Raw genomic sequence first — 111,407 nt, 5'->3', positions numbered from 1 at the left:
GAGGTCAACCGCGTGGTGCTGGACGTCACGAGCAAGCCGCCGGGCACCATCGAGTGGGAGTGATCCCGCCTCACGCCGCCGGCGGATAGGTCGGCGGCGCCACGGTCGGCTGCGCCACCGTGGGCGGCGGGGCCTGCGCCGCGTGCGGCCAGGCGGGCGCGTCGGCCGGCTCCTCGGGCATCAGGAACCACATGATCGGGTACGCGAGCAGCGCGAGCCCGCCGGTGAGCAGGCCGGCGACCGCGAAGACCACCCGGACCAGGGTGGGGTCGACGGCGAAGTACCGGCCGAGGCCGCTGGCCACTCCGGCGACCATCCGGTCCGTGACGGGGCGACGGAGCTGCTTGTACGGGGGCTGGGGAGGGGCGGTGTAGGTCATGTCTCCACGGTCCGCGCCGGTCGCCGGGCCGTCCTCGGTGACCGCCCGGATCCCTACCCTGACCCGCCCCTGAGGCGCGAGCATTCAGTCAGGAATCTGACTCTTTTCGATGGAGGCAACCCGGGCCGGGGAGAATTTCCCCCCGTGACCACCATGCTGGAGCCGCTCCGCAGGATCGCGGCATACGCAGTTTGTGCTGATTCAGTCGGCCGGGTGTTGCTGGTCCGCGCATCGGAGCGCTCGGGCACCCCCGGCACGTGGTCGCTGCCCGGCGGGGCGGTCGACCACGGTGAGGACCCGCACCACACCGTCGTGCGGGAGACCGCCGCCGAGACCGGCCTCTCCGTCACCGTCGCGGGCCTGCACGACGTGCTCGCCGACATGCGGGCGCTGCCGGAGCGGGGCATCACCATCCACACCGACCGCCTGATCTACCAGGTCTCGGTCCGGGGCGGGACGCTCGCCGACCGGGTCGACCGGCCCACCGACCTGGTCCGCTGGTTCACCCCGGCGGAGGCCCGCGAGCTGCCGCTGCGGTCGTTCACCGCGCGCGCCCTGGGCCTGCCCGCCTCGTCCGCCGACATCGTCCCGGACGAGGCGCCGGAGTTCCCCTCGTTCTACGCCGTGCCCGGCCCCGACGGGCTGCACCGGGCCCAGCGCTTCGCCGCGTACGCCGTGGTGACCGACCCGGACGACCGGGTGCTGCTCACCCGGGTCTCCGACGGCTACCCGGGCGCGGGCTGCTGGCACCTGCCCGGCGGCGGCACCGACTACGGGGAGCAGCCCGGCGCCGCCCTGATCCGGGAGCTGGTCGAGGAGACCGGGCAGACCGGGCGCCTCGTCGAGCTGCTCGGGGTGGCCAGCCACCGGGACGCGGCCTCCCTCGGCCCCGAGGGCTACCCGATCGACTGGCACGGCGTGCGCGCCTTCTACCGGGTCGTGGTCGACAAGCCGGCCCCGCCCACCGTCGCCGACGTCGGCGGCTCCACCTGCGAGGCCCGCTGGTTCGGCCGAGACGAACTGGGCGCCCTCCCCACCGACCGCCTGACCGAGGTGACGGCGGAAGCCGTCCAGGCCGCCCGCCTGGCCTGACCGCCACTCCCGCCTGTTCGTTGATCATGAGGTCGACCGGGCGGCACGCCGGACCCGCTGCGGCTAGCCTCATGATCGACGGAACGGGTCGGCGCGGGCGGGGGAGTGCGGGCGGGTGGAACAGCGGCGGCGGGTCGGCGCGTACGGGGTGTGCCGGGGCTCGGACGGGCGGGTGCTGTTGGCCCGGGGCTCCGGCTCGTGCCCGTTCCCGGGCGTCTGGCGGCTCCCCGGGGGCGGGGTCGAGCACGCCGAGCACCCGGCGCACGCGGTGGTCCGCGAGTTCGCCGAGGAGACCGGCCTCGCGGTGGAGGTGACCGGGCTGCGGGCGGTGTCCGCCGACGTGACGACCTTCCGCGCCGCCGACGTCGCCGTGCACACCGATCGCGTGGTCTTCGACGTCACCGTGCGGGGCGGCGAACCCCGGTCGGAGCCGGCTGGCGGCAGCGACGAGCTGGCCTGGTTCACGACCGCCGAGGCGGCGTCGGTGCCGCTGATGCCGTTCACCGCCGAGTTGCTCGGCCTGCCCGTGTCACCCCTGCCGTCCGATCTGCCCCGTTCGTCGGCGGTCGAGCCCGCCGCCGTGCTCCCGTCCGACCGGAGACAGCGCTTCGGGGCGTACGGCCTGGTCACCGACCCGGCCGGCCGGGTGCTGCTCACCATGATCGCCGACGGTTACCCGGGCGCCGGCCGGTGGCACCTGCCCGGCGGCGGGACCGACCACGGCGAGCAGCCGGTCGCCGCGCTGCTGCGCGAGCTGGTCGAGGAGTCCGGCCAGCTCGGTCGGGTGGTCGAGCTGATCGGCGTCGACAACCTGCACAACCCGGCCGCGCTGGGCCCGGAGGGGCGCCCGCTCGACTGGCACGGCATCCGGGTGCTCTACCGGGTGGCGGTGGACGCGCCCACGGAGCCGCGGGTGACCGAGCTCGCCGGCGGCTCCACCGCCCGCGCTGGCTGGTTCACCCCGGAAAAACTCGCCGGGCTGCCGCTGAGCGGGATCGCCGCACTGGCGCTGGCCAATGCGCCTACCGACGAGCGTCCGTAACCGGACATCGGTGTCCCTGGCACCCGCTCACCGAGCCGGCGGAGACGGGGTCCGGTACATTCGATGTGGGGTTGGTGGAGGAAACGGGCGATGGAGCCCGAGATGGGAATAAGAGAGCGGTACGCGCGGTTAGACCAGATATAAGTACCGCCGGCAGCTATCGCCAACCCCCGTTCCCCTATGCGATGGTGTACTCCGCAAAACGGCTGCCGGGCCAGAAAGGTCCGGCACGAGACAGCCGGACGGCCGCCCTCGCGACGGTAAACCGATCCGGTGATGGAGGAAACGTGCCGAGAGCCCCATGGCGCCGGCGTCGTACCACTGACAGTCCGCGTCCCGCAGGGCGTCGTTGGGCGGGCCCGTTGCGCCGCAGCAGCACGCTCGCCCGGCAGGTGCTGCTGGTCCGGGTGGGGCGCCGCGACGGCGACCTGCACGCGGCCAGCGACCTCTCGATGCCCGAGCACCGCTACGCCGACCGGCCGCGACGCCGCTACGGACTCACCCGGGTCGAGCGCGCCGACGTCGCCTCGATCGTCCCCGTCAGCCCCGCGCTCGGCCCCACGACCCCGGTCGACGACGAGTCGGCGATGTCGATCCCGCTGCTTCCGGGCGAGCGGACGGTCGCCCGCCGGATGAAGTTCGCGGTGGTCAACGCCTGCACACTCAGCAGCCTGATGCTCGGCATGCTGGCCATCTTCCTGGCCATGCAGGGCGAGGTGCGCGTCGCCGCGCTCTGCCTGATCGCCTGCGTCGTCTTCGACGGCCTCGACGGCGCGCTCGCCCGCAAGTTCGGCGTGGCCAGCCCGTTCGGGGCGCAGATGGACTCGCTGGCCGACATGTGCTCGTTCGGCCTCGCCGCCCCCGTGGTGGTCTACGCCTCGCTGGCCGGTTCGGTCTCCACGCCGGCCGCCGCGGTGGCCTGCGCCCTCGTGGCGGCGTGCGCGGCGATCCGGCTCGCCCGGTTCAACGTCTCGCCGAAGGACGGCCGGTTCTTCTGCGGCGTGCCCACGACCATGGCCGCCGCAGTGCTCGCGCTGACCGTCGCCATCGGGCTGCCGGTGCCGGGCATCGTCCTGGTCGCCGGCGTGGCGCTGCTCGCCTTCGCCATGGTCTCCAGCTTCCCCTACGCGAAGCTGGCCCGGCTGGTGAAGCTGCCGCCGTGGCTGTGGCTGGCCCCGGTGATCGGCGCGCTGATCGACATCCGGCTCACCTTCGCGCTGATCGTGGTCGGTTACCTGGTCAGCGGCCCGGTGCTCTGGCTGCGTCAGCGCCGCACCGCCTGAGACACGTACGCGAGAAGGGGCGCCGCGATCGCGCGGCGCCCCTTCTTCGTGTCGTCCGGCCGGGCCTCAGCGCCAGCGGGCGATGACGGTCGAGCCCCCGACGACCTTGTCCCCGGGGCCGACCAGCGGCTCCGCCGCGTCCGCCGGCAGGTAGACGTCGGTGCGCGAGCCGAACCGGATCAGGCCGAAGCGCTCGCCCCGGGCCAGCAGCGCGCCGATCGGCGCCCGCTGCACGATCCGCCGGGCGATCAGGCCCGTGCGCTGCGCCACGACCACCGTGCCGCGCGCGGTGTCCAGCACCGTGTACGCGGCCACGTTGTGCTCAGCCGCCGGCTTCATCGCGTTGGCGAAGCCACCGTCGGCGACGAAGTAGTCGACCACCTTCCCGGCCACCGGGGAACGGTTGACGTGCACGTCCAGCACCGACAGGAAGACCGCGATGCGCAGCCACTCGCCCTCGCCGAAGCGCTCGTCGTGCAGCCGCTGCACGGACAGCACCCGACCGTCGGCCGAGGCGACGACCGCCGCGGAGTCCTCCGGCACGTCGCGCTCCGGGTCCCGGAAGAAGGCGGCCACCGGGGCGGCGGCCAGGGCCGGGAGCAGCCAGAGCTTCGACTTCGGCCGGGTCGCCCGGGCCACCGCGGCCAGGCCCAGCGCGATGCCGGCCGCGGCCACCCCGTTGGAGTCGATGTGCATGCCACGGGTCAGCGGGACGCTGGACGGCCGGTACGCCGGCGCCAGCCGGGCCGCCGACGCGGAGTCGGCCGGGGTGTAGCGGAGCCGGTACACCCGCAGCGGCGGCGTGTTGCGCAGCACCAGGTCGACCCCGACGCCGTACAGCGCGCCCTGCCGGTCCAACTCGGCGGCGGCCCCCGCGGTGCGTCCCGGCGTCGCGGTCGTGGCCACGCTCAGCACCGCGCCGTCGGCGAGGTACTTCGTCAGGCCCTCGATGGCGGCGCGGGTCTCGTCTGCCGTGCCGGTCAGCGGCTCCGCGGCGACTACCACCGCGGCCGGCTCGGCCTCGGCGAGGGTGTCGACCACGCGGACCCGGTCGGCCACCCAGCGACCCTGGGCGGTGACGTGCTCCCGGAGGGCCGCCGGGGAGGTCGACCCGGCGGGCACCAGGGTGAGGGTGTCGCCGGGCAGCAGCGCGTCGATCGCCGCGGTCAGCACCGCGGACTCGGGCGTCGCGCCGACCAGCAGCGCGGCCTTCGGATCGTTGATCCGGGCGAGCTCGGAGACGAGGGTACGGGCGGCTCGCTCGCCGATGCGGACCGGACCGGACCGGCCGGAGGTGCGCACGGCGGGGGACTGCGTCATGTCGGACGGACTCCTGACGGGTAGAGACGGGAATCGCGGCGGGACCGCCACGGCGGCGCGTCCGGCCGGCGCGGCGACCAGGTCGGTGCGGCGGCCAGGTCGGCGCGGGCCGGCCGGCGGAGGCGAGTTCTCCACGGCCAGCATAGGCCGCCGCCGACGACGGCCGCACCGCTGTCGTCAGCCGCGCGGGTGCTCCCCACCGGCCGGCGGCCCGTCGGTCCGCCGGGGCGGGGCGTCCTCGTCGGCGGCGCGGTCCTCGACCGCCTCGGGCCGGACGTCGGTGACGGCCTCCGTCGGCCACTCGTCGGCCTCGTCCCCGGCCCGCGGGCCGCCCGTGGCCGGACCGCCCGTCGCCGGCGTCTCCGTGGTCGCCCCGCCGGTCGTCGGCACCTGCGCCGTCTGCCCGCCGGTCGACGGCACCTCCGCCGTCTGTCCGGCGGTCGTCGGCCCCTCCGCCGTCTGTCCGCCCGGCGGCCGTCCGGCCGTCGTCGGTGCGCCGGTCGTCGGCGCGGAGACGTCCCACTCGGACCGCGTGCCCCAGTCGGTCGGCTCCCCCCAGTCGGAGCGCCGGCCGCCCCACGCCGTCGGCTCGTCGGCCGGCGCGGGCCGGTCGAGGTCCCAGCGGGTCGGGTCGGTCCCGGTGGCCTGTCGGTCCGTAGCCCGGCCCGCCGGATCCGTGCCCGGCGGGGTGGAGACGGGCGCGACGGTGTCCGGGGCGACCGCGTCGGAGGCGGTGGCACCGGTGCGGGCGGCGTCGGAGGGGGCGTCGCCGGGCGCGGGCGCGCCGCCGGACCGCCCGGAGCGCAGCGCGCCCAGCAGGCCCAGCAGGCCGATCAGGATCAGCGCGCCGGCCAGGAACCAGCCGACCGGCGGGAGGGCGAGCCCGAGCAACTGGGCGAGCAGCCACCACGCGGCGAGACCGAGGAAGATCAGCCCGAAGGCGAAGGACACGATGTCGGTGCGGTGGGCCTTCACCGGGTCACCTCCAGGTTGCCGGCGTTGACGTGGATGTAGAGGCGCAGCGTGCCGCCGCCGGGGCCGTCCGGACCCAGGTCGGTCGTCTCCCGCAGCTCGCCCGCCAGCCCGCCGGAGTGCTTGCCGAAGACGACCGCGTCGCCGGCGTTGACGTCGGCCACCGTGGTGACGTCGACGTTCGGCGGTACCACCACCGTGCACTCGCCGAAGTTGACGGAGACGGTGATCTCGGTGTTCTTCTTGTCGAAGTCGACCGCGCGCAGGTCCAGGACCGTGTCGCCGAAGCTGTTCTCGTACCGCAGGGCGAGGTCGCGGTGGTCGGTGGGCGCCCAGGTGACGTTGCCGTCGACGCCCCGGATCCGGTCGTAGGACTCGGCCACGGTGGCCACCCCGAGCGCGGCGGCGGCCACCACGCCGAGCGCGATGAGCCAGCGGGCCCGTCCGAACCAGGTGCCGACCAGCAGGCCGAGCCCGATGGTGGCCAGCGTGGCCGCGAAGTAGGCCGACGCCCCGATGTCGTAGACGTCCAGCAGGTCGACGACGGCGACCACGCCCAGGGCGAGGAAGATCAGCGAGAACGTCACCGCGCCGAGCGGGGAGCGCTCCTTCGGGCGCTTCGGCGGCTTCGGTGGCTTGCGCGGTGCGGGTGGCACGACGGTCTGCCCGGCGTACGGGCCGTGCGGGGCGAACGGGGGCCGGTAGCCCGGGGGCCGGGGCGGGGGCACCGGGTGGCCCGGTCCCGGTGCGCCCGAGGTCGCGGCGGGCCAGCCGGACGTGGGCGCTGCCGGGGGCCAGCCGACGGTCGGCGTACCCGCGGGTGGACGGGCGGGCGGGGCCGGGGCGGCCGGCGGCCAGGCGGGCAGCTCGGCGGTCGGCGGGGAGACCGGGGCGCTCCAGGCGGGCTGGGCGACGGTCGCCGGCGGGGCCGGGACCGGGCCCGTCCCCGGGGTCACGGCCACGGTCGGCGGGACCGCGTACGCGACCGGGGCGGGATGGCCGACCGGTGGCACCGGCCCGGGCGGGGCGGTGGGCGCAACGGGCGGGACGGGGCCGGCCGGGGTGCCCTGGGCGGCCCTGTTGTCGCGGTTCAGCAGCAGCGCGCCGCCGATCAGGATCGTGGCGCCGAGCAGCACCGCCCGGAACGCGTCCGTGACGATGTAGCCGAAACTGATCGCAACCAGGATGCTCAGCACGATCACCGTGACCGGGGACATGCTGGACCGGCCCCGGCCCAGCATGGACTCGACGGGAGAGGCGCTGTCCCCCTCGCCCGGGATGATCAGCCAGGCGGTGACGTAGACCAGGATGCCGATGCCGCCGAAGAAGCCGAGCACCGCCAGCAGCACCCGCCAGAGGACCGGGTCGGTGTTGGTGGCCCGGCCGATGGCGGCGCAGACGCCGGCCAGGTAGCGGCCGTCGCGGGGGCGCACCAGGCCGTACCGCGAGGTGAAGCCGGCGCCGCCGAACGACGGCTGCGGTCCGGGACCCGGCCCGGCGCCGGGCGGCGGTGGCCCACCCGCGTCCCCGGCGGGGGGCGGCGCGGCCACGGGGGGCGGCGCCGCGGAGCCGGTGGGCGGTGTCGCGGTCGGCGGTGGCCCGCCCGGCTGAGCGGCCCCGGGGTCGGCGGGCTGGGCAGCTTCCTCGGTCATGCCTCGATCCTGCTGCCCCGACCCGCCGGGCGGCCTCAGGACCCGACCCTGACCCCACCCTGAGATCCCGGCGGCCCGAATGTCGGGGGCGTCCCCGTGGTCGGGCCCCGGTGCGTCGTGTGACGATCGATCCGACGCCGGAAACGGACCGTCGCCCGCTCCGTGCCCGCCGTGACCAGGGAGTCTCCGATCAGCGCCGTGACCCAGCCACCCCGCCTCTACCGCGCCCCCGAGCACCGGATGGCCGCGGGGGTGGCCGCCGGCATCGCCGACCACCTCGGCATCTCGGTGCTGCGGGTACGGGTCGCCTTCATGGTGCTGCTGGGACTGAGCGGGCTCGGCCTGCTGCTCTACGCGGCCTTCTGGGCGGTCGTGCCGCTGCGCCCGGGCGACACCGCCGTGCCGGCCCGCAGGGACGTCGCCCAGCTGCTGCCGTTCGTGGCGATCGGCCTCGGCGTGCTGCTGGTGCAGGTGATGGTCTTCGACTCGGTCGGGGCGGCGGGCACCGCCGGCTGGCTGGTCGCGATCATCGCGGTCGGCGCCGGGGTGATCTGGCACCAGTCGGCCCCGGAGCGGCGGCGGCAGTGGGGCGACTCCATGCCGGTGCCCTGGCTGGGCGCGGTGGTGGAGGAGAGCGACCGGCGGGCCTTCGTGCTCCGGTTCATCGGCGGCGGGGTGCTGGTCGCGGTGGGCATCATCGGCGTTGCCGCGGTCTACTCCCCGGCGCAGAACTTCGACGCCGTGCTCAACGGCGTGATCTTCGCCCTGGTCGGGCTCGCCGGGGTCGGCGTGGTGGCCGCGCCGGTGCTGTGGCGGACGTACAACCAGCTCCGGTCGGAGCGCGAGGGGCGCATCCGGGAGCAGGAACGGGCCGAGCTGGCCGCCATGGTGCACGACCAGGTGCTGCACACCCTGGCCCTGATCCAGCGCAACGCGAGCGACGTGAAGACCGTCCAGCGGCTCGCCCGGGGGCAGGAACGCTCGCTGCGCAACTGGCTCTACAAGCCCACCGGTTCGCCCACCGAGCGGTTCGCCGCCGCCCTGGAGCAGGCCGCCGCCGAGGTCGAGGACACGTTCGCGATCACGGTGGAGGCGGTGGTGGTCGGCGACCGGGAGACCGACGAGCGGGTCGGCGCGCTGGTGGCGGCCGCCCGCGAGGCGCTGGTGAACGCCGCCCGGCACGCCGGGGTGCAGACCGTCTCGCTCTACGCCGAGGTCGAGCCGGATCAGGTCAGCGGCTTCGTCCGGGACCGGGGGAAGGGCTTCGACCCGGATACGGTGGAGGATCACCGGCACGGGGTCCGGGGCTCGATCATCGGGCGGATGAAGCGGCACGGCGGCCGGGCGGAGATCCGCTCCGAGCCGGGGGAAGGGACCGAGGTCCGGTTGATCCTGCCGATCACCCGCGACCCGGCAACGGCGGAGAGGGACAAGTGATGACCGAGCAGTCGATGGAACCGGTCGAGGGGGCGGCTGCCCGCGCCGAGCGGCTGCGGGTCTTCCTCGTCGACGACCACGCCATGTTCCGCGCGGGGGTCCGCGCGGAGCTGGGCGCGCACGTCGAGGTGGTGGGCGAGGCGAGCACCGTCGCCGAGGCGGTCACCCGGATCGCCGCCACGCTGCCCGACGTGGTGCTGCTCGACGTGCACATGCCCGACGGCGGCGGCCGGGCGGTGCTGGAGGCGATGCGGCGTACCCACCCGCAGGTCAAGTTCCTGGCGCTGAGCGTCTCGGACGCGGCGGAGGACGTGATCGGGCTGATCCGGGCCGGCGCGCGGGGCTACGTCACGAAGACGATCTCGCCGGAGGAGCTGGCCGCCGCGGTCCGCCGGGTGGCCGACGGCGACGCCGTGTTCAGCCCCCGGTTGGCGGGATTCGTGCTGGACGCGTTCGCGGCCCGTCCCGACGCCCCGGTGGCCGACCCGGAGCTGGACCAGCTCACCAACCGCGAGCGCGAGGTGCTGCGGCTGCTCGCCCGGGGGTACGCCTACAAGGAGATCGCCAAGGAGCTCTACATCTCCATCAAGACGGTGGAGACGCACGTGTCCAACGTGCTTCGCAAGCTCCAGATGTCCAACAGGTACGAGTTGTCCCGCTGGGCGGCCGACCGCCGGCTGGTGTGATCCAATTCTTTTCCCCGTCATATGGGACGGAACCGACGAATGCGGCCCACAGGGGCTGACAAGCGATCAACTCCCGTCACATAATGCCCCGTCGCGTTCTCGCGTGCGGGTGGTGCACATCCCGCGGGAACGGCGGCTTCACGCAACCCGCCGTGCGCGGGTCACCCCTGGGGAGAGGTGCACGAATCTGATGTTCGGACAACGAGGACGGCGCTGGGCGCGGATCGCCCTGGCGACCGTCGCCGGCGGCGCGCTGGCACTCGGCGCGGTGGCGCCGGCCGCCGCCGCCGACAAGACCGGCGTCGCCAAGTCGGTCAAGGGCAGCAACGTCACGCTCATGCTCAACGGGCAGCCGAAGAGCACCGGTGCCCTGGCACTCAAGATCGACGGAAAGCTCGTCCCCGCCTTCTGCATCGACTACCACACCAACGTGGCGATCGACGGCAAGTACAAGGAGGGCACCTGGGACGAGTCCCAGGTGAAGAACCTCGGCAAGGTGCAGTGGGTGCTGACCCACGGCTACCCGAACGCCGACGCCGCCAAGCTGCTGGCCGCCGCCGGCGCCACCGCCCCGGCGAAGGCAGACGCCGACAAGCTGCTCTACTTCGGCACCCAGACCGCCATCTGGAAGTTCAGCGACGGCGTCGAGCTGGGTGACTGGGTCGACAACCCCAAGCTGCTCGGCAAGAAGCAGTACGACGTGGTCAAGAAGGTCCACGACTACCTGGTCGCCAACGCCACCGACCAGCCCGAGCCGAAGGCCGAGCTGAGCGTCGACCCGGCCAGCGCCAAGGCCACCGTCGGCGAGAAGGCCGGCCCCTTCACCGTCAAGGGCCCGGCGGGCGAGATCACCGTCGCGGTCGACGGCGGCTCGGCGGTCGACGCCGAGGGCAAGCCGGTCACCAAGACCACCAACGGCGGCCAGTTCTGGTTGGCCGCGGACGGCGCCGGCGAGGTGAAGGTGACCGTTTCCGCCCAGGACTCGGTCTCCTTCGGCCGGGTGTTCCTCTTCACCGGCGAGCGCGCCGCGCAGAAGCTGATCCTCGGTGGCAGCACCGGCGCCACCGTGAGCGCCAAGGCCGAGGCCGCGTTCGCCGCCGCCCCGGCCGAGTCGCCGTCGCCGAGCGCCCCGGCGGAGTCGCCGTCGCCCAGCGCCCCGGCGGAGTCCCCGTCGCCGAGCGCCCCGGTCGACAGCCCGGCCCCGTCGACCTCGCCCGCGAGCAGCGGCGGTGACCTGCCGCTGACCGGCTCCCCGATCGCCGCCGCGATCGCCGCCGGCGTGGCGCTGCTGGCCGCCGGCGCGGTCGCCGTGCTGCTGTTCCGCCGTCGCAAGCTGCGCTTCACGGCCTGATCGACGCCCGCTTCAACGGCCCCGGCCCCGGTACCGCCCCGCGCGGTGCCGGGGCCGGAGTCGTTCGCCCCCGGGCTTCAGCCGGCGCACGCCTCGGGCGCGGGACGGGAGCACCCGTCGCGGAAACCGACAGGCCCCCGGCGCGCGGGTGTCACCGCACTCTCCGGAGTCGCCCGGTCGACGAGCAGGTACGAGGCGTCGGCACCCTCGGCCGGCCAGGTGGCGATGGTCCCCGCACAGCCGAAGCCGGCATCGTCCGGATGGGCAAAAACGGCCAGCGCTCGGCCGACCCCGGACAGCGCCGGAGGGGACGCGGGGAAGCTCACAGCCGCCGACCCCGCGCCGGGGGGTGGACCCCCTCCGAACCGTGTCTTTCCTGCTCAGAGCGGTACGACAGGCGTACATCATGATCTTTTTTCGGGTATCGGCAACGTGGCGACCAACTAACGGCTTGATAACGGCACCTTCACGGAACGGGCCGGTGGGTGTCACAGTGGCAGCACCTCACCCCTCATGTGAGGCACTCCGTACGGCCTGACGACCATGGACCCGCCTGTTGACGGTGCTCCGTGGTGGTCTCGTGTGCGCGGTGCCGAGCGCGACGGGCGAGGTGGCCCGGCGGATCGGTACATCATTCTTGTCCCGAATTCACTGCGGTGAAACCGGCTCCCGCACTGCGGGCGCCGGACGTGTCACCCCCCATACGTGCGTGAAACCCACGACGGATCCAGGTTCAGAAAGAGGAGGCCCCTCGGAATGAGAGTCTCGAAGCGGGCAAGTAGCGCGGTCGCGCTGGGCGCGGCGTTCGCGCTCGTCGCGTCCGGCTGCTCGAGCAGCGACAGCGACGGTGGCGACGCCGGCGCCAGCAGCGACGGCGCGATCACCATCGACGGCACTCAGCCGGAGGTCGGCCTGGTCCCGTCGAACACCACCGAGACCGGTGGTGGGGCGATCATCGACTGGATCTGGACCGGTCTGGTCGAGTACCCGAACGACGGCAGCGCGCCGCGCAACGCGGTCGCGGAGTCGATCGAGACGTCCGACTCCAAGGTCTACACGATCAAGATCAAGAAGGACACGAAGTTCCACGACGGCACCGTCGTCAAGGCCAAGAACTTCGTGGACGCCTGGAACTGGGGCGCCTACTCGCCCAACGGCGCGCAGAACGGCAGCTTCTTCGCCGACATCCAGGGCTTCGACCAGGTCCACACCGAGGACCCGGACGGCGCCGAGGGCCCGAAGAAGGCCCCCGAGCCCGCCGCCAAGGAGATGTCCGGCCTGAAGGTCGTCGACGACTGGACCTTCGAGGTCACCCTGGCCGCGCCGACCGCGGTGTTCCCGACCAAGCTCGGCTACAGCACCTTCATGCCGCTGCCGGACGCGTTCTTCACCCAGGGCGCCGAGGCCTTCGGCAAGAAGCCGATCGGCAACGGCCCGATCAAGTTCGTGTCGTGGGAAGACGACGTCCAGATCAAGCTGACGCGCTTCGATGACTACTCCTTGAACGACAAGATGAAGATCAAGGACGTCAACATCAAGCTGTACCAGGACGACACGGCGGCCTACAACGACCTGCTCGCCGGCAACCTGGACTTCCAGCAGCAGGTTCCGGTCTCCGCGATCGCGGGCGACAAGTGGAAGAACGACCTGGGCGAGCGGGCGATCTCCTCCACCACCCCGTCGACCGGCATCATCGCCTTCCCGATCTACGACAAGCGCTTCCAGAACCCGAAGCTGCGTCGCGCGATCTCGATGTCGATCAACCGCCAGGAGATCAGCGACAAGATCTTCTTCGGTTCGCGCAAGCCGGCCGACAGCTGGGCCAACCCGCTGACCCCGGGCGCCAAGGCCGGCAACTGCACCGCCTGCCAGTTCAACGTCGACGAGGCCAAGAAGCTCCTCGCCGAGGCCGGTGGCTTCACCGGTGAGCTGGTCATGTTCTACAACGCCGACGCCAGCCACAAGGAGTGGATGGAGGCCGTCGCGCAGCAGGTCAAGACGAACCTCGGCATCAACGCTCGCGCCGAGGGCGTGCCGACCTTCGCGGTGTTCCGCCAGAACATCAACGCCGGCAAGATGACCGGCATGTACCGCGCCGGCTGGCAGCAGGACTACCCGGACGTCGAGAACTGGGTCGGCCCGCTCTACGTGACCGGCGGTTCCTCGAACGACGGCAAGTACAGCAACCCGCAGGTCGACGCGCTGGCCAAGGAAGCCGCCTCCGCGCCGAGCCTGGAGGCGTCGCACGCCAAGTACGCCGAGGCTGTCGCCCTCATCGACCAGGACGTCCCCTCGATCCCGGTCTACTTCGGTGGTCAGCAGTCCGGCCACTCGGAGAAGATCAAGAAGATCGAGCTCTCCAACGTCGGTGAACTCGACCTCACCTCGGTCGAGCTCTGATCCGAACGGTCTGACCCCGGGTCGGGCTCACCTACCGGTGAGCCCGACCCGGGCCGTTCCGTGAGGTGGTGTCACCACACCGCCTCGCCACGTCTGTCATCCCCGTGTCGGCCGTCCGACGCGCGCCCCCTGTCTGGAGGACCACCCCATGGGCCGTTATCTGTTGAGACGGCTGCTCCAACTCATCCCGGTCTTCATCGGGACGACGTTCCTGATCTACTGGCTCGTGTGGTCGGTGCCCGGTGACCCGTTCGCGGGCAAGTGTGGCGAGCGTCCCTGCCCCGACAGCTTCGTCAACATGATGACCGAGAAGTTCAAGCTCGACGAGCCGCTCATCGTGCAGTACGGCAACTACATGAAGAACCTCTTCCAGGGTGACTTCGGGCAGACGTTCGGCGGCCGGGAGATCGGCGACATCATCGCCACCGCGTACCCGAACACCCTGAAGCTGGCCCTGGTGGCGCTGGCCATCGAGGCGGTCATCGGCCTCACGGCGGGCGTGCTGACGGGCCTGCGCCGCAACGGCTTCCTGGACAACCTGGTCCTGGTCTCCAGCCTCTTCCTGATCGCGCTGCCGATCTTCGTCATCGGCTTCGTGGCCCAGTGGCTGCTCGGCGTGCAGTGGGGCATCGTGAAGCCGACGGTCTCCAGCGAGATGCGGCTCTCCGAGCTGATCGTGCCCGGCTTCGTGCTCGGTAGCGCCTCGATGGCGTACATCGCCCGGTTGGCCCGCACGAGCATCGCGGAGAACCGGCGGGCCGACTACGTGCGTACGGCGATCGCCAAGGGTCTGCCGATGCGCCGGGTGGTCGGGATCCACCTGCTGCGCAACTCGCTCATCCCGGTGGTGACGCTGCTCGGGACCGACCTCGGCGCCCTGATGGGCGGCGCGATCGTCACCGAGGGCATCTTCCAGATCAACGGGATCGGCCGACAGGTCTACCGCGCGATCATCACCAAGGAGAGCGCTACCGTTGTCTCCATCGTGGTGGTCCTGGTGCTCGTCTACCTGCTGATGAACCTGCTGGTCGACCTGCTCTACGCCGCCCTGGACCCGAGGATCCGCTATGAGTGAGCGCAGCGAACGAATCATCATTGCAGCGTGCGCGGGCACCGGTGTCCGCGCCGAGCGGAGTGGGGTACGGGCATGAGTGACCCGAGTGCCGCCTCGATCGTCAGCACCCCGCCGGCGCACGCCCCCGACGAGATCGGCGCGCCGAGCAACGCGGGCCTGCCGGAGAACGCCCGCAAGGAGAAGCCGCGCGGTCTGCTCGGCGACGCCTGGCGTGACCTGCGCCGCAAGCCGCTGTTCTGGATCTCCGCAGGGTTCATCGTCCTCTTCATGCTGATGACCGCCTTCCCGTCGCTGTTCACCTCCGGCGACCCGGAGAACGGCAACCTGCAGAACAGCCTCGTCGGCCCGTCGTCGGACGCCTGGTTCGGCTACGACTTCCAGGGCCGGGACGTCTTCGCCCGGGTGATCTACGGCGCCCGCGCGTCGATCGTGGTCTCCCTGCTCTCCGTGCTCGGCGTGCTGCTCTTCGGCGGCGCGATGGGCATCGTGGCGGGCTACCGGGGCGGCTGGGTGGACGCACTGCTCTCCCGCATCGCCGACGTCTTCTTCGGGCTGCCGTTCGTGCTGGGTGCCATCGTCATCCTGACGACCTTCAACGGGTCGGGCACGAGCAACAGCAAGGCCGAGATCATGGCGCTGGTGAGCATCTCGCTGATCGTGCTGGGCTGGCCGGTCGTGATGCGGCTCATGCGCTCCTCGGTGCTGGCCACCAAGGAGGCGGACTACATCGTCGCCGCCCGCGCGCTGGGCGCCGGCACCGGCCGGATCATCCTCAAGCACCTGCTGCCGAACTGCCTCGCGCCGCTGCTGGTCTACGGGACGATCCTGGTCGGCTCGTACATCGGCGCCGAGGCGACGCTGTCCTTCCTGGGCGTCGGCCTGAAGAGCCCGGTGGTCTCCTGGGGCATCATGATCAACGAGGCGCAGAACCTCCTCCGCGTCGCGCCCTACCTGCTCTTCTTCCCCGCCGCGTTCCTCGTCGCCGCCGTACTGAGCTTCGTGATGCTCGGTGAGGCGGTCCGCGAGGCCCTCGATCCGAAACTCCGCTAGGGGAGATTCAGTTGTCCGACATTCTGGTGTCCGAGCAGTCCGCGGCCGGCGCGTCCGGCCGCCCCTCGGGCAGGTTGCTCGAGGTGGAAGACCTCCGGGTGGAGTTCCGCACCCGGGACGGCGTCGCCAAGGTCATCAACGGGGTCACGTACCACGTCGACGCGGGGGAGACCCTCGCCGTGCTCGGCGAGTCCGGCTCCGGTAAGAGCGTCACCGCGCAGACCATCATGGGCATCCTCGACACGCCGCCCGGCTTCGTCACCGGCGGTCAGGTCCGCTTCCAGGGCAAGGACATGCTCGGCATGTCCTTCGAGGAGCGGCGCCGCATCCGCGGCGAGGGCATCGCGATGATCTTCCAGGACGCGCTCTCCGCGTTGAACCCGGTCTTCACCGTCGGGTTCCAGATCGCCGAGCAGTTCCGGGTGCGGCGCGGGATGAGCCGCTCCGACGCCAAGAAGCGCGCGATCGAGATGCTCGACCAGGTCAAGATCCCGAACGCCAAGGGCCGGTTCAGCAGCTACCCGCACCAGTTCTCGGGCGGCATGCGGCAGCGCGCGATGATCGCGATGTCGCTCGCCCTGGACCCGGAGGTGCTGATCGCGGACGAGCCGACCACCGCGCTCGACGTGACGGTGCAGGCGCAGATCATGGACCTGCTCGCCGAACTCCAGCGCGAGCGGCAGATGGGCATGATCCTGATCACCCACGACCTCGGCGTGGTCGCCGACGTCGCGGACCGGATCGCGGTGATGTACGCGGGCCGGATCGTCGAGGAAGCCAACGTCTACGACCTGTACGCCAAGCCGGCGCACCCGTACACGATCGGCCTGATCAACTCGATCCCGCGGCTCGACGAGAAGGGGCAGGAGCTCCGGACGATCAAGGGTCTCCCGCCGAACCTCATGAACATCCCGCCGGGCTGCCCGTTCAACCCGCGCTGCCCCATGGCGCAGCCGGTCTGCCGGGAGAAGGTCCCGCCGCTGCTGCAGGTCGGCGCCGGCCGGGCCAGCGCCTGCCACTTCGCCGAGGAGCTGGTGAACCGTGACTGAGAACATCCTCGAGGTCCGTGACCTGGTCAAGCACTATCCCGTGACCCGGGGCGTGGTGTTCAAGAAGACCATCGGTCACGTCAAGGCGGTCGACGGAGTCTCCTTCGAGCTCAAGGCCGGCGAGACCCTGGGTGTGGTCGGCGAGTCGGGCTGCGGCAAGTCGACGCTGGCCCGGGTCCTGATGAACCTGGAGAAGCCGACGGGTGGCAGCGTCCACTACAAGGGCCAGGACATCTCGAAGTTCTCCGGCCCGGCGCTGCGCCGGCTGCGTCGGCAGATCCAGCTGGTGATGCAGGACCCGTACACCTCGCTGAACCCGCGGATGACGGTCGGCGACCTGATCGGCGAGCCGTTCGAGATCCACCCGGAGGTGGCGCCGAAGGGCAGCCGCCGGGAGAAGGTCCGGGAACTGCTCGACCTGGTGGGCCTCAACCCGGAGCACATCCACCGGTACCCGCACCAGTTCTCCGGCGGTCAGCGGCAGCGCATCGGCATCGCCCGGGCGCTCGCCCTGCGGCCCGAGATCATCGTCTGCGACGAGCCGGTCAGCGCCCTGGACGTGTCGATCCAGGCCCAGGTGATGAACCTGCTGGAGAAGCTCCAGGGTGAGCTCGGCCTGTCGTACATCTTCATCGCGCACGACCTGTCGGTGGTCCGGCACCTGTCGGACCGGGTCGCGGTGATGTACCTCGGCAAGATCGCCGAGATCGGCACCGAGGACGAGATCTACGAGCGGCCGACCCACCCGTACACCCAGGCGCTGCTCTCGGCCGTGCCGGTGCCGGACCCGACCGTGCGGGACAACAAGGCGATCATCCGCCTGACCGGTGACGTGCCGTCGCCGGTCAGCCCGCCGTCGGGCTGCCGGTTCCGGACCCGGTGCTGGAAGGCACAGGACGTCTGCGCCGAGCAGGTCCCGCTGCTGGAGATCCGCTCGGGCTCGGACCACCCGAGCGCCTGCCACTTCGCGGAGAAGCGCGAGATCGTGCAGACGCACGAGGCGTGACCCCCACGGAACCGCCTGCCGACGTCATCGCGACGCCGGCAGGCGGTTCCGTCGTTTCCGCCCCGGCCCGGCCCCCGCCCGCGCGGAGGGCCGGTGCCGGGCATGGACCGCGCGGGCCGTTGCCGGCGTACGCCTCACAGGGGGCCGCGGCCGGCGCGGAGCAGCAGCAGCGCGAGCTGCGTGCCGTCGGCGCCCAGGGCGGCCCGGAAGCGCTCCAGGATCGCCCGTTCCCGGGACAGCACCAGCCGGGTGCCGCCGGAGGCCATCCTCGTCACGCCGACCTCCTGGGAGAGCCGGGCCCGTTCCTGCCACAGCTCGATCAGCGCCCGGTCGATCTCGTCGATCCGCTCCCGGATCTCGACGATCCGGGCGGCGGCGGCCGGCTCCGGGGTGCCGGTTCCCGCCGCCGGCTTCGCGCCGTCGTCACCGCCCGGCACGTCGGCCGGGAAGCCGGGGGCACCGGGGTCGGGCCGGCCCGCCTCGGGTCGCGTCACGCTGCCGCTGGACTCCACCACGTCTGTCATCATCGGGTACCCCTCGCCGTCAGGTGCCCGGTGCCCGGATCCCGGGACGGAAGAAAGCCCCGGGCTCCAGGAGCCCGGGGCTTTCTCGTAGGTCTGATCGATCAGGCGCGACCTACGGCTGCCGGACTCCCGGTGCCGTAGTAAAAGTAGAAGCGCTGCCCGAACATGTCGTCGAGTATGCCGACCTCGGACCGGCCGGCGCAAGGATTCGGCGCGACCCGTACCCGGACGGGCGGTCCCGGTGACGCCGGGACCGCCCGCGCCTCAGCCGAGGCGGGTGATCCGGTTCGCGGGTCCGGGGGCGACGGGCTCGCCGGCGCCCAGGTAGGCGATGAGCGCGTCGACGTCGAAGCCGGGGGCGGTGGCCCGGTCCGTGCCGGCCCGCAGCTCGGTGAAGCCGTCCCCGCCGTTGGCCAGGAAGTCGTTCGTGGTGACCCGGTAGCTGGCGGCCGGGTCGACCGGGGCGCCGTCGAACGCCAGGGCGCTCACCCGGGAGCCTGCCGGGGCGGTGCTGTCGTAGGAGTACGTCAGCCCGGCCGAGACCTGGAGGATGCGCTGGGTGGTCTGCCCGTTGAAGCCGACGAACTGCTGCTCCAGCACGTTGCGCAGCTGCGCGCCGGTGAGCGTCTGGGTGACCACCAGGTTGTTGAACGGCTGGACGGTGAACGCCTCGCCGTAGGTGATCTCGCCAGGGTCCTCGTCGCCGGGGGAGGCCGCGTACGACAGGGACGCCCGGACGCCGCCCGGGTTCATCAGCGCGATCTGTGCCCCGCTGGAGCGGGTGTACGCGAGCTGCGCGTCGGCGATCACGTCACCGAGCGGGCTTTCCCCGTTCGGCCGGACGTCGCGGACGATGTCGGCCGAGATCCGGCCCACCACCCTGTTGGCGATGGGTGCGACGGCCGCCCGGTACTTGTCGGCCAGTGCCTTCGCGCCCGGGTCCACCAGGTCGGGGTTGCGCACGTACGTGCCCGGCGCGCTCTCCCGCCAGGTGCCGTCCGGGTTGCGTACGCCGTTCTCGACGACGACGTTGCGGGCGGAGATCCCGGTGAACCGGCCGGTGCGCCGGTCCAGCGAGTAGTCCACGTCCGTGATCAGTTGGCCGTTGTTGCCGGCGCTGGTGACCACGCTGTGGGCACCCGAGGAGTTCGGCAGGGAGCAGGAGTAGAAGCGGTGGGTGTGGCCGGAGACGACCAGCCCGAACTCCGGCCGCAGGCCCTTGACGATGTCCACGATCGGGCCGGAGAAGTTGGCGCAGTCCGAGACGCCCGGGGTGGCCGGCGGCGGCGACTGGGCCCCGCCCTCGTGCACGAGCAGCACCATCGCCTTGACGCCGAACAGCTTGAGCACGCCGGCCCACTTGTTGGCGGTCTGCACCTCGTCGGTGAACCGCACGGAGGTGATGCCGGCCGGGTTGACGATGCCCGGGGTACCTTCCAGGGTCACGCCGACGAAGCCGACGGGCACCCCGCCGACGAACTTCACGTCGACCGGGGGCAGGATCGGCAGGCCGGTCTTGCGGCTGACCGTGTTGGCGGCGAGGTAGGTGAACTTCGCCCCGGCGAAGCCGTCCCCGTCCTGGCAGCCGTCGACGGGGTGGCAGCCGCCCTTGTTGATCCGGATCAGCTCGTCGACGCCCTCGTCGAACTCGTGGTTGCCGACGGAGCTGACGTCCAGGCCGATCTCGTCCATCAGCTCGATGGTCGGCTCGTCGTGGAAGGCGGCGCTGACGAGCGGGGTGGCGCCGATCAGGTCGCCGGCCCCGACGGTGGTCGTGGTGCGCCCCTCGGCCCGGGCCTCGGCGCGCAGCTTCTTCAGCCAGGTGGCGAGGTACTCCACGCCGCCGGCGGGCGTGCCGTTGACCGCCGCGCCGCTGCCGCCGGGCGGGTCGATGGCGCCGTGGAAGTCGTTGTAGCTCAGGAAGTTGCCCTTGACCTCCCCGCCGCCGGGGGCGGCGTAGGAGACCGAGACGGGGGTCAGGCCGGCCTGCTGGTCGTCGGCGGGAGCCGGCGCGGGCCGGGAAGCGGTGGTCAGCGTGGCGACGACGGCCAACGCGAGGGTGGGCGCGGCGAGGTGACGCAGCGCCGCCCGACCGCGCGAACGCGGCTGAGTCATGGTCGTTTCTCCCAGTCGTGTACGGGGGAGGAGCCGGACTTTCACCGTCATCGTTCTGCACGGGGGACGGCGGCACCAGACACGACAGGGTGACATCTTCGTCTCGACCTGGATGTGAGGAAGGGCCCCTTCCTGACGCAATGCGTTAGGAAGGGGCCCTTCCTTACATCTCGACGGTGCGCGGCGGGGAAGTGTCCGCCCGGCGGCATAGACTCGCCGTGCGATGCATCCTCTCTTCGACATCCCCGCGTCCCCGCCCGCGCCGGCGCCCGCCCCGACCTCGCCGCACCGGCCCAGGCCGGCGGCCGTCCATCTCGATCCGCAGGCCCTGGTCGAGGGCCTGAACGGGCCGCAGCGCGACGCCGTCACCCACGCCGGCTCGCCGCTGCTGATCGTGGCCGGTGCCGGCTCGGGCAAGACCCGGGTGCTCACCCACCGGATCGCCTACCTGCTGGCCGCCCGGGGCGTGCACCCCGGCGAGATCATCGCGATCACCTTCACCAACAAGGCCGCCGGCGAGATGAAGGAGCGGGTCGCCCACCTGGTGGGTCCTCGGGCCCGCCTGATGTGGGTGTCGACGTTCCACTCCGCGTGCGTGCGTATCCTGCGCGCCGAGCACGAGCACGCCGGGCTGAAGTCGACCTTCTCGATCTACGACGCGGACGACTCCCGCCGGCTGATGCAGATGGTCGCCAGGGAGCTGGACCTCGACCCGAAGCGCTACCCGGCGCGCGGGCTGGCCGCCCAGGTCTCCAACCTGAAGAACGAGCTGGTCGACCCCGAGGCGTTCGCGGGCCGCGCCAAGGGCCCCAACGAGCGGGCGCTGGCGGAGGCCTACACGCTCTACCAGCGGCGGCTGCGCGAGGCGCACGCGCTGGACTTCGACGACCTGATCATGACGACGGTGCACCTGCTCCAGTCCCACCCGCACGTCGCGGAGAGCTACCGCCGGCGGTTCCGGCACGTGCTGGTCGACGAATACCAGGACACCAACCACGCCCAGTACACGCTGATCAAGGAGCTGGTCTCCGGCACGGAGGGGATCGAGCCGGCGGAGCTCTGCGTGGTCGGTGACGCCGACCAGTCGATCTACGCGTTCCGGGGCGCCACGATCCGCAACATCCTGGAGTTCGAGCGCGACTTCAGCGACGCCCGGACGATCCTGCTGGAGCAGAACTACCGTTCCACCCAGACCATCCTCAACGCCGCCAACGCGGTGATCGACAGGAACACGTCGCGCAAGCCGAAGCGGCTGTGGAGCGAGGCGGGCGCCGGTGAGCCGATCGTCGGCTACGTGGCCGACACCGAGCACGCCGAGGCCGACTGGGTGGCCCGCGAGATCGACCGGCTGGTCGACGCCGACGAGACCCGCCCCGGCGACGTGGCCGTCTTCTACCGCACCAACGCCCAGTCCCGGGTCTTCGAGGAGGTGTTCATCCGGGTCGGCCTGCCCTACAAGGTGGTTGGCGGGGTGCGCTTCTACGAGCGCAAGGAGGTCCGCGACGCGCTGGCCTACCTGCGCGCGGTGGTCAACGACGACGACACGGTCAGCCTGCGCCGGATCCTCAACACCCCGCGCCGGGGCATCGGCGACCGGGCCGAGGCGTGCGTGGAGGCGCTGTCCAGCCGGGACCGGATCTCCTTCGGGGCGGCGCTGCGGCGCGCGAAGGACGCCCCGGGCATCTCCAGCCGGGCGGCCAACGGCATCGCCGACTTCGTGGCCCTGCTCGACGGCGCCCGCGAGCTTGCCGAGACGGGCACCCCGGAGGAGGTGCTGGAGGCGCTGCTGACCCGCTCGGGCTACCTCACCGAGCTGGAGGAGAGCCTCGACCCGCAGGACGCGGGGCGCGTCGACAACCTCCAGGAGCTGGTCAGCGTCGCCCGGGAGTACACCGAGCGGATCGAGGCGGTCGGCGAGGAGGGCGAGCGGGCCACCCTGGCCGGCTTCCTGGAGCAGGTCGCGCTGGTCGCCGACGCCGACCAGGTGCCCACGGACGACCCCGACCACCAGGGCGTGGTCACCCTGATGACGCTGCACACCGCGAAGGGCCTGGAGTTCCCGGTGGTCTTCCTGACCGGCCTGGAGGACGGCGTCTTCCCGCACCTGCGCTCGCTGGGCGACACCCGGGAGCTGGAGGAGGAGCGCCGGCTGGCGTACGTGGGCATCACCCGGGCCCGCCAGCGCCTCCACCTCTCCCGGGCGGTGACCCGCTCGGCGTGGGGGCAGCCGGCCTACAACCCGCCGTCGCGGTTCCTGGAGGAGCTGCCGCCGGAGCTGGTCCGCTGGGAGCGCACCGAGGGGTCGTACACCTCGTGGGCCGGCGGGGGCGGCGGCGTGGGTGGCCGCGCGGACCGGATGTCCGGCGGGCGTGGGGGCTTCAACGGCGGCACGCCCAAGGCGGCGCAGTTGGCGAAGCGGCTGGGGGTCGACGCCAGCCGCCTGACCACGGCGAGCGAGCTGCCGCAGGGGCCCAAGGTGTCCGCCGGCGACCGGGTCAACCACCAGCGCTACGGCCTGGGCCGGGTGCTCGCCGTCGAGGGGCACGGCCCGGGGGCGCGGGCGCAGATCGACTTCGGCGACCAGACGATGTGGCTGGTGCTCCGGCACGCCCCGATCGACAAGCTCTGAGCGGCGGCGTGGCCCGGCCCGGCAGCACGCCGGACCGGGCCGTGCCGGTGGGTGCGGGTCAGCAGGCCACGTCGATGCCCCGGGCGCGCAGGAACGGCGCGGGGTCGATCTGGTTCCACATCTGACCCTGGTGCACCTCGAAGTGCAGGTGCGGGCCGGTGGAGTCGCCGGTGGACCCCTCCAGGCCGATGGTCTGCCCGGCGGCGACCTTGTCGCCCACGCCCACCTTGGTGGTGCTCAGGTGGGCGTAGTGGGTCAGGTAGCCGTTGCCGTGGTCGACGAAGACGGAGATGCCGTACCCGTCGCCGACGTCGCCGGCCTTGGTGACGGTGCCGCCGAAGGCCGCGCGGACCGGGGTGCCGGCGGGCAGCGCGAAGTCGATGCCGGCGTGCTGGGTGCCCCAGCGCGGGCCGTAGCAGGAGGTGATCGCCGCGCCCTTCATCGGGATGACCCAACTGGGCTTCGGCTTGCTGGTCTTCTTCGGCTTCGGCTTGGCGGTGGTCGCCTTCGGGCTGGGCTTCGCCGACGGGCTGGCCTTCGTCGGGCTGGGCGTCGGGCTCGCCGAGGGGGTGGCCGGGGCGGTCGTCTCGCGGGCGGAGCGGTCGGCGCGGTCGGCGGCCTCCGCGCGAGGCTGCGTGTCCACGGCGGCGGCCGGGACGGAGGGCTCGTCGTTCCCGGTGGCCGCGAAGGCGGCGCCGCCGAGGCCGAGGCCGGTCAGGGCCGCCGCGGCGATGATCACGCGGGTGCGGCCGCCGATCCGCCTCCGGGGCCGGACGGGGGCGTCGGGGGTGTTCTCGTTCCGAATGTCTTCCTGCACGGCGGACCTTCACTGATCGAGGGGGCACTTGACCTCGAAATACTGGTGTCGACACGCGGCGTGACGGGTAGTGGGACGGGGTCCGGGCGCACCGGCGACGGCCGCATCTGCCCGATGCGTCCCCGTTCGGAGTTGTTCGACCGTAAAAGCGATCATGTGTGGCGATGGCGCCGGTCACAGTCGTCGGTGTGGCCCGGCTCACTTTCGACTCCGGTGGCACACGAAAAACCGCCCGGATCGGCAGATCCGGGCGGTCGACGGGCGATGCGCAGCGTCAGGACGCGGCTACCTCGCTGTAGTACACCTCGACTTGTAGCTTGATGTCCACTCCGCGCTCCTTGAGCCACGGCACCGGGTCGAGCGGCTCGCCCTTGACATGCACCTCCAGGTGCAGGTGGGAGCCGTAGGAGTGGCCGGTGTTGCCCACGAGGCCGAGCTGATCGCCCGCCTTCACCCGCTGGCCCTCCTTGACGCTCAGCGCCGAGGAGTGCCCGTAGATCGCCTCGCTGCCGTCGGCGTGCTTGACGATCACGGTGTGGCCGTAGCCGCCGAACCAGCCGGCCTTGGTGACGGTGCCCTCGTGGATGGCGACGTAGGGGGTGCCCTCGGGGGCGACCAGGTCCACGCCGGTGTGCAGCTTGCCCCAGCGCATGCCGTAGGGCGAGTTGAACTCGTAGCCCTGGAGGGGGAGCAGCCAGACCTCGGGCTCGGCGGACTCGGCGCCTCCGGCGCGGTCGCTGTCGCGGCTGGCGCGGTCGGCGTTGTCGCCACGGGCCGCGGCGTCCTGGTTGACGGCCGAGGCGGCCTTGAGCTCATCGAGGACCGACGGGCTGACGCTCTTGGCGTCCGGCAGGGCGCCGGCGCCGATCGCGACGATGCCGGCGCCGACGAACGCGGTGGTGACCACCGCTGCGTAGCGGCTACGCGGGGGGGTGGGTACGCGGCGGCGGCCGCGATATCGATCGGGCTCAGACGACAGGCGCTGGCGCACGCACACCCTCCGTTGTCGGGGATCCGAAGCGGCTTCCTCGACGCCCGTGAAGCTCGGGTGAACGTCGGCTGGCCGCGTCGTCACCCGTCCGTGGACCTGATGACAACCGTGGACACGTTAGCCAACCACCAGTCCCGTCACAAGCCGAAGCGCCGAATTGCTACCGCGTTCTGTCCCTTTCCGTCCGTGATTGTCATGGGTCGTACCCCTCGAACGGTGCCCCCTTAACTGCCCGTTCGTCGCGCAGGGTGACCGAACGGCGGAGTCGTCCGGCTTGACGCCGGGGGCCGGCGCGGTCCGCCGTACCGGCACCGACGGGAGTCCGGCCAGGTTCGCGCGCGTGAGGTTCGCCGCCCGGATTTCCCGGGCAGGGCCGGGCGGGTTACCGTTCGTTCAGTGAAGCCGCGGAGCCGGTGAAAGGGATGCGCTGATGAGCTCTCGTGTACGGGTCGTCGTCGCCAAGCCGGGCCTGGACGGCCACGACCGTGGTGCAAAGGTCGTCGCGCGTGCCCTGCGGGATGCCGGCATGGAGGTCATCTACACCGGCCTGCACCAGACCCCGGAACAGATCGTGGAGACCGCGATCCAGGAGGACGCCGACGCGGTCGGGCTCTCCGTGCTGTCCGGGGCGCACATGACGCTGTTCCGGCGGGTGGTGGAGCTGCTCGGTGAGCGCGACGCCCGCGACATCGTCGTGTTCGGCGGCGGCATCATTCCCGACGCCGACATCCCGGAGCTCCAGCGGCTCGGGGTCGCCAAGATCTTCACGCCGGGCGCGACGACCCAGTCGATCGTCGAGTGGGTCCGGCAGAACGTTGCCCAGCCGGTCGCCTGACGGCGGTCGCGGGCTCGGGACCGCTCGGCGGCCGAATCCGGACAGGGGGAGGGGCCGGACGCACCCCTCACACGTCCGGCCCCTCTATGCACGATGCCCCGCCGCCACCCCTCGACCGACAGGGCATCGGCCGCTCCCGTCGCCGCGCTGCATCAGCGCTCCGACACCTGACTCAACGACGCCCCCACGGACGGGTTACGCGCCCCCGGCAACATCGCCCGGACGGCTGACATCGGGCCGAAGTCGCGGAAAGGCCGCGCGACGCCGCCGATTGTGCATTACCACACAACGTGCACCCGCTCGGTTGCCGGCGGTGTCCACCTCGCTAGGCTGCGCCCAATGGCCTGTTTCGAGTGATGACAGGCGTCAAACTGTTTTCCATAACGCTGGTGGCGGCGCGACGGCGCGCCGCGGAGACGGGACGGGACGCGCAAACGTGGACCTGTACGAGTACCAGGGGCGGGACCTGTTCGAACGGCACGGCTTGCCCGTGCTCGCCGGCGGCGTCGCCACGACCCCGGAGGAGGCCCGCGCGATCGCCGAACGCCTCGGCGGTCGGGTGGTCGTCAAGGCGCAGGTGAAGGTCGGTGGCCGAGGCAAGGCCGGCGGCGTGAAGCTGGCCGAGGGCGCCGAGGAGACGGTGGCCCGCGCCACCGACATCCTGGGCATGGACATCAAGGGCCACACCGTCCACAAGGTCATGATCACGGTGACCGCGGACGTGGCCGAGGAGTACTACTTCTCCTACCTGCTCGACCGGGCGAACCGCACCTTCCTCTGCATCGCCAGCGTCGCCGGCGGCATGGACATCGAGCAGGTCGCCGCCGAGACCCCGGAGAAGGTCGTCAAGGCCCCGATCGACGCCAACACGGGCGTCGACGAGGCGAAGGCGCGCGAGATCGTCACCGCCGCCAACTTCCCGGCCGAGGTCGCCGACCAGGTCGTCGAGGCCGCCGTGGGGCTGTGGAAGGCCTTCGTCGCCGAGGACGCCACGCTGGTCGAGGTGAACCCGCTGGCCAAGACCGGCGAGGGCAAGCTGCTGCTGCTCGACGCCAAGGTCACCCTCGACGAGAACGCCGCGTTCCGGCACCCGGACCACGAGGCGCTCGTCGACCAGGCCGCGGTGGACCCGCTGGAGCAGGCCGCCAAGGAGAAGGACCTCAACTACGTCAAGCTCGACGGCGAGGTCGGCATCATCGGCAACGGCGCGGGTCTGGTCATGTCGACCCTCGACGTGGTCGCGTACGCCGGTGAGCGGCACGGCGGCGTCAAGCCGGCCAACTTCCTCGACATCGGCGGCGGCGCGAGCGCCGCGGTGATGGCGAACGGGCTGGAGATCGTCCTGTCCGACCCGTCGGTGAAGAGCGTCTTCGTCAACGTCTTCGGCGGCATCACCGCCTGCGACGAGGTCGCCAACGGCATCGTGCAGGCGCTGGCCCTGCTCGAGCAGCGCGGCGAGCAGGTCACCAAGCCGCTGGTCGTCCGCCTCGACGGCAACAACGCCGAGGCCGGCCGGGCGATCCTGGACGGCGCGAACAACCCGCTGGTGCAGCGGGTCGACACCATGGACGGCGCGGCCGAGCGGGCCGCCGAGCTGGCGGCTGCGGGGGTCTGACAATGGCTATCTGGCTGACCAAGGACTCGAAGGTCATCGTCCAGGGGATGACCGGTTCCGAGGGTTCCAAGCACACCCGGCGGATGCTCGCCGCGGGCACCAACGTCGTCGGCGGCGTCAACCCGCGCAAGGCGGGCCAGACGGTCGACTTCGACGGCACCGAGCTGCCGGTCTTCGCCAACGTCGCGGACGCGATGGCACAGACCGGTGCCGACGTGACCGTGATCTTCGTACCGCCGCAGTTCACCAAGGGCGCGGTCGTCGAGGCGATCGACGCCGGGATCGACCTGGCCGTGGTGATCACCGAGGGCGTGCCGGTGCACGACACCGCCGCGTTCTGGGCGTACAACGTCGCCAAGGGGGAGCGGACCCGGATCATCGGCCCGAACTGCCCGGGCATCGCCTCGCCGGGCGCCTCCAACGCCGGCATCATCCCGGCCGACATCACCGGCACCGGCCGCATCGGCCTGGTCAGCAAGAGCGGCACGCTGACCTACCAGATGATGTACGAGCTGCGCGACATCGGCTTCTCGACCTGCGTCGGCATCGGCGGTGACCCGATCATCGGCACCACCCACATCGACGCGCTCGCCGCGTTCGAGGCCGACCCGGAGACCGACGCGATCGTCATGATCGGTGAGATCGGTGGCGACGCCGAGGAGCGGGCCGCCGAGTTCATCAAGGCGAACGTGACCAAGCCGGTGGTCGGCTACATCGCCGGCTTCACCGCGCCGCCCGGCAAGACCATGGGCCACGCCGGTGCGATCATCTCCGGCTCGGCGGGCACCGCCGAGGCCAAGAAGGACGCGCTGGAGGCGGTCGGCGTCAAGGTCGGCAAGACCCCGACCGAGACCGCCAAGCTCATGCGGGAGATCATGTCCGCGGGCTGAGCCCGAGCGACGTACGACCGGAGGGCCGACCGTTCGCGGTCGGCCCTCCGCCGTCGTGACGCGGCGACCCCGGTCGCCGTGGCGCGGGTGGCCTCAGTCGTTGTAGAGCGGGTAGTTGCCGCCGGCCCAGAGGACGCCGCTGCCGATGATGTTGAGCACGCCGAACGCGATCGCCAGGTAGCCGAGCACGGGCGACTGGCCGAAGCGCTTGGCGTCCCGGATCGACAGGTAACCGAAGACGATCCCCAGGATGCCGCAGCAGAGCAGGCCGAGGACGATGCCGAGCACGCCCCACAGCGTCGTGCGGTCGCGACCGGCCGCGGACGGCGCCGGCGGGGGCGGCGGATACGGAGTGTTCACGGCTCTCCTCAGGACGTCGGTGCCGCGACCCTGCGGTCGCGTCCCTGCGCCCGAGGCTAGACCGGATCGGGGGCCCGAGATGGTGGATCACGGAACTCGTCGCCGCTGCGGGGCGGTATCGGACTGCCACCGCCGGCCCGACATGCCAGAGTAGACGCGATGTCCTCCGTCACCCCTGATCAGCCCAGCCGTCCCGGCGCCGACGCCGGCCCCGGCGCCCGGCCGGCCGCGCCCGTCGGGCGGAGCCGGCGGGTGCCCGCGCCGCGCGCCGGCGAGCCGCGCCGCAGCCGCGCCCCGCTCGTCGTCGCCGCCGGGGTCGCCGCCGGGTGGGCGGCGCTCACCTCCTGGCTGCCGGTCGTGGTCGTGCTCTGGCTGTTCCAGCTCAGCGAGGGTGCCGCCTCCGTGCCGGGCGCGCTGCGCGCCGGGCTGGCCGGCTGGCTGCTCGGGCACGGCGTGCCGCTGGACACCGCCGCCGGCCCGCTCGGGCTGGCCCCGCTGGCGCTGACCGCACTTGTCGTCTGGCGGCTGACCCGGGCGGGCGTGCACGCCAGCCGGGCCATCGGCGCGCGGGGCGGCCGGTCACCCCGGCAGGCGCTCCTCGCCGCCGGCGCGGTCGGCGTCGCGTACGCGTTGCTCGGGGTGCTCGGCGCGGTGCTGGCGGGCGCGTCACCGGTGCGCGCCGGGCTGACCCTCCTGGTGCTCGGCACGCTCGGGGCCCTGGTGGGCTCGGCCCGGACCACGCGCGTGGCCGGCCTGCTCGCCGCGCGGTCCCCGGAGGCGCTGCGCGACGGGATCCGCACCGGGCTCGTCGCCGGGCTGCTGCTGTTCGGCGCGGGGGCCGGCGCGGCGGGGCTCGCCGTGGCCACCGGGGGCGGGGACGCCGCCGACCTGATCGGGGCCTACCGCACCGGGGTCGCCGGTCAGGCCGGGATCACGCTGGTGAGCCTCGCCTACGCGCCCAACGCCACGATCTGGTCGGTCAGCTACCTGCTCGGCCCGGGTTTCGCCGTCGGCACCGACACGGCGGTACGCACCAGCGAGGTCTCCGTGGGGGCGCTGCCGGCCGTACCGCTGCTGGCCGGGCTGCCGCGCGGGCCGGTCGACGGGCTCGGCGCCGGGCTGCTCGCGGTGCCGGTCCTCGCCGGGATGGCCGCGGGCTGGCTGCTGGCCCGCCGGCTGCTCCGGCTCGCCGCCGACGACCGGGCACCGCTGCGCTGGGGGCCGCTGCTCGGGGCGGCGGCGCTCGCCGGCCCGGTGGCCGGCCTGCTGCTGGGCGCCGCCGCGGCCGCCTCCGCCGGTTCGCTCGGCGGCGGCCGGCTGGTCCAGGTGGGGCCCGTCGCCTGGCAGGTGGCGGCGGTGGCGACCGCGGTCGTCACGGTCGGGGCGCTGATCGGCGCGGCCGCGACCCGGGTGCTGTCCCGCGCGCCCCGCTGAGGGCCGCAAGACGCCGAAGGGGCGCCCCGGACAGGCCGGGACGCCCCTGTCGCATGACGGTCAGGGCTGGTTGGGCAGCGTCAGACTGAAGCCCAGAAAGATGATCTGGAGCAGGCCGAGCACGACGCCGATGGCGCCGCAGATCAGACCGGCGAGGGCCTGACCGTTGTTGTCGGCCAGCCCCTGGGCGGCCTTCTGCTTGCCCATCCACCCGGTCACCAGCGCACCGATGCCCAGCGGGATGCCGAGGTAGCAGCAGACCATCGGGATCGAGGCGATGCCGAGGATCATGGACACCAGACCGAGGGTGTTCTGCTGCTGCCCAGGCCCCTTCGCGGCGAATCCCGCGTTGGGGTACATGGGCGGCTGCGGGTACGCCTGCTGGCCGTACGGGTCCTGGTACGGCTGCTGCCCGTACGGCTGACCCGGCGCCGGCTGCCCGTAGGGCTGGCCCGAAGTGGGCGGCTGACCGTAGGGCTGGCCCGAGGTCGGCGGCTGGCCGTAGGGGTCCTGCTGGCCGTACGGATTCTGCTGGCCATACGGATCCTGCGGCGCGGCGTACGGGTCGTTCGGCTGCCCGGAGACGGGCGGCTGGCCGTACGGCGCCGCCGGCGGCGGGGCGTACGGGTCGTGGTGCGGCGCGTACGGATCCTGGTGCGGCTGCTGGCCGTACGGATCCTGTCCGGGGTAACCGGGCTGCATGCGACTCCTCGTCCGATCTGTCAGTAGCTGCTGGTGGAGGTGTCGCCGCCCACCACACCGGCGAGCCCACCGAGCAGGCAGCACACCAGCACGATCACGTACCAGCTGATGCCGACGATGAGGGCCCACTTGGACCACTTCTTCGACTCGGCGGCGGCGGCCTGGGCCCCGGCGTAGTCGCCCTGCTGGAGCAGCGGGTTCACCTTGGAGGCGTTGATGATCGCCGGGATGGCCAGCGGCCAGAAGAGGAAGATGGCGACGATCGACATCGTCATGTTGTTGTTGATCTGGGGCTGCTGCGGCTGGTATCCGGGCTGCATTTCGGCGTACTCCTCATTCCACTCGACACCCCCGCGGGGCGTCGGATCACTGACGGGTGCGGGCCGACGCGCGCCGGGCCCGAGCGACCGGCAGCGTACCTGGTCCGGACCATTCGCGTCGTCGGTGAATGTCGCAATGCCCAGCGGATGGAAGCGGCGGCAGGCCCGATAGGGTGGCCCGGTGACCGAGCCCGCGCCCGTCGCCCGCATCGTCGTCCTCGTCTCCGGCTCCGGGAGCAACCTCCAGGCACTGCTCGATGCGAGCGCCGATCCGGCGTACGGGGCCCGGGTGGTGGCCGTCGGCGCCGACCGCGACGGCATCGCGGGTCTGGACCGGGCCGCCGCGGCCGGTGTGCCGACCTTCGTCGAGCGGGTCGCCGACCATCCCGCCCGCGAGGACTGGGACGCCGCGCTGACCGCCCGCGTCGCCGAGCACCGGCCCGACCTGGTCGTCTCCGCCGGCTTCCTCAAGCTGGTCGGCCCGCGCTTCCTGGCCGCATTCGGCGACCGCTACCTGAACACGCACAACACGCTGCTGCCGGCGTTCCCCGGCATCCACGGCCCGCGCGACGCCCTCGCCTACGGCGTGAAGGTCACCGGGGCCACGCTCTTCTTCGTCGACGCCGGCATGGACACCGGCCCGATCGTCGCGCAGGTCGCCGTGCCGGTGCACGACGACGACGACGTCGAGACGCTCACCGAGCGCATCAAGGAAGCCGAGCGGCACCAGCTCGTCGAGCAGGTGGGCCGCCTGGTCCGCGAAGGTTGGACGATCACCGGAAGAAAGGTCACGGTCCCGTGAGTTCCACTCAGGACGAACGCCGCCCGATCAGGCGGGCGCTGGTCAGCGTCTACGACAAGACCGGCCTGGTCGAGCTGGCCCGGGCGCTGCACGCGGCCGGGGTGGAGCTCGTCTCGACCGGCAGCACTGCCTCGGCCATCGCCGGCGCGGGGGTGCCGGTGACCCCGGTCGAGACGGTGACGGGCTTCCCGGAGATCCTCGACGGGCGGGTCAAGACGCTGCACCCGAAGGTGCACGGCGGCCTCCTCGCCGACCTGCGCAAGGACTCCCACGTCGCCCAGCTCGACGAGCACGGCATCGCCGGCATCGACCTGCTGGTGTCCAATCTCTACCCGTTCCAGGCCACCGTCGCCTCCGGCGCGGGCGTCGAGGAGTGCGTCGAGCAGATCGACATCGGCGGTCCGGCGATGGTCCGGGCGGCCGCCAAGAACCACGCCTCGGTCGCCGTGGTGACCGACCCGGCCGCGTACCCGGCCCTGCTCGCCGCGCTCGGCGAGGGCGGCTTCACGCTGGCCCAGCGGCGCGTCCTGGCCGCGCGGGCGTTCGCCGTCATCGCCGAGTACGACGTGGCGGTGGCCGAGTGGTGCGCCACCACGCTGGCGCCCGAGGCGGACGGCTGGCCGGACTTCGCCGGGCTGTCGCTGCGCCGGCAGGCGGTGCTGCGCTACGGCGAGAACCCGCACCAGCCGGCGGCGCTCTACGTCGACCCGTCCAGCCCGGCCGGGCTCGCCCAGGCCGAGCAGCTGCACGGCAAGGAGATGTCCTACAACAACTACGTCGACGCGGACGCGGCGTGGCGGGCGGCCAACGACTTCGCCGACCAGCCGGCGGTGGCGATCATCAAGCACGCCAACCCGTGCGGCATCGCGGTCGGCGCCGACGTGGCCGAGGCGCACCGCAAGGCGCACGCCTGCGACCCGGTGTCCGCGTACGGCGGGGTGATCGCGGTCAACCGGCCGGTCTCGGTCGAGCTGGCCCGGCAGGTGTCGGAGATCTTCACCGAGGTGCTGGTGGCGCCCGGCTTCGACGAGGGTGCGGTGGAGGTCCTCCAGGCGAAGAAGAACATCCGGCTGCTGCACGCGCCGGCCTACGCCCCGCTGCCGGCCGAGTGGCGGCAGGTCACCGGCGGCGTACTGGTGCAGATGGCCGACCGGATCGACGCCGAGGGCGACGACCCGGCCAACTGGCGACTGGCCACCGGCGAGCCGGCGGACGAGGCGACCCTGCGCGACCTGGCCTTCGCCTGGAGGGCGGTGCGCGCGGTGAAGAGCAACGCGATCCTGCTGGCCAAGGACGCCGCGACCGTCGGCGTCGGGATGGGCCAGGTCAACCGGGTCGACTCGGCGCAGCTCGCGGTCGCCCGCGCCGGGGCGGACCGGGCACGTGGTTCGGTCTGCGCCTCGGACGCGTTCTTCCCGTTCGCCGACGGCCCGAAGATCCTCATCGACGCCGGCGTCCGCGCGATCGTGCAGCCGGGCGGCTCGATCCGGGACGAGGAAGTGATCGCGGCCTGCAAGGAGGCCGGCGTCACCATGTACCTGACGGCCACCCGCCACTTCTTCCACTGACCTTCCCGCCCGCGCCCCGGGCTCTCCACGTCGATCATGCAGTTGTGGTGCCCCGCGAAAGCGGTGAAGGCGGACGATCCGCCCACCACAACTGCATGATCGACGCGAACAGGTGGGTCAGGGAATGGTGGGGCGGAGTTCGGCGAAGTGGCAGGCCGAGGGGTGTGGGTCCGCCGCGCGGGGGACCGTGTGGGGCTCCTCGATCGCGCAGACCTCCTGGGCCTTCCAGCAGCGGGTGCGGAAGTTGCAGCCGCTCGGCGGGTTGGCCGGGCTCGGCACGTCGCCGGTGAGCCGGATCATGGTGCGCCGGTCGCGGGCCTCCGGGTCCGGCACCGGCACGGCCGAGAGCAGCGCCTGGGTGTACGGATGGGTGGCCCGCTCGTAGATCTCGTCCTCGGTGCCGATCTCCACGATCTTGCCGAGGTACATGACCGCGACCCGGTCGGAGATGTGCCGGACCACCGACAGGTCGTGCGCGATGAAGATGTACGACAGGCCGAACTCGTCCTGGAGCTTCTCCAGCAGGTTGATCACCTGGGCCTGGATCGACACGTCCAGGGCGCTGACCGGCTCGTCGCAGACGATGATCTCGGGCCGCAGGGCGAGCGCCCGGGCGATGCCGATGCGCTGCCGCTGGCCGCCGGAGAACTGGTGCGGGTAGCGGTTGATGTGCTCGGGGTTCAGCCCGACCACGTCGAGCAGCTCCCGCACCCGGCCCCGCCGGCTGCCCTTCGGCGCGGCGTCCGGGTGGATCTCGAACGGCTCGCCGATGATGTCGCCGACCGTCATGCGCGGGTTCAGCGAGGTGTACGGGTCCTGCATCACCATCTGCATGTTGCGCCGCAGCCGGCGCAGCTCGGCACCGGAGGCGGAGAACAGGTCCCGGCCCTCCAGGGTGGCCCGGCCGGCGGTCGGCGTCTCCAACCGCATCAGCAGCCGGGCCAGCGTCGACTTGCCACAGCCCGACTCGCCGACCACCCCGAGGGTCTCGCCCCGGCGCAGCTCGAAGCTGACCCCGTCGACGGCCTTGACGGCGCCGACCTGCCGCTGGAAGAGCACGCCCCGGCGGATCGGGAAGTGCTTGACCACGTTGTCGACGGCGAGGATCGTCTCGCCGCGCACCTTGGTCGGGCTAGCGGGCGCTGTCATCACGGACCTCCTGGGCGAAGTGGCACGCGCTGGTCCGGCCGTCGCCCAGGACCAGGTCGTGCGGCACCACGTCGACGCAGACCTGCTGCACGTACGGGCACCGGGGGTGGAACGGGCAGCCGGACGGGATCCGCATCAGGTTGGGCGGCAGCCCCCTGATGGTGGAGAGCTGCTGACCCCGGACGTCCATCCGCGGGATCGACTCCAACAACCCCTTCGTGTACGGGTGGGCCGGCGCCCGGTACAGCGAGCGGACGTCGGCGTGCTCGACGATCCGGCCGGCGTACATGACGGCGATCCGGTCCGCGACGCCGGCGACCACGCCGAGGTCGTGCGTGATCAGGATCATCGCCGTGCCGAGGTCGCGGCGCAGGTCGGCCAGCAGGTCCATGATCTGGGCCTGCACGGTGACGTCCAGGGCCGTGGTCGGCTCGTCGGCGATCAGCACCTTCGGGTTCATGGCCAGCGCCATCGCGATCATGACGCGCTGCCGCATGCCGCCGGAGAACTGGTGCGGGTAGTCGCCGAGCCGGCTGGCGGCGGCGGGGATCCGTACCAGGTCCATCAGCTCGACGACCCGGGCACGGGCGTCGGCCTTCGACATGCCCTCGCGCTGGCGCAGCGTCTCGCCGATCTGCCAGCCCACTCCGAAGACGGGGTTCAGCGCGGAGAGGGCGTCCTGGAAGATGATCGCGATCTCCTTGCCGCGTACCTGCCGGCGCTGCTCCTCCGGCAGCTTCAGCAGGTCGCGCCCCTGGTAGAGGATCTCGCCGGAGCGGATCACGGCCGGGGGAGTGTCGAGGATGCCCATGATCGCCTGGGCGGTGACCGACTTGCCGGAGCCCGACTCGCCCAGCACGGCGAGCGTCTCCCCGGGATCGAGGTGGTACGAGACCCCGTTGATCACTCTGGCCACGCCCTCGCCGGTGCGGAACTCGACGTGCAGGTCCCGTACGTCCAGCAGGTGCCCGCCCTCGGGCGTCGGGGAAGCCGGCGTGGGTTGGACGGCGGACTGGCTCATGGTTCAGGCCTTTCGCTCGCGACGGCGGGGCTCGCGGGGCTGTCGGCGCGCACTTCGCGCGCTCGGGGGCCGCTCATCGGAGCTTGGGATCGAAGGCGTCGCGGATCGCGTCGCCGAGCATGATGAACGCCAGCACGGTCAGTGCCAGGAACGTCGAGGGGACCAGCAGCGGGGTGACCGACTCCCGCATGTGCACCCGGCCGGCGTCGATGTCGATGCCCCAGGAGATGGTCGGCGCCCTGAGCCCGATGCCGAGGAAGCTCAGCGTCGCCTCGGCGGCGATGAACGAGCCGAGGGCGATCGTCAGCACCACGATCGCCGGGGCGAGCGCGTTCGGCAGGATGTGCCGCAGCATGATCCGGCCGTCGCCGGCGCCGAGCATCCGGGCCGCCGCGACGTAGTCCTGCTCCTTGGCGGTGATCACCGAGGAGCGGACGACGCGGGCGGCGGTGGTCCAGCCGAGGATCGCCAGCACGAAGATGACCGCGCCGATCCGGACCGCCGAACTGTCGCTGTTGACCCGCTTGAGCAGCACGATGGCGGCGAGCAGGAGCGGGATGCCGAGGACGACGTCGATCACCCGGGAGAGCACCGCGTCGACCCAGCGGCCGAAGTAGCCGGCCAGCATCCCCACGGCGAGCGCGATCAGGCCGGTCAGCAGCGCGGAGAGCGCGCCGACCAGCAGCGACGCGCGGGCGCCGTAGACCGCCCTGGCGTACGTGTCGCAGCCCTGGAAGTCGTACCCGAAGATCGCCCCGCCGGACGGCCCGGCGTGCTGACGGGCCAGCACGCAGTCGCGCGGGTCGTTCGCGGTGAACAGCCCGGGCACGGCGGCCATGGCGGCGACCAGCACCACCAGGGCGAGGCTGATCCAGAAGATCGGCTTGCGGCGCAGGTCGCGCCAGGCGTCGCCGGCCAGGCTGCGGGGCTTCTGCGGTACGCCGACCTGGTTCGGCGCGCCGGGCTCGCCCGACGGCCCCCGCCGCGTGGCCTGGTTCTCGCTCGCCGCGACGGTCTCGAAGTCACTCATGCCCGCACCTCGCTGCGCTCACTCGTGCCCGCACCTCGCTGCGCTCGGCGCCGGCACGAAACACTGCGCTGCCGATTCGTTCGCTGCGCTCACTCATGCCCGCACCTCGCTGCGCTCGGCGCCGGCACGAAACACTGCGCTGCCGATTCGTTCGCTGCGCTCACTCATAGCGGATCCTCGGGTCGAGTACGGCGTACAGGACGTCCACCACCAGGTTGGAGACGAGGTAGACCACGACGAGCACGCTGACGATGCCCACCACCAGCGGGCCGTCCTCGGTGCGGATGCCGCGGAAGAGGTTGAAGCCGACGCCGGGGATGTTGAACACGCCCTCGGTGATGATCGCGCCGCTCATCAGGTTGCCCAGCTCGACGCCGAGGAAGGTGACCACCGGGATGAGCGAGTTGCGCAGCACGTGGACGCTGACGATCCGCCGCCGCACGAGTCCCTTCGACCGGGCGGTGCGGACGTAGTCGGCGCGCAGGTTCTCGGCCACGGACGTCCGGGTCAGCCGCAGCGCGGTGGCCAGCGAGAGCGAGCCGAGCACGATGCCCGGCAGCAGGAGCGCGTACAGGTCCGGGTCGGCGCCGGCGGTGGCCGGGAAGAGCTGCCACCTGACGCCGAGGAGGTACTGCGCCAGCGGCGCGAGCACGATCGTCGGGATGCCGAGCACCAGCAGGGTCAGCAGCAGGGTCGAGTTGTCGAAGATGCTGGCCCGCCGGATGCCGGCGAGGACGCCCGCGGTGACCCCGAAGAGGATGGTGACCGCCATGGCGATCAGCGCCAGCTTGACCGTGACCGGCCAGGCGGCGGCCAGGATGTCGCCGATCGAGCGTCCGGTGAGGGACTGCCCGAGGTCACCCTGGAGCAGGTTCTTGAGGTAGTCGAAGTAGCGGTAGAAGAAGCCGCCGACCCCGGTCCGGTCGAGGTGGAACTTCTCCGTCAGGTATGCCCGCTGGGCCGCCGTGACCGGGCGCTCACCGGCGAGCGCCTGGATGGGATCGCCCTGGCCGGCGAACATCAGCGCGTAGACGATCAGCGTGGTCCCGAAGAACGCGAGGACCATCTGGAGCAGACGCCGCAGGATGAAGCGGAACATACTTGGCAGTCTGGCGGAAAAAGTGCGAAGAGGAAGGCGGGTCGGGCCACCGTCCGCCGATGGCCCGACCCGTCCCGCCGTGCTGTTACTTGACGGCCTCGATCTTCACGAGGTCGATCCGGTCGAAGAGATCCATCTCCACGTTCGTCACCTTGGTGGAGTGGCCGAAGTTGTTCTGGCCGTACCGCAGCGGGATCACCGGCAGGTCCTCCGCCAGCAGGTCCTCGGCCGCCTGGTACTTCTTGATCGCCTCGTCCTCGTTCGCGGCGCTGGCGCCCTCGGCGAGCAGCTTGTCGAACTCGGGGTTGCTGTAGCCGTAGTAGTTCGACGAGCCGTTGCTGCTGTACAGCGGGCCCAGGTAGTTCTCCATGGACGGGTAGTCCATGACCCAGCCCATCCGGAACAGGCCGACCGGCTGCTTGGCCTTCACCTTGGTCAGCAGGTCCGCGAACTTCGGCTCGGCGGTGCCCACGCAGTCCACGCCCAGGTTGGTCTTGAGCTGGTTGCAGGTCGCGTCGATCCAGTCCTTGTGGCCGCCGTCGCCGTTGTAGGACAGCTCGATCCTCGCCGGGCCGCCCGCGGCCTGGTACAGGCTCTTGGCCTTGGCCGGGTCGAACTCGCCGGCCTCGCCGATGGTGCCGTCGCGGTAGCCCGCGACGACCGGCGAGACGAACGAGCGGGCCGGCTGCTGCGAGTCCTTGAAGATCGACTTGGTGATCTCGTCCCGGTCGATCGCCATCGAGATGGCCTTGCGCACGTCCGGGTTGCTGAACTCCTCCTGGAACGTCGGGAAGGCCAGCACCTGGAGCGACGAGGCGGAGCTCTGCTTGAACCGGTCACCGAGGTCGGTGCCGGCCGTCGAGAGGTTCTCGGTCGGGATGGTCTTGATGACGTCCAGGTTGTCCGAGAGCACGTCCGCGTACGCGGCGGTCGGCTGCTGGTAGATCCGGAACTCGACGCCGGCCACCTTCGGCTTCTCGCCGGGGAAGGCGTCGTACTTCTCGACCTCGACCTTGGCGTCGTGCTGCCAGGTGCCCTTCATCTTGAACGGGCCCTGACCGACCGGCGCCTGCTCGTAGCCCTCGGCAAGTACGCCGGGCGCGGAGAACGCGGCCTTCGGCATCGGGTAGAAGGCGGTGTAGCCGAGCACGGACTTGAACTCGCTGTACGGCTCCGACAGCGTGACGGTGAAGGTCAGGTCGTCGACCTTCTTCAGCCCGCTGAGCGTCTTGGCCTTCGGGGTCTCGCCCTGCATGTCCTCGTAGCCGGCGATCTTCTCGAAGAAGTAGCTGGAGTTCTGGCCGTTCGGGGCGTAGGCGCCGTAGTTCCAGGCGTCGATGTAGTTGTCGGCGGTGACCTTCTCGCCGTTGTGGAAGGTGTAGCCGTCCTTCAGCTTGACCGTCCAGGTCGTGTTGTCCTCGGACGTCACCGACTCGGCCGCCACCTCGTGGGGCTTGTTGGCCTCGTCGTAGTCGACCAGCGGGCTGAACAGGGCGGCGAGCACCTGCGAGCCGCTCGTCTCGTTGGTGTTGGTGGGCACCAGGTGCTGCGGCTCGGCGATCTCGATCCGCACGGCCGCGTCGGGGTTGCTCTCGCCGGATCCACCGTCGCCGCCCGAGCCGCAGGCCACCAGGCCCAGGGTCACCGCGAGCGGGAGGGCGGTCCAGGCAGCGAGCCTACGAACACGCATGTAGCCTCCTCATCTCCTCACGCTGCGCAGTCAGGCCCGGCGCTGGGTTTACGCTGCGCAACGTTGGGCAACGGTAGGTCGCCGGCCGGCGATCGACAACGACCGGGTTGCGAACCGATAACGGAGTCAGCGTCGAGGCCTTGTCGTGCCGGGCCGGATCTGCTAATGCCGTGCCGCTGCGGATGGGGGCGCTGGGCAGCGGGGACTCTCGACGCGGTCGGCACCCGTCCCGCCCGGTCCGCCCGATCGCGCCGTCCCGACCCGGACGTACCCCTCCGTCGCCCCGGTCGCCCGGGGGTCCGGTTCCAGTCGGGGCCTAGTCGGCCCGCGCGTCACTCAGAGTGATTAACGGCACGTCACTCTTAGTGGTCACATCGCCGGCTTGGCGCGGGTCGTCGGATCGCCGGCCGCCGACCGTGAGACGATCTGGGCGTGACGGCGACGCTTCTGGACGGCAAGGCGACCGCAGCCGAGATCAAGGACGAGCTGCGGGCACGGGTCAAGGCACTGGCGGAACGCGGCATCACCCCCGGGCTCGGCACCGTCCTGGTGGGTGCGGACCCCGGCTCCCAGGCGTACGTCAACGGCAAGCACCGCGACTGCGCCGAGGTGGGGGTCGCCTCGATCCGCCGCGAGCTGCCAGCCGACGCGACCCAGGCGCAGGTCGACGCCGTGCTCGCCGAGCTGAACGCCGACCCGGCCTGCCACGGCTACATCGTCCAGCTGCCGCTGCCGGGCCACCTCGACACCCAGCGGGTGCTGGAGCTGATCGACCCCGACAAGGACGCCGACGGCCTGCACCCGGTCAACCTCGGCCGGCTCGTCCTGGGCTACGACGCCCCGCTGCCCTGCACCCCGCGCGGCATCGTCGAGCTGCTCCGCCGGCACGACGTGCCGCTGCGCGGCGCCAAGGTCGCCGTGGTCGGCCGCGGCAACACCGTCGGCCGTCCGCTCGGCCTGCTGCTCACCCGCCGCAGCGAGAACGCCACCGTGACCCTCTGCCACACCGGCACCCTCGACCTGGCCTCGCACACCCGGGCCGCCGACATCGTCATCGTGGCCGCCGGCGTGCCGGGCCTGCTCACCGCCGACATGCTCACGCCGGGCGCGGTCGTGGTCGACGTCGGCATCACCCGGGTCATCGGCCCGGACGGCAAGGGCCGCTACACCGGCGACGTCGCGGCTGACGCGGCGGAGGTGGCCGGCAAGCTGGTGCCCATGCCGGGCGGCGTCGGCCCGATGACCCGCGCGATGCTGCTGACCAACGTCGTGGAGCGGGCCGAGCGCGACTGAGGCGTCACGAAGGGCGCCTTCCTGACGCCTGAGGTAGAGGAAGGGCCCCTTCCTTACACCTGGGGGACGGCCGTGACGTTCGCCCCATCCCGGCGATGGTCGCCTCCCCTGACCTGATCGGTGCCAGGATGGCTGATACGGTCCGGAAAACCGACTGGTAGCAGGGAGTGGGACGACCATGGGTAAGAAGGTCACTGTCGTCGGGGCTGGGTTCTACGGCTCCACCACCGCACAGCGCCTGGCCGAGTACGACGTCTTCGACACCGTCGTGATCACCGACATCGTGGAGGGCAAGCCCGCAGGTCTCGCCCTGGACCTCAACCAGTCGCGCGCCATCGAGGGCTTCGAGACCAAGGTGGTCGGCGCGACCACCGGCCCGAACGGCGAGGGCTACGAGGCGATCGAGGGCTCGGACGTCGTGGTGATCACCGCCGGCCTGCCGCGCAAGCCGGGCATGAGCCGCATGGACCTGCTCGAGACGAACGCGAAGATCGTCCGCCAGGTCTCCGAGAACGTCGCCAAGTACGCCCCGAACGCCGTCGTCATCGTCGTGTCCAACCCGCTCGACGAGATGACCGCGCTGGCCCAGCTCGCCACCCAGTTCCCGAAGAACCGGGTGCTCGGCCAGGCCGGCATGCTGGACACCGCCCGGTTCACCAACTTCGTGGCCGAGGCGCTGGGCGTACCGGTGAAGTCGGTGAAGACGCTGACCCTCGGCTCGCACGGCGACACGATGGTGCCGGTGCCGTCGCAGAGCACGGTCGACGGCAAGCCGCTGCGTGAGGCCATGCCGGCCGAGCAGATCGAGGAGCTGGTCGTCAAGACCCGCAACGGCGGCGCCGAGGTGGTCGCGCTGCTCAAGACCGGTTCGGCGTACTACGCGCCGTCGGCCGCCGCCGCCCGGATGGCGAAGGCCGTCGCGGAGGACTCGGGCGAGGTCATGCCGGTCTGCGCCTGGGTCGACGGCGAGTACGGCATCTCCGGCGTCTACCTGGGCGTCGAGGCCGCGATCGGCGCCGAGGGCGTCAAGCGGGTCGTCGAGACCGACCTGGACGCCGACGAGCTGGCCAGCCTGAAGGAGGCCGCCGAGGCCGTCCGCGCCAAGCAGGGCGACGTCGCCTCCATGTGATCCACCACCCGTCGAGGGGGCACGCCGGTCCGCCGGCGTGCCCCCTCGACGTTGCGCCCTACAGCGTCACGAACGCCTCGCCCAGGTGCGGGGTGGCGAGCACCGCGGGTCCGCGCGCGGCCAGGTCGCGCAGCAGCCCCACCCGCGAGGCACGCGCCGCGGCGGTGTCCTCCTCGTGGGCGTACGCCAGCTCGGGGTCGACCAGTTGCACGGCGTGCACCAGCAGGTCGCCGGTGAGCAGCAGCCGCTCGTCGCCCACCTCCAGCAGCACCGACTGGTGACCGGGCGTGTGTCCCGGGGTCGGCAGCAGCCGTACCGTCGGATCGAGCCTCTCCTCGCCCTCGACCACGCGGAGCTGGCCGGCGGCGCGCAACGGCGCGACCAGGCCGGCCGACAGCCCCGGGTTGAGCTGCCCGACGGCGGCCAGTTCGGCCCGCTGGAGCACGTAGTCGGCGTTCGGGAAGTACGGCGTGCCCGGCGAGCCGGTGACCGCCCAGCCGACGTGGTCGCTGTGCAGGTGGGTGAGCACCACCGTGCGTACGTCGGCCGGGTCGATGCCGGCGGCGGCGAGTTCGGCCGGCAGCCGGCCGGGCACCGGCGCCCAGCTCGCGGCGGGGGAGCCGGCCGGGCCGATCCCGGCGTCGACCAGGGTCACCGGCCCGTCCCCGACGCGGATGGCGAAGCTGCGGAACGGCAGCCACCACCGCCCGTCGGCGGTCACCGCGCCCGGATCCCGCAGGTCGGCCGCGCGCCAGTGCTCCGGCGTGGCGTCCGGGAACGCCTCCGCGCGGGGCTGGAAGAACGGCCCCTCGCCGTCGGTGAGCGCGGTGACCGTGATAGACCCGAGGATGCGGCTCAGCGGCATCCGGCGATCATGCCAGCGGTCCCGTGCGCCGTGCACGTCGTTTGTTCCGGCCCGACCGAGGCCGGCTGGGGACTGCCGATCAGTTTCCAGTACGCTCGTACTGCTTGAGCACGAGTCCCCCGAGAGGAGCGCCGGCCGATGGCGAAGATCAAGGTAAACAACCCGGTCGTTGAGCTCGACGGCGACGAGATGACCCGGATCATCTGGAAGCAGATCCGGGAGCAGCTGATCCTGCCCTACCTCGACGTCGACCTGCACTACTACGACCTGTCGATCCAGCACCGCGACGAGACCGACGACCAGGTCACCGTCGATGCCGCCAACGCCATCAAGGAGCACGGCGTCGGCGTCAAGTGCGCGACCATCACCCCGGACGAGGCCCGGGTGGAGGAGTTCGGCCTGAAGAAGATGTGGCGGTCGCCGAACGGCACGATCCGCAACATCCTCGGCGGCGTCGTCTTCCGCGAGCCGATCATCATGTCCAACGTGCCGCGGCTGGTCCCCGGCTGGACCAAGCCGATCATCATCGGCCGGCACGCCCACGGTGACCAGTACAAGGCCACCGACTTCGTCGTCCCCGGCCCGGGCACGGTGACCATCACCTACACCCCGGCCGACGGCGGCGAGCCGATGGAGATGGAGGTCGCCAACTTCCCCGGCGGCGGCATCGCCATGGGCATGTACAACTACGACGAGTCGATCCGGGACTTCGCCCGCGCCTCGTTCCGCTACGGCCTGGACCGCAACTACCCGGTCTACATGTCGACCAAGAACACCATCCTCAAGGCGTACGACGGTCGGTTCAAGGACATCTTCGCCGAGGTGTTCGAGGCCGAGTTCAAGGCCGAGTTCGACGCCGCCGGTCTCACCTACGAGCACCGGCTCATCGACGACATGGTCGCCGCCGCGCTCAAGTGGGAGGGCGGCTACGTCTGGGCCTGCAAGAACTACGACGGTGACGTGCAGTCCGACACCGTCGCGCAGGGCTTCGGCTCGCTGGGCCTGATGACCTCGGTGCTGCTCTCCCCGGACGGCCGTACGGTCGAGGCCGAGGCCGCGCACGGCACGGTCACCCGGCACTACCGGCAGTGGCAGAAGGGCGAGAAGACCTCGACCAACCCGATCGCGTCGATCTACGCCTGGACCCGGGGCCTTGCCCACCGGGGCAAGCTGGACGGCACCCCGGCGGTCACCGAGTTCGCCAACACCCTGGAGCAGGTCATCGTCGACACCGTCGAAGGCGGCCAGATGACCAAGGACCTCTCGCTGCTCATCTCGCGGGACGCCCCGTGGCTGACCACCGACGAGTTCATGAACGCGCTCGACGAGAACCTGGCGCGCAAGCTCTCCGCCTGATCCTCTCCGCGCCTTCGGACGGCACCTGACGGTGCTGCCGCCGCATCACCAGGAGCCCGCCGGCACCCGCCGGCGGGCTCCTGCCGTCCCGTCTACCGTTCGCGTCGGGTCGCGCGTCGGGCGCACGAGATCCTGGTAGCAAACAGCCCCTCCAGGGGCCGTCTCCTACCAAGATCTGTCCGGATCACCCGGGGTCGGCGACGTCCGTCGCCATCGGTAGGTGTGGGCGGGGAAGGGAGGGCCGGGCGGGTGCACGAGTGTGCGACAGGGTGGCAGTTTCTTGGCGGCGTGTCGGCGGTGACGCGCCGTCCCGCGTCACCTGGGTCGGCGCGCCTCGTTGACCTGGGTGGACGAGATGCCAGTCGCGTCCAGGAAGGTTGACCGCGGTCGCCTCGCGGCAAGCGTGCCGATCAGCCAGCCTTCCCGGCTGTCGCGCACAGCCAGCCGTCCCTTCCCTGCGGGGGGCCCTGTCCCGGGCCCCCCGCGCCCTGTCCCGGGCCCCCGTAGCCAGCGTCGATCATGCAGTTGTGGCGCCCCGCGTAAGGCTCGAATCAGGACACGACTCCCACCAGACCTGCATGATCGACCTGTGCGGGGGTTCAGGCGGCGCGGAGGAGTTCGGCGGCGCGCTCCGGGGCGATGTCGTTGATGAAGACGCCCATCGCGGACTCCGAGCCCGCCAGGTACTTCAGCTTGTCCTTCGCGCGCCGGATGCTGAACAGCTGCAGGTGCAGGTGGCCCAGTTCGCGGTCGACGCGTACCGGCGCCTGGTGCCAGGCGGCGATGTAGGGCATCGGCACGTCGAACAGCCCGTCGAAGCGGCGCAGCAGGTCCAGGTAGAGCGGGCCGAAGGCGTCCCGCTCGGCGTCGTCGAGCGCGGGGATGTCCGGCACCGGCCGGTGCGGGGCCACGTGCACCTCGAACGGCCAGCGGGCCGCCGCCGGGACGTACGCCGTCCAGTGCTCGTTCTCGGCGACCACCCGCGTGCCCGCGGCCCGCTCGGCGGCGAGCACGTCGGCGTAGAGGTTGCGCCCGCCGGTGCGTTCGGCGTGCCGGCGGGCGGCGGCCAGCAGCGCCCGGGTCCGTGGGGTCACGAAGGGGTACGCGTAGATCTGGCCGTGCGGGTGGTGCAGTGTCACGCCGATCTCCACGCCCCGGTTCTCGAAGCAGAACACCTGCTCCACCCCGGGCAGCTCCGCGAGCGCCGACGTGCGGTCGGCGAGCGCGTCGAGGACGGTGCGCACCCGGCGTGGCGGGAGGGACGCGAAGGACGCGTTGTGGTCGTCGGTGAAGCAGACCACCTCGCAGCGGCCCCGACCCGGGCGGACCGGGGTGAACGGGGTGATCTCGGCGGGCTCCTCGGCCACCCGGCCGCTCAGGGAGGGGAACCGGTTCTCGAAGACGGCGACGTCGTAGTCGGGTGCCGGGATCTCGCTCTGCCGGCCGTCGGTGCTGGGGCAGAGCGGGCACTGGTCGGCCGGCGGGAGGAAGGTGCGCGTCTGCCGGTGCACGGCGACGGCCACCCACTCGTCGGTGAGCGGGTCGAGGCGCAGCTGCGACGCGGGCGGTGGCGGGGGCAGCTCGCGCTGGTCCGGCTGGTCGCGGACGGCGTCGTCCCGTTCGTCGAAGTAGATCAGCTCCCGGCCGTCGGCCAGCGCGATCGCGGTGCGCTTCACCGCGCCACCCCCTCATCTGTCGTCGTGGCCGTCCGCCCCGCGCCCGTGCCGGGGGACACGACCACCAGTTCGCCCACCCGGTCGTCGAGCGCCCGCTGCGCGTCGGGGGGCAGCCGGTCGTCGGTGACCAGCACGTGGGCGGCGGAAAGCTCAACGATCGAGGAGATGCCGACGGTGCCCCACTTGGTGTGGTCGGCGAGCACGACCAGCCGGTCGGCGGCGGCCACCAGCGCGCGGTCGGTCTCCGCCTCCATCAGGTTCGGTGTGGTGAACCCGGCCCGCTCCGTGATCCCGTGCACGCCGAGGAAGAGCAGGTCCAGGTGCAGCGACCGGATGGCGGCGACGGCCAGCGGCCCGACCAGCGCGTCCGACGGCGTACGCACCCCGCCGGTGAGCACCACGGTCTGGTCGGACCGGCCGCCGGCGTGCAGGATCTCGGCCACCGGCAGCGAGTTGGTGACGACGGTCAGGCCCGGCACGTCGACCAGTCGACGGGCCAGCTCGGCGGTGGTGGTGCCGGCGGAGAGGGCGACCGCCGCCCCGGGGCGGACCAGCTCGGCGGCGCGGCCGGCGATGGCCGCCTTCTCCGCCAGTTGCCGCACCGACTTGGCCCGGAAGCCCGGTTCGTCGGTCGAGCCGGGGCCGGCCACCGTGGCACCGCCGTGCACCTTGGCCAGCAGGCCGCGCTCGTGCAGCACCTCCAGGTCGCGGCGGATGGTCATGTCCGAGACGCCGTACTCGGCGGCCAGCTCGGTGACCCGCACGCCGCCGGTGGCGCGGACCCGGTCCAGGATGGCCGCCTGCCGTTGCTGAGCGAGCATCCGCCGTACCTCCGTGCCAGCCGCGCGCCCTCACGCGGTCGAACGTGATCGAACAAAGATGAACACTAGCGCGAAGGGAGTACCACCGGTAGGCGGAGGGCGCGATCAGATGGACTGGAGCCGGGGTTCGACCCAACCCGTCTCGTTCAGGTGGTGCAGGACGGCCTCGACCGCCTCGTCGATCGTCATGTCGCTGGTGTCGACCACCAGGTCCGCGTCGGCCGGCTCCTCGTAGGGGTCGTCGATGCCGGTCATCCCGGTGAGCAGGCCGGCCCGGGCCCGGGCGTAGAGGCCCTTGCGGTCGCGCTGCTCGCAGACCTCTAGCGGGGTCGCCACGTGCACCAGCACGAAGCCCGCACCGGCGGCCAGCGCCATCTCCCGGGCGGTCGCGCGGGCCTGTGCGTACGGGGCGATCGGGCAGCAGATGCCGACGCCGTGGTGCCGGGCGATCTCCGCCGCCACCCAGCCGATCCGGCGCACGTTGAGGTCCCGGTCGGCCTTGCTGAAGCCCAGCCCGGCGGAGAGCTCGCGGCGCACCACGTCGCCGTCGAGCAGCGTGATGCTCCGGTCGCCCTGCTCGCGCAGCACGTCGGCCAGGCCCCGGGCGATCGTCGACTTGCCGGAGCCCGAGAGCCCGGTCAGGAAGACCACCAGGCCCCGGTACCGCCGCGGCGGCCGGGCCCGGGCCAGCTCCTTCGCCACCGCGGGCGGGGTGTGCCACTCGGGGAGCGGGAAACCCCGGTCCAGCAGGTCGTCGATCTCCGGCTGGGTCAGCGCCAGGCGCCGGTTGCGGGGCGGGATGTCCTCCCGCCAGCGCCACTGCCCGTCGCGGTTGTCGTAGGCCAGCTCGCGCGGCACCAGCACCCGCAGGCCGGCGCCGGAGAGCATCTCGCCGGTGGAGAGCAGGTGCGTCACGCCGTACGCCGCCGACACCCGGGCCCGCAGCAGCGCGTCGCTGATCTCGTCGCGCCGGCGGGACAACGGGACGGCGACGAGCGTGGCCGGCGGCATCCGGTCGCGGGCGGCGAAGACGCTGCGTACGAGCGACTCCGGCGGCAGCCCGCCGAGGCCGTCCTCGCCGACCGGGATCATCACCAGCAGGTGGGCGCCGAGCGTGCGGACGGCGTGGGCGATCTGGGCGAGCTGCGGCCGGTGCAGCGGGCGGTCGGCGATCACCCCGAGCACCCGACCGGACGGCAGCAGCGGGCGTACCTCCTCGGGGGTGCGGCGCAGCCGCTGGAAGGGGCCGTGCCCCCCGTCGCCGAGCCGGCGGACCGTGCCCCCGACGCCGGCCACCCCGTCGCGGACCTGCCACGCGTCGGCGACGTCCAGCGCCGCGACGGGCGCGCCCTCCCCGTCGGTGAGGACCAGGGTGCGGCGTGCCTCGTCGCGCGGGTCGAGACCCTGCGCGAGCGCCGTCGGCACCTGGAGGGTCACCGGCACCGGCCACGGTGAGCCGTCGGCGAGCCGACCCCGCCGACTCACCGAGACCAGGTCGGCGCGGGTCATGAAGCCGGCCAGCGGGGCGTACGCCCCGATCAGCAGCAGCTCCAGGTCAGCCAGCTCGCCGGGGCGCGGCGTGTACGCCGGCGCGTCCCGGAGCACCTCGTCGGGCAGCACCCAGCTGTTGCTCATCCATCCCCCAAACGACACTGACCGGCACACAGTTTCTCAGCCGCCCGGCGATCGGTCGAGAGCGCCACTCCACTGGCGGCTCAGCCGGCGGGCGACGGCGGCCGGCGGGTCAGCGGGGCGGGGCCAGGGACGCGGCCCCGAAGGAGACGGCGAACCGCTTGCACCAGATGGAGACGCTGGTCAGGCCCGTCAGATCGACGTCGGCCGGGATGTCGTAACCCTGGTCTCCCCGGTTGCCCTTGAGCCGGCCCAGCTCGACCCACCGGCCGTCGTCGAAGACCCGCCACCCGGCCGTGCCGCTGCGCACCGGCTGGTCGGTGAGCCAGACCCGCAGGTCCGGACCGTTGGAGGTGGCCAGGCCGACGAGTTCCAGCCGGTGCCGCCCGTCGGGGGCGCGGACGATGCGCGCGCTGCCCGACGTGTCGTGCTCGTGGGTCACGAAGTCGCCCTGCCCGACGAGGACCGGCCCGGCGGGGGCGGGCGCCGCGCCCGTGGCGGAACCCGTCGGCGCCGGCGTGGCCGCGACGCTTGACAGTGCCTCGTCGACCTCGGCGTCGGTGACCAGCTTCCAGGGCTGGAACCAGTAGAGGCCGAACGCCGAGCCGGCGGCGAGGACGGCGACCACCACCCACGTCAGCGGCGCGCGGAACAGTCGGGTCATGCCCACAGTGTGTCGGCCCGGGCCGCGTCCTGTCTGCCCCGTGCGGCGTGGCGGGGGCCGATGCGTGCCGGCACGCCCGCCACCGCCGGGGAGCGCGCCGCACCCTAGGGGACGCGGGCCGCCAGGATCAGGGGAGCGCCCGGGGGCGAGCCGCTGCCCACAGGGGTCCTCGCCTCCTACGCTGTACGACGTGACACTCATCGCGACCGACTCGCTGACCAAGACGTACGGGGGTGGGGTCACCGCGCTGGCCGACCTGACCGTCGCGGTCGAGCCGGGGATCATCGGGTTGGTCGGCGCGAACGGCGCCGGCAAGTCCACCCTGATCAAGATCCTGCTCGGCCTCCTCACCCCGACCAGCGGCCGGGTCCGGGTCCTCGGCCTCGACCCGACCACCGACTCCGCCCAGGTCCGCGCCCGGGTCGGCTACATGCCCGAGCACGACGCCCTGCCGCCGGACCTCTCCGCCGCCGAGCTGGTCACCCACCTCGGCCGGGTCAGCGGCCTGCCGCGTACGGTCGCCCGGGAACGGGCCTCCGAGGCACTGCGGCACGTCGGGCTCTACGAGGAGCGCTACCGCCCGGTCGGCGGCTACTCCACCGGCATGAAGCAGCGGGTCAAGCTCGCCCAGGCCCTGGTGCACGACCCCGACCTGCTGCTGCTCGACGAGCCGACCAACGGGCTCGACCCGGCCGGCCGCGACGCCATGCTGGCGCTGGTGCACCGCATCGGCACCGAGTTCGGCATCTCCGTGCTGGTCTGCTCGCACCTGCTCGGCGAGGTCGAGCGGATCTGTGACACCCTGGTCGCCATCGACGGCGGGCGGCTGCTGCGCGCCGACCACATCTCCGCCATGACCTCGGCCACCGACGTGCTCGCCGTCGAGGTGAGCGAGGGCACCGACGAACTGGCCGCCCGGCTGGCCGCGCTCGACCTGCCGGTACGCCGGGACGGCCGGCTGCTGCTCGTCGAGCTCGCCGACGACGCCACCTACGACCTGATCCTCGGCGCGGTCGCCGAGCTGGACCTGCCGCTGCACCGGCTGGACCAGCGCCGGCACCGGGTGGCCGAACTCTTCGCCACGAGGGAGCCCAGCCATGCCTGAGCCGACCGGCGTCATCCACGACATCGGCTACCAGCGCTACACCGGCCCCCGGCTGGGCCGCCGGGCCGTCTTCGGCGCGCTCTACCTGCACGGCCTGCGTACGGCGTTCGGGCTGGGCCGCAGCGCGAAGGCCAAGATCTTCCCCTGGCTGGTGGTCGCCATCGTCACCGTCGTGGCCGCCGGGCTCGCGGCCGTACGCAGCCAGGTCGGCGAGTCGGTGATGTCGTACGCCCAGTTCGCCGACAACATGAGCTGGCTGGTCATCTTCTTCGTCGCGGCGGTCGCCCCCGAGCTGGTCTCGCGGGACCTGCGCAGCGGGGTGCTGCCGCTCTACTTCTCCCGGCCGCTGCCGAGGTCGGACTACCCGCTGGCCAAGCTGCTGGCGCTGGCCACCGCGCTCTGGCTGCTGCTCGGCGGGCCGCAGCTGGTGATGTTCCTGGGCGCCGCGTTCACCACCGGCGACGGCATGCGCGGGGTCTGGAACGAGCTGCTCGACCTGCTGCCCAGCCTGCTCTACGCCGGGCTCTGGGCGGCGGTCTTCGCCTCGGTCGGGCTGCTGGTCGCCTCGTCCACCGGCAAGCGGGCGTTCGCGGCCGGCGGCATCGTGGCCGTGTTCCTGATGACCACCCCGATCGTCGGCACCCTGTCGATCATGCCCTCCCAGGCGGTCAACGAGCTGGCCTTCCTCGCCTCGCCCTCGACGTTGGTGGGCGGAGTGGGCACCTGGGCGCTCGGCGACCTGCTGCTGTTCAAGGGGGAGGGCGGAGTGCCGATCGGCGACTTCGGCCCGGTCTACGCGGTCGCCGTCGTGCTGCTCGTGGCCGGCTGCGTCGCCCTGCTGATGCTGCGATACCGGAAGGTGGCCGCCCGATGACCACGATCAGCGTCGACCAGGCGGCGGGGGCACCGACCGCCGCCGCCAGCACCCTCGACCTCGCGGGCGTCTCCCGCTGGTACGGCAACGTGGTGGCCGTCAACGACGTCAGCATGAGCCTCGGCCCCGGCGTCACCGGGCTGCTCGGCCCGAACGGCGCGGGCAAGACCACCCTGCTGCACATGATGGCGGGCTTCCTGGCCCCGTCGCGCGGGGCGGTGAGCCTGGACGGCCGGCCCACCTGGCGCAACCCCGAGGTCTACCGCCGGCTCGGCCTGGTCAGCGAGCGCGAGGCGGTGCACACCTTCCTCACCGCGTACGAGTTCGTGCTGGCCAGCGCGAAGCTGCACCGGCTGCCGGACCCGGCGGAGGCGGCCCGCCGGGCGATCGCCCTGGTGGAGATGGAGGGCGCGCAGGACCGCCGGATCGGCACGTACTCGAAGGGCATGCGGCAGCGTGCCCGGGTGGCCGCGGCGCTGGTGCACGAGCCGCAGGTGCTGCTGCTCGACGAGCCGTTCAACGGGATGGACCCGCGCCAGCGGCTGCACATGATGGAGCTGCTGCACCGCCTCGGCGACGCCGGCCGCACCATCCTGTTCAGCTCGCACATCCTGGAGGAGGTCGAGCAGGTCTCCGGCACCGTCCAGGTGATGGTCGCCGGCCGGCTGGCCGCCTCCGGCGACTTCCGCACCATCCGCCGGCTGATGACCAACCGGCCGCACGTCTTCGCCGTCCACTCCACCGACGACCGGGCGCTCGCCGTGGCGCTGATGGCCGAGGCGTCGGTGACGGGGGTCGAGCTGGGCCGCGCCGGGCTGACCGTGCGGGCCGGCGACTACGGCGCGTTCACCCGCGTCCTGCCGAAGATCGCCCTGGCGGAGGGCATCCGGGTGCGGCAGTTGGTGCCCGAGGACGAATCCCTGGAGAGCGTCTTCTCCTACCTCGTGGAGGCCTGAACCCATGTCTACCGTTTCCTGGATCACCGTGCGGGGGCTGTTCGGGCGTCGCCGGTTCCTCCTGCTGCTGCCGCTGCCCGTGGTGCTGGTGCTGCTCGCCGTGCTCTCCCGTGCGCTCGGGGTGGACCCGGGCGAGTGGGGCCCGCCGGTGCTGGTCGGCCTCGGCCTGGCCGTGGTGCTCCCGGTGGTCGCCCTGATCGTCGGCACCGGCGTGCTGGGGGCCGAGATCGACGACGGCACCGTCGTGCACATCCTGACCAAGCCGTTGCCGCGCTGGCAGATCGTGCTGCCCAAGCTGGCGGTGGCCGCCGGCGTCACCGCGGTCACCGTCGCCGTGCCGATCTACGTGGCGGGCGTGCTGGCCCACTCCGTACGCCTCGGCCTGGCGCTCGCCGCCGCGTCGGCGGTCGGCGCGCTGGCGTACTCGGCGTTGTTCGTGGCGCTCAGCCTGGTCACCCGGCGGCCGGTGCTGCTCGGCCTGGTCTACGTGCTGATCTGGGAGGGGCTGCTCGGCAACGTCGTCAGCGGCACCAAGGTGCTCTCCATCCAGCAGTACGTGATCACCCTCGCCGACCGGATGGCCCCCACCGGGCTGCTGGAGGCCGGCGTCTCGGTGCCGGTGGCGGCGGTGATGGCCGCGTTGATCAGCGCGGGCTTCACGGCGCTCGCCATCGACCGGCTCCGCTCCTTCAGCGTGGCCGGCGAGACGAGCTGATCCCCGACGGGCCGGGCCGCCCCGCCGGATTCCGGGACGCGACCTGACGGCCTCCGGGCAGCCCGACCCTGCGATGGTAGGGCTGCCCGGATGGACCGGGCCGGGCGGCTGGGCGAGGCTGACGGCGTGAGCGCGGAGACGGGGCTGGTGATGTCGCGGGAGGCCTATCCGGGTGCCGGCCGGCACTGGATGGTGAGCCTGGCGGTGGCCGGGCTGGCGGCGGCGGCGACCACCACGGCCGCGCAGGCCACCGGGCACTTCCACTGGTGGGCGGGGTTCGTGCTGATCCCCGGCGCGCTGATCGCCGCCACCGGCGGGCCGCTGCTGGCCAGGGGTGGCGGGCGGGCCTTCGCCGGCTACGTGGTCGCCTGCCTCGGCGCGCTGGTGTTCGCGGTCGGGGCGCTGCTGATGTTCGGCGTGTTCGGGCGGGGCTGGCCCCTGATGGTCATCCTGCCGTGCCTGGCGGTCGCCGGCACCTACCGGTGGCGGCTGGTCCATCCGTTGGCCCGGGGGCTGCACCGGGCGGTCTCCCTGCTGGCGCTGGCCGGCGCCGTGCTGCTCGGCGGGACGCTGCAACTGACCCGCGTCGACCTGGTCGACGTCGCTGCCGCGCCGATGTGGGGCGCGTTCCTGATGCTGGCGGGGATGATCGTGTTGGGCAACGCGGTGGAGCTGACCCGGCACCGGATGCCGTACCGCCTCCAGGCGATCACCCTGCTGGTCGGCCCCGCCGTCGTCGCCTTCCTCCTGGGTCTGCGACTGCTGCGCGGCTGGTGAAGCCCCGCCCACGCCGCTGGGCCCACCGGCCCCCGTCGCGCCGCTGGGCCACCGGCCCCGCCGCGTCCGGTGAGAGCGCGACGGGGCCGGCCGGTCAGAACGCGCAGGCGATGACGAGTTCCGGGGTGCGGTCGGGGAGCAGGTCCAGCTTGGCGATGCGGCCGGCGGCCCGGACGTCGTCGGCGATCAGGGTCAGCTGTTCCAACAGGGCCGCCGGGCCGAGCGCCTCGGCCAGCGGCACCTCCGCCTTCATCGACAGTTTCCGCTCCGACTTGGCCCGGCGCACCTGGCCGAGCGCGTCCGCGGCCAGCCGCAGCAGCTCCGGCTGGCCGGTGCCCTCGATGGCCCGGTCCACCTCGTACGTGGTGGGCCAGGTCGCGCGGTGCACCGAGCCGTAGCGCCACCACGACCACACCTCCTCGGTCACGTACGGCAGCACCGGGGCGAAGAGCCGCAGCTGCACCGAGAGCGCGGTGGCCAGCGCCGCCCGGGCGGAGTCCGCCCCCGGCCCGGAGCCGTAGGCGCGCTCCTTCACCAGCTCGATGTAGTCGTCGCAGAACCGCCAGAAGAAGCCCTCGGCGACCTGCAACGCGGCCGTGTGGTCGTACGCCTCCAGCGCCGACGTCGCGGCGGCGACCACGCCGGAGAGTTCGGCGAGCACGGCGCGGTCCAGCGGCTCTGTGGCCGCGGCCCGCAGCGCGTCGGCGGCGCCCAGCCCGAGGGCGAACTTCGACGCGTTCAGCAGCTTGGTCGCCAGCCGCCGGCCGACCTTGATCTGGGCCGGGTCGAAGGCGAGGTCCATGCCCGGCTTGCCGTTCGCCGCCCAGTACCGCACCGCGTCGGAGCCGTGCTGCTCCAGCAGCGCCATCGGGGTGACCACGTTCCCCTTGGACTTGGACATCTTCTTCCGGTCGGGGTCGAGGATCCAGCCGGAGAGCACCGTGTCCCGCCAGGGCAGCACCCCGTGCTCCAGGTGGGCGCGGACCACGGTGGAGAAGAGCCAGGTGCGGATGATCTCCTGCCCCTGCGGGCGCAGGTCCATCGGGAAGACCCGGGCGAACAGGTCCGGGTCGGTCTCCCACCCGCCGGCGATCTGCGGGGTCAGCGACGAGGTGGCCCACGTGTCGAGCACGTCCGGGTCGCCGACGAAGCCGGCCGGGCGGCCCCGCTGCGACTCCTCGAACCCGGGCGGGGCGTCGATGGACGGGTCGATCGGCAGCGCGGATTCCGCCGGCGTGAGAGGCTGGGACCAGTCCGGCTCGCCAGCGTCGTCGAGCCGGTACCACACCGGCACCGGCACGCCGAAGAAGCGTTGCCGGCTGACCAGCCAGTCGCCGGTCAGGCCGCCCACCCAGTGCGCGTAGCGGTGCCGCATGTGCTCCGGCACCCAGCGCAGCTCCCCGCCCCGGGCCAGCAGCTCGTCGCGCAGGCCCGCGTCGCGTCCGCCGTTGCGCAGGTACCACTGCCGGGTCGAGACGATCTCCAGCGGCCGGTCGCCGCGCTCGTAGAACTTCACCGGGTGGGTGACGGGTCGCGGCTCGCCGACCAGGTCGCCGGCGTCGGCCAGCAGCTCCACCAGCGTCCGCCGGGCGCCGTTGACGGTCTGCCCGGCCAGCGCCGCGTACGGCTGCCCCGGCACGCCGGCCGGCGGCTCGGGCAGCAGCCGGCCGTCCCGGCCGATCACCACGCGGGTGTCCAGCCGCAGCTCCCGCCACCAGGTCACGTCGGTCAGGTCGCCGAAGGTGCAGACCATCGCGATGCCCGTGCCCTTGGCCGGGTCCGCCAGCGGGTGCGCCCGCACCGGCACGTCCACCCCGAAGACCGGCGTACGCGCGGTGCCGCCGACCAGGTCGGCGTACCGCTCGTCGTCGGGGTGGCAGACCAGCGCCACGCAGGCCGGCAGCAGCTCCGGTCGGGTGGTGTCGATGAGCACCTCCCGCCCGCCCGGCCCGGTGAACCGCAGCCGGTGGTACGCCCCGGGCCGCTCCCGGTCCTCCAGCTCCGCCTGGGCGACGGCGGTGGCGAAGCCGACGTCCCAGAGGGTCGGCGCCTCCGCCTGGTACGCCTCGCCCCGGGCCAGGTTGCGCAGGAACGCCCGCTGCGAGGCCGCCCGGGCCGCCGAGCCGATCGTCGTGTACGTCAACGACCAGTCCACGGAGAGCCCGAGCCGCCGCCAGAGCGCCTCGAAGACCTGCTCGTCGGCGACGGTCAGCCGCTCGCACAGCTCGATGAAGTTCCGCCGGGAGACCGGGGTCGGGTCCTTGCGGGCGGCCTCGCTCACCGGGGCCTCGGGCACCTGCCGGCCCGGCTCGTACGGCAGCGCCGGGTCGCAGCGCACGCCGTAGACGTTCTGCACCCGGCGCTCGGTGGGCAGGCCGTTGTCGTCCCAGCCCATCGGGTAGAAGACCGTGCGCCCGCGCATCCGCTGGAACCGGGCCACCACGTCGGTGTGCGTGTACGAGAAGACGTGCCCCATGTGCAGCTCGCCCGATACGGTCGGCGGCGGGGTGTCGATCGCGTACACGTCGGCGCTGCGACCGTTCGGGCTCGGCGCGTCTGACGCCGCGCTGCGCCCCCGAACGGTCGCCTTCGCGCGGTCGAACGCGTACGTGCCGTCCTCCTGCCAGCGGCGCGCCCAGGTCTCCTCGATGCCGTCCAGGCTCGGACGTTCGGGGACGCCGGCGCGGGCCGTCCTCTCCGTGTCGGTCATCCGTCGATGGTAGGCAGCGACCCGGGGCCGGACCACGTGGTTTCGCCCCGTGCCCGGACGCGTCCCGCCGCTCAGAGCAGGGAGTCGCGCCACTGCCGGTGCAGGGCGGCGTACCGGCCACCGGCGACGGCGAGCCGGCCGGGCGGGCCGTCCTCGACGAACCGCCCGTCGTCGAGCACCAGCACCCGGTCGGCCGTCTCCACGGTGGAGAGCCGGTGCGCGATCACCAGCGCGGTGCGGTCGGCCAGGATGGTGCCGAGGGCGTGCTGCACCAGCCGCTCGGTGGGCACGTCCAGCGACGAGGTGGCCTCGTCCAGGATCAGCACCGTCGGGTCGGCCAGGAACGCCCGGGCGAACGCGACGAGTTGCCGCTGCCCGGCGGAGAGCCGGCCGCCGCGCCGCTGCACGTCGGTGGCGTACCCGTCGGGGAGGGCGGCGATGAAGTCGTGCGCGCCGATCTCCCGCGCGGCGGCCTCCACGGCGGCGTCGTCCGCGCCGGGACAACCGAACCGGATGTTCTCCGCGATCGTGCCGCCGAACAGGTGGGTCTCCTGGGTCACCAGCACCACGGCCCGCCGCAGCTCCGCGTCGGCGACCTCGCGCAGGTCGACCCCGTCGAGGGTGACCGCGCCCGAGAACGGGTCGTGGAAACGGGCGAGCAGCTTGGCGACCGTCGACTTGCCGGCGCCGGTCGCCCCGACCAGCGCCACGGTCTGGCCGGCCGGGACGGCGAGGTCCAGCCCGGCGACGATCGGCGCGTCCGGCCGGTAGCCGAAGGTGACCGCCCGGAAGGCGACCGCCCCGCGCCCCGGCCCGGCGGGCAGCGGCACGGGCCGCGCCGGTTCGGCCACCGACGGCCGTTCGTCGAGCACCCCGGCGAGCTTCTCCAGCGCCGCCGTGGCCGACTGGAGCGAGTTGTAGAACTGGCTCAGTTCCTGCATCGGCTCGAAGAACCGCCGCAGGTAGAGCAGGAACGCCGCCAGCACGCCGATGCCGGTCGCCCCGCCCAGCACCCGCCAGCCGCCGTAGCAGAGCACCACCGCCACGGTGACGTTGCCGATCACCTTGATCCCCGGCGAGTACGTCGCGATCAGCCGGAACGCGTCCCGGCTGGCCCGCCGGTAGTCGTCGCTGACCGCCCCGAAGATCTGCTGGTTGCGCGGCTCCCGCCGGAACGCCTGCACCGCCCGGATGCCGCGCATCGACTCGACGAAGTGGACGATGACCAGCGCCACCGTCTCCCGGGTGCGCCGCCACGCGTCCGCCGACGCCCGCGCGAACCAGCGGCTCAGCAGGATCAGGAACGGGAACGCGAGCAGCGTCACCGCGGCCAGCGGCACGTCCAGCCAGAGCAGGATGCCGGCGACCGACAGGATCGACAGCACGGCCAGCACCAGGCCGTCGATGCCGCCACCGACCAGTTCGCCGATCGAGTCCAGGTCGCTGGTGAGCCGGGACACCATCCGGCCGGAGGTGTACCGCTCGTGGAACGCCACCGACAGGCGCAGGAAGTGCGCGTACACCCGCTGGCGGAGGTCGAGCAGGACGGCCTGGCCGATCCGCGCGGAGAGGGTGAGGAAGCCCCGGCGGGCGGTGTACTCGACGGCGGTGGCGGCGACGAACCCGGCGGCGACGACCAGCAGCGGGCCGGGATCGCCGGCCCGCAGCGGCGCGATCGCCCGGTCGATGCCGAGCATCACCAGGTACGGCCCGGCCATCGCGGCGGCGTTCTGGCCGAGCAGCAGCGCGACGGCCAGCGCGAGGCGGCGCCGGTGCGGGCGCAGCAGGTCGCGCAGCAGCACCCGGCTGCGGGCCCGGAGCCGGGCCACCGCCTCGGGGTCGGTGTCCTCGGCGCGGCTGCGGTCCGCGTCCGGGTCGGTGGCGACGCCGCGCCACCGGGCGAGGTCCGCCCCGCTCGTGGGGCCGCCGGTGCCGCCGGTCACGAACGCACCAGGCCACGGTCGCCGGGCGGCGCGGGGGTGGGCTCGGCGGAGAGCACCGCGCGGTACGCCGGCACGGCGGCGAGCAGCTCCGAGTGCCGCCCGACGGCCGTGATCCGGCCCTGCTCCAGCAGCGCCACCCGGTCGGCGAGGGCGATCGTCGAGGGCCGGTGCACGACCAGCAGGGCGGTGGTGGTGCGGAGCACCCGCTTCAGCGCGGTCTCGACGAGCGCCTCGGTGTGCACGTCCAGGGCCGACAGCGGGTCGTCGAGCACGAGCAGCGCCGGCCGGCCGAGCACCGCCCGGGCCAGCGCCAGCCGCTGCCGCTGCCCGCCGGAGAGCGACAGCCCCTGCTCGCCGACCCGGGTGGCCAACCCCCACGGCAGCTCGTACGCGAAATCGGCCTGGGCGAGGGCCAGCGCGGCCCGGACCTCGTCCTCGCCGGCCTCCGGCCGGCCGAGCGTGAGGTTCTCCCACACCGACATGGAGAACAGCGTCGGCTCCTCGAAGGCGACCCCGACCAGTCGGCGCAGGGCGGACAACCGCAGCTCGCGTAGGTCGTGCCCGTCCAGCGTGATCCGCCCGCCGGTGACCTCGTGCAGCCGGGGCACCAGGGAGAGCAGGGTGCTCTTGCCGCAACCTGTCGCCCCGACCAGGGCCACGGTCTCGCCCGGCTCGACGGTCAGGTCGATCTCCCGCAGCACCGGCGCGGCGGTGCCCGGGTAACGGAACGAGACCCGCTCGAAGCGGAGCCGCCCGCGTACGTCGGCGCGGCGCAGGGCGAGCGCGTGCGGGGCGTCCACGATGGCCGGCGGGGTGTCCAGCACCTCGCGCACCCGGTCGGCGGCGGTGGCGGCCTCCTGCCCGTTGGCGATGATCCAGCCCAGCGACTGCACCGGCCAGATCAGCATCAGCTGGAGGCTGACGAAGGCGACCAGTTCGCCGATGGTCAGCACCCCACCCGCGGCGGCCGCCGCGCCGGCGACCAGCACCACGCCGAGGGTCAGGTTGGGCACCAGGTCGAGCAGGGCGGAGGTGCGGGCCAGCAGCCGGCCCTTGCCGACCCCCGTGTCGTGCAGCGCCCGCGCGCCGGTCGCGAAGCGGGCGGCGAGTTCCGGCCCCCGCCCGTACGCCTTCATCGTGCGCAGCCCCTGCGCGGTCTCCTCGACCAGCGTGGCCAGGTCGCCCTGCTGGTCCTGCATCCGCCGCGAGGCCGCGTGGTAGTGCCGCGCGAAGCGGCGGCTGATCAGGAACAGCGGCACCGCGCTCGCCGCCACCAGCAGCCCCAGCGCGGGGTGCAGCCGGATCAGCAGCGTCACCACGGCCAGGTAGGTCACCAGGTTGAGGATCAGGAAGAAGAGGCCGAAGCTGAGGAACCGGCGCAGCACCGACAGGTCGCTGGTGACCCGGGAGAGCAGTTGGCCGGACTGCCAGCGGTCGTGGAAGCTGGTCGGCAGCCGTTGCAGGTGGGCGTAGACGTCCTCGCGGATGGCCGCCTCGATCCGCATCGAGGACGACGACTGCACCCAGCGCCGGATGAAGATCAGCAGTGCCTCGACCAGGCCGAGCAGCAGCGCCAGCCCGGCCAGCCGGAACAGTCCGGCCGGGTCCTGCCGGGCCACCGGGCCGTCCACCACCCGTTGCGCGACCAGCGGTACGGCGATGCCGGCCCCGGTGGCGGCGAGGCCGGCGAGCAGCAGCCAGCCGAACTCGGCCGCGTGCGGGCGCAGGTAGTGGCGCAGCCGCCAGAGGCTGTGCAGCGGGTGCCGGCCGGCCTCGACCCGGGAGGCCGGGTTGCCGCCACCGTCAGGCACTACCCGACGGTAGCCTCAAACGGGGTCCGCGCAGGTGTCGGCTTCCCGTCATCGCCGCTCGTGCCCGAGAAGCCACTTCTTCACGTCCAGCCCCCAGCGGTAGCCCCCGAGCGTCCCGTCGGTACGCAGCACCCGGTGGCAGGGGACGAACAGGGCGGCGGCGTTACGGGCGCAGGCCGCCGCGGCGGCCCGTACGGCGGCGGGGCGGCCGGCCAGCCCGGCGAAACCGGTGTAGGTCACCGGGTCTCCCGGTTTCACCTCGCGCAGCACCTGCCAGGCGTGCGCCATGAACGCGCCCCCCGTGTGCTGCTGAACCGGCACGGCGTCGATCGCGGTCAGCTCGCCGTCCAGGTAGGACGCCACGGCGACGCTGACCGGGCCGAGGTCGGCCCGGTGCCGCAGCGGAGCCCGCAGGGCCGGGTGCATCAGGGGGAGCAGGCTCTCCGGGTCGCCGGTGAAGCCCGCCGCCCGGACCGCGCCGTCCGGGCCGGCCACGATGCTGAGCGGCCCGGCTGGGGTGTCGATGACGGTGCTGTCGTTCATGCTCATGCTGCTCTCCAGAGTCGGATCACCGCGTACGAGCGCCAGGGGCGCCAGCGGTCGGCGTACGTGTCGAGGGTCGTGGGGGCGTCGGGGAGGCCGAGGGCGGCGGCGCCCCGGCGTACGGCGAGGTCGGTGGGGAGCAGGACGTCCGGGTCGCCGAGGGCGCGCATCGCCACGTAGCCCGCCGTCCAGGGCCCGATCCCGGGCAGCGCCAGCAGCCGCCGGACGGTCTCCTCGCGGTCCCCGCCCGGGGCCAGGTCCAGCGACCCGTCGGCGACGGCGCGGGCCAGCCCGCGGATCGTCTCCCGCCTCCCGGCCGGCATCCCGAACACCTCGTCCGGCACCCCGAGCACCTCCTCGGCGGTGGGGAAACCGGACAGCCACGCCCTCCCCGCCCCCTCGGCTAGTTGACCAAGAGGTTTCGGCTCCCGAGAGCGCTTCCCGGCTGTCGAAACCTCTTGATCAACGCCGGCGGGGCCCGGGGTGGGGGTGTGGCGGGCGGGCGGGCGGAGGTGGGCCAGGAGGCGGGTGAGGGTGGTGCGGGCCGAGCGGACGGAGACCTGTTGGCCGACGATCGCGCGTACGGCCATCTCGAAGCCGTCGACCGAGCGGGGGAGCCGGATGCCCGGCTCGGCGGCGACCACCCCGGCCAGCGCCGGGTCGGCGGCGAGCGTGCCGTCGACGGCGGTCGGGTCGGCGTCGAGGTCGAGCAGGCGACGGCAGCGGGCCACGGCGGGGGCGAGGTCGCGCATGTCGGTCAGCCGCAGCGTCGCCGTCACGTGCCCGTCCGCCGGGGCCAGGGCCGCCTCACCCGCGCCGTGCGGCAGCCGCAGGCCCCTCCGGTACGTCCCGTCGCGCACCTCCTCGACGCCGGGCAGCGCGCGCAGCGCGAGGAAGTCCAGCAGCGCCTCCGCGTGCAGCGGCGGGCGGTACGCGAGCCGCAGCGTGATCGTGCCCGCCCCGCCCGGCGCGGGACACCGGCGGCCGGCGGTGCGCAGCTCGGACGGGGCCGCCCCGAACACCTCCCGGACCGTGTCGTTGAACTGCCGCACGCTGCCGAACCCGGCGGCGAACGCGACCTCCGCCATGCCCAGCCCGGTGGTCTCGATCAGGGTGCGGGCGGTCTGGGCGCGTTGCGCCCGGGCCAGGGCCAGGGGACCGGCGCCCATCTCGGCCCGCAGCATCCGGTGCAGGTGCCGTTCGGTGTAGCCGAGCCGGGCGGCCAGTCCGGGGATGCCGTCGCGGTCCACCACCCCGTCGGCGATCAGCCGCATGGCCCGACCGACGACGTCGGCCCGCACGTCCCACTGCGGTGAGCCCGGGGCGGCGTCCGGCCGGCAGCGCCGGCAGGCGCGCAGCCCCGCCGTCTGGGCGGCGGCGGCCGAGGGGAAGAACCGGACGTTCTGCCGCTTCGGCGTCGTCGCCGGGCAGGACGGCCGGCAGTAGATCCCGGTCGACGTGACGCCGGTGTAGAACCAGCCGTCGAACCGCTGGTCGCGGCTGTCGACCGCCCGGTAGCACCGCTCGAAGTCCAACTCCACGTCACCGATGATGCCCCTGCCAGGCGCCCCTGGCTCGCGGGAATCGGACGTGGCCGTGCGGGCCTGAACCGGACGCCCGGCGCCGAAAGTGTCGGTTGTGGTCGGTACCGTCCGGCCACCAACTCAAGAAGGGGTGCGGCGATGGCGAGCGTGGCGGGTCGGCGGGCGGCGTCGACACGGGACGGGCACCCTCCGCTGGACGGCGCGGTGGTGCAGCGCTTCTACGAGCGGATGCGCGCGGTCGCCCCGGCCGCCGTCGGCGCGATCGAACGGGACCGGGCCGGCGACCCGGGGCGGGCGTTCGGTGACACCGCCTGCGGCCGGCTGGTGCGCTCGCTCGACGCCGACGGCCTCCGCGCGCTGGGCATGTGGGTGCACCACTGGTGCATGCGGTTCTACGACGACGACACCCGGGTGGCGCTGCGCCTGGTCCGGGAGATCGCCGGCCGGGCCGGGCTGGGCTGGACGGCCGACGAGGTGCGCTGGATGCTGCGCGAGTCATACGCGGCCGGTCCCGCGGCCGAGGCCCGCTTCACCCTGCCGCTGGCCGCCGCCGGGGAGCTGGCTCCCGGCGCCCTGCCGATCGAGGCCGTGGTCCCCCGCCAGGCCGGTCCCCGCGACTGACCCACCGGGCCCCGCGACCGACGCCAGGGCGGCCCGCCGGGCGCGGTGCCCGCCGGGCCGGGTCGGCGGGGCGGCAGCTGCCCGGCCACGGTGGCGCCGACCGCCACGGCGAAGCCGGCGAGCTGCCAGCCGGTCATCGCCTGCCCGAGCACGGCCCAGCCGAGCGCGGCGGCCGTCAGCGGGCTGAGCGCCCCGAGCAGCGAGACCTGGGTGACCGGCAGCCGGGCCGCGCCCCGGAACCACAGCGCGTACGCCAGCGCCGTCCCGACCAGCGTCAGCCACGCGTAGCCGGCCAGTGCCGGCGGGTCGGGCACGGGCGGCGTCCCCTCGACCAGCAGGGCGGCCGGCACCACCATCAGCCCGCCGGCGGTGAGCTGCCAGCCGGTGGCGGTGAGCGTGCCGACGCCCGGCGGGCGGCCCCAGCGGCGGGTCAGCACCAGGCCCGCGCCCATCGCGGCGGTGGCGGTCAGCCCGGCGGCGACGCCCGTCGGGTCGAGGCCCGCGCCGGGGCGCAGCACGACCAGGGTGACCCCGGCGAGCGCCGCGAGCGCGGCGGCCAGCGCCCGGGGGTGGGGCCGTTCGTGCAGCACGAGCACCGTCAGCCCCGCCACCAGCAGCGGCTGGGTGGCGCCGAGCACCGCGGCGGCGCCGCCGGGCAGGTGGTACGCGGCGAAGAAGAGCAGCGGGAAGAACGCCCCGATGTTCAGCGCGCCGAGCACGGCCGCGCGCCACCACCAGGCGCCGTGCGGGCGGTGCCGGGTCAGCGCGAGCAGCAGCAGGCCGGCGGGGAGGGCCCGGATCGCGCCGGACCAGAGCGGCCGATCGGGCGGCAGCAGTTCGCTGGTGACCAGGTACGTCGTGCCCCACGCGGTCGGCGCGGCGGCGGTGAGCAGGATGTCGAGCCGGCGTCGGTCCACGGTTCCTCGCTAACTCTTGTTGCTAAGTATCTTGCGACTAAGCTACTTCGTGGCGAGTGAAAGCGGGAGTGCGAGGTGCGGCACAATCCGGGGGTGACCGAGCGGGACGACGTGGACGGCATCGTCGAGCAGTGGCAGCGCGAGCGGCCCGGAATGCGCCCCGAGCCGATGGCGGTCTTTGGCCGGATCTACCGGCTGGCCCGGCTCGTCGGCGACGAGCAGGAGCGCACCTACGCCCGCTGGTCGATCAGCCGGGGCGAGTTCGACGTGCTCGCCGCCCTGCGCCGCGCCGGCACCCCCTACACGCTGGCGCCGAAGGCGCTCACCGCCTCGCTGATGCTCACCTCCGGCGGGATGACCGGCCGGCTCGACCGGCTGGAACGCGCCGGGCTGCTCCGCCGCGCGCCCGACCCGGCGGACCGGCGAGGGCTCCAGGTCACGCTCACCCCGGCCGGCCTCGAACTGGTGGAGGAGGCCGCCGAGGCGGGGCTGGCCGTCCAGCGCCGGCTGCTCGACGCGCTGCCCGCCGAGGACCAGCGGCGCCTCGCCGACCTGCTTCGTACGCTGCTGGGCGCGGTCACCGACGGCGGACGCTGACCGGCGGCACGGACCCTGGCGGCGGCCGGCAGCTCCGGGCCGGCGACCGGCGGCGCGGACCTGGCGGTGGCCGGCGGCGCGGACCTGGCGGCGACGGGCGGCCGCTCCGGGCTGGCGACCGGCCCTGGCGGGTCCGCGTGGCGGGCGCTGAGCGGCAGGGGAGCGGCCTCGGGCAGGATGGGCACCGTCGACCCCGACGGAAGGACGACCGTGCCCGCCAGTGAACCGACCATCCTCGCCACCAGCATGGGCATCTACGCGCCGCGCCACGAGGGCGGGCCCCGGCGGGTCAATCCCGTCTTCGGCTTCGCCGCCGAGCTGGCCGAGGCCGGGCCGGAGCCCAGGATCTGCTTCCTCAACCAGGCCGAGGGGGACCAGCCGACCACGCTCGCCCGGGTCTACGAGGCGTTCGCCGGCAGCCGGTTCCGGATGACGCACCTGGCGCTCTTCCCGATGCCGAACGTCGACGACGTCCGCGCCCACCTGCTCGCCCAGGACGTGATCTGGGTCGGCGGCGGCAGTGTCGCCAACCTCTGTGCCGTCTGGCGGGTGCACGGCCTCGGCGAGATCCTGCGCGAGTGCTGGGAGGCCGGCGTGGTGCTCGGCGGCGTCTCCGCCGGCTCCATCTGCTGGCACGCCGGCGGGGCCACCGACAGCTTCGGCACCACCCTGCGCGGCTTCACCGACGGGCTGGGCTGGCTGCCCTACGGCAACGGCGTGCACTACGACAGCGAGGAGCAGCGCCGGCCGCTGATGCACAAGCTGGTCGCCGACTGCGTGCTGCCGACCGCGCACTGCACCGACGACGGCACCGGCCTGCTCTACCGGGGCACCCGCCTGGTCGAGGCGGTCGCGGACCGCGAGGGCCCCTCGGCGTACGAGGTCAGCCGCGCCGACGACGGCACCGCCCGCGAGACCCCGATCACCCCCCGCCTGCTCGCCTGACGGCCCGAGCCGCGCGAGCCCGGCCCGACCCTCCGGGCCGGCCCGGTCCTCCGTGCCGATCTTGGTGCGGGAGCGCCCCTGGAGGGGCCGTTCCGTACCAAGATCTGTCGGGCGTGGCCCCGTGCACCGGCCTGCCTGAACCGGGGTGTGGGGCGTCGGCGTAAGCTGGCTCGTCGTGAGTCTCACCATCGGGATCGTCGGCCTGCCCAACGTCGGCAAGAGCACCCTGTTCAACGCGCTGACCAAGAACGACGTGCTCGCGGCGAACTACCCGTTCGCCACCATCGAGCCCAACGTCGGCGTCGTCGGGCTGCCGGACGAGCGGCTGAACACGCTCGCCGAGATTTTCAGCTCGCAGAAGGTGCTGCCCGCCCCCGTGTCGTTCGTCGACATCGCCGGCCTGGTGCGCGGTGCCTCCAAGGGGCAGGGCCGGGGCAACGCGTTCCTGGCGAACATCCGCGACGCGTCGGCGATCTGCCAGGTCGTCCGGGCCTTCTCCGACCCGAACGTGGTGCACGTCGACGGCAAGGTCTCCCCGGCGGACGACATCGAGACGATCAACACCGAGCTGATCCTCGCCGACCTCCAGACCCTGGAGAAGGCCCTGCCCCGGCTGGAGAAGGAGGCCAAGCTCCGCAAGGACCGGGCCGCCGCCGTCACCGCCGCCAAGCAGGCCGTCGAGCTGCTCGACACCGGCGTCACCCTCTACGCGGGCGCCAAGGACGCGGGCATCGAGCTGGAGCACCTGCGCGAGCTGCACCTGCTCACCACCAAGCCCTTCCTCTACGTCTTCAACGTCGACGAGGCCGAGCTGGGCAACGCCGAGTTCCTCGACGAGCTGCGCGCCCTGGTCGCCCCGGCCGAGGCCGTCTTCATGGACGCCAAGATCGAGTCCGAGCTGGTGGACCTGCCCGACGAGGAGGCCCGCGAGCTGCTGGAGTCGATCGGGCAGAACGAGCCGGGCCTGGACCAGCTCGTCCGCGTCGGGTTCCGCACGCTCGGGCTCCAGACGTACCTCACCGCCGGCCCCAAGGAGGCGCGCGCCTGGACCATCCCGGTCGGCGCGACCGCGCCGGAGGCCGCGGGCGTCATCCACTCCGACTTCCAGCGCGGCTTCATCAAGGCCGAGGTGGTCTCCTTCGGCGACCTGGTCGCGGCCGGTTCGATGGCGGCGGCCAAGGCCGCCGGCAAGGTCCGGATCGAGGGCAAGGAGTACGTCATGCAGGACGGCGACGTGGTGGAGTTCCGCTTCAACGTCTGAATCCGGCCCGTTCGCCCAGCTCACACGCCTGCATCCTCGCCCGGGGGCACATCCGGGGCACAACCCCACGCCTCATCGACCGCCCGCCGGGTGCGCTCCTCGGAGTCCGGCATCAGGTGGCCGTACGTCGACAGGACGAGGGTTGCGTTCTCGTGCCCCAGCCGTTCGGCGACGGTGATGACCGATTCACCCTGCATCAGCAGGACCGAGGCGTAGTGATGGCGCAGGTCGTGGCTCGTGCTCTCCGGTAGTCCGGCCTTGCGAACCGCCGCGCCGAAGATCAGCGAGCCGTAGCCGACTCCGACCCCGGGCGCCCATCAGATCGACGGGCAGAGCGCAGGCCGGCCAGCCTGACGAAGATCTCCCGCTTGTCGACAGCGTTGCCCCGCTCATCGAGCTGGTAGCCCGTCAGCCACACCCAGCCCGGATAGGTCGGCTTCGGGCACACCGAGATCACCCGGAACATGAAGTTGGCGGCGATCCTGCGCGAGCAGATCGAGCGCGGAGACTTGCCGCCCAACCGGCCGATTCCGAGCGTGGCCCGGCTCCAACAGGAATACGGCCTGGCGCGGGGCACCATCCTGCACACGGTTCGGGTCCTGGTCGCTGAGGACCTGGTCTACGTGGTGCCCGGGAAGGGCACGTTCGTCAAGCCGCACTGAATAGACCGCAGGCCGCCGACGAACGAGGCGTGACAGGTCGCCCTGTCGCCCTGGGTGTCGTCCGCAACACCGAAGTGAGCCAGACGGTATCGGGATGCGGACGATCGATCATTACGTTGAGTGATGACGGATCGTTCCTGGCGGCGTCCTGATCTGCCGAGAAGAGTGCGTTGACAGCTTATCGATTGATGCAGCGCCAGAGCCGCCGGGAACGCCGCATGATCACTGTCCTGAGGGCCTGTACTGGCTCAACCTATTGGAGTTGTCGCCGTAAGTTTCGGAGTGTGGCCGGACACTACGTGGTGTGAGAGAAGACCACACGTCTGAGCGGTATGAACAGCGATTCGTGGCGCTGTGGACCGAACACGGACCACGGGTGATGGCGTACGCGTTGCGACATGTTGACTCCGATTCAGCGCAGGATGTGGTGTCGGAGACATTCCTGGTGGCATGGCGGAAGCTCGCCAGCGTCCCGGACGAACCCTTGCCGTGGTTGCTCGTGGTCGCCCGCAACACCATCTCCAACCTGCGTCGGTCAGGGCGTCGGCAGGCGCGGGTGGCCGTCGAACTAGAAAGGTTGCGGCAGGTCGCGGAGCCGGCGGCCGCCGCCGACGTTCTCGCCACGGAGCGCGCGACCGTACTGACCCAGTTGGCGGCGCTGACCCCCAAGGAGCGGGAGGCGCTACTGCTGATCACTTGGGACGGCTTGACCCCGGAGCAGGCGGCACGAGTGGCGGGCTGCTCACTCCCGGCGTTCCACGTGCGTCTGTTCAGGGCGCGGCGGCGACTGCGCGTTGATGGCGAGCCGGATGCGCCGCCCCACGCCGACGCCGCCCAACGTCCACTGCCACTCGCAGGAGGCACCAAATGACCACGGACCGTGACATGATGAACATCGTTCAGAGACTCAAGCCGGTTACGGCGGTCGATGACCATTGGCCCGCATCGGTGAGGAAAGCGGCGCTGGAACGTCTGTTGATCGCCACCGCCGCCGAACCGCCGGAGGCACCTCAACGGTCGCGCAGGCGACGAGTCGTGCTCACTGCCGCGTTGACCGCCGGGCTTGTCGTGTCGGGTGCGAGCGTCGCCGCCGCCGGAGGACTGCTGCCTGAGTCGTTCACTAAGCCGTTGTCGTTCTGGGCTACCGAAACCGGCGGCATGGTGGACGTCCAGACAGCACGACGAGTTGCCCAGGCACCGGGCCCCGACGGCACTGTACTGACCATCTGGTCAGCCAAGAGCCAGGGCGGCACCACCTGCATCGCTCCGATGTTCGAGCCACCCGGTGACCTCGACCGGCCAGCCCCGACAAGTTTCACGCTCGCCGGTGGGCAGTGTGCTGACGGCGACCAGGGCAAGGAGTCATTCAGCAGCATGGGCGGGTCGGCGGACGGCCAGGGAATACACACGATGTGGACGGCCGCCGGGAATGCGGTACGGGCGGAACTGCGACTGCCCGACGGCACTGTCCGGTCAGCCGTCCGCGCCGAAGAGCTGTTCTTCTTCTGGTATCTCGCCAACGAGAGCGTCGACCCGCCGGTCTTGGTCGGGTACAGCGCTGCCGGAGTGGTGATGGCGGAACGGTCGCTGCCCAACCTGAAGACGCTCGGGCGCCCCAGCGCCGGCGGTTGAGTCTCAACGACGCGCACCAACCCGGGCTTCCCAGTAACGCCATCTCCTCCGAATCGGTCACGCAGCATTCATGGCCCTCGTAACGGAGTTATCTCCCGTCAACACGTCACCCAACACGGTGAACGTTGATGGCCTCGTCGACCCGATGCCCTGATCTGCCGCGATCCGGGCGTTGGCCGACTGCGCGCCGGTAACTGAGCGTAGGTGTTGACACGGAGGCTGGCTGGGCCGATGGCCAGCGGCACGCTGCTTCTCGGAGCGGGCGGATCTTTTTACGTCAGCGCGTACCTGACTCTGTAGCGGAACCCGTACGCCGACAGCTCGATCAGGTTCGATGCTCTGGCATGATCATCGGGCACAGATCCGGCACAACTGAGCCCGGAAACGCCTGTAAAACGTCGAGAGGCGCTGAGGACTCCAGCCCTGATCAGGGGCCAGATGTGCCCGATTGCGGACGATCTTTACCCGGCCCACGGCATTAGGGGTTCAGATCCCTCAGCTCCACCCAGTTGAAAAGCTGCCCGCCCATGCTCTACTGGTCCGATGCGTAGGCGACGCCGTTTGTACCTGCTCTTGGCGGTAGTCGGAGCACTGATGGCCGCCACTGCACTCGCCATGACCCTGGCGGATGTGCCCGAAGGGGGCTGGCCCTTGTCTGCTCCAACCTTGTGCGCAGTCGGTGGTGCGTTGACGGGAGCCGGCATCCGGGGTGCCAGGAGGCACCGACGTCCCAAGAACCAACTGCCAGGTTCTGGGGCACGCACGGGGCACAAGACAGCGTGAAACGTCGGCAAGTAGCGACCAATGACGTGAGCGCGAGATGGGGCGTGGCCAGTGCCGGTCAGGCTAGCGCAGGTCACGGAAGCCCTTCATCTGAGTTCCGCTTCAACGTGTAGTGACGATCCGGTTCGACCTCTGACGGAGTCGGCGCCCGGCTCAGCTCTTGTGGCCGGGCACCAGCCCATCCAGATCGAGCTCGATCGTGAACGGCGTCGTGGTGCGCAGCTCGTGTCGATGAATTGCGGTCGGCACATAGGACCGAGTGGGCCCGTCGAGTTCGTAGGCGTGGACCACCGGTGATCCATCCTCTTCCTCGATGCGCCAGTAGTTGGCGATGCCGGCTTCCGCGTACTTGCGCAGCTTGACCGTCCGATCGCGGTGGGCCGACTCTGGAGAGACCACCTCCACGACCAGAAGAGTCTCCTCAGGGGTGTAGAAGGTTCGGGACGGATCGTAAGGTGCCCTCGTGGCCAGGAGATCGGGCTCGGGACGATTCCATCTGTCGAGTCGAATCGTGATCTCCCTGTCGACCTCGACGCCAGGCGGTGCCTGATCCGTCAGGCGGTTCACCAGCGCGGTGACCATCCGGGCGTGCCAGACCCGCTGGGGAGACATCATGAAGACGAGTGCTCCATCGATGAGTTCGGTGTGGCGCGGTGCTTCGACGAGCTTGTCAAGATCGTCGGCATACCACCCCTCCGGGCGAGGCGGCCGCATCCAGTCGGGCACCGCAGTCATGCCGTCACCGTAGCACTCGGTAATCGCGGCTCCCGGCCTGCTGCGCCCAGCCCTTCCGCTGCGGCGACACGATGCGCACAGTGCTGACGTTGGACGGCGGCGCCACCGACCAGCACACGTTCGTGCTCGTCAAGGAGGACGGGGCCTGGAAGGTGTGCGGCCAGCCGTACAGAGGGCGCGCACGCCGTTGCCGCCGGGCCGGATGCCGACTGCGGGGATCGCGCAGGGGACGCTGCCCCTTCTGAGTACCCGGACGGATGCCTGACGACGGGATCGCTGATCTCCTTACGTCATGTCACGACACAGCGGTGGTCGACAGGCGTCCGGTTCGGCCCTGCGGCGGGCGACAGGCGCCGTCGGGCGCGGTGGTCTGCTGGCCTGCCTCGTCGCGCTGTCCTGCGCCGGCTGCGCCCGCTCGGGCCACGACGCAGCCCGGGACCGGGTCCTGGAGAGGGCCGGGCAGGTTGCCCACGAGACCGAGGCGTGGGCGACCGACTCGCACAGCCTGAGCGGCTGGGCGAGCAACGAGTCGGTGCTCGACCGGCTCGTCGCACTGACCGGGGGCGAGCAACTCGCCTCGTCGGTCCACGATCCTGACGATCACGGGGTGGGCCTGCTGGCCAGGGTGGAGGTGGCGATGGTGGCCGCCGCCTCGGACACCTGGTTCGGCGAGGAGACGCACTACAGCATCTGCGTCCGTTTCGACGTCACACGGGAGAGCAGCGGGCCCCGCGAGATCGCCCCGGTGTCCGTCGACTGCCCTCCCCGGGTTCCGCAGACCCGGTCACCGGACTGAGGGTGAGCGCGACGTTCCCGCGACCGCCGTCAACCATGTGGCTGGCGCGTCACCGTCGTCTCAGCCGCTGCGTGGGGCGTACATGATGATGGCGACCCCGACCAGGCAGATGGCTGCGCCGACGACGTCGTAGCGGTCGGGGCGGAACTTGTCGACGACCATGCCCCAGGCGAGGGAGCCGGCGACGAAGACGCCGCCGTAGGCGGCCAGGATCCGGCCGAAGTTCGGGTCGGGCTGGAAGGTGGCGACGAAGCCGTAGAGGCCGAGTGCGACGACCCCCGCCGCCACCCACAGCAGCCCCCGGTGCTCGCGCCAGCCCTGCCACACGAGCCAGGCCCCGCCGATCTCGGCGAGCGCGGCGAGCAGGAACAGCAGGATCGAGCGCACCACCGTCATGGTGGGAACGGTAGCGGGAGCACGACCCGGTCAGCGGTCGGCCGGATCAGGGCGCCGCGGTCAGCGGGTTGCCGGCGGCGCGCGCGGCGTCGAAGCGCCGGGTCACGTCGGCCCAGTCGACCAGGTCCCAGAGGCGGTCGACGTAGTCCGGGCGCACGTTCCTGTACTGGAGGTAGTAGGCGTGTTCCCAGGCGTCGAAGACCAGGATCGGCGTGGAGCCGTGGCCGACGTTGCCGTGGTGGTCGTAGACCTGCTCGACGATGAGGCGCTGTGCCAGCGGCTCCCACGCCAGGACGCCCCAACCGGAGCCCTGGACGCTCTTCGTGGCGGCGGAGAGCTGGCCGGCGAAGCCGTCGAACGAGCCGAAGTGTTCGCCGATGGCGGCGGCCAGCTCGCCGTCCGGGCGGTCGCCGCCATCGGGGGAGAGGTTGTTCCAGAAGATCGAGTGCAGGACGTGCCCGGAGAGGTTGAAGGCCAGGGTCTTCTCCAGGCCGACCAGCGCCGAGTAGTCGCCCTTGTCGCGGGCCTCGGCGAGCTGGTCGAGGGCGTCGTTGCTGCCCTTGACGTACGCGGCGTGGTGCTTGCTGTGGTGCAGCTCCAGGATCTGACCGCTCATGGCGGGTTCCAGAGCCCCGTAGTCGTAGGGCATGTCGGGGAGCTTGTAGACGGCCATGGGGACCCTTTCGCGAGTGGACGATCTTCCGGTCAGTATGCCTTATTGCAAAGTCTTGGCAACTGCGGAATATTGGCAACTGGAGCGGGTCGCACGGGATCCGCTCCACGGCCGACGCAGTCGGTAGGGCGCGCCCCCACGCCGCGATGATCACCGGTGGGGGCGCGCCCGCACGTGCCGCCGGCCAACCCCTGCGGTCACCGCCGCAGCGGCCGGGCGGCCGTCCGCGCTCCCTCCCGCGGGGGAGGGCGGTCCCCTCGCGCTCGGGAGTCGGCGCGCGGTCCGCCGGGCCTAGCGTCGGGAGCATGGATGCTTCTTCCGGTGCGCGGCGATGGCCGGCCTACGCGGTGGCGGTGCTCTTCCTCGCGTACGCCGTGGGCAAGGCCGCCTTCGCCCTCGAATCCCGGCTCGGTTTCCCGGGCGGCCCGGTCGTGCCGGCCGCCGAGCACGAACGCTACGCCCGCGACGTGATGGGCGTGGCGACCGCGCAGTGGTCGGCGACCGCGTCGGGGGTGGCGGGCGCCTGCCTCGCCCTCGCCACGGTCACGGCGCCGGGGCGGCGGGTGCCGAGGCCCCTGATGCTGCTGGCGCTGGCGGGCATGCTGCTGGCCGTCGGGGCCGGCGCGACGATCATGGTGGTGGACGGGTTCGTGGGCCTCGGCGTGGGCTGGCAGTGGTACCACGGGGTCCTCGGGCTCGTCGCGATCGGGCTGCTCGTGGCGACGATCCGGTCCTACGCGGTGGCGACGAGACGTGTCGCGCACTGACCGGGCGCGGGTGGGCGCGTACGGCGCGGTGGCGTGCGCCTCGGCCTACGGGGCGATGAAGCTCGCGCAGGCGCTGGGGGCCAACGCGCTGGCCGACAAGGATCCGCTCCCGCCGGAGCTGCGCGAACGGCTGCTCGCCCGCGACCCGCTGTTCGTGGCGAGCCACTGGATGCTGGCCGCCGCCGCGGTCGTCGGTGTCGTGGTCGCGCTGGCCACCCTGCGCCCCTGGCGGGCGGCCCTCCCGCGCCGGCTGCTACTGGCGGTCGCCTGGACGCTCGGCATCCTCATGATCGCCCGGTCGGTCGGCGTCCTGGGGCACGGCCTCGTCGGTGACGCGCTGCTGCTGACCGGCGTCCGGCCGCCGCCGGTCGGGCACGCCGCCCTGGCCCGGGACCTGGCGTGGTGGGACCTGCTGCTGTGGTCGCCGTTCTTCCTGCTCTGGGGGGCGTGCTGGTCGGCGGCGGGCTGGCGGCTGGGCCGGCGACACCGCTGACGCCGCCGCTGCGGGTTGCGCGCGTCGCGGGCCGGGCGGTGCCGGGTCGGACCTACGATCGGGCGGTGCAGAAGGTACGCCTCCGCCGGCTTCCGGTGACGTCACCGCCGATCCCGGAAGGTGGCGGTCGGATCCAGTCGCCGGCCGGCGAGCTGGCTCAGATCGTCAACGGCGGCACCTACCGCTTCCTGGCGTACCTGGAGTTCCGGCCGGACGCCGCCCGGCCGCGCGGCAACCACTACCACGACCACAAGACGGAGACGCTGTACGTGATCAGCGGGCGGCTCCGGGCGGTGTTCCGCGACCTGGACTCCGGCGAGCGGACCGAGTTGACGATCGAGGCGGGCGACGCGGTCACGGTGGAGCCGCGCTGCGCCCACGTCTACTTCGCCCTGGAGCACTCCCAGGCCGTCGAGTTGGCGGACACGCCGTACGACCCGGGCGACACCCACCCCTGCGACGTGGTCGGCGGCGGCTGATCGGTCGACCGTCGACCGCCTACGATCTCGCCATGATCACCCCGCCCCTCCCGCCCGACGTGCTCGCCCGCTACCCCGGCCTGGAGAAGCTGGGCCGCACGGCGACCCGCCTGCACCCGCGCCCCGGGGCGGTCACGGCCGCCGGGAGCCACGTCGGCGGGCCGCTGCTCTGGCCGGCCGACGAGCCCTGGCCCAACTGCGAGGCGCCGCACATGGTGCACGAGGAGGTGCCGGTCCCGGCCGAGCTGGTGGAGCGGATGCGGGCGGCGGAGCGCCGGCGCACGCAGTCGCACGTCCTGGCCGAGGGCGAGGTCGAGCTGCGCCGGGAGATCGCCACAGTGGTCGGCCCGGGCTTCACCGGCTGGGGCTCGCGCGACGGCGGCCCGGTCGTCGGCCACCGGTACGTGCCCCGACCACACCCCGCGCCGAACCCGATGGTCCCCCTGGCGCAACTGCGCGCGCAGGACGTCCCCGACCTGCCGCGCCCCGGCGGGGCGGACCTGTTGCAGGTGCTGTGGTGCCCGTTCGAGCACGCCGAGGGCCCGTGGGGGCCGACGGTGGAGCTGCGCTGGCGGCGGGAGGCGGACCTGACCGATCTCCTCGGCCAGCCGCCGCGCGGCGAGATCGGGAACGACGGGTACGTGCCCCGACCGTGCCGGCTGCACCCGGAGCAGGTCGTCGAGTACCCGTACCCGCAGGAACTGCCGGAGGCCCTGCGGACGCTGGTCGACGAGCAGGACGAGGATTGCGAGTACGACGACAACTACGTCGTCACCGTCATGGCGCCCGGCTGGAAGGTCGGCGGCTACGCCGACTGGAGCCTCACCGACCTGCGCCCGACGCCGTGCCCCCGCTGCGCCGGCCCCACCACGCTGACCCTCGTCGTCGCCTCCTCCGAGCGGGGCACCGGCCGGTGGCAGCCGACGTGGCCGGACGGCGAGCCCGACCACGACCCGTACGAGCCGACCGGGGTCGTCGTGGGCCGCCACGGCGCGCTGCGCATCTTCGTGTGCCTGAGCTGCCCGGACACACCGTTCCTGCTGGACCAGCAGTGACCGCTGCCGCCACCGACCCACGCCCCCCTGTCGTCCCGCTCCGGCCTGCTCCGCTCCGGCCTGCTCCGCCCGCCGCCCGCCGCCCGACGGCGTTGCCCGACCACCCCGCTAGCCCGCAGCCGCCGGGACGGTTGGAACGCCACGGGTATCAAACAGGCGTTCTGACGCACGTGGTGTTCCACTCGCGTGCAGCAGGACGCGCGGTCGCGCGTCGGGGGCGGTCAGCGGGTGGGGCGGGTCAGCCGGTGGGGCGGGTCAGTTTGACCTGGTCGCCGGCCAGCACCTCCGTGGTGCCCTCCGGGTGGCGGACCTCCAGCACCGGCACGCCCTCGTCGAGCTGCATGCTCCGCCGCTCCTCGCCCGTGGGCATCCGCGCGACCACCGTCGCGCCGGGAGGCACTTCGACCGGCCGGCGCACCGGCGTCTCCCGCACGTGGGTGCCGTGGCCCCGCACCGTGCTGACCAGTCCCTCGGACCGGAGCAACGAGGTCGCCATGCGCACGGCTTCGCGGCCGATCCCATACTCCTGCGTCAGCCGCGTCTCACTCGGCAAGGTCGTCCCGGGACCGAACTCGCCCGACTCGATGCGCTGCCGGAGCAGGTCGGCGAGCTGCACATAGACCGGGGTGTGCGAGCGCGGATCGATCGTCATGGCGCATCAGCCTTGTTCCCCCGTCGGCAGGTGTGGTTGTGCCCCTGAGCCCCTGTCCGTATAGTTCCAGTGACGCTGAGTGCTCGGGCGGAAAACCTCCGCCACCTGCGGTCGTCCCGCCGACATCCCGTCCTACTCGCCGGAGGTCAACACTGATGAGAGCCGCGCGGGAGCGTTTCGTCATCCACCTGCCGGTCGTCACGAGGGACCTGCTCTCCGCCGTACGCCTGGCTCGGGTCGTGGCGCGGTGGGCGAGCGTGCTCGCGCAGACCGACCCCGGCGAGACCACGGTCTCCGCCGAGGACGCGCAGCACCTGCGGCACCGGGTCTTCTGTGACACGCTGCTGCCGGAGGGCCGGCGCTGCCTGCTGCGGGCCGACCACGACGGTCCGTGCACCCGCCGCCCCGCGAGATTCTGAGATCGCCGGTCGCACGTCGTCCGGAACCGGGTCGCCCGTTCGTCACCCTGGTGAGTACCCGACATCGAGGAGCGACATGAAATACCTGATGTTCGTCTGCACCGACAGCGAGCCGGACACCGACCGGGCCGACTGGCCGGACATCGAGGCGTGGGTGGCGGAGAACGACGCCCGGGGACGGCGGCTGACGGGCGACGCCCTCGCGGAGACGACGGCGGCCACCACCGTCCGCGTCCGTAACGGGGAGTTGCTGGTCTCCGACGGCCCGTTCGCCGAGACCAAGGAGGTCATCGTGGGCTTCGACCTGCTGGAGTGCGCCGACCTGGACGAGGCGATCGAGGTGGCGCGCGCCCACCCGATGGCCCGCGAGGGCCGGCTCGAACTACGCCCGATCGTCAGCCTGGGTGGCTGACCGCCCCACCGACCGGCTCGCGGTGGCCGAGGCCGTCGCCACCGCGAGCACCGGGTCGTACGCCCGGATCGTCGCGACGCTGATCCGGGTCACCGGCGACTGGACCCTGGCCGAGGACTGCGCCCAGGAGGCGTCGGCGCTCGCGCTGGCCCGGTGGCCGGCGGAGGGCGTGCCCGCCAACCCGGGCGGCTGGCTGATGACGGTGGCCCGCAACCGCGCGATCGACGTGCTCCGGCGCTCCTCGGTCGAGCGGCGCAAGCTGCGTGAGCTGGCCGTCCTCACGCTGACCGGAGCGGAGCCCGAGCCGGGGACGGCGGGGGAGGGGGAGATCGTGGACGACAGGCTGCGGCTCGTCTTCACCTGCTGCCACCCCGCCCTGGCGCCGCAGGCGCGGGTCGCCCTGACGCTGCGTACGGTCTGCGGGGTGTCGACCGCCGACATCGCGCGGGCCTTCCTGGTCACCGAGTCGACCATGACCCGGCGGCTCACCCGGGCCAAGGCGAAGATCGCCGCCGCCGGCATCCCGTACCGGGTGCCGACCGGCCCGATGCTCGCGGAGCGGCTCTCCGGCGTCCTCGCCGTGCTGTACCTGCTCTTCACCCGGGGCTACGACGCCGACGGCGAGCCCGCCTTCGCCGACGAGGCGATCCGCCTGGCCCGGCTGCTCGACCGGCTGATGCCGGGCCAGCCCGAGGTGGCCGCCGTGCTGGCCCTCTTCCTCCTCCAGCACTCCCGGCGCGACGCCCGCCGCGACCGCGACGGCAACCTGCTCACCCTCGACCGGCAGGACCGCGCCCGCTGGGACCACGCGGCGATCGCCGAGGGCGTCGGCATCCTCGCGCGGGTCCCGGCGGACGGCCCGTACGCCCTCCAGGCCCGGATCGCCGCCTGCCACGCCACCGCCGCGTCCGCCGAGGCCACCGACTGGGTCGCGATCGCCGAGGCGTACGACCGGCTCGCCGGGTGGCAGCCGTCGCCGGTGGTCGAGCTGAACCGCGCCGTCGCCCACGGCTACGCGCACGGGCCGGCGGCGGGGTTGGCCCTGCTGGCCGCCGCCCGGGCCGGCGGGGCGCTGGACGGCTACCCGCTCGCCGTCGCCGCCGAGGCCGAACTGACCGCCCGGCAGGGCGACCGCGAGCGGGCCGCCGCGCTGTTCCGACAGGCCGCCGACGCCCACCGCGGGGCGGAGCGCCGCGCCCTGCTGGAGCGCGCCGACCAGCTCAGCTGATGTGGTGCAGGATCACGTTGTGCACGTGGTGGCTCTTGTCGGCGCCCCGGAACTCCACCTCGTAGGTGTGCGTGCCGACGTGGATCGCGATGGCCCCGGTGGAGAAGAACGAGCCGCCCCAGGACTTGTTGCTGACCACGCTGACGCTGGTGATCTTCGAGTACGGGATGCTGGTGATGGCGTACCGCTTACCGACGAAGGAGCGGTCCTGGATGATGACGCGCCGGTCGGTCAGGCCGATGAAGCCGGTGCCGGTGCCGACGGCGTCGTAGACGGCGATGATCTGTTCTCCGTGGAGCAGGCCGCTCTGGATCTGCTGGAACTGCTCCTTGCGGTCGTACGTCGCGTTCGCCATGCCTCCACGGTAGGCCGCGCGCGCCAACCGAAGATCACTGCCGGTGGGCGAGGACGAGGAACTCGCCGTCACCCCGGCCCACCGGCTCCCCGCACCAGCCGCCGTGGATCCGGTCCACGGCGAATCCGGCCGACCGCAGAGAGCCGCGCAGTTCCTCCTCGGTGCGGAAACGCAGGGTGGCCGAGCTGAGCAACTCCTCACCGTCGCCGAAGAGGTAGTGGTGGGTGAAGTCGACCCGCCCGCCGGCCACCGAGTGGACCTCCGTCCACGCCCGGACCACCTCGCCGCCGGGCAGCGTGATCCGTCGCCGCGAGTCGACCGGGTTCCAGCGTTCCCACCGCCGGTCCGCCGGGTCGCGCGAGTCGAACGCCAGCCGGCCGCCGGGCACCAGCGCCCGGGCCAGGTCGGCGAGCGTACGCGCCCACTCGCCGTCGGTGACGAAGAACTGCGCGACGTGGCTGGTCAGTACCGCCACGTCGAACGACCCGTCTGCCAGTACGGCCGAGGTGCCCTCGATCCAGGTCACCCGCTCGGCGCCCGGCTTGGCGTGGGCGGCGCCCAGCGACGCGCCGGCCGGGTCGACGCCGGTGACGGTGTGGCCGGCCGCGGCCAGGGCGAGGGCGAGCCGCCCGGTGCCGCAGCCCAGGTCGAGGACCCGTACGCCGGGCGTCTCGCCGGCGACGGCGAGGAACCAGTCGTCGTCGCGCGACCAGGCGCACTCGGCGTCGTAGACCTCGACCAGCCGTGGATGGCGGAACTCCCCGTGCCTCATCGGCGTCGATCATGCCAGTCCGGGCGGGAGCCCGTCAGGTCGTGTTCGCGTCGGTCGCGGCCCGCACGAACTCGTGGACCCGGGCCGTGCCGTTGCTCTCCCGCCAGACCAGGCCCCGCCGGATCGGTGGCGCGTCACGGATCGGCACGTACGCCACGTCGGGGCGCGGGTAGTAGCGGCGCGTGTGCTCGCCCACCGGCAGCACCCCCCGCCCCATCGCGACCAGCGTCAGCATCTCCGAGAACGTGTTGCCCGCCGGCCCCTTCGGCACCGGCCGCCCCGACGGGGTCTGCTCGGGGGTGCGGTCGCGCTTGAACTCCGCCGAGGTCACGGCCGGGTACTGCACCACCGGGTGGTCGCCGAGCGTCTCCAGGGAGACCGACGCCTCCCGGGTCAACGGATGCCCGGCGGTCACCGCGAGCAACCGCCGCTCCTGAAGCAGCGCCGGCCCGCAGGCCATCCCGTCGAAGGGGTACGCGGCCATCAGAACGTCGACGGAACCGTCGAGCAGGCTCTGCCGGGAGTTGAAGAGCTGCACCTCCCGTACCTCGACCTGGCAGTCGGGGTGGCGCTGCGAGAACAGGGCGACGGCCTTGAGCAGCGTCGGGGCGGTCCACTCGCCGAGGAAGGCGACCCGCAGGCGCCCGGTCACGCCCCGTCCCGCGTCGACGGCCCGGCGTACGGCGTCGTCGATGCCGGCGACCAGCGGCGCCAGGTCATCGGCGAGCTGCCGCCCGATCGGGGTGAGCTGGACGACCCGGCTGGTGCGGGTGAAGAGCGGGGCGCCGACGCGGCGTTCCAACTTCCTGACCACCTGGCTGATCCGCCCGGTGGTCACCCGCAGGCGCTCCGCCGTCCGGCCGAAGTGCAACTCCTCGGCGAGGGTCAGGAAGGTCTCCAGCTCGTGTCGTTCCAGCACGTCCCGCCCCATCGTTGAGTCCGGCTCAACGATGGTAGTGCGATCGCGTCTTGGTCGACGTCGTCGGCCGGCGGATCGTGAGGGGCATGGAAACGACGACAGTCACCGACTACCTGGCCGATCTCGACGCCCCGCTGCGGGAGATCGGCGAGAAGCTGCGCCCCGTCATCGAGTCGGCCCTGCCGGGCGCGACCGCGGCGGTGTGGCACGGACACCCGGTCTGGGGCCTCGGCGACCGGCCGGGTCGGCGCCCCGTCTGCCTCGTGAAGGCGTACGGCACGTACGTCACCTTCGGGCTGTGGCGCGGCGCCGAGGTCACCGACCCCTCGGGGCGGCTGGTCGCCGGCGCCCGGCAGATGGCCTCCGTCAGGCTGCGCACCCTCGCCGACGTCGACCCCGCCCTGTTCACCGACTGGCTGCGCCAGGCCCACGCGCTGGAGGCCAGGTGAGCGCGGTACGGGTCACGGGCTTCGACCACCTGGTGCTCAACGTGACCGACGTGGAGCGCGCGCTGGACTTCTACTGCGGGCTGCTCGGCCTGGCCCCGGTGCGGGTCGACCGGTGGCGGGCCGGCGCGGTCCCGTTCCCCTCGGTACGCATCGACGCGGGGACCATCATCGACCTCGTGCGCCGGGACCGGGGCGAATCGAACGTCGACCACTTCTGTCTGGTGGTGGAGCCGCTGGACTGGGCGGAGGTCGTCGCGTCGGGTGCCTTTGCGGTGATCGAGGGGCCGGTGGGCCGGTTCGGCGCGCGGGGCAGCGCCACCTCGCTCTACGTGCGGGATCCGGACGGCAACTCCGTCGAGCTGCGCTGGTACCCCCAGGACGCCGCCTGAGCGGCCGACGCCGGGGTGCGTGCCGGCCGGGCGGTCCGGTGGCGTCGACCCTGCACGCGCGAAGCCCCGCCGACGCATCGAGGGATGCGGGCGGCGGGGCTCCGGGCGCGGTGCGGACTACCGGTTGGTGCGCGGGTCGTTGTCGCGGCTGCGGCTGCCGGACTTGGCCAGGCCGCGGCTGATCAGGTAACCGATGGTCAGCAGCGTGATGTACCACCAGGCCTTGTCGGCCGCGAAGTAGTCGCCGCCGTTGTCGGCGGCGCCGTCACCGACGGCGTTCGAGGCGATCAGCACCCCGATCACGGAGAGCACGTAGACGGCCAGCTCGGTGGTCTTCCACGACGGCTTGGTCTCGTCGCCGTGCCGGTGCGCGTGCCGGACGTCGTGGTCCACGTGGTGGCCGTCGTGGTCGGTCACCCGGTCGGTCATGCGGTTCACGGTGGGGGTGGTCATGTCAGCTCCCAAAAAAATGCGTTATCAGGTGTTCAGTCCGTTGCGGGGTCTGTTGTCTGCTCCCGTACCGGATTGATACCCGTGCGCCTTTCAGGGAAACCTCAGCCGTACCAGCCTCTTCTCAGCCGATCTCCGGCCGCGCCGACCCTCGCGACGGGGAGCCGGGCGACGGATGGAGCGGGGTCAGGGCTGGGTGACGGCGCGGTAGGCGTCCTCGATGCGGGCGGCCAGCAGGACCTCCCCCTCGGTCAGCGGCGCGTTGCCGTGCCCCACCCGGATCTGGGTCTGGTCGGCCCGGCGGCTGATCTCCGGACGCAGGTGCAGCGCGTCGGCGACCACCTTCACCCGCTCGGTGAGGGCGGCGTGCTGCGAGTCGTCGATGACGAGGGTGCGTCGGATCTGCTCACCCTCGCGGTTCCAGCCGGGGAGCAGGGTGAGAGCGTCGTCGAGGTAGTCGTGCTTGGATCGAGTGCTGAACAGCGCGCGCATCACCGCACCTCCCAGGCGCCGTTGCCGGCTTGTGGCCAAATCGTCGCCGTCCCGTGTCTTGTCGGTGCCTTCTAGTCTGTCCTCGCATGCTGGGTGTGTCCACGCCCACACTTCCGGGTTCTCCTGCCCTGACGGTCGGCCACGCTACCCAAACCGCCGATTGATCTGGCACGCTGGACGCCCGTGCGGACCGAACGGGCGAATGGCGGCGGGCAGGCCGAGCGACGGGACCTCAGGGTGATCGTCGGGGCGGCGATCATCAGGGACGGCCGGGTGCTCGCCTGCGCCCGCTCCGCCCCGCCCGAGGTGGCGGGCATGTGGGAGTTCCCCGGCGGCAAGGTGGAGCCGGGCGAGAGCGAGACCGCCGCGCTCGCCCGTGAGTGCGCCGAGGAACTGGCCGTACGCGTGGAGATCGGCGACCGGGTGGGCCGCAACGTCCGGATGGCCCACGGCCGCTCGGTGCTCAAGGTGTACGCGGCCCGCCTGCTGCACGACGACCAGCCGCAGGCCCTCGAACACTCGGCGCTGCGCTGGCTCTCCGCCGACGAGTTGGACAGCGTCACCTGGCTCCCGGCCGACGCACCCATCGTCGCGGCCCTCCGGCCCATCCTGGCCGCCTGACCGGAAGCGGACATCCGAGCCGAAAGAGGACGGGGGCCGGCGGCATCAGCCGCGGCCCCCGTCGTCATCAGCGCACGTCAGTGCTTGTCCTGCTCCGGGTGGGCGAAGTTCAGGTGCTCCGGCGGCAGCGGGAAGGTCACGTCGTCGCCGAACGGCGACGGCGCCGCCGCCCGGTCGAACGTGAGCTCCGTCAGCGGCAGCCGGCCGTGGTCGTCGACGGCGGGCGCGGTCGGCCTCGGCACCTCGCGGTCCCAGTTGACGCCGCGCTGCGCCTGCACCTCGGCCCGCGGGTCGTGGGAGCCGCCCGCGTGCGAGTGCACGCCCCCGTGGGCCGCGCTGCCGCGCACCGCGCCGCTGGCGTGTTCGCTGGTCACGATGGTCTGAGGCACCTGACCCCTCCGGAAGATCTTGCTACCAAGCCACACGAGGGGATCGTACCTGCGGTCGACGACCCGTTCCTTCATGGGGATGATCCCGTTATCGGTGATCTTGATGTGCTCGGGGCAGACCTCGGTGCAGCACTTGGTGATGTTGCAGAATCCGAGGCCCTGCTCGGCCTGCGCGTACTCCTTGCGGTCGCTCTTCGCGTCCAGCGGGTGCATGTCCAGCTCGGCCGCCCGGATGAAGTACCGCGGCCCCGAGAACGCCTGCTTGTTCTCGTCGTGGTCCCGGATCACGTGGCAGACGTTCTGGCACAGGAAGCACTCGATGCACTTGCGGAACTCCTGCGAGCGCTCCACGTCGACCTGCTGCATCCGGTACTCGCCGGGCGCCAGGTCGGCCGGCGGCGCGAACGCCGGCGTCTCCCGCGCCTTCTCGTAGTTGAACGAGACGTCGGTGACCAGGTCCCGGATCACCGGGAAGGTCCGCAGCGGGGTGACCGTGACCGTCTCGTCCTCCGTGAAGGTGGACATCCGGGTCATGCAGCTCAGCCGCGGCTTGCCGTTGATCTCCATCGAGCAGGAGCCGCACTTGCCGGCCTTGCAGTTCCAGCGGCAGGCCAGGTCGGGGGCGTCGGTCGCCTGGAGCCGGTGGATGACGTCGAGGACCACCTCGCCCTCGTTGACCTCCACCATGTAGTCCTGGAGGTCGCCGCCGTTCTCGTCGCCGCGCCAGATGCGGAACTGGCGCTTCGCGCCCGGCTTCCCGGGCCCCTGGGGGTTCTGGTTACCCATGCGTCAGCGCTCCTTGTCGGTCTCGACGTCGGCGACCTGGGCGTCGAACTCGGCGAGTTCCTCGTCCGTGAGGTACTTGGCCAGCTCCGCGCGGTCGAAGAGGCCGATCAGCTCCGGGCGCATCCTCGGCAGCGGCTTGCGCTCCAGGCGCACCGTGTCGCCTTCGAGGGAGCAGACCAGGTTGACCCGACGCCATGCCGGATCCATGGCCGGGTGGTCCTCCCGGGTGTGCCCGCCGCGCGACTCCCGCCGCTCCAGCGCCGCCTTCGCGGTGCACTCCGAGACGACCAGCATGTTGCGCAGGTCGAGCGCCAGGTGCCAGCCCGGGTTGTAGCGCCGGCCGCCGCTCGCGCTGACCTTCGCCACCCGCTCCCGCAGCTCCGCCAGCCTGCCCAGCGCGTCGACCAGCTCGCCCTCGCGCCGGATGATGCCGACCAGGTCGCCCATCACCGCCTGGAGGTCCTGCTGGAGGACGTACGGGCTCTCGCCGGTGTCCCGCTGCAACGGCGCCAGGGCCGTCTCCACCGCGGCCTCCACGGCGGCGACGCCCACCTTCGGGCGCGCGGGGAGGCTGTCGGCGTACGTGGCGGCGTGGCCGCCCGCGCGCTTGCCGAACACCAGCAGGTCGGACAGGGAGTTGCCGCCGAGCCGGTTGGAGCCGTGCATGCCGCCGGACACCTCGCCCGCGGCGAAGAGCCCCCGCACGTGGCCGAACGCGGCCCCGCTGTCCGGGTCGACCTCGACGCCGCCCATCACGTAGTGACAGGTGGGCCCGACCTCCATCGGCTCCTTCGTGATGTCGACGTCGGCCAGCTCCTTGAACTGGTGGTACATCGACGGCAGGCGACGGCGGATCTCCTCCGCCGGCTTGCGGGAGGCGATGTCCAGGTAGACCCCGCCGGCCGGCGTGCCCCGCCCGGCCTTGACCTCGCTGTTGATCGCCCGGGCCACCTCGTCGCGGGGCAGCAGCTCCGGCGGACGCCGGTTGTTGTCCGGGTCGGTGTACCAGCGGTCCGCCTCCTCCTCGGTCTCCGCGTACTGCTTGCGGAAGACGTCGGGGACGTAGTCGAACATGAACCGCTTGCCGTCGGAGTTCTTCAGCACGCCGCCGTCGCCGCGCACCGACTCGGTGACCAGGATGCCCTTCACCGAGGGCGGCCAGACCATGCCGGTCGGGTGGAACTGGAGGAACTCCATGTTGATCAGCGTCGCGCCGGCCCGCAGCGCGAGCGCGTGCCCGTCACCCGTGTACTCCCAGGAGTTCGAGGTGACCTTGTAGGAGCGGCCGACACCGCCGGTCGCCAGCACCACCGCGGGCGCCTCGAAGAGGACGAACTCGCCGGACTCCCGGTAGTAGCCGAACGCGCCGGCGACCCGGTCGCCGTCGAGCAGCAGCTCGGTGATCGTGGTCTCGGAGAAGACCTTGATCCGAGCGTCGTACGAGCCGTGGTCGCGCTTGTCCTCCTGCTGGAGCGACACGATCTTCTGCTGGAGGGTGCGGATCAGCTCCAGGCCGGTCCGGTCGCCGACGTGCGCCAGGCGGGGGTACTCGTGGCCACCGAAGTTGCGCTGCGAGATCTTCCCGTCCTTGGTGCGGTCGAAGAGCGCACCGTACGTCTCCAGCTCCCAGATGCGCTGCGGCGACTCCTTCGCGTGCAGCTCGGCCATCCGGAAGTTGTTGAGGAACTTGCCGCCGCGCATCGTGTCGCGGAAGTGCACCTGCCAGTTGTCCCGGCTGTTCACGTTCCCCATCGCGGCGGCGGCGCCGCCCTCGGCCATCACCGTGTGTGCCTTGCCGAAGAGCGACTTGGAGATGATCGCGGTCTTCTTGCCGGCGAGGCGGGCCTCGATCGCCGCGCGCAGGCCGGCGCCACCGGCCCCGATCACGACGACGTCGTAGTGGTGTCGTTCGATTCGCGTTGTGTTCGTCATGTCAGGGGCCCTCTAGTTGATGAACCGCAGGTCGTTGAACCAGTTGGCCGCGACCGCCATGACGTAGAAGTCCGTCAGGGCCAGCGTGCCGAGGGTGATCCAGGCGAGCTGCATGTGCCGGACGTTCAGGGCCGAGACGAAGGTCCAGGCCCGGTAGCGCACCGGGTGCTTGGAGAAGTGCTTGAGCCGCCCGCCGATGATGTGCCGGCACGAGTGGCAGGAGATCGTGTACGCCCACAGCATCACCACGTTCAGGAGCAGGATGATGTTGCCCAGCCCGAACCCGAAGCCCTTGGGGGAGTGGAAGGCCAGGACCGCGTCCCAGGTGTTGATCAGCGAGATGATCGCGGCGGCGTAGAAGAAGTAGCGGTGCAGGTTCTGGCCCAGCAGCGGGAACCGGGTCTCGCCGCTGTAGGACTTGTGCCCGTCGGGGACCGCGCAGGCGGGCGGCGACAGCCAGAACGACCGGTAGTAGGCCTTGCGGTAGTAGTAGCAGGTGAGCCGGAACAGCAGCAGGAACGGCAGCGTCAGCGCCGCGTCCGGGATGATCCACCAGCCGGGCAGGAACCGTCCGAAGTGGGAGGCGCCCTCCACGCACCGCTCGGTCACGCAGGGCGAGTAGAACGGGGTCAGGTAGTGGTAGTCCTCGACCCAGTAGAAGTCGTGCATGAAGACCCGGACCGTCGCGTACGCCACCCACGCGCTGAGCCCGATCACGGTGATCAGCGGGGCGAGCCACCAGCGGTCGGTTCGCAACGTCTTCGCCGCGATGGCGGCGCGCGCCCGCGCTCCCCGCGGCCTCGTTGCCGTTGATGTCATTAGAGTCGTCTCCCTGACAGGACCCTCACGGGCGGATCAAGTTCCGGTCGGCAACGCGGACCGGCAGACCCGCACCCGCTTGCCACGTCATGCGCACACCAACGACCGCGCCGGCGATACGGCGCAGCTAAGTGACACACGTTACGCCGATCTTCGCGAGCCGTCCGCGCAAGGCAGTGTCCCGTGTGTCCCGGCCAGTGGAAAGCCCCGCACGATGATCGATGTCCGGATGTTAAGAACCTCACCCGGCGCCTGTCCGGCGTACCGGAGCGGCTCACCCGAAAAGCGTCCTGCGGCGGCGGCCCCTCAGGCGAGGAACTCGGCCGGCCGGATCGTGGCCCGGACCGGCTCGGTCAGCTCCAGCGTCTCGCCGGCCTTGGTCACCGACCGCTCGACGTAGTGGGCGCCCTGCCGCTGGTAGACGTGCACGCTCAGCGTCTCCTGCTCCACCAGGAGATACCACTCGATGCCGGCCGCCGCGTAGTAGTGCATCTTGAGCACCTTGTCGGTGGCCGCGTTGCCCGGCGAGATGATCTCGCAGACCAGCCTCACGTCGGCCGCCTCGATCCAGGGGTCGTCGAGGTCGATCGGGGCCGTGACGACGAGGTCCGGGATGGGGATGCGCCCCGGCCGGAGCCGGACGTTCACCGCTTCCAGGACGCGGAGGCCGGCTTCCCGCGTCGGTCCTCGCAAGGCGGCCCGCAGCTCACCGGAGATGTTCTGGTGGCGGGGCGTGGGGCCTGGGGTCACGTGAAGGCTCCCGTCGAAGAGTTCGACGCGCTGCTGCGTCTCGCCGAGGGCGAGGTACTCCTCTTCGCTCCACGGGCCGTCGTGGTCGAACACCGCCGCGGTCATCGTCACCTCCACCTCGTGCCGGGGGACATCCTTGCGGGACTGCCGCGCCCATCGTCGCACCCGCTGTCCGGGGGCCGTGAGGTCAACGCCGGTGAATGCCGAGGTGAGGGCTGTTCACGCCCGTTGCAGAGTCGTTACGCTGTGGCCCGCTGACAGCTCCGGTTGTGTAGCTTATTTTCACCCTCAGTGCTTTCCTGTAAGTTCTCTTCGTCGCTGAGGGAGGCGGTCGTGGACAGGCCGGAGTCGGCGCCGTCCGGGAAACCGGACCGCCCCAACGTGCCGGAGCAGCGCTCCGGCCAGGACCCCTACCTGCGGGTGAGCGACCTGCGGGTCCGGTTCGACACCGAGGACGGCGTGGTGCGCGCCGTCGACGGGGTGTCGTTCGAGGTGGCCCGGGGGCGCACCCTCGGCATCGTCGGAGAGTCCGGCTCGGGCAAGAGCGTCACCTCGCTGGCCATCCTCGGGCTGCACAGCGCCAAGCGGACCAGCATCACCGGGGAGATCTCCGTCGGCGGCCGCCAGCTCGTCGGCCTGCCGGACGAGGAGGTACGCCGGCTGCGCGGCCGTGACATGGCGATGATCTTCCAGGATCCGCTGTCCGCGCTGCACCCGTACTACACGGTGGGCCGGCAGATCGCCGAGGCGTACCGGGTGCACCACCCGAAGGCCGGCAAGCGCGAGGCCCGCCAGCGCGCGGTGGACATGCTGGGCCGGGTCGGCATCCCGCAGCCGGCCCGCCGCTTCGACCAGTACCCGCACGAGTTCTCCGGCGGCATGCGGCAGCGGGCGATGATCGCCATGGCGCTGGTCAACGACCCGGACCTGCTGATCGCCGACGAGCCGACCACCGCCCTGGACGTGACGGTGCAGGCGCAGATCCTCGACCTGCTGGCCGACCTCCAGGCCGAGTTCAACTCCGCGATCATCCTGATCACCCACGACCTGGGCGTGGTCAGCCAGGTCGCGGACGAGGTGCTGGTCATGTATGGCGGGCGGGCCGTCGAGCACGGCAGCGTCGAGCAGGTGCTCCGCCGGCCGCAGCACCCGTACACCTGGGGTCTGCTCTCCAGCGTGCCGTCGCTGCACGGCGACGCGGACGCGGACCTGGTGCCGATCAAGGGCAACCCGCCGAGCCTGATCAACCTGCCGTCCGGCTGCGCCTTCCACCCGCGCTGCCGCTACGCCGACCGCAACGGCGACCGGTCCCGCACCGAGGTCCCGGAGCTGCGCCCGGCGGGCGCGCCCGGCCACCTGGTGGCGTGCCACCTCTCCGCCGACGACCGGACCCGGCTGTACGCGGAGGACATCACCCAGGTGGGAGTCGCCCGATGAGTGTGGAAATCAAGGAGCCGGTGGAGCCGCTGCTGCGGGTGCGCGGGCTGGCCAAGCACTTCCCGGTGCGCAACGGGTTCCGCAGCAACGGCCTGGTGCGGGCCGTCGACGGGCTGGACTTCGACGTGCGCCCGGGCGAGACGCTCGGCCTGGTGGGGGAGTCCGGCTGCGGCAAGACGACCACCGGGCGGATGCTGGTGCGCCTGCTGGAGCCCACCACGGGAAGCATCGAGTTCGAGGGCCGGGACATCACCCACGCCGGGCGCCGGGAGCTGCGCCCGCTGCGGCAGGATCTCCAGATCATCTTCCAGGACCCGTACGCGTCGCTGAACCCCCGGCACACCGTGGGCCGGATCGTGGCGATGCCGTTGCAGGTCAACGGGGTCAACCCGCCGGGCGGCCTGAAGAAGCGGGTCCAGGAGCTGCTGGAGCTGGTCGGGCTCAACCCGGAGCACTACAACCGCTACCCGCACGAGTTCTCCGGCGGTCAGCGGCAGCGCGTCGGCATCGCCCGTGCGCTCGCGCTGCGCCCCAAGCTGATCGTCGCCGACGAGCCGGTCTCCGCCCTGGACGTGTCGATCCAGGCCCAGGTGGTCAACCTGTTGCGTGACCTGCAACGCGACCTGGGCCTGGCGTTCGTCTTCATCGCCCACGACCTGGCCGTGGTGCGGCACTTCTGCCAGCGGGTCGCCGTCATGTACCTCGGCAAGATCGTCGAGATCGGCGACCGGGACGACATCTACGAACGGCCGCAGCATCCGTACACCCGGGCGCTGCTCTCGGCCATTCCGGACGTCACCCAGCTCGGCGCGGCGGGCCGGATCCGGCTCACCGGGGATGTTCCGACGCCGCTGGACCCGCCGTCGGGTTGCCGCTTCCGCACCCGGTGCTGGAAGGCGCAGGAGCGGTGCGCCACCGAGGAACCGCCGCTCGTGTCGCGTGGCGGCGACCAGGCCACCGCCTGCCACTTTCCGGAGACCGGGCCGGTCGGCGCCGCCACGGGACCGGCCGGTGACGAGGTGCGGCCGGCGGGTCCCGGGGCGACCGGGGCCGACGCGACCGCCGAGGAGGTGTCGAAATGAGCCTGTCCCCGGTCGAGGGTGTGGCGCTCGCCGAGATCGAGTCCGGCGGCGCCGACGGCGAGCAGAAGGCGCTGGCCGGCCGCTCGCCCGGCCAGCTCGTCTGGAGCCGGCTGCGCCGCGACCGCACCGCCCTGGTGAGCGGCGTGCTGCTGGTCGTCTTCGTGCTGCTGGCCCTGGCCGCGCCCCTGGTGCAGCGGCTGTACGGGGCGTCGCCGAGCGAGGTGTTCGGCGACCTGCTGGACAGCACCGGGATGCCGCTGGGATACGCCGGCGGGGTCAGCGGCGACCACTGGTTCGGCCTGGAGCCGGGCGTGGGCCGGGACATCTTCATCCGGATGGTCTACGGCATCCGCACCTCGCTGCTGATCGCGCTCGGCGCCGCCCTGATCACGACGACGATCGGCGTGGTCCTCGGCATCCTCGCCGGGTACCTCGGCGGGAAGGCGGACGCGGTGATCAGCTGGGTCACCGACGTCGCCCTGGCGATGCCGTTCCTGATCTTCGCCCTGGCCGTGGTGCCGACGTTCTCGCTGCGCTTCTACGGCCCGCGCGACGCCGTGCCGACCTGGTTCGCGGTGGCCACCCTGATCGGGGTCTTCTCCGCCTTCGGCTGGACCAGCACCGCCCGGCTGGTCCGCGGGCAGGTGGTGTCGCTGCGCGAACGCGAGTTCGTGGAGGCGGCCCGGGCCAACGGCGCGGGGCTGGGGCACATGCTCTTCCGGCAGCTGCTGCCGAACATCTGGGCCCCGATCCTGGTGTCGTTCTCGCTGCTGGTGCCGTCGTACGTGACCAGCGAGGCGGCGCTGTCCTTCCTCAACGTCGGACTGCCCGAGTCGGTGCCCAGCTTCGGCCGGATGATCTACCGGAGCATCGGCTACCTGGAGACCGACCCGGCCTACGTCTTCTTCCCGGGCATCACGATCTTCCTGATCGTGCTGGCGTTCAACCTCTTCGGCGACGCGTTGCGGGACGCGCTCGACCCGAAGTCGTCACGGTAAGGGGTTCTGCGCATGGTGCGCTTCCTGGTGAAGCGGATGCTGCTGGCGGTTTCGGTGCTGTTCGCGGTGAGCGTGGTCAGCTTCCTGATGTTCTTCGCGCTGCCCGCCGATCCGGTGACCGGCATGTGCCCGAAGAACTGCAACGCCGAGCGGCTGGAACGGGTACGGACCGAGCTGGGGCTCAACGACCCGAAGGTGGAGCAGTACGCCAACTACATGAAGGGCATCTTCGTCGGCCGTGACCTGGGCAGCGCACAGGGCGGCGAGTGCGCGGTGCCCTGCCTGGGCTACTCGTACGTCAACAGCGAGGCCGTCAGCGACACCTTCGCCCGGGTGCTGCCGGTGACGCTGAGCATCGTCCTGCCGGCGGCGGTGCTGTGGCTCGCCATCGGGGTGGGGCTCGGCATGGTCTCGGCGCTGCGCCGTGGCTCGCTGCTGGACCGGATCTCGATCGGCCTCACCCTGACCTTCGCCTCGCTCCAGCTCTACTTCGTCGGCGCGGTGCTGTTGCTGGTCTTCGTGTACACCCTGAAGATCCTGCCGACGCCGCGCTACACGTCGCCGTTCGAGAATCCGATCGAGTGGGCGCGAGGACTGGTGCTGGCCTGGATGGCACTGGCGCTGCTCTTCTCCGCGATCTATGCCCGGTTGTCCCGGGCACAGATGCTGGAGACGCTCTCGGAGGACTTCGTGCGCACCGCCCGGGCCAAGGGCATGCCGAAGCGGCAGGTGTACGGCAAGCACGCGCTCCGCGCGGCGATCACCCCGATCGTCACCATCGCCGGTCTGGACGTGGGCGCGGCGCTGGGCGGCACGGTGATCACCGAGACCACCTTCGGCATCCAGGGGCTGGGCCGTACCGCGGTGGAGGCGGTGCGGCAGGGGGACCTGCCGACCATCATGGCCACCGTGCTGATCTCCGCGCTGTTCGTGGTCGTCGCCAACATGGTCGTCGATCTGCTCTACGCGTTCATCGACCCCCGGGTGCGCCTCGGCTGACCCGCGGCCCGTCGGGTGCCGATCGTTGTGGCCCCGTTATCTGATCGAAATTTACCGAAGTCGAAAGCTGCGCGAAGCTTTCCTTCATTGAGGCGATCCGGAGGAGTGAGGATGCGAGCAAGACTCGTCACCGCCGTGGGCGGTGCGATCGCACTGGTGGTTTCCCTCGGTGCGTGCAGCGAAAACACCGGTGACAACACCGGCGGTGTGGACACCAGCAAGCCGCGCACCGGCGCCATCGCGACGGACCCCAAGGACTCCCTCGGCCCCGCGCCGGAGGTGTCCGGCGCGACCAAGGGCGGCACGTTCTACATCCTGCGGGAGAACAAGATCTCCCACATGGACCCCCAGCGGATCTACTCGTTCGCCGGCCTGATGGGAAGCCAGCTCTACGCCCGCTTCCTCACCACGTTCAAGGACGACGGCAAGGGCAACGTGACCCTGGTCGGCGACCTGGCCGAGACCCCCGGCACCAACGTCAACAACGACTGCAAGGTCTGGGAGTTCAAGGTCAAGCAGGGGGTGAAGTTCGAGGACGGCCGGCCGATCACCAGCAAGGAGATCGCGTACGGCATCGCCCGGTCCTTCGACCCGGACCTCACCGGCGGCCCGACCTACCTCCAGGAGTGGCTGGTCGACAGCCCGCAGTACGACACCAAGTGGGACTTCAAGGCCAACAAGACGTCGCTGCCGCCGGGGCTCACCACGCCGGACGAGAAGACGCTGCGCTTCGAGTTCAACAAGCCCCGCTGTGACCTGCCCTTCGCCGTCTCCCTGCCGGCCACCGCGCCGCTGCCGGCGGACAAGGACACCGGGGTCAACCTGGACAACCAGCCGTTCTCGTCGGGCCCGTACAAGATGACCAAGCACACGCCGGGCGTCGAGATCGTGCTCGAGCGCAACGAGCACTGGGACCCGGCCACCGACGCGGTGCGCCACCAGTACCCGGACAAGTTCATCTGGTCCCTGGGCGCGGACCAGGCCACCCAGACCAACCGGGTGCTCGCCGGCACCGGCAACGACGCCGCGGCGGTGGCCACCGGCGGCGTTCCGTCGGAGCTGATCGCCAAGGTCACCGGCGACGCCGCGCTCAAGCAGCGGATGATCGTCGCGGCCACGCCGAACGCGTACCGGCTGAGCATCAACACCACCCGGGTCACCGACCTGTCGGTGCGGCAGGCGATCAACCACGCGATCGACCGCGCCAGCATCACCAAGAGCCTCGGCGGCCCCTACGGCGCCGTGCCGATGACCACGCTGCTGCCGCCCACCACGCTCGGCTACAAGCAGTTCGACGCGTACCCGGCCGGCGAGAGCGGCAACGCGGAGAAGGCCAAGGAGCTGCTCGCCGGCAAGACGCAGAACCTGGTGCTGCTCACCTCCGACGTGACCAGCTCCCAGGAGCGGGCCACCCAGATCAAGACCGCGCTGGAGAAGGCCGGCTTCACCGTCACGATCAAGACGATCCCCGAGGACGGCTACCTCGACACGGTGAAGAAGAAGGACAACCCGTACGACCTCTGGGTCGACTCGTGGGCGGCCGACTGGCCCAGCGGCGCGTCGATCCTGCCGGTGCTCTTCGACGGTCGTGGCATCAAGGCCGAGGGCAACAGCAACACCTCGCAGCTCAACAACGAGGCGCTCAACGCGGAGTTCGACCGGATCCTCGCGCTCGACCCGGCCAAGCAGGCCGACGAGTGGAGCAAGATCGACGAGCGGCTGATGAAGGAGACGGCGCCGGCGGTGCCGCTCTACGTCGAGGTGGTCTCCATCGCGCACGGCGAGAAGGCCGGCGGCGTCTTCATCGGCAGCATCTTCGGCTGGCCGAGCTTCGTGGACGCGTACGTCAAGCAGTGACACACCCGTGAGGCGGTGACACCCGCGCGGTGACACCGCACGGACCGACCCCCGGTCGACAACGACGTCGGCCGGGGGTCGCCGTGTCTCGGGGCTGGCCATCCGCGCCCCTGCCCGGCGACGCCGGCCTGGCCGGCCCGTGGCTGCCCGGCGGCCCTCGCCCGGCCGCGACTGCCCGTCCGGCCGCGACTGTGCCGGCGGCCCCCGCCCGGCCGGCCCGTGGCGGCGGGGACGGCCGAGCCGGGGCGCGGCTAGAGGTGCCGACGGACGAAGTCGAGTTCCAACCTGAGCAGGCGTTCGGCGATGCCGCCGGCGGCCATGTGGGTGGCCCCGGTCAGCGGGAGCACGGAGTGCGGCCGGCCGGTCGCCAGCAGCGCCGCCGACAGCCGCAGCGTGTGCGCGGCCACCACGTTGTCGTCGACCAGGCCGTGCACCAGCAGCAGCGGCCGGGCCGCCTCCCCGGCCGGCACGGGCTCGCCGGCCAGCTCCACCAGCGAGTGGTGCGCGTAGATGTCCGTGCCGTCGTCCGGCAGGCCCAGGTAGCGCTCCGTGTAGGCCGTGTCGTACAGCGTCCAGTCGGTGACCGGCGCCCCCACGATGCCGCACCGGAACAGCTCCGGGTGCCGCAGCACCGCCAGCCCGGCCAGCCAGCCGCCGAACGACCAGCCCCGCACCGCCACCCGCTCCAGGTCCAGGTCCGGGTGCTTGCCGGCCAACGCGGTGAGCGCGTCCACCTGGTCGAGCAGGACGACGTCGGCCATCCGCCGGTGGATCGCCTTCTCGAAGGAGGGGGCCACCCCCGGCGTACCCCGGTTGTCGATGGTGACGACCGCGAAGCCGGCGTCGGCCCACCACTGCCGCTCCAGCCACGCCGCGCGGGCCGCGAGCACCTCCTGGTGCCCCGGCCCGCCGTAGACGTCCAGCAGCACCGGCAGCCGCCGGCCGGTGACGTAGTTGTCCGGGTAGAGCACGGCCGTCGGCAGCCGCCGGTCGGTGACCCGCTCCAGCAGCGGCAGCGGCGCGTACGGCGGGGTGGCGGCGAGCGAGCGCAGCACGGCCACCTCCTGCTCGCCCCGGCGCACCGTCCACCGGACGCCCGCGTGGTCGAGCGAGGCGCTCCCCACCACCAGCACGTCCCCGCCCACGGCGGCGGTGTGCCAGCCCGGGTCGGTGGTGATCCGGCGGGCGTCCACGCCGCCGCCGATGGTGGTGCGCACCCGGAACAGGTGCCGTTCGCTCGGCTCGCCGTCGCTCGCCTCCACCAGCAGGTCGGCTGGGCCGCTGCCGCCGGGCAGCCGCCCCACCACCCGCCGCACGTAGAGCGAGGGCGGGGTGAGCAGGGTGCCGTCGGCGAAGAGGCAGCGGGCGTCGTACCCGTCGTGGGCGAGCTCGCCGCCGACGAGCACCCGGCCGTCCGGCAGGTGCGCCGGCGTGCCCGGAATCGGCTCCACCCAGCGCGGGTCGGCCAGCTCGGCGTGCACCTGGGTCTCGCCGGTGCGCGGGTCGACGGCGAGCACCAGGCCGTGCTGCTGGGACCGGCGCAGCACGGTGATCAGCGGGCCCCCGTCGGCCCAGTGCACGGCCGTCAGGTACGGGTAGGTCTCCCGGTCCCAGTGCACGTCGACCCAGCCGTCGTCGAGATCCAGCAGGTGCAGGCTGACCTCGGCGTTCGCGGTGCCCGCCCGGGGGTACGCGACGGTGGTCGGCGGGCTCGCCGGGTCGGCCGGGTCGTGCAGGTGCCAGCGCTCCACGCGGGACTCGTCCACCCGGGCGGCCAGCACCGCACGACCGTCCGGCGCCCACCAGTAGCCGCGGTAGCGGTGGAACTCCTCGGCCGCGATGTGCTCGGCCAGCCCCCAGGTCACCCCGGAGTCCTCGCCGGCCAGCAGGGTGTCCGTGCCGTCGTGCTCGACCACGCGCAGCTGCCCCCGCCGGACCCCCTCGGCGGCGTCGGTGACGTACGCCAGGCGCTGCCCCGTGGGATCGGGCCGGGGGTCGAGCACCGGGCCGACGGTGGCCACCTCGACCACGTCGCCGTGCACCAGGTCGGCCCGGAACAGCCGCCCGGCCAGCGCGAAGACCGCCACCCGGCCGGCGCCGTCAAGCGTGTAGGAGCCGATGCCGGAGGCGCTCAGCCGCAGCCGCTCGCGCAGGGCGCGCTCGCCCGGGCTCAGCGCGCCGGCGTCGGCGTCGGCCCCGAGCAGCGCCGCCGGGTCGGCGACGAGCCGCTCCTCGCCGGTCGCCACGTCGAGCTGCCAGAGCGCGTCGGCCGGGTCCTCCGGGCCGGCCGAGCGCAGGAAGACCACCCGGGAGCCGTCGTCGGCCACGGTGACCGCCCGCGGCGCTCCGCGGCTGAACCGGCGGGTGCGGGCGGCCAGCTCCGGAAAGTCCACAGTCCAGATCGTAGAGCGGGGACCGGGGGTGATGTGGCCGACCTGCGCGGACGCGTCGGGGTCGGCGGAGGAGAACCGCCGGATAGAGTGACCGGCGTGACGACGCTGCCTGACCGCCGCCTCCTGCTGGTCCACGCGCACCCCGACGACGAGTCCATCGGCACCGGCTCGACGATGGCGCACTACGCCGCCGCCGGCGCTCACGTCACCCTGGTGACCTGCACCCTCGGCGAGGAGGGCGAGATCCACGTGCCGGCGCTCGCCCAGCTCGCCGCGGCCGAGGCCGACCAGCTCGGCGGCTGGCGGATCGCCGAGCTGACCGCCGCCTGCGCCGCGCTCGGCGTCACCGACCACCGCTTCCTCGGCGGCGCCGGCCGCTACCGCGACTCCGGCATGATGGGCCTCGCCACCAACGAGCACCCCCGCGCCTTCTGGCAGGCCGACCTCGACGAGGCCGCCGGGCACCTGGTGGAGATCATGCGGGAGGTACGCCCGCAGGTCATGGTCACGTACGACGACAACGGCTTCTACGGGCACCCGGACCACATCCAGGCGCACCGGGTCGCGATGCGCGCGTACGAGCTGGCCGAGGCGGAGGGCTTCGCCCCGGCGAAGGTCTACTGGACGGCGATGCCGCTCAGCGTGCTGGAGGCCGGCCTGACCCACTTCGCCGAGTCGGCGGACAACCCCTTCGCCGGCATCCAGGACATCTCGGAGCTGCCCTTCGGCACCCCCGACGCGCAGATCGCCGCCCGGATCGACGCCACGGACCAGCACGCCGCCAAGGAGGCGGCGATGCGCGCGCACGCCACCCAGATCCCCGACGCCTCCTGGCTCTACTCGATCGCCGGCAACTTCGGCAGCGAGTTCATGGGCGTGGAGTACTACACCCTCGCGGTGGGTGGTCGGGGACCGGGCAGCGGCCCGTACGGCTGGGAGGACGACCTCTTCGCCGGGCTGGACGTCGCCGACGGTCCGGACCGGTCCCCGGTCTCGGCGGCCGGTAACCGGTGACCCTGCCCGTCGCGTCGATGTCGACCGCCCCGCAGGAGACCCTCCCGCCACCGTCCGGGCCGTCCCGGCGGCTGCTCGACCTCGCCCTGCGGGTGGCCGGCGGGCTGGTCGCCGTCCTCGCGGGGACGCTCACGGCGGTGCTGGAGCTGCTGCTGGCAACGGTCCGGGTCGGCGGGCACCTGATCGGCGTCTCGGTGCTCGTCGCGATCGCCGCGAACATCGCGCTGAGCTGGTTCGCGCACGAGGCCGTCGGTCGCCGGTGGGCCGTGGCGCTGCCCGCGACGCCCTGGTTCGTCCTGATGTCGGTGGCGGCGGTCCGCACCGCGGAGGGGGACCTGCTCGTCACCGGCGACAACTGGGTCGGCCTGGCGATGATCGTGGCCGGCGCGATGACCTTCGCGGTGATGGGTTTCCGGCAGATCCTGGCACCGCCACCGGTCCGGTCGGGGGACTGACGGCGCACAGGTTCCGGTGGTAGACATTCCTGCCAGGAGGCCCGCCGCTCCGGCGGGCGGTACGGCGGGAGGCGTGCGATGAGTGAGCGGTGGCGCGCGATCGGGGTTCTCGCGGTCGCGCTGTTCGCGGTCAACGTGGTCGCCCGGCTGGTCACCCGGTTCGGCTTCGACGGCGACGACACGGCCGCCGCCGACCGGGTGTCGCTGGGGATGTTCGTGGTGATCGGGCTGGTCCTGGCCGCGGTCGCCTTCGTGTGGGGCAGGCGTCGCCCTGTCTCGGCCTGGGGCGCGGACCTGGCCGCCGCGGTCGGGATCGCGCTGCTGCTGACGGTGCTGGTCGGGCCGCTGCTGGTCGGCGACGACCCGTTCGGCGGGGGCGCGGGCACCTTCTTCGCCCAGATCTGGCTCTACCTCGGGGCGGCCGGCGTGGGCGTGCTGCTCGGCTACCTGCTCCTCACGGCGCTGGGCCTCGACCACCGCTCGCAGTCCCTGAAGCGCTACGCCGAACTGAGGGCCACCAAGCCCCGCCGAGTGGTCCGCCGCTGACCCCAACCCCACCCAGCCCACCCCCTGGCCTCGTTGATCATGAGGTTATTGCCGCTGTAAGCGCTTTCCGCTGGCGATAACCTCATGATCAACGCTGCGACACGGGGCAGGGCGGAGGAGCGGTCAGGGGGGTGGGGTGCGGGTCAGGTAGGTGTGGTGGGTGGTGAAGCCCAGGGCGCGGTAGAGGGTCACCGCCGGGGTGTTGCGCTGCTCGACCTGGAGGAAGGCGCGCGAGGCGCCGGTCGCGGCGCCCCAGTCGGTCAGCGCGCGGATGATCCGGCCCGCCAGCCCCTGTCGCCTCGCCTCGGGCAGCACCTCGATCAGGCTGAGCCCGAGCCAGCGGCCCTGCCCGGTGACCGTTCCCCGGCCGATGGCGAGCAGGGTGCCGTCGGCGTACACGTGGGCGAAGCGGACCTGGTCCACGGCGGTGAGCACGTGCCGGGCGGCGTCCGGCAGGCCGCCCTTGCGGCCGGCGGCGACGGCGAGCCAGTCGTCCGACGGCTCGGCGGTCAGCTCGACCGGCGGCGCTCCGGCGCGCTCCGGCGCGGCCGGCGGCAGCCCCGCCAGCGGCACGGTCTGCACCAGCACGGGCGGCCTGCCGACCCAGCCCCGGGCGTCCAGCTCCGCGCCCACCGGGGCGGCGAGCGGCAGCGGGGTGTTGACCATCGGCGGTTGACCGAGGTCGGCGTACCAGCGCTCCACCGCGTCGAGCGCGGCGGGCAGGGGCCGGTCCGGGTCGCCCACGGGCAGCGCCGAGTTGGCCCGGCCGGTCCAGCCGTCGGCGGCGCGCAGCCGCCAGTCGCCGAGCCGTCCCCGCACGGCGGCGGGCCACGCCTCGTCGGCGGCCAGTTCCAGCTCGACCACGGCCGCCGCGGTGGGTCGGCGGGCCGGCGGCACCCGCTTGGCCCGGTGCACCTCGGCCACGGGGACCTGGAGCCGGCCCTGCGCGGTGGCGAGTGTGAGATGGGTTTCGCTCAGCTCGACCAGCTCGCCGAGGGCGTCCGAGAAGAGCGGCCGACCTTCGCGAATCCCCACGATTCGGCGAACCACGATCCGGTGTCCCACATCCTGCTGTCGGAGCACGATCGACCCCCTCCCCGGCGAGATACTAGGCTCTAACCGTCGCGGGTGATCGCGGCGTGTCTTGCGGAGGAGAAGACCGGTGACCTACATCATCGCCGAACCGTGCGTGGATGTGCTCGACAAGGCTTGCATCGAGGAATGCCCGGTCGACTGCATTTACGAGGGCAACCGGATGCTCTACATCCACCCCGACGAGTGCGTCGACTGTGGGGCCTGCGAGCCGGTCTGCCCGGTCGAGGCGATCTTCTACGAGGACGACGTCCCGGAGCAGTGGAAGGACTACACCGGCGCCAACTACGAGTTCTTCGAGGAGCTGGGCTCGCCCGGCGGCGCCTCGAAGATCGGCAAGGTGGAGAAGGACGCGACCTTCGTCGCCGCGCAGCCGCCGCGCGGCGAGGGCCACTGAACCGGCCCGCGCCGGTCTCCTCGCGGCTGCCGGAGTTCACCTGGGACACCCTGGACGCCGCGGCCGCACTGGCCGCGGCGCACCCTGAGGGCCTGATCAACCTCTCCATGGGTACGCCGGTCGACCCGGTGCCCGAGGTGATCCGGCGGGCGCTGGCCGACGCGTCCGACGCGCCGGGCTATCCGCTGACCGCTGGCACGCCGGTGCTGCGCGAGACGATCGCGGCCTGGGTGGCACGGGCCTGCGGCGCTGGCGTCGAGGGCCTCGGCGTGCTGCCGACGATCGGCTCCAAGGAACTCGTCGCCTGGCTGCCGACCCTGCTCGGGATCGGTCCCGGCGACGTCGTCGTGGTGCCCTCGATCGCCTACCCGACGTACGAGGACGGGGCCCGGCTCGCCGGCGCCACCGTCGTGCGCGCCGACTCGCTGACCGCCGTCGGGCCCACCTCCCGGGTGCGCCTGGTCTGGGTCAACTCGCCGGGCAACCCGACCGGCCGGGTGCTGCCGGCGGCCCACCTGCGCAAGGTGGTCGACTGGGCCCGGGAGCGCGGCGCGGTGGTCGCCAGCGACGAGTGCTACCTGCCGCTGGGCTGGGCCGCCGAGCCCGTCTCGGTGCTCTCGCCCGAGGTCTGCGGCGGCTCGTACGACGGGGTGCTGGCCGTGCACTCGCTCTCCAAGCGGTCCAACCTGGCCGGCTACCGGGCGGGATTCGTGGCGGGCGACCCGGCACTGGTGGCGGAGCTGCTCAAGGTCCGCAAGCACGCCGGGATGATCGTGCCGGCGCCGGTGCAGGCGGCGATGGTGGCCGCGCTGCGCGACGAGCGGCACGCCGACGAGCAGCGGGAGCGCTACCGGGCGCGGCGGGACACCCTGCGCGCCGCGTTCACCGACGCCGGCTTCACCGTCGAGCACTCCGAGGCCGGGCTCTACCTCTGGCTGACCCGGGGCGAGGACTGCTGGGAGACGGTCGACTGGCTGGCCCGGCGGGGCATCCTCGCGGCTGCGGGCGTCTTCTACGGCCCGGGCGGCCGGCAGCACGTCCGGGTGGCGCTGACCGAGTCCGACGAGCACGTGGCGGCGGTCGCCGGCCGGCTGCGCGCCTGAGCGACCGCCGAGGCGCGTGATGGTGGACAGTTCGCGAGGGCGACCCCGGGTCGCCGTGGTGGGCACCGGCCTCATCGGCGGCTCGGTCCTGCTCCGGCTGCACGAGGCGGGGCTGGACGTCGCCGGCTGGGACCCGGACCGGGCCACCCGGGCGGACGGGCGCGCACGCGGGATCACCTTCCCCGACGACCTGGGCGGGGCCGTCCGCGACCGTGACGTCGTGTTCCTCTGCGGCCCCCTGCCGAGGCTGCCGGAGACCCTGCTCACCGTCGCGAAGCACGCCGGGGACGGCTGCGTCCTCACCGACGTGGGCAGCACGAAGGGCGCGGTGGCCGCCTTCGCCTCGGCCAACGGGCTGACCGACCGGTTCGTGCCGGGCCACCCGATGGCGGGCACCGAACGCTCCGGGCTCGCCGCCGCCGTACCGGCGCTGTTCGAGGGGGCCGCGTGGGTGCTCTGCCCGGCGGCCGAGGGGATCGGGCCGTTCCGGATGCTGTCCGGCCTCATCGTGGACGTCTTCGCCGCCCGGGTGGTGCCGATGTCGCCGGCGGTGCACGACTCGGTGGTGGCGCTCTCCTCGCACATCCCGCACCTGCTCGCCGGCAGCCTCGCCGGCGCGGTGGCGAGGTCGGACCTCCGGGACGCCGTGCTGGGCCTCGCCGCGGGCAGCTTCCGGGACGGCACCCGGGTCGCCGGCACCCCGGCCCGGCGGACGGCCGACATGCTCTTCGACAACCGCGAGCAGGTGGTGCGGCAGCTCGGCCAGGTCGCCGCGTTCCTCGACGGGCTCGCCGTCGCGTTGCGCGACCAGGACATCGACGCCCTGGTCGGTCACTTCGAGGGGGCGCGGGACCTGCGTACCGTCCTGTTCGACCGTGACCTGCTCGCCCACCGGCAGGAGTTCCCCGCCGACGGCGACCACCGCGCCGAGGTGGAGTTCCTGCTGGAGCTGGGGGCCGCCGGCGGTCACCTCACCGAGTGCCGGGTCGACGGCGACCGGGTCGCCTACACGGGCCACCTCCCGGCGACGGCCCACTCGGCCTGAGCCGGACCGGCCGGGGCATGCGCGCCGGGCGCCGCCCGCATCCGTCGACGTGCGGTCGGACGGCGGGCGGGCCGGCGGGCGCGCGGTTAGGGTGAGGGCATGGTGGACGGGCCGGTGGTGGCGGTGCGCGGCGAGGCGTACCGGGAGGTGGCTCCGGAGATCGCCCGGTTCGCGGTGACGGCCAGGGCGCGCGACCGGGACCGCGAGGCCACCCTGACGCGGCTGGCCGAGCGGGCCGCCGCCGTCCGGGTGCTGCTCGACGGCGAGGGCCCCGGCATCGACCGGCGGGAGACCGGCGAGCTCCAGGTCAGGCCGGAGACCCGGCGCTCCGGCGAGCGGGTGGTGGCGTACAGCGGCAGCGTGACCACCACCGTGACGGTCAGCGACTTCACCGCGCTCGGCGAGCTGATGCTGCGCCTCGCCGACCAGGACCAGGTCGAGGTGGCCGGGCCGTGGTGGTCGCTGCGGCCGGACAGCCCGGCCCACCGCGAGGCCCGGCACGCCGCGCTCGCCGACGCACTGCTGCGCGCCCGCGAGTACGCGGAGGCTCTAGGCGCCCGCGTGACCGCCCTGATCGAGCTGGCCGACGCGGGCGCGGCGGAGCAGCCGATGATGAGCCGGATGGCGTACGCGATGAGCGACGGCGCGGAGAGCGGCCCGCCGGAGCTGGAACTCGACCCGCAGCCGCAGACCGTGCACGCCGCGGTGCAGGCGCGGTTCGCGATCAGCGAGCCGGTACTCGGCTGATGGCCGGCGCCCGGGTCGTCGGCACCGAGGAGCTGGTGGCGCGGGCGCGGGCCCTCGCCGGGGCCGGCCCGCGGCAGCTGCTCGGCATCGCCGGGGCGCCCGGCGCGGGCAAGTCGACGCTGGCGGAGCGGATCGTCGAGGCGGTCGGCCCCACCGCCCGGTTGGTGCCGATGGACGGCTTCCACCTCGCGCAGGCCGAGCTGCGCCGGTTGGGCCGGGCGGAGCGCAAGGGCGCCGTCGACACCTTCGACGCCAACGGCTACGTCTCGCTGCTGCGCCGCCTGCGCCGGCTGGAGCCGACGGCGGTCTACGCGCCGGCGTTCCGCCGGGACCTGGAGGAGCCGGTGGCCGGCTCGATCGAGGTGCCGCCGTCGGTGCGGCTGGTGGTCACCGAGGGCAACTACCTGCTGCTGACCGGGACGCCCTGGGACGAGATCCGGCCGCTGCTGCACGAGGCGTGGTTCCTCGACCTGGACGCCGAGCTGCGGCTGCGCCGGCTGACCGCCCGGCACGAGTCGTACGGGCGGTCGGCGGAGCAGGCCCGGGCGTGGGCGACGGGCAGCGACGAGGCCAACGCCACCCTGGTGGCCGGCACCGCCCACCGCGCCGACCTGGTCGTCCGGCTCGCCGAGCCGCCGCCGCTCTGACGGGTCGCCCCTCGGGAGACTGTCCGGCGGACTGACGCCGTCAGTCGAGCTGGCGTACGACGCGGGCCGGGTTGCCGACGGCGACCACGTTCGCCGGCAGGTCCTTCGTCACCACGGCGCCTGCGCCGACGACCGTGTTCTCCCCGACGGTGACGCCGGCGAGCACGATGGCCCCTCCGCCGAGCCAGACGTTGTCGCCGATGGTGATCGGCTTGGCCCCCTCCCACTTGTCGCGGCGGGGCCCGGGTTCGACGGGGTGGGTGGGGGTGAGCAGCTGCACGTTCGGTCCGATCTGGACGTCGGCGCCGATGGTGATCGGGGCGACGTCGAGGAGGACCGCGTTGAAGTTGACGAAGCTGCGCGGCCCGATCCGGACCTGCCAGCCGTAGTCGACGTGGAGCGGCGGCCGGACGTAGGCCCCCTCGCCCAGCTCGCCGAGCAGGTCGCGCAGGGCCGCGAGCCGGGCCTCGGGGTCGGCGGCCGGACTGGTGTTGAAGGCTTCCATCAGCCGCGCGGCCCGGTCCAGGTCGGCGGCGATCTCCGGGTCGTCGGCGATGTACGGCTCGCCGGCGAGCATGCGTTCCTTCATGGATGTCATCGACCGATCATCTCCGAGGGGTGGGTCCGATCGTTGGCTGGTCCGTCATCTCCACGACTTCATTTTGCATACTCGGTATGTAATCCTGATGACTGTCAATGCGTCTCTCCCTACAGGTAGTAACGCCCGACGAGGAGGATCCGTTGCAGCGAAGAAGAAAACTGGTAGGTCTCGGCATGGTGCTGGGCATGGTGCTCGGCGCCCCCGGCATGGCCGTCGCCCAGAAGCCCGCCGAACCGACCGTCCGTCCCGACGCGACCCCGCCGTCCCGGGTTGGTGACGCCAACCGCCCGGTCACCGTCACCCTGCTCACCGGCGACCGGGTCACCGTCAGCGGGACCCGGGCCAGTGTGCGACCCGCACCCGGGCGCGAGGACGTCCGCTTCCTGACCCGACGGGAGCGGGGGCACGTCTCCGTCGTACCCGAGGACGCCGTGGCGCCCATCCGGGACGGGCGGATCGACCGACGGCTGTTCGACGTCACCGAACTGGTCGCCGCCGGCTACGACGACGCCCGGCGCGACGACCTGCCCCTGCTGATCACCGGCAGTGCCGGCGCGGCCCGGCGCTCCGCCGTGCCCGCCGGGGTGACGGTCACCCGTGAGCTGCCCGCCGCCGGCGGGCTCGCCGCCACGGCGAGCAAGCGGCGGGCCGCCGAGGTCTGGGCGGCGGTCACCGCCGCCGGTGCGAAGGTCGGCACGGCAGGGGGTGCCGACCGGATCTGGCTCGACGGCCGGCGGCAGCTCACGCTCGACCGCAGCGTGCCGCAGATCGGCGCACCGGAGGCGCACCGGAACGGCTGGACCGGCCGGGGCATCCGGGTCGCCGTGCTGGACACCGGGATCGACGCCACGCACCCGGACCTGGCCGGCCGGGTGGCGCAGACGCGTAACTTCACCGAGGAGTCCGCGCCGGGCGACGTCGTCGGGCACGGCACCCACGTCGCCTCGACCATCGCCGGCAGCGGCGCCGCCTCCGGCGGCCGGATGCGGGGCGTGGCCCCGGACGCGACACTTCTCGACGGCAAGGTCTGCGAGACGTACGGCTGCCCGGAGTCGGCGATCCTCGCCGGCATGCAGTGGGCCGCGGTCGAGCAGCGGGCCCACGTGATCAACCTCAGTCTCGGCGGCTTCGACACCCCGGAGGTCGACCCGCTGGAGGCGGCCGTCAACACGCTCACCGCGCAGACCGGCGCCCTGTTCGTGATCAGCGCCGGCAACTCCGGCCGGTTCGCGCCGGTCAGTTCCCCCAGCACGGCCGACGCCGCCCTCTCGGTGGGCGCCGTCGACCGGGACGACAGCCTCGCCGACTTCTCCAGCCGTGGTCCCCGCACCGGTGACGACGCGCTGAAGCCGGACATCACCGCCCCGGGGGTGGGGATCGTGGCGGCGCGCAGCAAGGACGGGGTGATCGGCGACCCGGCCGGCGACGGGTACGTGGCGATGTCGGGCACCTCGATGGCGGCCCCGCACGTCAGCGGCGCGGCGGCGCTGCTCGCCCAGAAGCACGGCGGGAAGGCCGACCGGCTCAAGGCGCTGCTGATGTCCTCGGCGAAGCCGCGCCCCGAGCTGACCTCGTACGAGCAGGGGGCCGGGCGGGTGGACCTGGCCGACGCCATCTGGCAGACCGTGACCAGCGATCCGCCGAGCGTGTCGCTCGGACGGGCCCTCTGGCCGCACGACGACGACACCCCGATCACCCGCACGGTGACCTGGCGCAACGACGGCGCGACCACGGCCGACCTTGACCTGGCCGTGGAGGCGACCGGCCCGGACGGCAGGCCGGCCCCGGCCGGCATGTTCACCCTCGGCGCGAGCAGGATCGCGGTGCCGGGCGGCGGCACGGCGGGTGCCACCGTCACCGCCGACACCCGGGTCGACGGTCCGGACGGTCACTACACCGGCCGGATCGTCGCCCGCTCCGGCGGCGCGGTGGTGGCCGTCACCCCGCTGGCGGTGCACCGGGAGGTGGAGAGCTACACGGTGACCGCCCGGCACCTGGACCGCGCCGGCGCGCTCACCGGCGAGCACAGCACCACGCTGGTCTCCCTGGACGAGCTGAACCCGTACGACCTGTACGACCCGGACGGCACCGCCGAGCTGCGGGTCCCCAAGGGCCGGTACGGGCTGGTCAGCTACGTGTTCGAGGTGGACGGCGACGAGTTCACCGCGGCCACCCAACTCGTCCAGCCGGAGCTGGTGGTCGGCGGGGACACGCGGATCACCCTCGACGCCCGGCGGGGCAAGCCGGTCAGGATGAGCGTCCCGCAGCGCTCGGCCACCCCGGCGCTCGCCGTCATCGACGCCGGCTTCATCGCCGAGACCGGCAGCTACACCTTCGGCCTGCTGGACTCCGACTTCGACGGTCTCTTCACCGCAGGGCTCGGGAAGCCGGTGCCCGCAGAGCGGTTCGTCGCCACGATCAGCGGCCAGTGGGCCGACCTGAAGGCAGCGAGCAGCCCCTACCTCTACGCCCTCAGTGAGGGCGTGCCGGGCCGGATGCCGACCGGCTTCGTCCGGCACTACCGCACGAAGGACCTGGCCACCGTCACCCACCGGTTCAACGGCGGCAGCCCGGGGCTGGCCACCGACCGCCTGGTCTTCGCACACCGGGAACCCGACCTCGGCGGCTGGGCGGTCGGCCTGCGCACCGCCACCCCCGGGCAACGGGTCGAGCACTACAACACCCGGGGCGTGCGCTGGTCCTCCGAGCTGGACTTCGGGGTGCCGACCGACGACGGCTGGCTCGACACCAAGGCGATCCTGTTCTCCGAGGAGCGCAGCCTGCGCCCCGGGCGGCACTACCGGGAGAGCTGGAACAGCGCGCCGTACGGGCCGTCGTTCCCGGCGGCGGGGATCGTCCGCCAGGGCGACCGCATCGAGGTGGGCCTGCCGCTGCACAGTGACGCCGAGGGGCACGCCGGCGGCTCGGTCGCCGACACCGCCCGCACCGCCCTCTACCGCAACGGGACGCTGGTGGGGGAGACCGAGGAGCCGGCGTACGGCGGGTTCGACGTGCCGCCGGGCGCGGCCGACTACCGGCTGGAGACCTCGTCGAAGCGGAGCTTCACCGACCTCTCGACCGAGGTGTCGGCCAGCTGGACGTTCCGGTCCCGGCACGTCGCCGGGGACGACCCGGCCGCGCTGCCGGTGTCGGCGATCCGGTTCGCGCCCCGACTGGACCGGGACAACGCCGCCCCGGCGGGCCGGAGCTTCGCGATCCCGGTGACGGTGCAGCGGCAGCCGGGCGCGCCCTCGGCCCGGGTCGCCGCGCTGACCGTCGACGTCTCCTACGACGGCGGGAAGACCTGGCAGCGGGCCCGGATCCGTGGCGGCGGGGACGGCTGGACGGCCACCGTGCAGCACCCGGCCGGCACCGGACACGTCTCGCTGCGGGCCACCGCCCGGGACAACGCCGGCAACACGGTTACCCAACGCGTCATCCAGGCGTACCGCCTGCGCTGAGGCGTACCCCCGCCGGGTCCGCGGCCGACCGCGGGCCCGGCGGGGGCGACCGTCAGTCGTTGGCGTGCAGCGCGGCGTTCAGCTCGATGCCCCTGCCGCTGCGCTGCTTGGCCTCCAGCGCGCCGGTGACCGAGTTGCGCCAGAACAGCAGGTTGTCCACCCCGGACAGCTCGCGGGCCTTGACCAACCGGCCGTCCGGCAGCGTGATCTTGGAGGCGGCGGTGATGTAGCAGCCGGCCTCCACCACGCAGTCGTCGCCGAGCGAGATGCCCACGCCGGCGTTCGCGCCGACCAGGCTGCGCTCGCCGATGCGGACCCGGTCGGTGCCGCCGCCGGAGAGGGTGCCCATGATCGAGGCGCCGCCGCCGATGTCGGAGCCGTCGCCGACCACCACGCCCTGCACGATCCGGCCCTCGACCATCGAGGTGCCGAGCGTGCCGGCGTTGAAGTTGACGAAGCCCTCGTGCATGACGGTGGTGCCGGCCGCCAGGTGCGCGCCGAGGCGCACCCGGTCGGCGTCGGCGATCCGCACGCCCGACGGCACCACGTAGTCGGTCATCCGGGGGAACTTGTCCACCCCGTGGACGGCCAGGTGGCGGCCGGCGGCCCGCTCGATGACCCGCAGCTCGTCGACCCGCTCCGGGGGGCACGGCCCGGCGGACGTCCAGGCCACGTTCGCCAGCTTGCCGAAGATGCCGTCGAGGTTGAGCTCGTTGGGTCGCACCAGGCGGTGGGAGAGCAGGTGCAGCCGCAGGTACGCGTCGGCGGCGTCCTTGATCGGCTCGTCCAGCGAGCCGATCACGGTGACCACCTGGACGGTACGCAGCCCGGGCAGCGCCCGGTCGCCGACCGCCCCCGGGGGCAGGTCCAGCACGTCCGCCTCGTCCTCGCCGGCGACCAGCGGCAGCTCGCCGAGGCCCAGCTTGCCCGTCGGATACCAGGTGTCGAGCACCTGGTCGTCAGCGGTAACGGTGGCCAGGCCGATGCCCCAGGCGGATTCGGACGTCACTGATTCACCTCTCGTTCGTGCTGCGGGCCGGCGAGCCCTCCGCGCCCCGCGTCCCGCGCGGGCCGCCCCGGAACGCTCGCTCCACGCGCTCGCCGGATCTGACGGTACCGTGCGAACCATGGAGAACCCGCTGACCCCCGAGGTCCTGGCCGATCCGGTGGCGCTGACCCGCGCGCTTGTCGACATGGAGTCCGTGTCCCTCAACGAGAAGGCGATCGCCGACTGCGTGGAGGAGGTGCTGAGGGGCGTACCGCACCTGTCCACGTACCGGCACGGCAACACGGTGATGGCGCGGACGGACCTGGGCCGTGGCCAACGGGTGGTGCTCGCCGGTCATCTGGACACGGTGCCGCTGAACAACAACTTCCCGTCGACCATGCGCGGCGACCTGATGTACGGCTGCGGCACCTCGGACATGAAGTCCGGAGTGGCGTTCGCGCTGAACCTGGCGGTGAGCCTGCCGGACCCGCGCTACGACGTGACGTACTTTTTCTACGAGGCGGAGGAGATCGAGTCGAAGTACAACGGCCTCTTCCTGGTCGCCGACGCGTACCCGCAGTGGCTGGAGGCCGACTTCGCGCTGCTGCTGGAGCCGACGCACGGCATCGTCGAGGCGGGGTGCCAGGGCACCATGCGGGGGGTCGTCACCACCACCGGCGTACGCGCCCACTCGGCCCGTTCCTGGCACGGGGTGAACGCGATCCACGCGGCCGGCGAGGTGCTCGACCGGCTGACCAACTACGAGGCGCGGCGGGTGACCATCGACGGCTGCGACTACCGGGAGGGGATGAACGCGGTCCGCATCCACGGCGGCGTGGCCGGCAACGTGGTGCCCGACCGGTGCGAGGTCGAGGTCAACTACCGGTTCGCGCCGGACCGGACCCCGGCCGAGGCCGAGGCGCACCTGCGCGAGGTCTTCGCCGGCTTCGACGTGCGGGTCACGGATTCGGCCGCCGGCGCCCCGCCCGGGCTGGACGCGGCACCCGCCAAGGAGTTCCTCGCCGCGGTCGGTTCCGCGCCGATCGGCAAGCTGGGCTGGACGGACGTGGCCCGGTTCGCCGCGATGGGCATCCCGGCGCTGAACTTCGGCCCCGGCGACCCCAACCTGGCCCACCACCCCGACGAGCACGTGGAGATCAGCAAGATCCGGGAGGGCGCCGTCACCCTGCGCCGCTGGCTCGCCTCTTCCTGACGCTCCCCGCGGGGGCGTGCCCCGGACGGACGGAAGGTCCGCGTCGGACGACGCGGACCTTCCGTGCTCGATGTCGTCGGTGCGGTCAGACGGTGGTGGACGCGTCGGCGGCGGGCCGGGCGTCGGTCTGGCCGCCCTGGTCGGTGGACGGTTCCATCAGGCGGGCGCGGCGGCGCTCGGCCACCACGTCGCGGATGCGGCGCTGCATCTGCCGCCGGATCCGGATCATCTCGCTGTTGCTGATCACGCTGACTCCTCCCCCGAAGGCGCGCGCCGGGGCATACCCGGTATGTGAATAGTAAGACGCCCGTGCGACCGAATTAGTTGCCCAAGATCCGGAAGAATTTTTCCGATCGTCGCCCGGCCCGTCTCCGCCCGTCGCCCGAGGTCGCCGCCGGGGCCGTGCCGCCCGCCGCCGGGGCCGTGCCGCCCGCCGCCCGGTGCCGCGTCGTCCGGCGCCCGGGGGTGGTGTGTCGTTCGTCGCCTTGGCCGTCACCTGCGGCGGCCCGGCTCACGGTGCGCGCACCTGGCGGGTGCGGCTCCACTACGGTTGCTCCCATGGGTCAGAGCAACGGGCGGGAATCCGGCCGCGAGCCGGGACAGGAACGGCACCGGGGGGCCGTGACGCTGCGTCGGCAGGCGTTGACGGGCAGCACCGCCGACCAGCGCCTGCTCGATTCGCGGGGGCGTGAGGACTGGAAGACCAAGGACGCCTGGCGGGCGCTGCGCATCCTCTCCGAGTTCGTCGAGGGCTTCGACACCCTCGCCGACCTGCCCTCGGCGGTCAGCGTGTTCGGCTCCGCCCGCAGCCACCCGGAGAGCCCCGAGTGCCAGCTGGCCGAGGCGCTGGGCGCTGCCCTGGCCCGGGCCGGCTACGCGGTGATCACCGGCGGCGGGCCGGGCGTGATGGAGGCGGCCAACCGGGGCGCCAGCGAGGCCGGTGGGCTGTCGGTCGGCCTCGGCATCGAGCTCCCCTTCGAACAGGGGCTCAACGACTGGGTCGACCTGGCCATCGACTTCCGCTACTTCTTCGCCCGCAAGACCATGTTCGTCAAGTACGCCCAGGCGTTCGTCGTGCTGCCCGGCGGGTTCGGCACCATGGACGAGCTCTTCGAGGCGCTCACCCTCGTGCAGACCGGCAAGGTGACCCGGTTCCCCGTGGTGCTGATGGGCGCCGACTACTGGCGCGGCCTGCTCGACTGGCTGCGCGACACGATGGCCGCCGACGGGAAGATCGGCCCCGTCGACCTGGAGCTGATCTGCGTGACCGACGACGTCGACGCGGCGGTCCGGCACATCGTGGAGGCCGAAGCCGCCCTCAACGTCGAGCAGGAGGCCGTCCGCAAGGAAGCCGTCGCCGTCACCGCCGCCGACCAGCAGGCCGCCGCCGAGGCGGGCGACGAGAACCGGAAGCGCTGACATGGCCGCGATCTGCGTGTTCTGCGCCTCCTCCCGTACGCTCGACCAGCGCTGGCTGGACCTCGCGGCCGAGACGGGCGCGGAGATCGCCCGGCGCGGGCACACCCTCGTCAGCGGCGGCGGGTGCGTCGGCATGATGGGCGCGCTGGCGGACGGGGCGCGGGCCGCCGGCGGCCGGACGGTCGGGGTGATCCCGCAGTCGCTGGTCGACCTGGAGGTCGCCGACCTGGCGTCGGACGAGTTGCTCGTCACCGACTCGATGGCCAGCCGCAAGACCCTCATGATCGACAAGTCGGACGCGTTCCTCACCCTGCCGGGCGGGCTCGGCACCCTCGACGAGCTGTTCGAGGTCTGGACGACCGCCACCCTGGCCCTGCACGCCAAGCCGATGGTGCTGGTCGACACCGACGGCTTCTACCGCCCGGTGCTCGACTGGCTGGGCGCGCTGGCCGACCAGACCTTCCTCAAGCCCGCCGGCCTGGGCCTGCTCACCGTGACCGACACGGTCCCCGCCGCCCTGGACACCCTGGAACTCCAACTCCTCTGACGGGGGCGTGCGGGTTGGTCCCTGGCGGGGTGGCGGGGCGGGGGTGTCGTACCGGCGTGGTGGGATGGACGGATGCAGGCGTACCGGCTGGTGCGCCGGCCTGTCGAGGCGGTCCGGGGGGACCACCGGCCCGGCGGGCCGGCCCGGGGGGACGGTCGGTCCGGGGGGCCGGCTGGGGGTGAGCGGCGGTCCGGGGGGCCGGCCGACGGGGGCGCGCACCGTGGGGCGGCGCGGCTGGCCGATCCGCGCCAGGTCGAGATCGTGGCGCACACCGACGGGCCGATGCTGGTGCTCGGCGGTCCCGGCACGGGCAAGACCGCCACGCTGGTCGAGGCCGTCGCCGCGCGGGTGGCCGAGGGCGTCGACCCGGAGCGGATCCTGGTGCTCACCTTCGGCCGCCGGGGCGCCACCGCGCTGCGCCAGCGGATCGAGGCCCGCGTCGCCGAGGGCGGGCACCGCGTGCTGCGCGAGCCGCTGGTGCGCACCCTTCCGGCGTACGCCTTCGGGCTGCTGCGGCGGGCGGCGGCCGAGCGCGGCGAGCCGTCCCCCCGGCTGCTCACCGGGCCGGAGCAGGATCTGATCATCCGCGAGCTGCTCGACGTGGTCGGCGAGGCGCCCGACGACGACCCGGTCGGCTGGCCGGAGGACCTGCGCCCGGCGTTGCGCACCCGGGCCTTCGCGGCGCAGCTGCGCGACCTGCTGATGCGCGCCGCCGAGCGGGGCGTCGGTCCCGTCGAGCTGGCCCGGCTGGGCGAGAAGCTCGGCCGCGCCGACTGGCCCGCCGCCGCGCGTTTCCTGCGGGAGTACGTGGCCGTGCTCGCCCTGCGCGACGTCAGCAACCGTGGCTCCGTCGCGTACGACCCGGCCGAGCTGGTCCGCGCCGCCACCGGGATGCTGCTCGACGACCCCGAGCTGCTCGCG

At 72.6% G+C, this 111,407-nt stretch carries 109 protein-coding genes and 1 pseudogene (2 of these 110 only partly in view); 63 read left to right on the top strand and 47 right to left on the bottom strand.

What is annotated here, in order from left to right; translation table 11 throughout:
• Nucleotides 1–63 carry the 3' end of a glutamine-hydrolyzing GMP synthase gene (gene guaA, locus AC0OO9_RS10375; protein ID WP_484517098.1) on the top strand. The gene continues 1,494 nt to the left of window position 1, outside the view, so only the last 63 of its 1,557 coding nucleotides appear in the window; its start codon lies beyond the left edge, outside the window; its stop codon occupies nt 61–63.
• 7 nt (nt 64–70) lie between these two features.
• Here guaA and AC0OO9_RS10370 read toward each other — a convergent pair whose 3' ends face one another.
• Nucleotides 71–379, bottom strand: coding sequence for a PspC domain-containing protein (locus tag AC0OO9_RS10370; protein WP_484517097.1), 309 nt, complete (start codon nt 377–379; stop codon nt 71–73).
• 144 nt (nt 380–523) lie between these two features.
• On the opposite strand from AC0OO9_RS10370, the gene AC0OO9_RS10365 reads away from it, so the two are divergent.
• The 3 genes from AC0OO9_RS10365 to AC0OO9_RS10355 all read left to right on the top strand — a co-directional run bounded on the left by AC0OO9_RS10365 (nt 524) and on the right by AC0OO9_RS10355 (nt 3,796).
• The gene (locus AC0OO9_RS10365) at nt 524–1,471 is read left to right on the top strand and encodes an NUDIX domain-containing protein (RefSeq protein ID WP_357579178.1); all 948 of its coding nucleotides are present in this window, start codon (nt 524–526) and stop codon (nt 1,469–1,471) included.
• A gap of 115 nt (nt 1,472–1,586) precedes the next feature.
• Nucleotides 1,587–2,513, top strand: a complete 927-nt coding sequence (locus tag AC0OO9_RS10360; RefSeq protein WP_484517096.1) for an NUDIX hydrolase — start codon at nt 1,587–1,589, stop codon at nt 2,511–2,513.
• A 362-nt stretch (nt 2,514–2,875) separates the two neighbouring features.
• On the top strand, nt 2,876–3,796 hold the full coding sequence (locus tag AC0OO9_RS10355; protein ID WP_484517095.1) for a CDP-alcohol phosphatidyltransferase family protein: 921 nt from the start codon (nt 2,876–2,878) through the stop codon (nt 3,794–3,796).
• Nucleotides 3,797–3,862: 66 nt separating this feature from the next.
• Here AC0OO9_RS10355 and AC0OO9_RS10350 read toward each other — a convergent pair whose 3' ends face one another.
• The 3 genes from AC0OO9_RS10350 to AC0OO9_RS10340 form a co-directional block, all read right to left on the bottom strand.
• Nucleotides 3,863–5,116: a phosphatidylserine decarboxylase gene (locus AC0OO9_RS10350; RefSeq protein ID WP_484517094.1), complete on the bottom strand. Its 1,254-nt coding sequence runs from the start codon at nt 5,114–5,116 to the stop codon at nt 3,863–3,865.
• A gap of 177 nt (nt 5,117–5,293) precedes the next feature.
• Entirely contained in the window at nt 5,294–6,091 is a 798-nt protein-coding gene (locus AC0OO9_RS10345; protein WP_484517093.1) for a hypothetical protein, read from the bottom strand.
• Entirely contained in the window at nt 6,088–7,740 is a 1,653-nt protein-coding gene (locus AC0OO9_RS10340; protein ID WP_484517092.1) for a PspC domain-containing protein, read from the bottom strand. The genes AC0OO9_RS10345 and AC0OO9_RS10340 overlap by 4 nt, the downstream gene beginning before the upstream one ends.
• 171 nt (nt 7,741–7,911) lie before the next feature.
• Between AC0OO9_RS10340 and AC0OO9_RS10335 the strand changes: the two genes are divergently transcribed.
• The 8 genes from AC0OO9_RS10335 to AC0OO9_RS10300 all read left to right on the top strand — a co-directional run bounded on the left by AC0OO9_RS10335 (nt 7,912) and on the right by AC0OO9_RS10300 (nt 17,794).
• Nucleotides 7,912–9,177, top strand: a complete 1,266-nt coding sequence (locus AC0OO9_RS10335) for a PspC domain-containing protein (protein WP_484517091.1) — start codon at nt 7,912–7,914, stop codon at nt 9,175–9,177.
• The gene (locus AC0OO9_RS10330; protein ID WP_311410756.1) at nt 9,177–9,863 is read left to right on the top strand and encodes a response regulator; all 687 of its coding nucleotides are present in this window, start codon (nt 9,177–9,179) and stop codon (nt 9,861–9,863) included. Before AC0OO9_RS10335 ends, AC0OO9_RS10330 begins: the two co-directional genes overlap by 1 nt.
• Nucleotides 9,864–10,053: 190 nt before the next feature.
• On the top strand, nt 10,054–11,214 hold the full coding sequence (locus AC0OO9_RS10325) for a thioester domain-containing protein (protein ID WP_484517090.1): 1,161 nt from the start codon (nt 10,054–10,056) through the stop codon (nt 11,212–11,214).
• A gap of 756 nt (nt 11,215–11,970) precedes the next feature.
• Entirely contained in the window at nt 11,971–13,614 is a 1,644-nt protein-coding gene (locus tag AC0OO9_RS10320; protein ID WP_132230979.1) for a peptide ABC transporter substrate-binding protein, read from the top strand.
• A gap of 148 nt (nt 13,615–13,762) precedes the next feature.
• The gene (locus tag AC0OO9_RS10315; RefSeq protein WP_132230980.1) at nt 13,763–14,689 is read left to right on the top strand and encodes an ABC transporter permease; all 927 of its coding nucleotides are present in this window, start codon (nt 13,763–13,765) and stop codon (nt 14,687–14,689) included.
• Nucleotides 14,690–14,761: 72 nt separating this feature from the next.
• Nucleotides 14,762–15,739 (top strand): ABC transporter permease, encoded by a 978-nt coding sequence (locus tag AC0OO9_RS10310; protein WP_311410753.1) that lies wholly within the window; start codon nt 14,762–14,764, stop codon nt 15,737–15,739.
• A 26-nt stretch (nt 15,740–15,765) separates the two neighbouring features.
• On the top strand, nt 15,766–16,788 hold the full coding sequence (locus AC0OO9_RS10305; protein ID WP_132231341.1) for an ABC transporter ATP-binding protein: 1,023 nt from the start codon (nt 15,766–15,768) through the stop codon (nt 16,786–16,788).
• A complete protein-coding gene (locus AC0OO9_RS10300; RefSeq protein WP_132230982.1) occupies nt 16,781–17,794 on the top strand; it encodes an ABC transporter ATP-binding protein in 1,014 nt (337 codons plus the stop codon). The genes AC0OO9_RS10305 and AC0OO9_RS10300 overlap by 8 nt, the downstream gene beginning before the upstream one ends.
• Before the next feature lie 134 nt (nt 17,795–17,928).
• Here AC0OO9_RS10300 and AC0OO9_RS10295 read toward each other — a convergent pair whose 3' ends face one another.
• Entirely contained in the window at nt 17,929–18,321 is a 393-nt protein-coding gene (locus tag AC0OO9_RS10295) for a chorismate mutase (protein WP_393171514.1), read from the bottom strand.
• A 261-nt stretch (nt 18,322–18,582) separates the two neighbouring features.
• Complete coding sequence (locus AC0OO9_RS10290) at nt 18,583–20,433, bottom strand: bifunctional metallophosphatase/5'-nucleotidase (RefSeq protein WP_484517089.1); 1,851 nt, start codon at nt 20,431–20,433, stop codon at nt 18,583–18,585.
• A 223-nt stretch (nt 20,434–20,656) separates the two neighbouring features.
• On the opposite strand from AC0OO9_RS10290, the gene pcrA reads away from it, so the two are divergent.
• The gene (pcrA, locus tag AC0OO9_RS10285) at nt 20,657–23,062 is read left to right on the top strand and encodes a DNA helicase PcrA (protein WP_484517088.1); all 2,406 of its coding nucleotides are present in this window, start codon (nt 20,657–20,659) and stop codon (nt 23,060–23,062) included.
• Between the two features lie 58 nt (nt 23,063–23,120).
• Here pcrA and AC0OO9_RS10280 read toward each other — a convergent pair whose 3' ends face one another.
• Together AC0OO9_RS10280 and AC0OO9_RS10275 are read right to left on the bottom strand one after the other, a co-directional pair.
• The gene (locus AC0OO9_RS10280) at nt 23,121–23,879 is read right to left on the bottom strand and encodes a M23 family metallopeptidase (protein WP_484517087.1); all 759 of its coding nucleotides are present in this window, start codon (nt 23,877–23,879) and stop codon (nt 23,121–23,123) included.
• A gap of 274 nt (nt 23,880–24,153) precedes the next feature.
• Nucleotides 24,154–24,870, bottom strand: a complete 717-nt coding sequence (locus tag AC0OO9_RS10275; RefSeq protein ID WP_484517086.1) for a M23 family metallopeptidase — start codon at nt 24,868–24,870, stop codon at nt 24,154–24,156.
• 430 nt (nt 24,871–25,300) lie between these two features.
• Here AC0OO9_RS10275 and icmB point away from each other — a divergent pair, with 430 nt between their 5' ends.
• From icmB to sucD, 3 genes are all read left to right on the top strand, one after another.
• On the top strand, nt 25,301–25,705 hold the full coding sequence (icmB, locus tag AC0OO9_RS10270; protein WP_132230988.1) for a coenzyme B12-dependent isobutyryl CoA mutase small subunit: 405 nt from the start codon (nt 25,301–25,303) through the stop codon (nt 25,703–25,705).
• Nucleotides 25,706–26,141: 436 nt separating this feature from the next.
• Nucleotides 26,142–27,320 (top strand): ADP-forming succinate--CoA ligase subunit beta, encoded by a 1,179-nt coding sequence (gene sucC / locus AC0OO9_RS10265; protein ID WP_132230989.1) that lies wholly within the window; start codon nt 26,142–26,144, stop codon nt 27,318–27,320.
• 2 nt (nt 27,321–27,322) lie between these two features.
• Nucleotides 27,323–28,210: a succinate--CoA ligase subunit alpha gene (gene sucD, locus AC0OO9_RS10260; protein ID WP_484517085.1), complete on the top strand. Its 888-nt coding sequence runs from the start codon at nt 27,323–27,325 to the stop codon at nt 28,208–28,210.
• A gap of 93 nt (nt 28,211–28,303) precedes the next feature.
• Here the strand turns inward: sucD and AC0OO9_RS10255 are convergent, their stop codons facing one another.
• Nucleotides 28,304–28,570 carry a DUF4190 domain-containing protein gene (locus AC0OO9_RS10255; RefSeq protein ID WP_421454632.1) on the bottom strand — a complete coding sequence of 89 codons (267 nt, stop codon included), beginning with the start codon at nt 28,568–28,570 and terminating at the stop codon, nt 28,304–28,306.
• Between the two features lie 159 nt (nt 28,571–28,729).
• Here AC0OO9_RS10255 and AC0OO9_RS10250 point away from each other — a divergent pair, with 159 nt between their 5' ends.
• Nucleotides 28,730–30,004 carry a cell division protein PerM gene (locus tag AC0OO9_RS10250; protein WP_484517084.1) on the top strand — a complete coding sequence of 425 codons (1,275 nt, stop codon included), beginning with the start codon at nt 28,730–28,732 and terminating at the stop codon, nt 30,002–30,004.
• Nucleotides 30,005–30,064: 60 nt separating this feature from the next.
• Here the strand turns inward: AC0OO9_RS10250 and AC0OO9_RS10245 are convergent, their stop codons facing one another.
• A complete protein-coding gene (locus tag AC0OO9_RS10245) occupies nt 30,065–30,706 on the bottom strand; it encodes a DUF4190 domain-containing protein (protein ID WP_484517083.1) in 642 nt (213 codons plus the stop codon).
• 20 nt (nt 30,707–30,726) lie between these two features.
• On the bottom strand, nt 30,727–31,026 hold the full coding sequence (locus tag AC0OO9_RS10240; protein ID WP_132230994.1) for a CD225/dispanin family protein: 300 nt from the start codon (nt 31,024–31,026) through the stop codon (nt 30,727–30,729).
• A 181-nt stretch (nt 31,027–31,207) separates the two neighbouring features.
• On the opposite strand from AC0OO9_RS10240, the gene purN reads away from it, so the two are divergent.
• Together purN and purH are read left to right on the top strand one after the other, a co-directional pair.
• Nucleotides 31,208–31,828 carry a phosphoribosylglycinamide formyltransferase gene (purN, locus tag AC0OO9_RS10235; protein WP_484517082.1) on the top strand — a complete coding sequence of 207 codons (621 nt, stop codon included), beginning with the start codon at nt 31,208–31,210 and terminating at the stop codon, nt 31,826–31,828.
• A complete protein-coding gene (gene purH, locus AC0OO9_RS10230) occupies nt 31,825–33,396 on the top strand; it encodes a bifunctional phosphoribosylaminoimidazolecarboxamide formyltransferase/IMP cyclohydrolase (RefSeq protein ID WP_484517081.1) in 1,572 nt (523 codons plus the stop codon). Before purN ends, purH begins: the two co-directional genes overlap by 4 nt.
• Nucleotides 33,397–33,513: 117 nt before the next feature.
• On the opposite strand, the gene AC0OO9_RS10225 is transcribed toward purH, so the two are convergent.
• From AC0OO9_RS10225 to AC0OO9_RS10205, 5 genes are all read right to left on the bottom strand, one after another.
• A complete protein-coding gene (locus AC0OO9_RS10225; protein WP_484517080.1) occupies nt 33,514–34,545 on the bottom strand; it encodes an ABC transporter ATP-binding protein in 1,032 nt (343 codons plus the stop codon).
• A complete protein-coding gene (locus AC0OO9_RS10220) occupies nt 34,529–35,566 on the bottom strand; it encodes an ABC transporter ATP-binding protein (protein WP_484517079.1) in 1,038 nt (345 codons plus the stop codon). The genes AC0OO9_RS10225 and AC0OO9_RS10220 overlap by 17 nt, the downstream gene beginning before the upstream one ends.
• 73 nt (nt 35,567–35,639) lie before the next feature.
• On the bottom strand, nt 35,640–36,596 hold the full coding sequence (locus AC0OO9_RS10215; protein ID WP_484517078.1) for an ABC transporter permease: 957 nt from the start codon (nt 36,594–36,596) through the stop codon (nt 35,640–35,642).
• Between the two features lie 160 nt (nt 36,597–36,756).
• The gene (locus AC0OO9_RS10210; protein WP_151456057.1) at nt 36,757–37,695 is read right to left on the bottom strand and encodes an ABC transporter permease; all 939 of its coding nucleotides are present in this window, start codon (nt 37,693–37,695) and stop codon (nt 36,757–36,759) included.
• Nucleotides 37,696–37,780: 85 nt separating this feature from the next.
• Nucleotides 37,781–39,385, bottom strand: a complete 1,605-nt coding sequence (locus tag AC0OO9_RS10205) for a peptide ABC transporter substrate-binding protein (protein WP_484517077.1) — start codon at nt 39,383–39,385, stop codon at nt 37,781–37,783.
• Between the two features lie 432 nt (nt 39,386–39,817).
• Here AC0OO9_RS10205 and AC0OO9_RS10200 point away from each other — a divergent pair, with 432 nt between their 5' ends.
• Nucleotides 39,818–40,678, top strand: coding sequence for a bifunctional methylenetetrahydrofolate dehydrogenase/methenyltetrahydrofolate cyclohydrolase (locus tag AC0OO9_RS10200; protein WP_484517076.1), 861 nt, complete (start codon nt 39,818–39,820; stop codon nt 40,676–40,678).
• A 178-nt stretch (nt 40,679–40,856) separates the two neighbouring features.
• A complete protein-coding gene (mdh, locus tag AC0OO9_RS10195; protein ID WP_088998471.1) occupies nt 40,857–41,807 on the top strand; it encodes a malate dehydrogenase in 951 nt (316 codons plus the stop codon).
• A 58-nt stretch (nt 41,808–41,865) separates the two neighbouring features.
• Here mdh and AC0OO9_RS10190 read toward each other — a convergent pair whose 3' ends face one another.
• Nucleotides 41,866–42,672 carry an MBL fold metallo-hydrolase gene (locus AC0OO9_RS10190; RefSeq protein WP_484517075.1) on the bottom strand — a complete coding sequence of 269 codons (807 nt, stop codon included), beginning with the start codon at nt 42,670–42,672 and terminating at the stop codon, nt 41,866–41,868.
• A gap of 138 nt (nt 42,673–42,810) precedes the next feature.
• On the opposite strand from AC0OO9_RS10190, the gene AC0OO9_RS10185 reads away from it, so the two are divergent.
• Nucleotides 42,811–44,028, top strand: coding sequence for an NADP-dependent isocitrate dehydrogenase (locus AC0OO9_RS10185; protein WP_132231004.1), 1,218 nt, complete (start codon nt 42,811–42,813; stop codon nt 44,026–44,028).
• 599 nt (nt 44,029–44,627) lie between these two features.
• On the opposite strand, the gene galT is transcribed toward AC0OO9_RS10185, so the two are convergent.
• The 4 genes from galT to AC0OO9_RS10165 form a co-directional block, all read right to left on the bottom strand.
• Nucleotides 44,628–45,704 (bottom strand): galactose-1-phosphate uridylyltransferase, encoded by a 1,077-nt coding sequence (gene galT, locus AC0OO9_RS10180; protein WP_484517074.1) that lies wholly within the window; start codon nt 45,702–45,704, stop codon nt 44,628–44,630.
• Nucleotides 45,701–46,525, bottom strand: a complete 825-nt coding sequence (locus AC0OO9_RS10175; protein ID WP_484517073.1) for a DeoR/GlpR family DNA-binding transcription regulator — start codon at nt 46,523–46,525, stop codon at nt 45,701–45,703. Before AC0OO9_RS10175 ends, galT begins: the two co-directional genes overlap by 4 nt.
• A gap of 105 nt (nt 46,526–46,630) precedes the next feature.
• A complete protein-coding gene (cysC, locus tag AC0OO9_RS10170; protein ID WP_357577838.1) occupies nt 46,631–48,160 on the bottom strand; it encodes an adenylyl-sulfate kinase in 1,530 nt (509 codons plus the stop codon).
• A gap of 109 nt (nt 48,161–48,269) precedes the next feature.
• Nucleotides 48,270–48,821: a DM13 domain-containing protein gene (locus tag AC0OO9_RS10165; RefSeq protein WP_311410733.1), complete on the bottom strand. Its 552-nt coding sequence runs from the start codon at nt 48,819–48,821 to the stop codon at nt 48,270–48,272.
• 190 nt (nt 48,822–49,011) lie between these two features.
• Here AC0OO9_RS10165 and AC0OO9_RS10160 point away from each other — a divergent pair, with 190 nt between their 5' ends.
• The 5 genes from AC0OO9_RS10160 (at nt 49,012) to AC0OO9_RS10140 (ending at nt 53,248) form a co-directional block, all read left to right on the top strand.
• Nucleotides 49,012–49,926, top strand: coding sequence for an ABC transporter ATP-binding protein (locus tag AC0OO9_RS10160; RefSeq protein WP_484517072.1), 915 nt, complete (start codon nt 49,012–49,014; stop codon nt 49,924–49,926).
• Entirely contained in the window at nt 49,919–50,800 is an 882-nt protein-coding gene (locus AC0OO9_RS10155; protein WP_132231010.1) for an ABC transporter permease, read from the top strand. Before AC0OO9_RS10160 ends, AC0OO9_RS10155 begins: the two co-directional genes overlap by 8 nt.
• Nucleotides 50,797–51,756 (top strand): ABC transporter ATP-binding protein, encoded by a 960-nt coding sequence (locus tag AC0OO9_RS10150; RefSeq protein WP_484517071.1) that lies wholly within the window; start codon nt 50,797–50,799, stop codon nt 51,754–51,756. Before AC0OO9_RS10155 ends, AC0OO9_RS10150 begins: the two co-directional genes overlap by 4 nt.
• Before the next feature lie 4 nt (nt 51,757–51,760).
• On the top strand, nt 51,761–52,471 hold the full coding sequence (locus AC0OO9_RS10145; protein WP_421454589.1) for an ABC transporter permease: 711 nt from the start codon (nt 51,761–51,763) through the stop codon (nt 52,469–52,471).
• Between the two features lie 126 nt (nt 52,472–52,597).
• Nucleotides 52,598–53,248, top strand: coding sequence for a hypothetical protein (locus AC0OO9_RS10140; RefSeq protein WP_484517070.1), 651 nt, complete (start codon nt 52,598–52,600; stop codon nt 53,246–53,248).
• 94 nt (nt 53,249–53,342) lie between these two features.
• Here AC0OO9_RS10140 and valS read toward each other — a convergent pair whose 3' ends face one another.
• From valS to AC0OO9_RS10115, 5 genes are all read right to left on the bottom strand, one after another.
• Entirely contained in the window at nt 53,343–55,958 is a 2,616-nt protein-coding gene (valS, locus tag AC0OO9_RS10135; RefSeq protein ID WP_484517069.1) for a valine--tRNA ligase, read from the bottom strand.
• A gap of 71 nt (nt 55,959–56,029) precedes the next feature.
• Nucleotides 56,030–57,901: an ABC transporter ATP-binding protein gene (locus AC0OO9_RS10130; protein WP_484517068.1), complete on the bottom strand. Its 1,872-nt coding sequence runs from the start codon at nt 57,899–57,901 to the stop codon at nt 56,030–56,032.
• The gene (locus AC0OO9_RS10125; protein WP_484517067.1) at nt 57,898–59,712 is read right to left on the bottom strand and encodes an ABC transporter ATP-binding protein; all 1,815 of its coding nucleotides are present in this window, start codon (nt 59,710–59,712) and stop codon (nt 57,898–57,900) included. Before AC0OO9_RS10125 ends, AC0OO9_RS10130 begins: the two co-directional genes overlap by 4 nt.
• Nucleotides 59,713–59,760: 48 nt before the next feature.
• Nucleotides 59,761–60,261: a methylated-DNA--[protein]-cysteine S-methyltransferase gene (locus AC0OO9_RS10120; RefSeq protein WP_484517066.1), complete on the bottom strand. Its 501-nt coding sequence runs from the start codon at nt 60,259–60,261 to the stop codon at nt 59,761–59,763.
• Nucleotides 60,258–61,796: a DNA-3-methyladenine glycosylase 2 family protein gene (locus AC0OO9_RS10115; protein WP_484517065.1), complete on the bottom strand. Its 1,539-nt coding sequence runs from the start codon at nt 61,794–61,796 to the stop codon at nt 60,258–60,260. The genes AC0OO9_RS10120 and AC0OO9_RS10115 overlap by 4 nt, the downstream gene beginning before the upstream one ends.
• 141 nt (nt 61,797–61,937) lie before the next feature.
• Between AC0OO9_RS10115 and AC0OO9_RS10110 the strand changes: the two genes are divergently transcribed.
• On the top strand, nt 61,938–62,420 hold the full coding sequence (locus AC0OO9_RS10110; protein WP_225852416.1) for a hypothetical protein: 483 nt from the start codon (nt 61,938–61,940) through the stop codon (nt 62,418–62,420).
• Between the two features lie 149 nt (nt 62,421–62,569).
• Here the strand turns inward: AC0OO9_RS10110 and AC0OO9_RS10105 are convergent.
• Nucleotides 62,570–63,337: pseudogene (locus AC0OO9_RS10105) on the bottom strand (EamA family transporter); the annotation flags it as partial.
• A gap of 93 nt (nt 63,338–63,430) precedes the next feature.
• On the opposite strand from AC0OO9_RS10105, the gene AC0OO9_RS10100 reads away from it, so the two are divergent.
• From AC0OO9_RS10100 to ychF, 3 genes are all read left to right on the top strand, one after another.
• The gene (locus tag AC0OO9_RS10100) at nt 63,431–63,934 is read left to right on the top strand and encodes a MarR family winged helix-turn-helix transcriptional regulator (protein WP_311410725.1); all 504 of its coding nucleotides are present in this window, start codon (nt 63,431–63,433) and stop codon (nt 63,932–63,934) included.
• Nucleotides 63,935–64,144: 210 nt separating this feature from the next.
• Nucleotides 64,145–64,879 (top strand): Type 1 glutamine amidotransferase-like domain-containing protein, encoded by a 735-nt coding sequence (locus tag AC0OO9_RS10095; RefSeq protein ID WP_484517064.1) that lies wholly within the window; start codon nt 64,145–64,147, stop codon nt 64,877–64,879.
• A gap of 175 nt (nt 64,880–65,054) precedes the next feature.
• The gene (gene ychF, locus AC0OO9_RS10090; RefSeq protein ID WP_484517063.1) at nt 65,055–66,140 is read left to right on the top strand and encodes a redox-regulated ATPase YchF; all 1,086 of its coding nucleotides are present in this window, start codon (nt 65,055–65,057) and stop codon (nt 66,138–66,140) included.
• A 20-nt stretch (nt 66,141–66,160) separates the two neighbouring features.
• Here the strand turns inward: ychF and AC0OO9_RS10085 are convergent, their stop codons facing one another.
• A complete protein-coding gene (locus tag AC0OO9_RS10085) occupies nt 66,161–66,421 on the bottom strand; it encodes a tyrosine-type recombinase/integrase (RefSeq protein WP_484517911.1) in 261 nt (86 codons plus the stop codon).
• Entirely contained in the window at nt 66,421–66,606 is a 186-nt protein-coding gene (locus AC0OO9_RS10080) for a hypothetical protein (protein WP_484517062.1), read from the bottom strand. Before AC0OO9_RS10080 ends, AC0OO9_RS10085 begins: the two co-directional genes overlap by 1 nt.
• On the opposite strand from AC0OO9_RS10080, the gene AC0OO9_RS10075 reads away from it, so the two are divergent.
• The 3 genes from AC0OO9_RS10075 (at nt 66,605) to AC0OO9_RS10065 (ending at nt 68,434) form a co-directional block, all read left to right on the top strand.
• A complete protein-coding gene (locus AC0OO9_RS10075; protein ID WP_484517061.1) occupies nt 66,605–66,802 on the top strand; it encodes a winged helix-turn-helix domain-containing protein in 198 nt (65 codons plus the stop codon). The two genes, AC0OO9_RS10080 and AC0OO9_RS10075, sit on opposite strands and share 2 nt — an antisense overlap.
• A gap of 304 nt (nt 66,803–67,106) precedes the next feature.
• A complete protein-coding gene (locus AC0OO9_RS10070) occupies nt 67,107–67,673 on the top strand; it encodes an RNA polymerase sigma factor (protein ID WP_393268254.1) in 567 nt (188 codons plus the stop codon).
• Entirely contained in the window at nt 67,670–68,434 is a 765-nt protein-coding gene (locus tag AC0OO9_RS10065; RefSeq protein WP_484517060.1) for a hypothetical protein, read from the top strand. Before AC0OO9_RS10070 ends, AC0OO9_RS10065 begins: the two co-directional genes overlap by 4 nt.
• A gap of 936 nt (nt 68,435–69,370) precedes the next feature.
• Here AC0OO9_RS10065 and AC0OO9_RS10060 read toward each other — a convergent pair.
• Nucleotides 69,371–69,952: a Uma2 family endonuclease gene (locus AC0OO9_RS10060; RefSeq protein ID WP_484517059.1), complete on the bottom strand. Its 582-nt coding sequence runs from the start codon at nt 69,950–69,952 to the stop codon at nt 69,371–69,373.
• Between the two features lie 292 nt (nt 69,953–70,244).
• Between AC0OO9_RS10060 and AC0OO9_RS10055 the strand changes: the two genes are divergently transcribed.
• Nucleotides 70,245–70,748, top strand: coding sequence for a hypothetical protein (locus tag AC0OO9_RS10055; RefSeq protein ID WP_484517058.1), 504 nt, complete (start codon nt 70,245–70,247; stop codon nt 70,746–70,748).
• 60 nt (nt 70,749–70,808) lie between these two features.
• Here AC0OO9_RS10055 and AC0OO9_RS10050 read toward each other — a convergent pair whose 3' ends face one another.
• Both AC0OO9_RS10050 and AC0OO9_RS10045 read right to left on the bottom strand, forming a co-directional pair.
• The gene (locus AC0OO9_RS10050) at nt 70,809–71,144 is read right to left on the bottom strand and encodes a YnfA family protein (protein ID WP_151456642.1); all 336 of its coding nucleotides are present in this window, start codon (nt 71,142–71,144) and stop codon (nt 70,809–70,811) included.
• A 46-nt stretch (nt 71,145–71,190) separates the two neighbouring features.
• Entirely contained in the window at nt 71,191–71,817 is a 627-nt protein-coding gene (locus AC0OO9_RS10045) for a superoxide dismutase (protein WP_484517057.1), read from the bottom strand.
• A 305-nt stretch (nt 71,818–72,122) separates the two neighbouring features.
• Between AC0OO9_RS10045 and AC0OO9_RS10040 the strand changes: the two genes are divergently transcribed.
• The 4 genes from AC0OO9_RS10040 (at nt 72,123) to AC0OO9_RS10025 (ending at nt 74,611) form a co-directional block, all read left to right on the top strand.
• On the top strand, nt 72,123–72,584 hold the full coding sequence (locus AC0OO9_RS10040) for a hypothetical protein (RefSeq protein ID WP_484517056.1): 462 nt from the start codon (nt 72,123–72,125) through the stop codon (nt 72,582–72,584).
• Entirely contained in the window at nt 72,571–73,077 is a 507-nt protein-coding gene (locus AC0OO9_RS10035; protein ID WP_484517055.1) for a DUF3995 domain-containing protein, read from the top strand. Before AC0OO9_RS10040 ends, AC0OO9_RS10035 begins: the two co-directional genes overlap by 14 nt.
• Nucleotides 73,078–73,142: 65 nt before the next feature.
• Entirely contained in the window at nt 73,143–73,556 is a 414-nt protein-coding gene (locus AC0OO9_RS10030) for a cupin domain-containing protein (RefSeq protein WP_484517054.1), read from the top strand.
• 32 nt (nt 73,557–73,588) lie between these two features.
• On the top strand, nt 73,589–74,611 hold the full coding sequence (locus AC0OO9_RS10025; RefSeq protein WP_484517053.1) for a hypothetical protein: 1,023 nt from the start codon (nt 73,589–73,591) through the stop codon (nt 74,609–74,611).
• Between the two features lie 238 nt (nt 74,612–74,849).
• Here the strand turns inward: AC0OO9_RS10025 and AC0OO9_RS10020 are convergent, their stop codons facing one another.
• Nucleotides 74,850–75,263: a GntR family transcriptional regulator gene (locus AC0OO9_RS10020; RefSeq protein WP_425872778.1), complete on the bottom strand. Its 414-nt coding sequence runs from the start codon at nt 75,261–75,263 to the stop codon at nt 74,850–74,852.
• A gap of 155 nt (nt 75,264–75,418) precedes the next feature.
• Between AC0OO9_RS10020 and AC0OO9_RS10015 the strand changes: the two genes are divergently transcribed.
• The 3 genes from AC0OO9_RS10015 (at nt 75,419) to AC0OO9_RS10005 (ending at nt 77,322) form a co-directional block, all read left to right on the top strand.
• The gene (locus AC0OO9_RS10015; RefSeq protein ID WP_311410715.1) at nt 75,419–75,682 is read left to right on the top strand and encodes a hypothetical protein; all 264 of its coding nucleotides are present in this window, start codon (nt 75,419–75,421) and stop codon (nt 75,680–75,682) included.
• A gap of 76 nt (nt 75,683–75,758) precedes the next feature.
• The gene (locus AC0OO9_RS10010) at nt 75,759–76,094 is read left to right on the top strand and encodes a YciI family protein (RefSeq protein ID WP_132231031.1); all 336 of its coding nucleotides are present in this window, start codon (nt 75,759–75,761) and stop codon (nt 76,092–76,094) included.
• Nucleotides 76,087–77,322: an RNA polymerase sigma factor gene (locus AC0OO9_RS10005; protein WP_484517052.1), complete on the top strand. Its 1,236-nt coding sequence runs from the start codon at nt 76,087–76,089 to the stop codon at nt 77,320–77,322. Before AC0OO9_RS10010 ends, AC0OO9_RS10005 begins: the two co-directional genes overlap by 8 nt.
• Here the strand turns inward: AC0OO9_RS10005 and AC0OO9_RS10000 are convergent.
• The 3 genes from AC0OO9_RS10000 to AC0OO9_RS09990 are packed head-to-tail and all read right to left on the bottom strand — an operon-like array spanning nt 77,315 to nt 79,368.
• On the bottom strand, nt 77,315–77,677 hold the full coding sequence (locus AC0OO9_RS10000) for a PH domain-containing protein (RefSeq protein WP_088998502.1): 363 nt from the start codon (nt 77,675–77,677) through the stop codon (nt 77,315–77,317). The two genes, AC0OO9_RS10005 and AC0OO9_RS10000, sit on opposite strands and share 8 nt — an antisense overlap.
• 34 nt (nt 77,678–77,711) lie before the next feature.
• Nucleotides 77,712–78,449: a class I SAM-dependent methyltransferase gene (locus AC0OO9_RS09995; protein ID WP_484517051.1), complete on the bottom strand. Its 738-nt coding sequence runs from the start codon at nt 78,447–78,449 to the stop codon at nt 77,712–77,714.
• Between the two features lie 34 nt (nt 78,450–78,483).
• Nucleotides 78,484–79,368: a LysR family transcriptional regulator gene (locus AC0OO9_RS09990; protein WP_484517050.1), complete on the bottom strand. Its 885-nt coding sequence runs from the start codon at nt 79,366–79,368 to the stop codon at nt 78,484–78,486.
• Between the two features lie 86 nt (nt 79,369–79,454).
• Between AC0OO9_RS09990 and AC0OO9_RS09985 the strand changes: the two genes are divergently transcribed.
• Nucleotides 79,455–79,817, top strand: a complete 363-nt coding sequence (locus AC0OO9_RS09985; RefSeq protein WP_484517049.1) for a DUF1801 domain-containing protein — start codon at nt 79,455–79,457, stop codon at nt 79,815–79,817.
• Nucleotides 79,814–80,206, top strand: coding sequence for a VOC family protein (locus AC0OO9_RS09980; RefSeq protein WP_484517048.1), 393 nt, complete (start codon nt 79,814–79,816; stop codon nt 80,204–80,206). The genes AC0OO9_RS09985 and AC0OO9_RS09980 overlap by 4 nt, the downstream gene beginning before the upstream one ends.
• A gap of 117 nt (nt 80,207–80,323) precedes the next feature.
• Here AC0OO9_RS09980 and AC0OO9_RS09975 read toward each other — a convergent pair whose 3' ends face one another.
• Both AC0OO9_RS09975 and AC0OO9_RS09970 read right to left on the bottom strand, forming a co-directional pair.
• The gene (locus AC0OO9_RS09975) at nt 80,324–80,659 is read right to left on the bottom strand and encodes a hypothetical protein (protein ID WP_357577811.1); all 336 of its coding nucleotides are present in this window, start codon (nt 80,657–80,659) and stop codon (nt 80,324–80,326) included.
• A 183-nt stretch (nt 80,660–80,842) separates the two neighbouring features.
• Nucleotides 80,843–81,148 carry a 4a-hydroxytetrahydrobiopterin dehydratase gene (locus AC0OO9_RS09970; RefSeq protein WP_484517047.1) on the bottom strand — a complete coding sequence of 102 codons (306 nt, stop codon included), beginning with the start codon at nt 81,146–81,148 and terminating at the stop codon, nt 80,843–80,845.
• Between the two features lie 183 nt (nt 81,149–81,331).
• On the opposite strand from AC0OO9_RS09970, the gene AC0OO9_RS09965 reads away from it, so the two are divergent.
• Nucleotides 81,332–81,769, top strand: coding sequence for a (deoxy)nucleoside triphosphate pyrophosphohydrolase (locus AC0OO9_RS09965; protein ID WP_132231036.1), 438 nt, complete (start codon nt 81,332–81,334; stop codon nt 81,767–81,769).
• A 77-nt stretch (nt 81,770–81,846) separates the two neighbouring features.
• On the opposite strand, the gene AC0OO9_RS09960 is transcribed toward AC0OO9_RS09965, so the two are convergent.
• The 4 genes from AC0OO9_RS09960 to AC0OO9_RS09945 form a co-directional block, all read right to left on the bottom strand.
• Nucleotides 81,847–82,944 carry a succinate dehydrogenase/fumarate reductase iron-sulfur subunit gene (locus AC0OO9_RS09960; protein WP_484517046.1) on the bottom strand — a complete coding sequence of 366 codons (1,098 nt, stop codon included), beginning with the start codon at nt 82,942–82,944 and terminating at the stop codon, nt 81,847–81,849.
• Between the two features lie 3 nt (nt 82,945–82,947).
• Complete coding sequence (locus AC0OO9_RS09955; protein ID WP_484517045.1) at nt 82,948–84,876, bottom strand: fumarate reductase/succinate dehydrogenase flavoprotein subunit; 1,929 nt, start codon at nt 84,874–84,876, stop codon at nt 82,948–82,950.
• Nucleotides 84,877–84,888: 12 nt separating this feature from the next.
• Nucleotides 84,889–85,695, bottom strand: a complete 807-nt coding sequence (locus AC0OO9_RS09950; protein WP_484517044.1) for a hypothetical protein — start codon at nt 85,693–85,695, stop codon at nt 84,889–84,891.
• Between the two features lie 306 nt (nt 85,696–86,001).
• Nucleotides 86,002–86,550 (bottom strand): Uma2 family endonuclease, encoded by a 549-nt coding sequence (locus tag AC0OO9_RS09945; protein WP_484517043.1) that lies wholly within the window; start codon nt 86,548–86,550, stop codon nt 86,002–86,004.
• Nucleotides 86,551–86,826: 276 nt separating this feature from the next.
• Between AC0OO9_RS09945 and AC0OO9_RS09940 the strand changes: the two genes are divergently transcribed.
• The 5 genes from AC0OO9_RS09940 (at nt 86,827) to AC0OO9_RS09920 (ending at nt 92,818) form a co-directional block, all read left to right on the top strand.
• Nucleotides 86,827–87,882 (top strand): ABC transporter ATP-binding protein, encoded by a 1,056-nt coding sequence (locus AC0OO9_RS09940; RefSeq protein ID WP_484517910.1) that lies wholly within the window; start codon nt 86,827–86,829, stop codon nt 87,880–87,882.
• Nucleotides 87,879–88,964 (top strand): ABC transporter ATP-binding protein, encoded by a 1,086-nt coding sequence (locus tag AC0OO9_RS09935; protein WP_484517042.1) that lies wholly within the window; start codon nt 87,879–87,881, stop codon nt 88,962–88,964. Before AC0OO9_RS09940 ends, AC0OO9_RS09935 begins: the two co-directional genes overlap by 4 nt.
• Nucleotides 88,961–89,962: an ABC transporter permease gene (locus AC0OO9_RS09930; RefSeq protein WP_484517041.1), complete on the top strand. Its 1,002-nt coding sequence runs from the start codon at nt 88,961–88,963 to the stop codon at nt 89,960–89,962. The genes AC0OO9_RS09935 and AC0OO9_RS09930 overlap by 4 nt, the downstream gene beginning before the upstream one ends.
• 12 nt (nt 89,963–89,974) lie before the next feature.
• Nucleotides 89,975–90,961 carry an ABC transporter permease gene (locus AC0OO9_RS09925; protein ID WP_425854355.1) on the top strand — a complete coding sequence of 329 codons (987 nt, stop codon included), beginning with the start codon at nt 89,975–89,977 and terminating at the stop codon, nt 90,959–90,961.
• A 111-nt stretch (nt 90,962–91,072) separates the two neighbouring features.
• Nucleotides 91,073–92,818, top strand: a complete 1,746-nt coding sequence (locus AC0OO9_RS09920; RefSeq protein ID WP_484517040.1) for an ABC transporter substrate-binding protein — start codon at nt 91,073–91,075, stop codon at nt 92,816–92,818.
• A 251-nt stretch (nt 92,819–93,069) separates the two neighbouring features.
• On the opposite strand, the gene AC0OO9_RS09915 is transcribed toward AC0OO9_RS09920, so the two are convergent.
• Nucleotides 93,070–95,211 (bottom strand): S9 family peptidase, encoded by a 2,142-nt coding sequence (locus AC0OO9_RS09915; RefSeq protein WP_484517039.1) that lies wholly within the window; start codon nt 95,209–95,211, stop codon nt 93,070–93,072.
• 87 nt (nt 95,212–95,298) lie between these two features.
• On the opposite strand from AC0OO9_RS09915, the gene mshB reads away from it, so the two are divergent.
• The 3 genes from mshB (at nt 95,299) to AC0OO9_RS09900 (ending at nt 97,226) form a co-directional block, all read left to right on the top strand.
• The gene (gene mshB / locus AC0OO9_RS09910; RefSeq protein ID WP_484517038.1) at nt 95,299–96,225 is read left to right on the top strand and encodes an N-acetyl-1-D-myo-inositol-2-amino-2-deoxy-alpha-D-glucopyranoside deacetylase; all 927 of its coding nucleotides are present in this window, start codon (nt 95,299–95,301) and stop codon (nt 96,223–96,225) included.
• A 17-nt stretch (nt 96,226–96,242) separates the two neighbouring features.
• On the top strand, nt 96,243–96,680 hold the full coding sequence (locus AC0OO9_RS09905) for a hypothetical protein (protein WP_484517909.1): 438 nt from the start codon (nt 96,243–96,245) through the stop codon (nt 96,678–96,680).
• A gap of 78 nt (nt 96,681–96,758) precedes the next feature.
• Nucleotides 96,759–97,226, top strand: coding sequence for a hypothetical protein (locus AC0OO9_RS09900; protein ID WP_484517037.1), 468 nt, complete (start codon nt 96,759–96,761; stop codon nt 97,224–97,226).
• Nucleotides 97,227–97,349: 123 nt separating this feature from the next.
• On the opposite strand, the gene AC0OO9_RS09895 is transcribed toward AC0OO9_RS09900, so the two are convergent.
• Nucleotides 97,350–98,309, bottom strand: coding sequence for a GNAT family N-acetyltransferase (locus tag AC0OO9_RS09895; RefSeq protein ID WP_484517036.1), 960 nt, complete (start codon nt 98,307–98,309; stop codon nt 97,350–97,352).
• A 79-nt stretch (nt 98,310–98,388) separates the two neighbouring features.
• Here AC0OO9_RS09895 and fdxA point away from each other — a divergent pair, with 79 nt between their 5' ends.
• The 5 genes from fdxA (at nt 98,389) to AC0OO9_RS09870 (ending at nt 102,257) form a co-directional block, all read left to right on the top strand.
• Nucleotides 98,389–98,715, top strand: coding sequence for a ferredoxin (fdxA, locus tag AC0OO9_RS09890; RefSeq protein ID WP_091422126.1), 327 nt, complete (start codon nt 98,389–98,391; stop codon nt 98,713–98,715).
• A complete protein-coding gene (gene dapC, locus AC0OO9_RS09885) occupies nt 98,712–99,818 on the top strand; it encodes a succinyldiaminopimelate transaminase (protein WP_484517907.1) in 1,107 nt (368 codons plus the stop codon). The genes fdxA and dapC overlap by 4 nt, the downstream gene beginning before the upstream one ends.
• Before the next feature lie 19 nt (nt 99,819–99,837).
• Complete coding sequence (locus AC0OO9_RS09880; protein WP_484517035.1) at nt 99,838–100,863, top strand: prephenate dehydrogenase; 1,026 nt, start codon at nt 99,838–99,840, stop codon at nt 100,861–100,863.
• A 99-nt stretch (nt 100,864–100,962) separates the two neighbouring features.
• Nucleotides 100,963–101,610 (top strand): SIMPL domain-containing protein, encoded by a 648-nt coding sequence (locus AC0OO9_RS09875; protein WP_484517034.1) that lies wholly within the window; start codon nt 100,963–100,965, stop codon nt 101,608–101,610.
• Nucleotides 101,610–102,257: a nucleoside/nucleotide kinase family protein gene (locus tag AC0OO9_RS09870; protein ID WP_484517033.1), complete on the top strand. Its 648-nt coding sequence runs from the start codon at nt 101,610–101,612 to the stop codon at nt 102,255–102,257. The genes AC0OO9_RS09875 and AC0OO9_RS09870 overlap by 1 nt, the downstream gene beginning before the upstream one ends.
• Nucleotides 102,258–102,297: 40 nt before the next feature.
• Here AC0OO9_RS09870 and AC0OO9_RS09865 read toward each other — a convergent pair whose 3' ends face one another.
• Complete coding sequence (locus tag AC0OO9_RS09865; RefSeq protein WP_484517032.1) at nt 102,298–102,855, bottom strand: sugar O-acetyltransferase; 558 nt, start codon at nt 102,853–102,855, stop codon at nt 102,298–102,300.
• 98 nt (nt 102,856–102,953) lie between these two features.
• Here AC0OO9_RS09865 and AC0OO9_RS09860 point away from each other — a divergent pair, with 98 nt between their 5' ends.
• Complete coding sequence (locus AC0OO9_RS09860) at nt 102,954–106,319, top strand: S8 family serine peptidase (RefSeq protein ID WP_484517031.1); 3,366 nt, start codon at nt 102,954–102,956, stop codon at nt 106,317–106,319.
• 52 nt (nt 106,320–106,371) lie between these two features.
• Here the strand turns inward: AC0OO9_RS09860 and dapD are convergent, their stop codons facing one another.
• Nucleotides 106,372–107,328, bottom strand: a complete 957-nt coding sequence (gene dapD / locus AC0OO9_RS09855; RefSeq protein ID WP_484517030.1) for a 2,3,4,5-tetrahydropyridine-2,6-dicarboxylate N-succinyltransferase — start codon at nt 107,326–107,328, stop codon at nt 106,372–106,374.
• A gap of 118 nt (nt 107,329–107,446) precedes the next feature.
• Here dapD and dapE point away from each other — a divergent pair, with 118 nt between their 5' ends.
• A complete protein-coding gene (gene dapE / locus AC0OO9_RS09850; RefSeq protein ID WP_484517029.1) occupies nt 107,447–108,520 on the top strand; it encodes a succinyl-diaminopimelate desuccinylase in 1,074 nt (357 codons plus the stop codon).
• An 85-nt stretch (nt 108,521–108,605) separates the two neighbouring features.
• Here the strand turns inward: dapE and AC0OO9_RS09845 are convergent, their stop codons facing one another.
• Nucleotides 108,606–108,767: a hypothetical protein gene (locus tag AC0OO9_RS09845; RefSeq protein WP_165947700.1), complete on the bottom strand. Its 162-nt coding sequence runs from the start codon at nt 108,765–108,767 to the stop codon at nt 108,606–108,608.
• Nucleotides 108,768–109,078: 311 nt separating this feature from the next.
• Here AC0OO9_RS09845 and AC0OO9_RS09840 point away from each other — a divergent pair, with 311 nt between their 5' ends.
• The 3 genes from AC0OO9_RS09840 to AC0OO9_RS09830 form a co-directional block, all read left to right on the top strand.
• Nucleotides 109,079–109,939, top strand: a complete 861-nt coding sequence (locus tag AC0OO9_RS09840; protein ID WP_484517028.1) for an LOG family protein — start codon at nt 109,079–109,081, stop codon at nt 109,937–109,939.
• Nucleotide 109,940: 1 nt separating this feature from the next.
• Nucleotides 109,941–110,486: an LOG family protein gene (locus AC0OO9_RS09835; RefSeq protein ID WP_132231057.1), complete on the top strand. Its 546-nt coding sequence runs from the start codon at nt 109,941–109,943 to the stop codon at nt 110,484–110,486.
• Nucleotides 110,487–110,558: 72 nt separating this feature from the next.
• Nucleotides 110,559–111,407, top strand: the beginning of a protein-coding gene (locus tag AC0OO9_RS09830) for an ATP-dependent helicase (protein ID WP_484517027.1). Its footprint extends 2,631 nt past the window's final position; 849 of the gene's 3,480 nt are visible here — the first part of the coding sequence; it begins with the start codon at nt 110,559–110,561; the stop codon falls past the right edge of the window.

Source organism: Micromonospora sp. USAFONa4 (genome assembly GCF_057197825.1).
The sequence above is the reverse complement of the archived record's forward strand: the minus strand, read 5'-3'. Positions and strand labels throughout refer to the sequence as shown.

Excerpts from the sequence above, each read along its gene's own strand:
- AC0OO9_RS10370 (WP_484517097.1), bottom strand. The coding sequence starts at position 379 with ATGACCTACACCGCCCCTCCCCAGCCCCCGTACAAGCAGCTCCGTCGC.
- AC0OO9_RS10350 (WP_484517094.1), bottom strand. The coding sequence starts at position 5,116 with ATGACGCAGTCCCCCGCCGTGCGCACCTCCGGCCGGTCCGGTCCGGTC.
- AC0OO9_RS10340 (WP_484517092.1), bottom strand. The coding sequence starts at position 7,740 with ATGACCGAGGAAGCTGCCCAGCCCGCCGACCCCGGGGCCGCTCAGCCG.
- AC0OO9_RS10330 (WP_311410756.1), top strand. The coding sequence starts at position 9,177 with ATGACCGAGCAGTCGATGGAACCGGTCGAGGGGGCGGCTGCCCGCGCC.
- AC0OO9_RS10325 (WP_484517090.1), top strand. The coding sequence starts at position 10,054 with ATGTTCGGACAACGAGGACGGCGCTGGGCGCGGATCGCCCTGGCGACC.
- AC0OO9_RS10320 (WP_132230979.1), top strand. The coding sequence starts at position 11,971 with ATGAGAGTCTCGAAGCGGGCAAGTAGCGCGGTCGCGCTGGGCGCGGCG.
- AC0OO9_RS10315 (WP_132230980.1), top strand. The coding sequence starts at position 13,763 with ATGGGCCGTTATCTGTTGAGACGGCTGCTCCAACTCATCCCGGTCTTC.
- AC0OO9_RS10310 (WP_311410753.1), top strand. The coding sequence starts at position 14,762 with ATGAGTGACCCGAGTGCCGCCTCGATCGTCAGCACCCCGCCGGCGCAC.
- AC0OO9_RS10295 (WP_393171514.1), bottom strand. The coding sequence starts at position 18,321 with ATGATGACAGACGTGGTGGAGTCCAGCGGCAGCGTGACGCGACCCGAG.
- AC0OO9_RS10290 (WP_484517089.1), bottom strand. The coding sequence starts at position 20,433 with ATGACTCAGCCGCGTTCGCGCGGTCGGGCGGCGCTGCGTCACCTCGCC.
- pcrA (WP_484517088.1), top strand. The coding sequence starts at position 20,657 with ATGCATCCTCTCTTCGACATCCCCGCGTCCCCGCCCGCGCCGGCGCCC.
- icmB (WP_132230988.1), top strand. The coding sequence starts at position 25,301 with ATGAGCTCTCGTGTACGGGTCGTCGTCGCCAAGCCGGGCCTGGACGGC.
- sucD (WP_484517085.1), top strand. The coding sequence starts at position 27,323 with ATGGCTATCTGGCTGACCAAGGACTCGAAGGTCATCGTCCAGGGGATG.
- AC0OO9_RS10250 (WP_484517084.1), top strand. The coding sequence starts at position 28,730 with ATGTCCTCCGTCACCCCTGATCAGCCCAGCCGTCCCGGCGCCGACGCC.
- AC0OO9_RS10245 (WP_484517083.1), bottom strand. The coding sequence starts at position 30,706 with ATGCAGCCCGGTTACCCCGGACAGGATCCGTACGGCCAGCAGCCGCAC.
- AC0OO9_RS10240 (WP_132230994.1), bottom strand. The coding sequence starts at position 31,026 with ATGCAGCCCGGATACCAGCCGCAGCAGCCCCAGATCAACAACAACATG.
- AC0OO9_RS10225 (WP_484517080.1), bottom strand. The coding sequence starts at position 34,545 with ATGACAGCGCCCGCTAGCCCGACCAAGGTGCGCGGCGAGACGATCCTC.
- AC0OO9_RS10220 (WP_484517079.1), bottom strand. The coding sequence starts at position 35,566 with ATGAGCCAGTCCGCCGTCCAACCCACGCCGGCTTCCCCGACGCCCGAG.
- AC0OO9_RS10215 (WP_484517078.1), bottom strand. The coding sequence starts at position 36,596 with ATGAGTGACTTCGAGACCGTCGCGGCGAGCGAGAACCAGGCCACGCGG.
- AC0OO9_RS10210 (WP_151456057.1), bottom strand. The coding sequence starts at position 37,695 with ATGTTCCGCTTCATCCTGCGGCGTCTGCTCCAGATGGTCCTCGCGTTC.
- AC0OO9_RS10205 (WP_484517077.1), bottom strand. The coding sequence starts at position 39,385 with ATGCGTGTTCGTAGGCTCGCTGCCTGGACCGCCCTCCCGCTCGCGGTG.
- mdh (WP_088998471.1), top strand. The coding sequence starts at position 40,857 with ATGGGTAAGAAGGTCACTGTCGTCGGGGCTGGGTTCTACGGCTCCACC.
- AC0OO9_RS10190 (WP_484517075.1), bottom strand. The coding sequence starts at position 42,672 with ATGCCGCTGAGCCGCATCCTCGGGTCTATCACGGTCACCGCGCTCACC.
- AC0OO9_RS10185 (WP_132231004.1), top strand. The coding sequence starts at position 42,811 with ATGGCGAAGATCAAGGTAAACAACCCGGTCGTTGAGCTCGACGGCGAC.
- AC0OO9_RS10175 (WP_484517073.1), bottom strand. The coding sequence starts at position 46,525 with ATGCTCGCTCAGCAACGGCAGGCGGCCATCCTGGACCGGGTCCGCGCC.
- cysC (WP_357577838.1), bottom strand. The coding sequence starts at position 48,160 with ATGAGCAACAGCTGGGTGCTGCCCGACGAGGTGCTCCGGGACGCGCCG.
- AC0OO9_RS10165 (WP_311410733.1), bottom strand. The coding sequence starts at position 48,821 with ATGACCCGACTGTTCCGCGCGCCGCTGACGTGGGTGGTGGTCGCCGTC.
- AC0OO9_RS10155 (WP_132231010.1), top strand. The coding sequence starts at position 49,919 with ATGCCTGAGCCGACCGGCGTCATCCACGACATCGGCTACCAGCGCTAC.
- AC0OO9_RS10150 (WP_484517071.1), top strand. The coding sequence starts at position 50,797 with ATGACCACGATCAGCGTCGACCAGGCGGCGGGGGCACCGACCGCCGCC.
- AC0OO9_RS10145 (WP_421454589.1), top strand. The coding sequence starts at position 51,761 with ATGTCTACCGTTTCCTGGATCACCGTGCGGGGGCTGTTCGGGCGTCGC.
- valS (WP_484517069.1), bottom strand. The coding sequence starts at position 55,958 with ATGACCGACACGGAGAGGACGGCCCGCGCCGGCGTCCCCGAACGTCCG.
- AC0OO9_RS10120 (WP_484517066.1), bottom strand. The coding sequence starts at position 60,261 with ATGAGCATGAACGACAGCACCGTCATCGACACCCCAGCCGGGCCGCTC.
- AC0OO9_RS10110 (WP_225852416.1), top strand. The coding sequence starts at position 61,938 with ATGGCGAGCGTGGCGGGTCGGCGGGCGGCGTCGACACGGGACGGGCAC.
- AC0OO9_RS10075 (WP_484517061.1), top strand. The coding sequence starts at position 66,605 with ATGAAGTTGGCGGCGATCCTGCGCGAGCAGATCGAGCGCGGAGACTTG.
- AC0OO9_RS10080 (WP_484517062.1), bottom strand. The coding sequence starts at position 66,606 with ATGTTCCGGGTGATCTCGGTGTGCCCGAAGCCGACCTATCCGGGCTGG.
- AC0OO9_RS10065 (WP_484517060.1), top strand. The coding sequence starts at position 67,670 with ATGACCACGGACCGTGACATGATGAACATCGTTCAGAGACTCAAGCCG.
- AC0OO9_RS10060 (WP_484517059.1), bottom strand. The coding sequence starts at position 69,952 with ATGACTGCGGTGCCCGACTGGATGCGGCCGCCTCGCCCGGAGGGGTGG.
- AC0OO9_RS10055 (WP_484517058.1), top strand. The coding sequence starts at position 70,245 with ATGTCACGACACAGCGGTGGTCGACAGGCGTCCGGTTCGGCCCTGCGG.
- AC0OO9_RS10050 (WP_151456642.1), bottom strand. The coding sequence starts at position 71,144 with ATGACGGTGGTGCGCTCGATCCTGCTGTTCCTGCTCGCCGCGCTCGCC.
- AC0OO9_RS10045 (WP_484517057.1), bottom strand. The coding sequence starts at position 71,817 with ATGGCCGTCTACAAGCTCCCCGACATGCCCTACGACTACGGGGCTCTG.
- AC0OO9_RS10040 (WP_484517056.1), top strand. The coding sequence starts at position 72,123 with ATGGATGCTTCTTCCGGTGCGCGGCGATGGCCGGCCTACGCGGTGGCG.
- AC0OO9_RS10025 (WP_484517053.1), top strand. The coding sequence starts at position 73,589 with ATGATCACCCCGCCCCTCCCGCCCGACGTGCTCGCCCGCTACCCCGGC.
- AC0OO9_RS10020 (WP_425872778.1), bottom strand. The coding sequence starts at position 75,263 with ATGACGATCGATCCGCGCTCGCACACCCCGGTCTATGTGCAGCTCGCC.
- AC0OO9_RS10015 (WP_311410715.1), top strand. The coding sequence starts at position 75,419 with ATGAGAGCCGCGCGGGAGCGTTTCGTCATCCACCTGCCGGTCGTCACG.
- AC0OO9_RS10010 (WP_132231031.1), top strand. The coding sequence starts at position 75,759 with ATGAAATACCTGATGTTCGTCTGCACCGACAGCGAGCCGGACACCGAC.
- AC0OO9_RS10000 (WP_088998502.1), bottom strand. The coding sequence starts at position 77,677 with ATGGCGAACGCGACGTACGACCGCAAGGAGCAGTTCCAGCAGATCCAG.
- AC0OO9_RS09995 (WP_484517051.1), bottom strand. The coding sequence starts at position 78,449 with ATGAGGCACGGGGAGTTCCGCCATCCACGGCTGGTCGAGGTCTACGAC.
- AC0OO9_RS09985 (WP_484517049.1), top strand. The coding sequence starts at position 79,455 with ATGGAAACGACGACAGTCACCGACTACCTGGCCGATCTCGACGCCCCG.
- AC0OO9_RS09975 (WP_357577811.1), bottom strand. The coding sequence starts at position 80,659 with ATGACCACCCCCACCGTGAACCGCATGACCGACCGGGTGACCGACCAC.
- AC0OO9_RS09970 (WP_484517047.1), bottom strand. The coding sequence starts at position 81,148 with ATGCGCGCGCTGTTCAGCACTCGATCCAAGCACGACTACCTCGACGAC.
- AC0OO9_RS09960 (WP_484517046.1), bottom strand. The coding sequence starts at position 82,944 with ATGGGTAACCAGAACCCCCAGGGGCCCGGGAAGCCGGGCGCGAAGCGC.
- AC0OO9_RS09955 (WP_484517045.1), bottom strand. The coding sequence starts at position 84,876 with ATGACGAACACAACGCGAATCGAACGACACCACTACGACGTCGTCGTG.
- AC0OO9_RS09950 (WP_484517044.1), bottom strand. The coding sequence starts at position 85,695 with ATGACATCAACGGCAACGAGGCCGCGGGGAGCGCGGGCGCGCGCCGCC.
- AC0OO9_RS09945 (WP_484517043.1), bottom strand. The coding sequence starts at position 86,550 with ATGACCGCGGCGGTGTTCGACCACGACGGCCCGTGGAGCGAAGAGGAG.
- AC0OO9_RS09935 (WP_484517042.1), top strand. The coding sequence starts at position 87,879 with ATGAGTGTGGAAATCAAGGAGCCGGTGGAGCCGCTGCTGCGGGTGCGC.
- AC0OO9_RS09930 (WP_484517041.1), top strand. The coding sequence starts at position 88,961 with ATGAGCCTGTCCCCGGTCGAGGGTGTGGCGCTCGCCGAGATCGAGTCC.
- AC0OO9_RS09925 (WP_425854355.1), top strand. The coding sequence starts at position 89,975 with ATGGTGCGCTTCCTGGTGAAGCGGATGCTGCTGGCGGTTTCGGTGCTG.
- AC0OO9_RS09920 (WP_484517040.1), top strand. The coding sequence starts at position 91,073 with ATGCGAGCAAGACTCGTCACCGCCGTGGGCGGTGCGATCGCACTGGTG.
- AC0OO9_RS09905 (WP_484517909.1), top strand. The coding sequence starts at position 96,243 with ATGTCGACCGCCCCGCAGGAGACCCTCCCGCCACCGTCCGGGCCGTCC.
- AC0OO9_RS09900 (WP_484517037.1), top strand. The coding sequence starts at position 96,759 with ATGAGTGAGCGGTGGCGCGCGATCGGGGTTCTCGCGGTCGCGCTGTTC.
- AC0OO9_RS09880 (WP_484517035.1), top strand. The coding sequence starts at position 99,838 with ATGGTGGACAGTTCGCGAGGGCGACCCCGGGTCGCCGTGGTGGGCACC.
- AC0OO9_RS09875 (WP_484517034.1), top strand. The coding sequence starts at position 100,963 with ATGGTGGACGGGCCGGTGGTGGCGGTGCGCGGCGAGGCGTACCGGGAG.
- AC0OO9_RS09870 (WP_484517033.1), top strand. The coding sequence starts at position 101,610 with ATGGCCGGCGCCCGGGTCGTCGGCACCGAGGAGCTGGTGGCGCGGGCG.
- AC0OO9_RS09865 (WP_484517032.1), bottom strand. The coding sequence starts at position 102,855 with ATGACATCCATGAAGGAACGCATGCTCGCCGGCGAGCCGTACATCGCC.
- AC0OO9_RS09860 (WP_484517031.1), top strand. The coding sequence starts at position 102,954 with ATGCGTCTCTCCCTACAGGTAGTAACGCCCGACGAGGAGGATCCGTTG.
- dapE (WP_484517029.1), top strand. The coding sequence starts at position 107,447 with ATGGAGAACCCGCTGACCCCCGAGGTCCTGGCCGATCCGGTGGCGCTG.
- AC0OO9_RS09840 (WP_484517028.1), top strand. The coding sequence starts at position 109,079 with ATGGGTCAGAGCAACGGGCGGGAATCCGGCCGCGAGCCGGGACAGGAA.
- AC0OO9_RS09835 (WP_132231057.1), top strand. The coding sequence starts at position 109,941 with ATGGCCGCGATCTGCGTGTTCTGCGCCTCCTCCCGTACGCTCGACCAG.